Origin of the sequence: Massilia alkalitolerans DSM 17462 (assembly GCF_000427785.1) — a bacterium.
GTDB classification, from domain to species: Bacteria; Pseudomonadota; Gammaproteobacteria; order Burkholderiales; family Burkholderiaceae_D; genus Telluria; species Telluria alkalitolerans.
On sequence record NZ_ATYR01000016.1, the window covers coordinates 57,290 to 145,608 of the forward strand.

The following is an 88,319-nucleotide window of genomic DNA, read 5'->3' on the forward strand; positions in this document are numbered from 1 at the left end:
AATGCTTGTCGAAGCCGTCCAGGATGGTGCGCGCGATGTCGAAGGCGATCTGGGAAGACAGCAGTTTGGGGAACGCTTGCTGGGTCATCGTTCGTCTCGCGCGTGGACCGAGGGATGGGACATTTTATGGCAACTAATGCGGTGCACAACCATAAAACGCAGCCACTACCCTTAGCACGTCGTTCCGGCGAAGGCCGGAACCCAATTTGTGTGCGTACCTGCTGCGTTCAGCGTAGTCGGTACGCGACGGAACTGGATCCCGGCCTTCGCCGGGATGACGGTTTTGAGGATAACTAAGGAACAAGCTATCCGGTCTGCTGCTATTTACATCGTCTCGCCGAACAGCTCGCGCCCGATCAGCATGCGGCGGATCTCGCTGGTGCCGGCGCCGATCTCGTACAGCTTGGCGTCGCGCCACAGGCGGCCGACCGGGTACTCGTTGATGTAGCCGTTGCCGCCCAGGGTCTGGATCGCTTCGCCCGCCATCCAGGTCGCCTTCTCGGCGCTGTACAGGATCGCGCCGGCGGCGTCCTTGCGCAGGGCGCGCACCTGCTCTGGCGAGGTCGCGCGGTCGCAGGCCTGGCCCACGGCATACACGTAGGCGCGGCAAGCCATCATGGTCGAGTACATGTCGGCGATCTTGCCCTGCATGAGCTGGAACTCGCCGATCGCCTGGCCGAACTGCTTGCGCTCGTGGATGTAGGGCACCACCGCATCCATGCAGGCCGACATGATGCCCAGCGGTCCGCCGGACAGCACGGTGCGCTCGAAGTCCAGGCCCGACATCAGCACGTTGACGCCCTTGCTGACGCCGCCCAGCACGTTCTCGACCGGCACTTCGCAGTCCTGGAACACCAGTTCGCCGGTGTGCGAGCCGCGCATGCCCAGCTTGTCGAGCTTCTGGGCGATCGAGAAGCCTTTAAAACCTTTTTCGATCAGGAAGGCGGTCATGCCGCGCGGGCCGGCTTCGAGGTCGGTCTTGGCGTACACCACCAGGGTGTCGGCGTCCGGGCCGTTGGTGATCCACATCTTGGTGCCGTTCAGGACGTAGCGGTCGCCCTTCAGTTCGGCCTTGAGCTTCATGCTGACGACGTCGGAACCGGCGTTCGGCTCGGACATGGCCAGCGCGCCCACGTGCTCGCCCGAGATCAGCTTGGGCAGGTACTTGCGCTTCTGCTCTTCGTTGCCGTTGCGCTTGATCTGGTTGACGCACAGGTTCGAGTGGGCGCCGTAGGACAGGCCGACCGAAGCCGAGGCGCGCGAGATTTCTTCCATGGCGATGATGTGGGCCAGGTAGCCCATGTTGGCGCCGCCGTATTCCTCGCCGACGGTGATGCCCAGCAGGCCGAGTTCGCCCATCTTCTTCCACAGGTCCATCGGGAACTGGTCGCTGCGGTCGATCTCGGCAGCGCGCGGTGCAATTTCGGCTTCCGCGAACTGTTGTACGGCTTCGCGCAGCGCGGCGATGTCTTCGCCATGGTCAAAGGTCAAGCCTGGGAGATGCAGCATTGTCGTCCTCACGGTGAACGGTGGTTGAGCAGGATAGGGTGCATGATACTCGCCTCTTACGTTAACGTAAACGTCAACTAAAGGGCCAAAAAAAAGGGAGGGTGCCAGGCCCTCCGCGTGCTTAGGCGGCGTTCTTGTTTTCCGCGCTGTCCGCCAGCAGGCGGCGGCATTCTTCCTCGTGCGCGGAAATTTCCTCGAGCGCCATCTCGATGTCGGCACGCTGCTGTTCCAGCGTCACGCGCTGGTGGGCCAGTACCCCGAGGAAGCGTTCGATCTGGGCCGCGGTGTCGCGTGGCGACTCGTACATGTCGACGATGCTCTTGATTTCCGACAGGGTGAGGCCCAGGCGCTTGCCGCGCAGGGTCAGTTTCAGCCGGGTACGGTCGCGCGGGGTATAGACACGGTTGCGGCCGCCCACGCCTTCGCGCTTGGGACTGAGCAAGCCCTGGTCTTCATAAAAGCGGATGGCACGGGCAGTGATGTCGAATTCGCGGGCCAGTTCGGCAATGGTATAGGTGACCATGGTTCTCTATGAAGCAAAAGAAGCGAAACAGGGAATCGCTTACAATCGATGCCTGCGCCCCGGTTTACGTTTACGTTAACGGCATTGTAGCGCGACCGCCCACGACGAACACGAAAGTTTTCCATGAACCCGCTCGAAGCCCAGCTCGATTATCCCTTTGGCGACACCATCCCGGCACCGGGCATGGTCCATCAACTGGCGCCGGGCCTGGCCTGGATCCGGATGCCGCTGCCCTTTGCGCTCGACCACATCAACCTGTGGCTGCTGCGCGACGAACAGGAAGGCCGCGCCGGCTGGAGCGTGGTCGACTGCGGCGCCGGGACCGACGCCACCCGCGCGGCCTGGGAACAGGTGCTGGGCGAGGGCCTGCAGGGCGCGCCGCTGCTGCGTGTGTTCGCCACCCATTGCCATCCCGACCACGTCGGCCTGTCGGGCTGGCTGAGCAGCCGCTTCGAGGCGCCGTTCTGGACCACCGCCGGGGAATTCGCCTTTGCCCGCATGATGGCGGCGGCGCTGCCGGGTGTCGACGGTCCCTCGGCCATCCCGCACTTCGAGCGTCACGGCCTGGTGGACCCGGACATGCTGGAGCAGATGCGCAGCCGCCGCAGTTACTATCCGTCCCTGGTGCCGGCGGTGCCGGAAGCCTATACCCGCCTGCAGGACGGCGACATGGTCGAGATCGGCGGCAGGGGCTGGCGCGTGATCACCGGCTTCGGCCACTCGCCGGAACATGCGTCGTTGTATTCCGAGGAGCTGAAGGTCCTGATTTCCGGCGACATGGTCTTGCCGCGTATTTCGACGAACGTGTCGGTATTCGCGGTCGAGCCGGAAGGCAACCCGCTGGACCTCTATCTTCAATCGCTGAAAAAGTTCACAAACTTGCCTGAGGACACTCTTGTCCTGCCTTCGCATGGCAAGCCCTTCCGCGGCCTGCACACCCGAATTGCTCAATTGCATGATCATCATGCGGCCCGCCTGGCCGAGGTGCTGGCGGCCTGTGTCGAGCCGAAGTCGGCCGTCGACATCGTGCCCCTGATGTTCCGCCGCCAGCTCGACGCCCACCAGCTCAGTTTCGCTCTGGGCGAGGCACTAGCCCACCTGCATAAATTATGGCGCGACGGGATGCTGCGCCGCAGTAAGGATAGCGACGGTATCATTCGTTTCCAGTTGGCCTGATCTCTTTCCGCAGCGCCGGCTGTGCCGGCAATCTGCATATTTGTTGCACGCAATCGTGCGGCAATGTCATACTTTTTCCTTTAGGATATATTTGCGATTCCCCAAATGGGGGATTGCGGGTAATATTTCCGGTTCGTAAAACATTCAAATTCTATTAAATAATCACATCTTTGTTACTTTTTAAAGGTATGATTGTTTGCTGAGGCTTCTCAGCCATAGAACGCCCGGCCGTCTGCACAGGCCATCCGCACATAACGTAAGCATTGCAATGAATTCAACCAATGAACGGGAGAGCTTCAGTGAGCGCCTGCAACAGGCGCTGAAGAACGCCCACTACTCGCCCGATAGCCCCACCCGCCTGGCCAGGGAATTCAATATCCGTTTCGAAGGCCGCCCGATCACCGTCCACGCCGCGCGCAAGTGGCTGGTGGGCGAAGCCATCCCGACCCAGGAAAAGCTGCGCATGATCGCCCAGTGGCTGGGCGTGCCGGCCGACTGGCTGCGCTTCGGCGGCGCCGAGCATGCTAGCGCCGGCACCGACAGCAATGGCGGCGGCGCCCGCTTCGAAACCGCGGACGTGAAGCTGATTGCAGATTTACAACGCCTGGACGAGCACCATCGCCAGCTGGCACGCGAGTTCATCCGCATGCTGGTGCGAATGAATCACCAGAAGCCCGAGCAAAAATAGTTTCGTAATTGCACTTTTCGTGAGTGCAGAGCGGCACAAACAGCTGCAGCTGGGTCATAATCTGTCCAGTGGCGAGCGGATCCGCCGTCACCGGGTCACGTCAAGGAGCAGCTGCCGTATGCGAAACAACTACGCCAACACCGCCCAGCTCAAGGAACTGATGACCGCACCGCCGATGACGGCGGCGCGCCATGCCGAGGTGATGCGACAACGCAATGCCCGGCGGCGGATGCTCGAGGAAGCACGCGAGGCGAAAAAGGCCGACGAACCGTTTGACGGCGACAAGCGCTAGCTGTCCTGCGCGTCTTTCATGCCGCCCCACCTGGGGGCGTGGGCGTTGTCGAGCCCGAGCAGGTCGACCGCCCGGTCGACCGTATGCTCGACCATCTCTTCGATCGTCGCCGGACGATGATAAAAGCTCGGCAGGGGCGGGAACACGATGCCGCCCATCTCCGTCACCGCCGTCATATTGCGCAGGTGCGCCAGGTTGAAGGGCGTCTCGCGCACCATCAGCACCAGCCTGCGCCTTTCCTTCAGCATCACGTCCGCGGCGCGCGTGACCAGGTTGTCCGACAGGCCATGGGCGACGGCCGCCAGGGTTTTCATCGAACAGGGAGCGATCACCATGCCGTCGACTTGGTAAGAGCCGCTGGCGATCGAGGCGCCGATGTCGCGGTTGCGGTGGACGACGTGGGCCAGCGCCTCGGCATCGCGCCGCTGCAGGCCGAGTTCCTGGTGCAGGGTGAGGGAGGCGGCGTCGGAAATCACCAGGTGGGTCTCGACGCCGGGAGTCGCGTGCAGCCGCCGCAGCAGCTGCACGCCATAGACCGCGCCGGTTGCGCCAGTGATGGCGACAATGATCCTGCGCGGGCGGCCGGTCATGGAATCAGCCGTTCTTCAGCAGGGTCTGCAGCTCGCCCGATTCGTACATCTCGTTCATGATGTCGGTGCCGCCGATGAATTCGCCGCGCACGTAGAGCTGCGGGATGGTCGGCCAGTTCGAGTAGTCCTTGATGCCCTGGCGGACTTCGGCGTCTTCCAGGACGTTGACGGTGGCGATGTTGTCGACACCGCAGGCTTTCAGGATCTGGATGGCGCGGCCCGAGAAGCCGCATTGCGGGAATTGCGCGGTTCCCTTCATGAACAGCACGACCGGGGTGGTGGTCACGGTGTCTTTGATCCAGGTTTGAACGTCGCTCATGTGTGTGCCTTCAGTGGGAATGGATAAGATGCCGCCATTTTATAAGAATTCGGCAGGGCGGGCACGGGCCTGGCGTCGTTCTCCCGCCTGCTGTGACAATCGGCGGATTTTTACCGGAAAATCCCCGCTATGATGGTCTTTCATGCCACCCGAACGGGAACCATCATGACTGCCTACCGAGGCTTTGCTTCCATGCCATCGCCCCTGCTGTGGTGCATGGCTGCCTTCTTTGTCATTGCCGGCGTGTACGAAATCATCACCGGGATGTACCGGGAGCCACTGGAAGACGTCCTGCTCTACATCGGCCAGCTGCCGGCCGGCCTGTTCCTGCTGTACTGCGCCGTGCAGGCCTGGCGCGACCGGCGCGGCGAGCTGGCATCGCACCGCACGACCATGGTCGGCTACGCCTGCTTCGGCCTGTTCTGTCTGTGCTTCCTGGTGAAGGCAGGGACGACCGCGGTGCGCGTCCTGGGCTGAACCGCCGGCGGTTTTTGCCCACGGGCGGGGCGGGACTGGTATGATCGCGCGCATTCCCTTCGTCCGGCACGCATCATGCAACAGACACCCCAGCGCAGACCCTCGGCCACCGCCAATTTCGCGATCGGCGCCCTGCTGGCCATCCCTGGCCTGATCAACCTCATCGAGGGCCTGATGGGCCTGGGCATCGGCCGCCTCCTGTGCGGCATCGCGGCCCTCGGCTATGGCCTGCTGCTGGTGCGCGAAGGACTGCACATCAAGAAAACCGGACTGCCCGCGTTGCCGCAAAAGCGCATGATCCTGATCGGCTTCGGCTTCCTGAGCGTCTACATGGTCGGGCTGTTCCTCAAGCACGCGGGCTGACCGGCTCACCGGCCGGCCACCCCGCACGCGCCATTACTTCTTCAGCTTGGCGAAGGCCGCGGCCATCGCGCCGCCGGCTGCGGGCGCCGGCTTGTCCTGACGCTGGTGCTGGGCCAGGCGCTTGCTGTCGTTGCGGTCGCCGCGCTGCTCCGGACGCGCGCCCGGCTGCGGCGCGGCATCGGACAGGCGCATGGTGAGCGCGATGCGCTTGCGCTTGACGTCCACTTCCAGCACTTTCACCTTGACCACCTGGCCGGCCTTGACCACCGTGTGCGGGTCCTTCACAAACGTGTTCGACAGCGCCGAGATGTGCACCAGTCCATCCTGGTGCACGCCGATGTCGACAAAGGCGCCGAAGGCGGCCACGTTGGTCACCACGCCTTCCAGGATCATGTCCGGGCGCAGGTCCGAGATTTCTTCGACGCCTTCCTTGAAGGTCGCAGTGGTGAATTCCGGACGCGGGTCGCGGCCCGGCTTTTCCAGTTCCTTCAGGATGTCGGTCACGGTCGGCACGCCGAATTTGTCATCCGCATACTTGGCCGGATTGAGCGACTTGATGAGCGCACTGTCGCCGATCACCGCCTTCATGTCGCGCTTGATGTCGCCCAGGATCTTCTCGACCACCGGATAGGATTCCGGGTGGACCGCCGAGGCGTCCAGCGGGTTCTCGCCGTTCATCACGCGCAGGAAGCCGGCCGCCTGCTCGAAGGTCTTGTCGCCCAGGCGCGGCACCTTCTTCAATGCCGCGCGCGAGGCGAACGCGCCCTGCATGTCGCGGTAGTTCACGATGCTCTGCGCCACGCTGCCAGATAAGCCCGAGACCCGCGCCAGCAGCGGCGCCGAGGCCGTGTTCACGTCCACGCCCACCGCGTTCACGCAATCCTCGACCACGGCGTCGAGCGAGCGCGCGAGCTGGGTCTGGGACACGTCGTGCTGGTACTGGCCGACGCCGATCGACTTCGGGTCGATCTTGACCAGTTCCGCCAGCGGGTCCTGCAGGCGGCGCGCGATCGACACCGCGCCGCGCAGCGAGACGTCCAGCTCGGGCAGTTCGCGCGAGGCGAATTCCGAGGCCGAATACACCGAGGCGCCGGCTTCCGAGACGACGATCTTGGTGAGTTTCAGCTCCGGGCGCTGCTTGATCAGGTCAGCGGCCAGCTTGTCGGTCTCGCGCGAGGCGGTGCCGTTGCCGATCGAGATCAGCGACACATTGTGCTTGGCCGCCAGCTGGCCGAGCACGTGCAGGGCGCCGTCCCAGTCGTTGCGCGGCTGGTGCGGGTAGACGGTGGCGGTGTCGACCACCTTGCCGGTGGCGTCCACCACCGCCACCTTGACGCCGGTGCGCAGGCCCGGGTCCAGGCCCATGGTGGCGCGCGGGCCGGCCGGCGCGGCCAGCAGCAGCGCCTTCAGGTTACGGGCGAAGACCTGGATCGCATCGAGTTCGGCCTTCTCGCGCAGCGCGCCCATCAGCTCGGTCTCGATGTACATGAAGCTCTTCACGCGCCAGGTCCAGCGCGCGGTGTCGAGCAGCCACTTGTCGGCCGGGCGCCCAAGCGCCTTGATGCCGAATGCGGCGCAGATGCGGCTTTCGCAAGGGTTGTGCGGCGCGTCCCACTTCGGCTTCTCGGCTTCCGAATCGAGGCGCAGGGTGACATCCAGCACGCCCTCGCGGCGGCCGCGCATCAGCGCCAGCGCGCGGTGCGAAGGAATCGTGGACAGGGTTTCGGAATAGTCGAAATAGTCGGCGAATTTTTCGCCCGCGTCCTCCTGGCCGGCCACGACTTTTGACTCGACCACGCCGTGCTCCTGCACGTATTCGCGCAGCGACTGCAGCAGCGTCGCATCTTCGGCGAAGCGCTCCATCAGGATCTGGCGCGCACCGTCGAGGGCCGCCTTGGTATCAGCCACGCCCGGGTTGGCGCCGCCGTCGGCATTCGTGAAGGCCTCGCGCAGGTAGCCGGACGCCACCTCTTCTGGATTGAGCGACGGGTCGCCGAGCAAGGCCTCGGCCAGCGGCGACAGGCCCGCTTCGATCGCGATCTGCGCCTTGGTGCGGCGCTTCTGCTTGTAGGGCAGGTACAGGTCCTCCAGGCGGGTCTTGTCCTCGGCATGGGCGATCGCATCGAGCAGCTCCGGCGTCATCTTGTTCTGCTCCGTGATCGACGCGATGATCGACGCGCGGCGGTCTTCGAGCTCGCGCAGGTAGCGCAGGCGCTCTTCCAGAAGTCGCAGCTGGGTGTCGTCGAGGCCGCCCGTGGCTTCCTTGCGGTAGCGTGCGATGAAGGGGACAGTCGCGCCTTCGTCGAGCAGGGCGACGGCGGCGGCCACCTGGACCGGTTTGGCGGACAGTTCGAGGGCGAGGCGTTGTTCGATGGATGGCAGCATGGTGCGGTGGTGTGCGCGATGAGTACGCGCGTGTCTCTAAAAGGTCAAGCAAACAATGATACGCAAACGCGGGGGATACACCAGTCTTGACAGCGCCACTTGAACATGCGAGAACAGTCGGCTGTACGCGTGATTCGCATGGACGAACAGCGTGCACGCAGATGGTGCGGACAAGTTTTGTCCGCTACGTGCGATTCCGAACAAAACGGAAGCGTCCGTATGAAGGATAATGTTCTTTATTGTCGTTTTTAATACAGACACACGAGACCCATGCACACAGTCGATGATCACCGCGAGAACGCCAACGACGCACCCGTAGCAGCACCTGCCGTCGCCCGCGCTCCCGCACGCGCTCCCGCCCTGCCCGCGCCGGTGGTGAGCTGGCTGCAAAGGGTCGAGGCGGCGGCGCACCCGCAGCCCAGGCTGACCGACGAGGTCGCCGATCCGAAGGCCGTGCAGTACAAGTTTGTCTACGTGATGGCCCCGACCAGCGGCGGCCGCCACGTCGCCATCTGCCTGTGCAAGGCGCGCCTGCGCCCGAACGGCGACGTCGCCGCCGCCAGCCCGGTAAGCGAAGTGTTCTCGCTGCTGTCGGCGCCACCGGCCTACCTCGAAGGCGACGACGTCGACCTGGTGCGCTTCTTCATCGCCATGCGCAGCGGTTCGGCCCAGGGCACCAGCGCCACCGAACCGAAAGGCAAAGTCGGCGCCATCCTGCTGCAGATGCTGCTTGAACAAGGCAAGCTGCTGTGGGCGAACTCGTGGTCCGACATGGCCAATGGCCTGGTCTATCCGCTACAGGCCGGCCCGACCCGCCTGGCCAGCCTGGCCTGGCGCGACGAGGGCCGCGTGGCCAAACTCGGGTGGTCGGTGGAACCGGCCAACGGCGCCACCCACAGCGGGGCCGACCTGATCGACTACATGCTGCCGACCGACCCGCCGTGGTACATCGACAACCTGTCGATCGGCCCGCTCGAACTGAATCGCGGCGGCATCGACATCTCGCTGGCCGAACTGCAGGCGCTGGTGGCCCAGGCCCCGGCCCTCACCGGCACCGACAAGAAGCGCGTCTCGCAACTGCTGCTGGCGCACGGCCTGCAGCAGCTGATGCCGCTGCCGCAGCCGCTCACCCAGCGCCTGCGCAACGACGTCAAACCGATTCCGCACCTGCTGCTCGATTCGGTGCAGCTGTCCGACGGCGGCACGCCGCGCTGGCACGACTTCGCCGTGCTGGCCTACGACTACGACGGCCAGCGCGTGTCCTTCGATCCGGCCCAGCGCGTGGTGCGCCAGATCGGCGACGTCACCGAGGTCATCGAACGCGACCCGAAGGCCGAAGCCGCGGCCCTGAACAAACTGAACGAGATCGGCTTCCGCAAGCCGGTCACCGCGCCCTTCAACGCCATGGCCGGCGCCCTGGTGCTGGACAGCCAGGCGCACTGGCTGCGCTTCGCCGAGAACGACCTTGACGCCCTGTCCGACACCGGCTGGCACCTGCAGAAGTCGGCCAAGTACCGCTACGACGTGGTGCCGGTCGAAGACTGGTATGCCGACATCGACGAACCCGAAGAAGCGGGCAATGCCTGGTTCGAGCTGGAGCTGGGCATCGTGGTGGCGCGCAAGCGCGTGCCGCTGCTGCCGGTGCTGGTGCAGCTGATCCGCAGCGCCCCTGCCGACTTCGACCCGGCCGTGCTGGCCGCCCATGCCGAAGCCGACCAGATGCTGGCCACGCTGCCGGACGGCGTGCGCGTGGCGCTGCCCTGGGGCCGCCTGAAGCCCATCCTCGCCACGCTCGGCGAGCTGTACTTCAATGACAAGATCAAGGGCCGCATGCGCATGTCCACGCTGGACGCGGCGCGCCTGGAAGACCTGGCGCGCGGCCTCGAGCTGCGCTGGACCGGCGGCGAGCGCCTGCGCGAGACCGGCCGCAAGCTGAGCCAGTTCGGCTCGGTCAAGAAGGTCGAGGCGCCCAAGGGCCTGCAAGCTACCTTGCGCGACTACCAGCTCGACGGCCTGTCGTGGATGCAGTTCCTGCGCGAGTACGACCTCGGCGGCATCCTGGCCGACGACATGGGTCTCGGCAAAACCGTGCAGACCCTGGCCCACATCCTCACCGAGAAGGAAGCAGGGCGCCTGACCAGCCCGGCCCTGGTGATCGCGCCGACCAGCCTCATGACCAACTGGTTCGACGAGGCCGCGCGCTTCGCCCCGAGCCTGAAGGTGCTGCTCCTGCAGGGCAAGGAGCGCATGGACCTGTTCGACCAGATCGACGACGCCGACATCGTGCTGACCACCTATGCGCTGCTGCCGCGCGACGAGGAAAAGCTGCGCGAGCACCACTATCACCTGGTGATCCTGGACGAATCGCACTACATCAAGAACACCCGCTCCAAGGCGGCGCAGACGGCCGGCTCGCTCAACGCCCGCCACCGCCTGTGCCTGTCCGGCACGCCGCTCGAGAACCACCTGGGCGAGCTGTGGTCGCAGTTCCACTTCCTGCTGCCAGGCCTGCTGGGCGACGAGAAGAGCTTCAACAACCAGTTCCGCCACCCGATCGAACGCCAGGACGATTCGGTGCGCCGCACCCTGCTGAGCCGCCGCATCAAGCCCTTCCTGCTGCGCCGTACCAAGGACCACGTGGCCAAGGAACTGCCGGAGAAGACCGAGATGGTGCGCCGCATCGAGCTTTCGGGCGCGCAGCGCGACATGTACGAAACCGTGCGCCTGGCGATGGACAAGAAGGTGCGCGACGAGATCGACCGCAAGGGCGTGGCGCGCAGCCAGATCGTCATCCTCGAAGCGCTGCTCAAGCTGCGCCAGGTCTGCTGCGACCCGCGCCTGGTGAAGGCCATGCCGGGCAAGAAGAACACCGCCGCGGTGTCGGCCAAGCTGACCGACCTGATGCAGATGGTCGAAGACCTGCTGCAGGAAGGCCGCAAGATCCTGGTGTTCTCGCAGTTCACCAGCATGCTGTTCCTGATCGAGGAAGAACTCGCCGCGCGCGGCATCCACTACGCGCTGCTCACCGGCGAGACGCGCGACCGCTCGGCCCAGGTGGCCGCCTTCCAGCAGGGCGCGGTGCCGATCTTCCTGATCAGCCTGAAGGCCGGCGGCGTGGGCCTGAACCTGACCGCGGCCGACACCGTGATCCACTACGACCCGTGGTGGAACCCGGCGGCCGAGAACCAGGCGACCGACCGCGCCTGGCGCATCGGGCAGGACAAGCCGGTGTTCGTGTACAAGCTGATCGCCAAGGGCACGCTGGAAGAGAAGATCCAGCAGCTGCAGCTGAAGAAGTCGGAACTGGCGCAGTCGATCCTGTCCGAAGGTGAATCGCAGAAGATGGCGCTGACGCAGGAAGATCTGCAAGCGATCTTCGCACCGCTGGAAGACTAAAGTCAGCTGTTTAGAATAGAAACGCGGCGCTTGACGATGTCAGCGCCGCGTTTTTCGTAGGGTGGACGGCTTCGCCGTCCGCGCGTTCAAATCTGGCGTGCATAGTGACGGCGTAGGGATTCAAGTGCCGGTCGAACGCGCGGTCGGCATAGCCGACCACCCTACCAAAGCAAAAGGGCGGCTGGTTAGCACCAGCCGCCCTTTCTTTTTGCATCAATGCGGATTACTTGTAAAAAGCCTCGACCTTGCCCTTCAACTTGATCAGCATCGGCTTGCCCTTGCGGTCGAGCGTGCGGCCGGCGGCGACCTTGATCCAGCCTTCGCTCATGCAGTACTCTTCGACGTCATGGCGATCCTTGTCGTTGAAGCGGATGCCGATCTCGCGCTGGAAAACGTCGCGGTTATGAAAAGGGCTGCTCGGGTCGATCGAGAGCCGGTCCGGGAGTGGGGGGAGGGTAGCGGTATCGTTCATAGACGCGAATTATCCACCAACTGCGCCCACCGTGGCGCATTTTTCATCACATCGACATAGCGATCCGGTGCCGGTGCAGGACAAGGCCGGGCTTGCTCCTATACAAAGTGTCGCGAGCAACGATATACTGGGTGACAACGTTCATTGTCCCATCGATAACAGAAAGTGCCCAATGACCCGTAGCACGGCTGTTGATCCCCATGCTCCGGCCAGTCCGGAGCGCCCCGCCGGCATTCCAGGTATCGAACATCATTTCTGCACCATTGCCGAACTCGCCGGCGACATTGCCTTCAGCATCGACCTGCCGGCGCATACGCTGCGCTACCTGAGCCCGGCATTTTCCGCCCTGCTGGGCTACGAGGCCGGGGCACTGCAGGCCGCGATCGCCGGCGGCGGCGCGCACGAGGCACTGGGCGCGCTCGGCCTGCACCTCACCGCGCAGGGCGGGCTCGCGCCAGGCGAGCGCCGCATGCAGGAAGTCGACGTGCGCAACGCGGACGGCCATCCGGTCGGGCTGCAGGTGATCGCCACGGTGGTGCGCAACGCTGACGCCAGCCGCTCGCTGGTGGGACTGCTGCGCGACCTGTCGGCGCAGCGCGCCCACCTGGCCGACCAGCGCCGTTTCGCAAGCATGCTGAACCACGAATTCCGCACGCCGCTGGCGACCATCGACGGCGCGATCCAGCGCCTGGAAGCGACCGCCCATGGCGCCGACGACACCGTGCGCCAGCGTTATCGCAAGATCGCGGTCGCGGCCGACCGCCTGATCGCCATGCTCGACGAATACCTGTCGCCGGACCGCATGGCCGCGATCGGCCAGGTGCGCCAGCCGAACACCATCGCCGCCCGCGACTTGCTGGACGCCGGTGTGACGCAGCTGCGCGAAGCGGGCCGCGAAGCGGTCGTCGAAGCGGACGACCTGAAGCTGGGCCTGCGCGGCGAGCCCGAGGGCTTGCGGTTGGCGCTGAAGGTCCTGGTCGACAATGCCCTGCTGTACTCGCCGGCCGGCAGCAAGGTAACGCTGGGGGCGCGCCGCAGCGGGAGCGGGGTCGAGTTCACGGTGCGCGATGAAGGCGCCGGGGTACCGCCGGAGGATGCAGCCTGCATATTCGACAAGGGCTACCGCGGCAGCAATGCCACCGGCCTGCCGGGCAGCGGCCTGGGCCTCTATATGGCGCGCTCGATCGTCGACGTCCACGGCGGGATGCTGCGCCTGGGCGAGGACGGCAAGGAATTCCGGCTCTGGCTACCCGCCCTGGATATTAACGGCCAACAACAACTTGCCTCATCCTCTCCCAACAGTGATAATCGGACCGATCATTAACCCGACCAATCCATGACGCAGATACTGATTGTTGAAGACAATGGCGAATACGCCGACGACATGGCCGAGTTCCTGCGGGAACTGGACCACGACGTCACGATCGCCAAGACCGCGAGCGAGATGTGGGCGGCGCTGACGCGCACGCCGGCAGCGGTCGTCGTGCTCGACCTCGGCCTGCCGGACGAGGATGGTTTCAATGTCATTCCGCGGATGCGCCAGCTGTACCCGGAGATCGGCCTGCTGGTGCTGACCGGCCGGGTCGCGTTCGACCACCGCATCCTCGGGCTGCGCCTGGGCGCCGACCACTACCTGACCAAGCCGATCAAGTTCCCCGAACTGGCGGCGCACATCGAAGCGCTGGACCGCCGCGTGCGTCCGGCCGACCCGGCGCCGGCGCCGAGCAAATGGACCCTGCGCGTGAGCGCCCGCCAGCTCGAACTGGGCGGCAAGGTGATCGACCTGACCGAAAAGGAGTGCAACTTCCTGCACCTCCTGACCATCAACACCCGTCCGGTGCCGCGCCAGGTGATCGTCGCCGGCATGGGCGGCGAAGACCCGGACGCCAGCCGCCGGGTCGACATGCTGGTCTACCGCCTGCGCAAGAAAGCCCGTTCCGGCCTCGGCCAGGACCTGCCCCTGCGCAGCGCCTATGGCGAAGGCTACAGCCTCTCCGCCGGTTTCACCCTGTCCTGAGCATAATCGGGGACAGAGTCGGCCAACTTTTTCGCGACCTCGAGATTAATTAGGGACAGAGTCAGCTTTCTCGGCTAAAATGGGTGCTCGACTTTTGAGCACGCCATGGCACGCCTTCCCCGACTCATCATCCCGAACCAGCCGCAGCACCTCATCCAGCGCGGCAACAACCGCCAGCCGATCTTTCGCGACGAGGCCGACTACCAGCGCTTCCTCGCCTGGCTGAAGGAGGCGGCGCGCTTCTACGAGGTGGCCATTCACGCCTATGTGCTGATGCCGAACCACCTGCACCTGCTGGCGACGCCTTCCAACGAAACCGGGTTGGCGTTGATGATGCAGAAGATCGGCCGCTTCTACGTCCCCTGGTTCAATCAGAAGTACGAGCGCACGGGCGGCCTGTTCGAAGGGCGCTTCCGCACTTCGCTGGTCGATACCGAGCATTATCTTCTGTCCTGCAGCCGCTACATCGAGCTCAATCCGGTGCGCGCCGGGCTGGTCGCGGCGCCGCTGGACTACCCATGGTCGAGCTACGCCCACCACACCGGCGTGCGCACGGACGCCCTCATCACCGACCACCTGCTCTACTGGGGCCTGGGTAACACGCCCTTCCAGCGCGAAGCGGCCTACACCGAGCTCGTCATGCAGGGTATTACGCAGGAAGAGCTGGACTTCGTGACCGCCTCGGTGCTGAAGAACCAGCCCCTGGGTTCGGATGCCTTCAAGGCCGAGCTCGAGCGCCGGACCAAGCGCCAGATCCTGCCGGCCAAGCGCGGGCGGCCGCTTCGGGAACCGATCCCGCCGCTTTCGCAAGCATAAACAATCAGCAATCGATCAACGGCACGATTATTCGTGCCGTTTTTTTATTCAGCATCGCCGAAGGCAAGTCGGCAGGCATGGCAGTTGACATACGAACGAGCCTGCCGCCGCACCGAGCGCCTCCACTTCTTCTTATTAAAATCAAGGGCTTATCGATGAATTGGCACATTTTGACCGCCTGTGATTGACTATGTCCCCAATTAATCGCAAGTTCAAAAACTTGTTAAACAATTCTACTCTGACCCTAATTATTCTTGTTTACGTTTGTGTTGCGTTGCACTATTCTCGATTTTCGACCCTAGATAAAGCTGTGGAGATTGCCTCATGATTGCCCAAGGTTTGTACGATCCCGCCAATGAACACGACGCCTGCGGCGTCGGTTTCATCGCCCATATCAAGGGCAACAAGAGCCACTCGATCATCGAGCAGGGCCTGCAGATCCTGAAGAACCTCGACCACCGCGGCGCGGTCGGCGCCGATGCGCTGATGGGCGACGGCGCCGGTATCCTGATCCAGATCCCGGACCAGTATTTCCGCGACGAGATGGCCAAGCAGGGCGTGGAACTGCCGCCGCCTGGCGAATACGGCGTCGGCATGGTGTTCCTGCCGAAGGAACACGCGTCGCGCATCGCCTGCGAACAGGAAATCGAACGCGCCGTGCGCATCGAAGGGCAGGTCGTGCTCGGCTGGCGCAACGTGCCGGTCGACGAGACGATGCCGATGTCGCCCTTCGTGAAGGCGAAAGAGCCGGTGATCCGCCAGATCTTCATCGGCCGCGGCCCGGACATCATGGTCACCGACGCGCTCGAGCGCAAGCTGTACGTCATCCGCAAGTCCTCCGGCCACGCGATCCAGGCCCTGAAGCTCCTGCACGGCAAGGAGTTCTTCGTGCCCTCGATGTCGGCCCGCACCATCGTCTACAAAGGCCTGCTGCTGGCGGACCAGGTCGGCGTCTACTACAAGGACCTGCAGGATCCGCGCTGTATCTCGGCCCTGAGCCTGGTGCACCAGCGCTTCTCCACCAACACCTTCCCGGAATGGCCGCTGGCCCACCCTTACCGCCTGATCGCGCACAACGGCGAGATCAACACCGTCAAGGGCAACTTCAACTGGACCCGTGCCCGCGAAGGCATGCTGAAGTCCGCCGTGCTGGGTGAAGACCTGGGCAAGCTGTTCCCGCTGATCTATGAGGGTCAGTCCGATACCGCCTGCTTCGACAACGCGCTCGAACTGCTGGTGATGGCCGGCTATCCGGTCGCCCAGGCGATGATGATGATGATCCCGGAAGCCTGGGAAAACCACACGTCGATGGACGACAACCGCCGCGCCTTCTACGAATACCACGCCGCGATGATGGAACCCTGGGACGGCCCGGCCGCCATGGCCTTCACCGACGGCCGCCACATCGGCGGCACCCTGGACCGCAACGGCCTGCGTCCGGCGCGCTACGTCATCACCGAGGACGACTTGGTCGTCATGGCCTCGGAATCGGGCGTGCTGCCGATTCCCGAATCGCGCATCGTCAAGAAATGGCGCCTCCAGCCGGGCAAGATGTTCCTGATCGACCTGGAAGCCGGCCGCATCATCGACGACAAGGAGCTGAAGGACACCTACTCGAACGCCAAGCCGTACAAGGCCTGGATCAAGTCGGTGCGCATCAAGCTCAACGAAATCAAGCTGTCCGAGTCGCAGCTGACCCAGCACCGCGCCAAGGATGCCCAGGGCGAAAAAGCCGCGGTGCCGCTGCTGGACCGCCAGCAGGCCTTCGGTTACACCCAGGAAGACCTGAAGTTCCTGATGGCGCCGATGGCCGTGCTGGGCGAGGAAGCCACCGGTTCGATGGGCAATGACTCGCCGCTGGCAGTCATGTCGAACAAGCTCAAACCTTTGTATAACTACTTTAAACAATTGTTTGCGCAAGTGACCAATCCGCCGATCGACCCGATCCGCGAAAGCATGGTCATGTCGCTGGTCTCCTTCATCGGTCCGAAGCCGAACCTGCTGGACACCAACAACGTCAACCCGCCGATGCGCCTGGAAGTCTCGCAGCCGATCCTCGGCTTCGACGACATGGCCCGCCTGCGCGGCATCAGCTCGCACACCGGCGGCAAGTTCAAGTCCTATGAACTGAACATCTGCTATCCGGTCGCCTGGGGCAAGGAAGGCATCGAAGCCAGCCTGGCATCGCTGTGCGCCGAAGCCGTGGACGCGGTCAAGTCGGGCCATAACATCCTGATCGTCTCGGACCGCAACATGTCGCTTGAGCAGGTCGCGATTCCCGCGCTGCTGGCCACCTCGACCATCCACCAGCACCTGGTCGGCCGTGGCCTGCGCGCCTCCACCGGCCTGGTGGTCGAAACCGGCTCGGCCCGCGAGACCCACCACTTCGCCCTGCTGGCCGGCTACGGCGCGGAAGCCGTGCACCCCTACCTGGCCCTGGAAACGCTCAGCGACCTGGCGCACAACCTGCCGCACGAGATGGACGCCGACAAGGCGATCTACAACTACACCAAGGCAGTGGGCAAGGGCCTGATGAAGGTGATGTCCAAGATGGGCATCTCCACCTACATGTCGTATTGTGGTGCGCAGATCTTCGAGGCCGTGGGCCTGAACAAGTCGCTGGTCGACAAGTACTTCCGCGGCACCTCCTCGACCGTGGAAGGCATCGGCCTGTTCGAAGTGGCGGAAGAGGCGCTGCGCCTGCACTCGCTCGCCTTCGGCAACGATCCGGTGCTGGCCAACGCGCTCGACACCGGCGGCGAATACGCCTTCCGCGTGCGCGGCGAAGACCACCTGTGGACCCCGGACGCGATCGCCAAGCTGCAGCACTCGACCCGCGCCAACAATTTCAGCACCTACAAGGAATACGCGCAGATCATCAACGACCAGAGCCGCCGTCACCTGACCCTGCGCGGCCTGTTCGAGTTCAAGATCGATCCGTCGAAGGCCATCGCGCTGGAAGAAGTCGAGCCGGCCAAGGAAATCGTCAAGCGCTTCGCTACCGGCGCGATGTCGCTCGGTTCGATCTCGACCGAAGCCCACGCCACCCTGGCCATCGCCATGAACCGCATCGGCGGCAAGTCGAACACCGGCGAAGGCGGCGAAGATCCGCGCCGCTACATGGGCGAATTCAAGGGCATCAAGATCGCCAAGGGCGAGAGCCTGGCCTCGATCCTGGGTTCGGACCGCGTGGTGGCCGACATCCCGCTGGAAGAAGGCGATTCGCTGCGTTCGAAGATCAAGCAGGTGGCGTCGGGCCGCTTCGGCGTCTCCGCCGAGTACCTGGCATCGGCCGACCAGATCCAGATCAAGATGGCGCAGGGCGCAAAACCGGGCGAAGGCGGCCAACTGCCGGGCCACAAGGTGTCCGAATACATCGCGTCGCTGCGGGTCTCGGTGCCGGGCGTCGGCCTGATCTCGCCGCCGCCGCACCACGACATCTATTCGATCGAAGACCTAGCGCAGCTGATCCACGACCTGAAGAACGTCAACCCGAACGCCTCGATCTCGGTCAAGCTGGTCTCGGAAGTCGGCATCGGCACCGTGGCCGCGGGCGTCTCGAAGGCCAAGGCCGACCACGTGGTGGTCGCCGGCCACGACGGCGGCACCGGCGCTTCGCCGCTGTCCTCGGTCAAGCACGCCGGCACCCCGTGGGAGCTGGGCCTGGCCGAGACCCAGCAGACGCTGGTGCTCAATGGCCTGCGCAGCCGCATCCGCGTCCAGGCCGACGGCCAGATGCGCACAGGCCGCGACGTGGTCGTTGCCGCCATGCTGGGCGCCGACGAAATCGGTTTTGCGACGGCGCCGCTGGTGGTCGAAGGCTGCATCATGATGCGCAAGTGCCACCTGAATACCTGCCCGGTCGGTGTCGCGACCCAGGACCCGGTCCTGCGCGCCAAGTTCCAGGGCAAGCCGGAGCATGTGGTGAACTACTTCTTCTTCGTCGCCGAAGAAGCGCGCCAGCTGATGGCGCAGCTGGGCATCCGCAGCTGGGACGAACTGATCGGCCGCACCGACCTGCTCGACAAGGCACGTGCAGTCGAGCACTGGAAGGCGCAGGGCCTGGACTTCTCGAACATCTTCTACCAGCCGAAGGTCGAATCGCAGCGCGCGCTGTTCCACACCGACGGCCAGGACCATGGCCTGGACAAGGCGCTGGACCACAAGCTGATCGCCCAGGCCAAGGCCGCGCTGGAGAAGGGCGAGCGCGTCTCCTTCATTTCGCCGGTGAGGAACCTGAACCGCACCGTCGGCACCATGCTGTCGGGCGAAGTGGCCAAGCGCTACGGCCACGCCGGCCTGCCGGACGACACCATCCACATCCAGCTGCAGGGCACCGCGGGCCAGTCGGCCGCGGCCTTCCTGGCGGCGGGCATCACGATCGACCTGGTGGGCGAGGGCAACGACTATGTCGGCAAGGGCCTGTCGGGCGGCCGCATCATCGTGCGCCCGAACACCGAGTTCCGTGGCTGGGCGGTGGACAACATCATCGTCGGCAACACCGTGCTGTACGGCGCGATTTCGGGCGAAGCCTTCTTCAACGGCGTGGCCGGCGAGCGCTTCGCGGTGCGTAACTCGGGCGCCACGGCGGTGGTCGAGGGCTGCGGCGACCACGGTTGCGAATACATGACCGGCGGTACCGTCGTGGTGCTGGGCGAGACCGGCCGCAACTTCGCGGCGGGCATGTCGGGCGGCGTCGCCTACGTGTACGACCCGAAGGGCGAGTTCGAAGGCAAGTGCAACACCACGATGGTCAACCTGGAGCCGGTGCTCACCACCAAGCAGCAGGGCCAGGAGGGCCAGGCCGGCTGGCACAGCCAGACCCGGGGCGGCGAGCGCGAGTCGGACGAGGTCATCCTGCGCCGCCTGATCGAGCGCCACTTCAAGCACACGGGTTCGACCCGCGCGCGCAACCTGCTGGACGACTGGGCCAACAGCCGCGGCAAGTTCGTGAAGGTCTTCCCGACCGACTACAAGCGCGCCCTCGAGGAAATGCACAACTCGAGCATGGAAGAAGCGAACGACAAGATCGAGCTGGCGGCGTAAGCGCCAAGCGCACCGATAACGCAAACCAGATCACGACACTTTGAACCGTCGTCCCGGCGAAGGCCGGGACCCAAGTTTGCCGGCGTAGCGATATCGCACGCAGAAATTGGATCCCGGCCTTCGCCGGGATGACGCGGTAGTGGCAGGAATGACGAAGGTGGCGGAGCTGCCACCCGACGACAAAAGGAAAACAACGTGGGTAAAATTACCGGCTTCATGGAATTCGAACGGCAGGAAGAGGGCCACCTCGAGCCGACCGATCGCGTCAAGAACTACAAGGAATTCGTGCTGACCCTGACCGATGGCCAGGCCAAGGTGCAGGGGGCACGCTGCATGGATTGCGGCATCCCCTTCTGCAACACGGGCTGCCCGGTCAACAACATGATCCCGGACTGGAACGACCTGGTCTACCACGGCAACTACCGTGCGGCCGTCGAGAACCTCCATTCGACCAACAACTTCCCCGAGTTCACCGGCCGCATCTGCCCGGCGCCCTGCGAGTCGGCCTGCACGCTCGGCATCAACGACGACCCGGTCGGCATCAAGTCGATCGAGCGCAAGATCGCCGACGCTGGCTGGGAGCACGGCTGGATCGTGCCGCAGCCTTCTGCCACCAGGACCGGCAAGAAGGTCGCCGTGGTCGGTTCCGGCCCCGCCGGCCTGGCCGCCGCCCAGCAGCTGGCGCGTGTCGGCCACGACGTGACCGTGTTCGAGAAGAGCGACCGCATCGGCGGCCTGCTGCGCTACGGCATTCCCGACTTCAAGATGGAGAAGGACCTGATCGACCGCCGCGTCGAGCAGATGAAGGCGGAAGGCGTGGTCTTCCGCACCAGCGTCCTGATCGGCAAGGACTTCCCTGCCACCGTCAGCAACATGGCGCGCGACACCATCTTCCCGGAAGACCTGGCGAAAGACTTCGACGCCGTGGTGCTGGCCGGCGGCGCCGAGCAGCCGCGCGACCTGCCGGTGCCGGGCCGCGAGCTCAAGGGCGTGCACTTCGCGATGGACTTCCTGCCGCAGCAGAACCGCGTGAATGCCGGCGACAAGCTGAAGGACCAGATCAAGGCCACCGGCAAGCATGTGGTCGTGATCGGTGGCGGCGACACCGGTTCCGACTGCGTCGGCACCTCGAACCGCCATGGCGCGGCGTCCGTCACCCAGTTCGAACTGATGCCGATGCCGCCGGAGCAGGAAAACAAGCCGCTGGTCTGGCCTTACTGGCCGACCCGCCTGCGCACCTCGTCCTCGCACGAGGAGGGTTGCCAGCGCGACTGGGCGGTGGCGACCAAGCGCCTGGAAGGCAAGGGCGGCAAGGTGGAAAAGCTGGTGGCCTGCCGCGTCGAGTGGAAAGACGGCAAGATGGTCGAGGTGCCGGATTCGGAATTCGAGATGAAGGCCGACCTGGTCTTCCTGGCGATGGGCTTCGTGTCGCCGGTGCAGAACGTGCTGGACGCCTTCGGCGTGCAGAAGGACGCGCGCGGCAATGCCCGCGCCACGGTCGAGGGCGAAAAGTCGTACCAGACCTCGCAGCCGAAGGTGTTCGCCGCCGGCGACATGCGCCGCGGCCAGTCGCTGGTCGTGTGGGCCATCCGCGAGGGCCGGCAGTGTGCCCGTGCCGTGGATGAATTCCTGATGGGAAGCTCGGTGCTGCCGCGCTAAGCGGTTTGCTATCGACACAAAGGCGGCCTCGGCCGCCTTTTTCTTTTGGTTTTTTTATCCTGGTGTGTACAGGTTCCAACAGCCGGGTGGTATTTACCGCTTACCGACACACTTATGTGCGTCTCCGCACGACGATCAAGCGCTCAATGTTCGTACGCTAAGCCTTATTGCAGTGCATCACATGACACAAAATGCGGGTGCAGACAAAAAGATACATCCGCAAATGTATGGTTCATTGCTCTGCAGTATTTATTGATATAATTCAATAACTGCCATATTAGTAGATATACATATCTCTTAAAAAACAATGCCTTACAAAACAAAATATCTGACCCATTGGTCAATATTGTTGTAAGAGCACGTCGCGAAAGCGGGCCAAAATGGGCCACCTCAAGCGGGGCTTAAGCTTTCTGCACTACAATAACGGATTACCCAAAATATCAAACACGTTGTGTCCAACCTAGTTGAAATCCGCGATCTGCACTTTGCGTACGGGGAGCGTTCCATCCTGTCGAACCTGCGCATGGACTTCCCGCGCGGTAAGCTCGTGGCCGTCATGGGCGGCTCGGGCTGTGGCAAGACCACGGTCCTGCGCCTGATCGGTGGCCAGATCCGTCCGCAGCGCGGTGAGGTGCGCGTGGGCGGCGAAGTCGTGCACCAGCTCAATACCGAGGGCCTGTACCGCCTGCGCCGCCGCATGGGCATGCTGTTCCAGTTCGGCGCGCTGTTCACCGACCTGTCGGTATTCGACAACGTCGCCTTCCCGCTGCGCGAGCACACCGACCTGCCGGAAGAAGTGATCCGCGACCTGGTGCTCATGAAGCTCAATGCCGTGGGCCTGCGCAACGCGCACCGCCTGAAGCCGGCCGAGATTTCCGGCGGCATGGCGCGCCGCGTCGCCGTCGCCCGCGCCGTCGCGCTCGACCCCGAACTGATCATGTACGACGAGCCCTTCGCCGGCCTCGACCCGATCTCGATGGGCGTTACCGCCAACCTGATCCGCAACCTGAACGATGCCCTCGGCTCGACCTCGATCCTGGTGTCGCACGACGTGCACGAATGCTTTGCGATCGCCGACTACGTGTACTTCATGTCGGCAGGCAAGATCGTGGCCGAAGGCACGCCGGACGATCTGCGCGTCTCGGAAGACCCGTATGTGAAGCAGTTCGTGAATGCCGCGCCCGATGGCCCGGTGCCCTTCCACTATCCGGGCAAGTCGCTGGCCGACGACCTCGGCCTGGGAGGCGTGCGCAAATGATGATCACGCGCTTTTTCGAAACCATCGGCCGCCACGTGCGCGAAGCCATCGCCAGCGTCGGCTTCGCCACGCGCGCCTTCTTCAACCTGCTCGGCGTCTCGCCCGGCGCCTTCCGGCGCCCGGCCCTGATCTCGGAGCAGATCCACTTCATCGGCAACTATTCGCTGGTGATCATCATCGTGTCCGGCCTGTTCGTCGGCATGGTGCTCGGCCTGCAGGGCTATTACACGCTGAACCAGTACGGCGCCGAGCAGGCGCTGGGACAGGTGGTGGCGCTGGCCCTGGTGCGCGAGCTCGGCCCGGTCGTGACCGCGCTGCTGTTCGCCGGCCGCGCCGGCACCTCGCTCACCGCCCAGATCGGCCTCATGAAAGCCGGCGAGCAGCTGTCCGCCATGGAAATGATGGCGATTAACCCGGTCCAGCGCGTGCTGGCGCCGCGTTTCTGGGGCGGCGTGATCGCCATGCCGATCCTGGCGGCCATCTTCTCGGCGGTCGGCGTGTTCGGCGGCTACCTGGTCGGCGTGCAGCTGATCGGCGTGGACGAGGGCGCGTTCTGGTCGCAGATGCAGGCTGGAGTGGATGTGCGCGCTGACGTACTGAATGGTGTTCTCAAAAGCTTTATCTTTGGTATCGCGGTCACGTTCACGGCGCTGTTCCAGGGTTACCAGACCAAGCCGACCCCGGAAGACGTGTCGCGCGCGACCACGCGTACCGTCGTCATCGCGTCGCTGATGGTCTGGGGCCTGGACTTCATCATGACCGCGCTGATGTTCAACAAGTAAGCACAAGCAAGTAACTAAACAAGATTTACTAGGGTATTCGTATGCACCGCAAAACTATCGACGTCTGGGTTGGCCTGTTTGTCCTGCTGGGCGCGGCCTCGCTGCTGTTCCTGGCCCTGCAGGCCGGCAATATGAGCTCGCTCTCGTTCAGCAAGACCTATGCCGTGACCGCAAAATTCGACAATATCGGCGGCCTCAAGCCGCAGGCGCCGGTCAAGAGCGCCGGTGTGGTGGTCGGCCGCGTGGGTGAAATCACCTTCGACGACAAGACCTACCAGGCGCTCGTGCGCCTCGATATGGAGCCAGGATATAAATTCCCGAAAGACAGTTCGCTGAAGATCCTGACTGCTGGCCTGCTGGGCGAGCAGTACATCGGCATCGAACCGGGTGGCGACACCCAGAACCTGGCCGAGGGCGACCGCATCAACCGTACCCAGTCGGCGACGGTGCTCGAAGACCTGATCAACCAATTTATCTATAGCAAGGCCGCTGAAGGAAAGGAAGGTAGTGAATGAAACACGCACCACACCGTACCACCGGCCGTATCCATGGGCTTGCGGCAATCGCCGCAGCCCTGCTGCTGACCGGCTGCGCCACGACGCAGAATCCGCAGGACCCGCTCGAAGGCTATAACCGTACCGTGTTCCGCTTCAACGACGCGGTTGACCGCACCGTCCTGAAGCCGACCGCCACCGCCTACAAGAACGTGACACCGAGCTTTGTGCAAACGGGCGTCGGCAACTTCTTCGGCAACCTGTCCGACGCCTGGAGCGCGGTGAACAACCTGCTGCAGGGCAAGGTGGAGAACGGCATGGGCGACGTCACCCGTGTCGCCGTCAACTCGACCTTCGGCATCTTTGGCCTGCTCGACATCGCCTCGGAAGCCGGCATCCAGAAGCACAACGAGGATTTCGGCCAGACCCTGGGCGTCTGGGGCGTTCCAAGCGGCCCCTTCTTGATGTTGCCGATTCTGGGCCCATCTACGGTGCGTGACACCGCTGCGCTGCCGGCCGATATCGGCGCCGACATCTGGAAGTACAAGCGCCCGGATAACTGGCGCAACATCGGCTCGGCGATCCGCGTGGTCGACAAGCGCGCCAGCCTGCTCGACGCCGGCAACCTGCTGGAAGAGGCCGCCCTGGACCGCTACGAGTTCATCCGCGACGGCTACATGCAGCGCCGCCAGAGCCAGGTCTATGACGGCAACGTGCCGCGCCAGCCGAACGAAGGGGACGAAGCGACCAGCAACGCCGAGCCGGCCGCCGACCCGGCAGGCAAAGCGGCGGCGGAGCCGACCAAGTAACAAGTCCTTACACACCGGTGTCATCCGTAGGACAGCAAGAAGAGTTAACCGGGGACATGCCGCGCCGCTTGAAGCCGGCGCCGTGCCCCAACGACAAGGAAACCACATGAAGCCCATCATCCAACTGATCGCAGCAGCAAGCGCCACCGTCGCCTTCGCCACCTCGGCCATCGCCGCCGAAGCCCCGGATGCCCTGGTCAAGCGCATCAGCGCCGACGTCATCGAGACCGTCAAGTCGGACAAGGACATCCAGGCCGGCAACCGCAACAAGATCATGGACCTGGTCAATTCCAAGATCCTGCCGCACGTCGACGCCCAGAAAATGACCCAGCAGGCGGCCGGCCGCTTCTGGCGCCAGGCCACCCCGGCGCAGCAGCAGCAACTGACCAAGGAATTCACCAACCTGCTGGTCTACACTTACTCGGGTGCGCTGTCGCAGATCAAGAACGAGACCGTCGAATTCCAGCCGATGCGTGCCGAAGCGGGCGCCAACGACGTGGAAGTGCGTTCGCAGGTGAAGGTCGCCCGCGGCGAGCCGATCACCCTGAACTACCGCCTGGCCAATGGTCCGCAGGGCTGGAAGATCTACGACATCAACGTGTTGGGCGCCTGGCTGGTTCAGACCTACACCAGCACCTTCGCCAGCGAGATCAACAAGGGCGGCATCGATGGTCTGATCAAGAAGCTGGCCGAGCGTAACCAGCAGCTGGCCTCCAAGCCGCTGAAGGCGCCGAAGTAATGGCCGAAGCCAATCCGATGCTCTCGCTCGATGCCCTGACCTTCCAGAGCGCCAGAAGCGCCCTGGAGCAGGGCTGCGCGGCGATCGCCGCGGGCGAGACCGTGTTCGACCTGGCCGGCGTCGGCGCCGCCGATTCGTCCGGCGTGGCCCTGCTGCTGGCCTGGCAGCGCCGTGCCCAGAAGGCCGGCCAGCGCCTCACTTTCATCAACGTTCCCCAGAACGTGCAGAAGCTGGCTGCGCTGTATGGCGTGGACCAGCTGGTTTCGCAGTCGTAATCTCGTTTTGCGTAGGGGTGATCTGGTCCAGTGGACCAGATCACGCTTCGCCGTCCGCGCGTTCAACTCTCCTATGCACTGCCACTGCGCGTCGTCTGGCTGGACGCGCGGTCGGCATAGCCGACCACCCTACGCCGAATTACCCCGCCGGCCTCTTGTATTTGCGATTTCCCCTATAATGGGTCGTTTCCCCGCACGGCCTGGCGCGCTCGCGCCGCCTCCCAACAAGAATGACAGCGATCCAGATTAACAGCGTCGAGAAGAGCTACAAGGGCTTCAAGGCCCTCAAGGGCGTCTCGATGAACATCGAGGAAGGCGAGTTCTTCGGCCTCCTCGGCCCCAACGGCGCCGGCAAGACCACCCTGATCTCCACCGTGGCCGGCCTGATCCGCCCGGACGTGGGCAGCGTCAAGATCCATGGCCACGATGTCGTGAGCGACTTCCGCGAAGCGCGCAAGCGCCTGGGCGTGGTGCCGCAGGAACTGGTGTTCGATCCCTTCTTCACCGTGCGCGAAACGCTGCGCCTGCAGTCGGGTTATTTCGGCATCAAGAACAATGACGCCTGGATCGACGAGGTGATGCACAACCTCGACCTCACCAACAAGGCCGACGTCAACATGCGCGCCCTGTCGGGCGGCATGAAGCGCCGCGTGCTGGTGGCCCAGGCGCTGGTGCACAAGCCGCCCGTCATCGTGCTGGACGAACCGACCGCCGGCGTCGACGTCGAGCTGCGCCAGACCCTGTGGAAGTTCATCGCGCGCCTGAACCGCGAGGGCCATACCGTGGTCCTGACTACCCACTACCTGGAAGAAGCGCAGGCCATGTGCCAGCGCGTGGCGATGCTGAAACTGGGCGAAGTGGTGGCGCTGGACACCATGTCGGCGCTGCTGCGCCGCGTGTCCGGCTCGCAGCTGGTGGTGCATTTGAAGAGCGGCGAGCTGCCGGATGGCCTGCGCCACCTGGTCTCGCACGACGAGCACGACCAGAACAACGGCAGCGGCAACCGCTACACCCTGCGCGTCAACCACGTCAACGAAGTCGAGCCGATCCTGGCAGCCCTGCGCACCAACGGCGCCGTGATCGACGAGATGCAGCTCGAGCAGGCCGACCTGGAAGACATCTTCCTGCAGGTGGTCGGCGACAAACAGCCGGGAGGTCCGCAATGAGCCTGTTCTCCGTGGGTTTCCGCACCCTGTTCTACAAGGAGTCGCTGCGCTTCTGGAAAGTCGCGACCCAGACCATCGCCGCGCCGGTCGTCACGGCCATGCTCTACCTGCTGATCTTCGGCCACGTGCTGGACGGCCGCGTCGAGATGCTGGACGGCGTCAGCTACACCGCCTTCCTGATCCCGGGCCTGGTGATGATGAGCGTGCTGCAGAACGCCTTCGCCAACTCGTCTTCGTCCCTGATCCAGTCCAAGATCACCGGCAACCTGGTGTTCATCCTGCTGCCGCCGCTGTCGCATGCCGAAATCCTGTCGGCGTATGTGGCGGCGGCCGTGCTGCGCGGCGTCGTGGTCGGCTTCGGCGTGTTCGTGATCACCGCCTGGTTCGCCCACCTGAGTTTCGTGGCGCCGCTGTGGATCCTGGTGTTCGCCTTCCTGGGCGCGGCCATCCTCGGCACCATGGGCGTGATCGCCGGCATCTGGGCCGAGAAGTTCGACCAGCTGGCCGCTTTCCAGAACTTCCTGATCATGCCGGCCACCTTCCTGGCCGGGGTGTTCTATTCCATCCAAAAACTGCCGCCGTTCTGGCTCGCAGTCTCGCATTTCAACCCGTTCTTTTATATGATTGACGGGTTCCGCTATGGATTCTTCGGCAAGTCCGACGTCTCGCCCTGGACCAGCCTGGCCATCGTGTCGGTGTTCTTCGTGGTGCTGGCGGCCATTGCGGTCAACCTTCTCAAGCGCGGCTACAGGCTGCGCCACTAAAAGAATTCACTTGGAGTTATCCGTGGCGACCACACCCGAACTGATCCACAGCTACATCAGCGCCGGCCTCGAATGCACCCATTTGCACGTCGAAGGCGACGGCCAGCACTTCACGGCGGTCATCGTGTCGTCGGCCTTTGCCGGCAAGCGCCCGATCCAGCGCCACCAGCTGGTGTACGCCGCGCTCGGCGACCGCATGCGCGAAGAGATCCACGCGCTGTCGATGAAGACCCTCACCCCTGAAGAGTACCAAGGCTAAAACATGGACAAGCTCCAGATCGTTGGCGGCAAGCGCCTGAATGGCGACATTTCCGTTTCGGGCGCCAAGAACGCCGCGCTGCCCATCCTGTGCGCCGGCCTGCTGACGGGCGGCGACCTCGAACTGTCGAACGTGCCGCGCCTGCACGACGTGCGCACCATCCTCAAGCTGCTCGCCCAGACCGGCCTGAAGGTGACCCAGGACGACGAACGCGTCACCCTGAATGGTTCGAACATCACTTCGCTGGAAGCGCCGTACGAGCTGGTGAAGACCATGCGCGCCTCGATCCTGGTGCTGGGGCCCCTGCTGGCGCGCTTCGGCGAAGCCAAGGTCTCGCTGCCGGGCGGCTGCGCGATCGGTTCGCGTCCGGTCGACCAGCACATCAAGGGCCTGCGCCAGATGGGCGCCGAGATCACCATCGAAGGCGGCTACATCCACGCCCGGACCAACGGCAAGCTCAAGGGCGCGCGCATCCACACCGACATGATCACGGTGACCGGTACCGAGAACCTCCTGATGGCCGCCACCCTGGCCGAGGGCGAGACCGTGCTGGAGAACGCGGCGCGCGAGCCGGAAGTGACCGACCTGGCCAACCTCCTGGTGGCCATGGGCGCGAAGATCGAAGGCATCGGCACCGACCGCCTGGTGATCCAGGGCGTCGAAGCGCTGCATGGCGCGCAGCACGCCGTGATCTCGGACCGCATCGAAGCGGCGACCTTCCTGTGCGCGGTGGCGGCCACCGGCGGCGACATCATGCTGCGCAATACCCGCACCGACATCTTCGACGTGGCGCTCGACAAGCTGCGCGAGATCGGCCTGCAGCTCGACGTCGGCGCGGACACCATCCGCGCACGCATGGACAAGCGCCCGCACCCGGTCTCGTTCCGCACCACCGAATACCCGGGCTTCCCGACCGACATGCAGGCCCAGTTCATGGCCGTGAACATCCTGGCCGACGGCCCGAGCCGCGTCACCGAAACCATTTTCGAAAACCGCTTCATGCACGTGCAGGAGATGAACCGCCTGGGCGCCCAGATCTCCACCGAGGGCAATACCGCCTTCATCAAGGGCGTGGACCGCCTGGTCGGCGCGCCGGTGATGGCGACCGACCTGCGTGCCTCGGCCTCGCTGGTGATCGCCGGCATGGCGGCGCAGGGCACCACCCTGGTCGACCGCATCTACCACCTCGACCGTGGCTACGACCGCATGGAAGTCAAGCTCTCGGCCGTCGGCGCCGACATCGTACGCATCAAAGAATGACTATCACCACCAACACCGGAGAGCCGGGACTGATCCTGGCCCTCTCCAAGGGCCGCATTTTCGAGGACACCCTGCCGCTGCTGGAAAGCGCCGGCATCACCGTCCTCGAGAATCCGGAATCCTCGCGCAAGCTGATCCTGCCGACCAACGACCCGGGCGTGCGCGTGCTGATCGTGCGCGCCAGCGACGTGCCGACCTATGTCCAGCATGGCGCCGCCGACTTCGGCGTGGCCGGCAAGGACGTGCTGCTCGAGCATGGCGGCGAAGGCCTGTACCAGCCGATCGACCTGCACATCGCCAGCTGCCGCATGTCGGTGGCGGTGAACGCCGGCTTCGACTACGAGAACGCGGTGCGCCAGGGCGCGCGCCTGCGCGTGGCGACCAAGTTCGTCAACACCGCGCGCGAGCACTTCGCCCGCAAGGGCGTGCACGTCGACCTCATCAAGCTGTACGGTTCGATGGAACTGGCGCCGCTGGTCGGCCTGTCCGACGCCATCGTCGACGTCGTCTCCACCGGCGGCACCCTGCGCGCCAACAACCTGGTCGAAGTCGAAAAGATCATGGACATCTCGTCGCGCCTGGTGGTCAACCAGGCCGCGCTCAAGCTCAAGCGCGAGCGCCTGCAACCCATCCTCGATGCCTTCCAGCGGGCATCCTCACAACAAGGCTAAAGCATCATGGCAGTACAGATCCGCAAGCTCGACTCCACCGCCCCCGACTTCAAGCAGCTGCTTTCCGCCCTGCTGGCCTTCGAGGCCGAAACCGACGACGCCATCGAGTCCAGCGTCGCGAAGATCCTGGCGGACGTGAAGCATCGCGGTGACGCTGCCGTGCTGGAGTACACCAACAAGTTCGACCGCATCCCGAACGGTGGCGCCACTTCCATGGCCGCCTTCGACGTCAAGCAGGACGAACTGGATGCGGCCCTGGCCTCGCTGCCGGAAGCGCAACGCGCGGCATTGCGTACCGCGGCGCAGCGCATTCGCGTGTTCCACGAGCGCCAGAAGCAGGAACTGAACGGTTTTACCTTCACCGAGCCTGACGGCACCGTTCTGGGCCAGCGCGTGACCCCGCTGGACCGCGTCGGCATCTACGTCCCGGGTGGCAAGGCCGCCTATCCGTCCTCGGTCCTGATGAACGCGATCCCGGCCCAGGTGGCGGGCGTGCAGGAAATCGTGATGGTGGTGCCGACCCCGGATGGCGTGAAGAACCAGATGGTGCTGGCTGCCGCGGCGATCGCCGGCGTAACCCGCGTGATCACCATCGGCGGCGCCCAGGCGGTCGGCGCGCTGGCCTATGGCACCGAGACCATTCCGGCGGTGGACAAGATCGTCGGCCCGGGCAACGCCTATGTGGCGGCCGCCAAGCGCCGCGTGTTCGGCGTGGTGGGCATCGACATGATCGCGGGCCCGTCGGAAATCCTGGTGCTGTGCGACGGCACCACCGACCCGGACTGGGTGGCGATGGACCTGTTCTCGCAGGCCGAGCACGACGAGCTGGCCCAGGCCATCCTGCTGTGCCCGGACGCGGACTACATCGCGCGCGTGGAAGCGAGCATCCACAAGCTGCTGCCCACCATGCCGCGCGCCACGACCATCACGACGTCGCTGAGCGACCGCGGCGCGCTGGTGAAGGTGCGCGACATGGAGGAGGCGTGCGAGATCGCCAACGCCATCGCCGCCGAGCACCTCGAGATCTCGGCGGAAGAGCCGTTGCAGTGGGCCGACCGGATCCGCCATGCAGGCGCCATGTTCCTCGGCCGCTTCTCGTCCGAGTCGCTGGGCGACTACTGCTGCGGCCCGAACCACGTGCTGCCGACCTCGCGCACCGCGCGCTTCTCGTCGCCGCTGGGCGTGTACGACTTCCAGAAGCGCTCGTCCGTGATCCAGGTGAGCGAGCAGGGCGCCCAGACGCTGGGCAAGGTGGCGGCCGAGCTGGCCTATGGCGAAGGCCTGCAGGCGCACGCCCGCAGCGCAGAACTCCGCCTGAAATCATGAGCACCTGGGTCGACCAGGTCTTCTGCGAGGATGCGCTCGCCGGCATGGCACGCATCCCGGATGCGTCCATCGACCTGATCCTGACCGACCCGCCCTACAATCTCGGCAAGGACTACGGCAACGCCTCGGACCAGCAGAGCGTCGAGGATTACCTGGCCTGGACCGAGCAATGGATCGATGCCGCGCTGCCCAAGCTCAAGCCCAACGGCAGCCTGTACATTTTTCTCACCTGGCGCTTCGCGCCCGAGATCTTCGTCATGCTCAAGAAGCGCATGACGATGATGAACGAGATCATCTGGGACCGCCGCGTGCCCTCGATGGGCGGCAGCGTGCGCAGCTTCTCCTCGGTGCACGACACCATCGGCTTCTTCGTCAACCGCAAGGACTATTACTTCGACCTGGATGCCGTGCGCATCCCCTATGACGCCGAGACCAAGAAGGCGCGCTCGCGCTCGATCTTCATCGGCGCCAAGTGGCTGGAAGTCGGCTACAACCCGAAGGACGTGTGGAGCGTGTCGCGCCTGCACCGCGAGCACCCCGAGCGCGCCGACCACCCGACCCAGAAGCCGCTCGAGATCATCGAGCGCATGGTGAAAGCTTCCTGCCCGCCGGGCGGCGTGGTGCTCGACCCCTTCATGGGCAGCGGCACCACGGCCATCGCCGCGCGCCAGACCGGGCGCCATTTCGCCGGCTTCGAACTGAACCCCGCCTACTGCGACATCATCCGCGCGCGCCTGGCCGCGCCCGAGGTGCCGGTCGCAGGCAAGGTAAGCAAAAAACGCAAGGCCGCCGCGAAGAGCGCGCCCCTGAACGAGGAAACCGCATGAGCGCCATCGACAAGCTGATCGAAAACACCATCCGCCAAGACGTCCGCGACACCGCCACCTACTTCGTGCCGGATGCGAGCGGCTACATCAAGCTCGACGCGATGGAAAACCCCTATGTACTGCCGGACGCGCTGCGCGCCGAGCTGGGCCAGCGCCTGGCCGACGCCGCGCTGAACCGCTATCCACCGCCTTCCTACACCACGCTCAAGCAGAAGATCTGCGCCGGCCTGGGCGTGCCAGACGGCTACGACGTCCTGCTCGGCAATGGCTCGGACGAGCTGATCTCGATCATGGCCACCGCCGTGGCGCGCCAGGACAAGAGGGCAGTCGTCATGGCGCCGACCCCGGCCTTCGTGATGTTCGCGCGTTCGGCCGGGTTCGCGGGCGCGGATTTCGTCGGCGTGCCGGTAAAGGCCGACTTCTCGCTCGACCTGCCGGCCATGCTGGCCGCCATCGAGCAGCACACGCCGTCGCTGGTATTCCTGGCTTACCCGAACAACCCGACCGGCAACCTGTTCGATGCCGGCGACATGGAAGCCATCATCCGCGCGCTGGGCGAGACCGGCATCGCGGTGGTGGACGAGGCCTACCAGCCCTTCGCGAAGAAGAGCTTCATGGGCCGCCTGCCGGAGTTCCCGAACCTGGTCGTGATGCGCACCCTGTCCAAGCTGGGCCTGGCCGGCATCCGCCTCGGCTACCTGTCGGGCGATCCAAAACTGCTGGAGCAGTTCGAGAAGGTGCGCCCGCCCTACAACGTCAACGTGCTGACCCAGGTCGCGGCCGAGTTCGCGCTCGACCACCTCGACGTGCTCGACCAGCAGGCCGAGATGCTGAACGCCGAGCGCGCGCGCCTGGCCGCCGAACTGGCGGCCCTGCCGGGAGTCGAAGTGTTTCCATCGGCGGCGAATTTCATCTCGCTGCGGGTGCCCGACGCAGACCGTGCATGTTCAAAACTGCGCGACGAAAAGGTGCTGATTAAAAATTTGAGTAAAATGGACAAGGTATTGGCCAATTGCATTCGCGTCACGGTCAGTACCCCCGAAGAAAACACCGCATTCCTGAATGCCCTGAAAGCGTCCCTATAAAGTGTTATCCGCGGCAGCCCCTTCCGGGCAGGCCGCACTGACGAGCCCCCAGCAATGAACCGCACCGCCGACATCACGCGCAACACCAACGAGACGCAGATCCGCGTCGCGATCAACCTCGACGGCACCGGCCGCCAGAATCTCAATACCGGCGTCCCCTTCCTCGACCACATGCTCGACCAGATCGCGCGCCACGGCATGATCGACCTCGAAGTCGAAGCCGTCGGCGACCTGCACATCGACGCGCACCATACCGTCGAGGACACCGGCATCACCCTGGGCATGGCGGTGGCCAAGGCCGTGGGCGACAAGAAGGGCATGGTGCGCTATGGCCACTCCTACGTGCCGCTGGACGAAGCGCTGTCGCGCGTGGTGATCGACTTCTCGGGCCGTCCGGGCCTGGAAATGCACATCCCCTGGACGCGCGCCATGATCGGCACCTATGACGTCGACCTGACCGGCGAATTCTTCCGTGGTTTCGTGAACCACGCCGGCGTGACCCTGCACATCGACAACCTGCGCGGCGTGAACGCGCACCACCAGTGCGAGACCGTGTTCAAGGCCTTCGGCCGCGCGCTGCGCATGGCCACCGCGCTGGACGAACGCGCCGCCGGCATCATCCCTTCGACCAAAGGCACTCTGTAAAACCATCATGACGAACAAGATTGTGGTGGTCGACGGCCTGGGTAACCTGCGCTCGGTGGCGCAGGCGCTGCGCGCCGCGGCGCCCGAAGCCGACATCCTGGTGTCCAACAACGCGGCCGATATCGATGCTGCCGACCGCATCGTCCTGCCGGGCCAGGGCGCGATGCGTGACTGCATGCGCAGCCTGCGCGAATCCGGCGCCGAGGAAGCCCTGCTGCGCGCCGTGAAGACGCGCCCGGTGATGGGCGTATGCGTCGGCGAGCAGATGCTGTTCGACGAGAGCGAAGAGAACGAAGGCACGCCGGGCCTGGGCCTGTTGCCGGGCCGGGTCGTGCGCTTCCAGCTGGATGGAAAACTGCAGGCCGACGGCTCGCGCTTCAAGGTGCCGCAGATGGGCTGGAACCGCGTGCGCCAGACCCGCGCCCACCCGCTGTGGGAAGGCGTCGAGGACGGCAGTTATTTCTATTTCGTGCACAGCTATTATGCTGCGCCCGACGAGCCTGCCGACACGATCGGCGAGGCCGACTATGGCGGCATGTATACCTGTGCCGTCGCGCGCGACAACCTGGTCGCCACCCAGTTCCACCCTGAAAAGAGCGCAGCCGCCGGCTTGCGCCTGTACCGCAATTTCATCCATTGGAAACCGTGAGTTTCAACTTTAATCCGCTGCCAACCAACCGACAACGACCATGCTGCTGATCCCTGCCATCGACCTGAAAGACGGTCACTGCGTTCGCCTGAAACAGGGCGACATGGACCTCGCCACCGTGTTTTCCGAAGACCCCGCTGACATGGCGCTGCACTGGCTGAAGAAGGGCGCACGCCGGCTGCACCTGGTCGACCTGAACGGCGCGTTCGCAGGCAAGCCGAAGAACGAGGAAGCGATCAAGTCGATCCTGAAAACCGTGCAGGACTACGCCGAAGAGATGGGCATCGAGGAGATCCCGGTCCAGCTGGGCGGCGGCATCCGCGACCTCGACACCATCGAGCGCTACCTGGACGACGGCATCACCTACATCATCGTCGGCACCGCCGCGGTGAAGAACCCGGGCTTCCTGCACGACGCCTGCGGCGCCTTCCCGGGCTCGATCATCGTCGGCCTTGACGCCAAGGACGGCAAGGTCGCCACCGACGGCTGGAGCAAGATGTCGGGCCACGAAGTCATCGACCTGGCCAAGAAGTTCGAAGGCTACGGCGTCGAGTCGATCGTCTACACCGACATCGGCCGCGACGGCATGATGGGCGGCGTGAACATCGAAGCGACCGTCAAGCTGGCCCAGGCCGTCAAGATCCCGATCATCGCCTCGGGCGGCGTGCACAACCTGGCTGACGTCGAAGCGCTGTGCGCGGTGCAGGACGAAGGCATCGAAGGCGTCATCTGCGGCCGTTCGATCTACGAAGGCACGCTGGACCTGAGCTCGGCGCAGGAACGGGCCGATGAACTGACTGAAGGGGCGCAGGCGTAAAGCTATTTGTACCACTAGCCGTAACACCGTCGTTCCCGCGCAGGCGGGAACCCAATTTCTGCGTGCGTTTCGACTGCTCGTACAAAATTGGATCCCCGCCTGCGCGGGGATGACGTGCTTGAGCTAACGGTGTAATCAGGCCCACGCTGGAATTTCTATGCTCGCAAAACGCATCATCCCCTGCCTCGACGTCACCGGCGGCCGTGTGGTCAAGGGCGTCAACTTCACCGAGCTGCGCGACGCCGGCGACCCGGTCGAGATTGCACGTCGCTATGACGGACAGGGCGCCGACGAAATCACCTTCCTCGACATCACCGCCTCGAGCGACGGCCGCGACCTGATCCTGCCGATCATCGAAGCTGTGGCCTCGACCGTGTTCATCCCGCTCACCGTCGGTGGCGGCGTGCGCAAGGTCGAGGACGTGCGGCGCCTGCTCAATGCCGGCGCCGACAAGGTGTCGATGAACACCTCGGCCGTCACCAATCCGCAACTGGTGTTCGACGCCTCGCAGAAGCACGGTTCGCAGTGCATCGTGGTGGCGATCGACGCCAAGCAGGTCGCGCCCGGCAAGTGGGAAGTCTTCACCCACGGCGGCCGCAACGCGACCGGCCTCGACGCCGTCGAGTGGGCACGCAAGATGGAATCGCTCGGCGCCGGCGAGCTGCTGCTCACTTCGATGGACCGCGACGGCACCAAGTCCGGCTTCGACCTGGGCCTGACCCGCGCCGTGTCCGACGCGGTCGGCATTTCCGTGATCGCCTCGGGCGGCGTAGGCGGCCTGCAGGACCTGGCCGACGGCATCCTGGAAGGCCATGCCGACGCGGTGCTGGCCGCCAGCATCTTCCACTACGGGCAGCACACGGTCGGCGAAGCCAAGCGCTTCATGCACGAGCGCGGCATCCCGATGCGCCTGGAGTGAACATGCCGAACAAGTGGCTGAATAAAATCCGCTGGGACGAGAACGGGCTGGTGCCGGTGATCGCCCAGGAAGCCGCCACCGGCGACATCCTGATGTTCGCCTGGATGAACCGCGACGCGCTCGCGAAGACGGCGGAGCTGGGCGAAGCCGTCTACTGGAGCCGCTCGCGCAAGAAGCTGTGGCACAAGGGCGAAGAGTCCGGCCATACCCAGAAAGTGCTGGAAATGCGCCTCGACTGCGACGAGGACGTCGTGCTGCTCAAGATCGAGCAGAAGGGCGGCATTGCCTGCCACACCGGGCGCCATTCCTGCTTCTTCCAGCGCTTCGACGGCGAAGACTGGCAGGCGGTCGATCCCGTGCTGCAGGACCCCGACACCATTTATTCTTCGAACAAGAAATCCCATGAGTGACATCCTGGCCCGCGTCGCGGCCACCATCGAGTCGCGCAAGCCGGCAGCCGGCGGCGACCCTGCGACTTCCTACGTCGCCAAGCTGTTCAGCAAGGGCGACGACGCCATCCTGAAGAAGATCGGCGAAGAAGCCACCGAAACCGTGATGGCCGCCAAGGACGCACGCGTCTCGGGCGACGCCTCCAAAGTGCTGTACGAGACCGCCGACCTGTGGTTCCACTCGATGGTCCTGCTGGCGCAATTCGGCCTGAGCCCGCAGCAGGTGATCGACGAACTGGCGCGCCGCGAAGGCGTGTCGGGCATCGAAGAAAAAGCCGCGCGCAAAGAATAAACAGACAATAAGCAAACAGTAAGTACCTACTCACGCTTGCCATGCCTGCAAGCGATGTCATAATCAGGCCTCCGCCGTCACATCGATGTCATGCGATGCCGGTAGGATGCACGGGTTCCTGACAGGGGACGCTGTAACAAGATCGGAGACAAGATGGATAACTGCATTTTTTGCAAGATCGTCGCCAAGCAGATTCCGGCCAGCGTCGTCTATGAAGACGACGACGTGCTGGCCTTCAAGGACATCAACCCGGCTGCCCCGGTACACCTCCTGGTGATCCCGAAGCAGCACGTCGACAGCCTGTCCGACTGCGGCATGGATCACGCGGCCGTGCTGGGCAAGATGCTGGCGCTGGCGCCGAAGCTTGCAGAAGAGCATGGTATTGCCGTCAAATCCGACGGCAACGGCGGACGCAGCGGCGGCTACAAGACCCTGATCAACAGCGGACCGGACGGTGGGCAGGAGGTCTACCACCTGCACCTGCACGTGTATGGCGGCAAGCGCCCGTGGCGCGGTTTAGGTACCTGAGCCCGAACTAAGATTTTAGTGGGGGCAAGACGCCCCGTATGGCGTATACTGAAACGTACGCTTTCCCGAATTACAGGCGCGATGCGCCTTGCTAGGAGATAAACATGGGTTCGATGAGTATTTGGCACTGGGTGATCGTCCTGGTAGTCGTGATGCTGATTTTCGGCACCAAGAAAATCAGCAACATTGGTGGCGACCTCGGCAAGGCCGTGAAAGGCTTCAAGGATGGCGTGAAGGGCGAGGAAGACAAGGCCAATCCGAATGCTGCTTCGACCAGCTCCCAGCCGCCGCAGCAGGTAGCCGACAAGTCCACCATCGACGTGGAAGCCCGCGACAAGTCCCGTCACTGATCCACGGGCATGATCGATCTCGGACTGTCGAAGCTGGCGATCATCGGCGTTGTCGCGCTGATCGTGATCGGCCCTGAAAAGCTGCCGAAGGTGGCGCGCATGGCGGGCACCCTGTACGGGCGCGCCCAGCGCTACCTGCACGACGTCAAGTCCGAGGTCAGCCGCGAGATCGAACTCGACGAGCTGCGCAACCTGCACAAGGAAGTGCACGAGAGCGCGGCTTCGTTCAAGGACGAGGTGGAGCAGTCCATGTCCAGCCACGTCGACGAGGTCGAGGCGCTGTGGGACGGCAGGGAGCATGTTTCTTCCTCGTCCACGTCCTCGACCGGCACGTATCCCTTCGTCAGCACGGGCGACATCGAGCGCAAGGCGCGCGACTTCCGGCGCAAGAAGCTGGTGCGCACCTCGGCCGTGCCGGCCTGGTACAAGCACCGCAACGGCGGCAAGACCCATGTGCTCTCCGGCGCCGCGCGCGTGCGCAAGTTCCGGCCGGGTTCAAGCAAATCCAAGACTTCCTTTTTCTAGATGACCGAAGAAGCCGCAGGCGAAACCTTCATTTCCCACCTCGTCGAACTGCGTGACCGCCTGGTCAAGGCGTCGATCGGGATCGCCATCGCCTGCGCGGCCCTGTTCATCTGGCCGGGACCCTCGCAGGTCTACGACCTGCTGGCCGCGCCCATGATCGCTTCGCTGCCGCCCGGGGCCAAGATGATCGCAACCGGCGTCGTCTCGCCCTTCCTGGTGCCGATGAAGGTCACGCTGCTGCTGGCCTTCATCCTGTCGCTGCCCTGGGTGTTCTACCAGTTGTGGGCCTTCGTCGCCCCCGGCCTGTATGCGCACGAGAAACGCCTGGTGCTGCCGCTGGTGATCTCGTCTTCGCTGCTGTTCATCGGCGGCGTGGCCTTCTGCTACTTCTTCGTGTTCGGGCGCGTGTTCCACTTCATCGGCGAGTTCGCGCCGACGTCCATCGCGGTGACGCCCGACATCGAGAACTATCTCGACTTCGTCATGTCGATGTGCCTGGCCTTCGGCGCCACCTTCGAGGTGCCGGTGGTGGTCGTCATCCTGGTGCGCATGGGGATCGTCAGCATCGAGAAACTGCGCGAGATCCGTTCCTACGTGATCGTCGGCGCCTTCGTCATCGCCGCCATCGTCACGCCGCCGGACGTGGTCAGCCAGCTGGCACTGGCCATCCCGATGTGCCTGCTCTACGAGCTGGGCCTGATCGTGGCGCCGATGTTCTCGCGTATGACGCGTGCTCCCGAAGAGCACGCGTAAGGGATCGCAGCCGGCCGCTGCCTAGTTCGACCGCAGCACCCCGCCATTGCCCAGTCCGCCCTGCACCGACTGGGCCTTGTAGCTGCGCACCGCTTTCACCATCTGGTTGTACGAATCCATGAAGGACGCCGCCAGCACCTTGCCCTGTGGCGAATTGCTGAAGCCGTGCGCGCCCGCCAATCCGCCCCTGAAGAAGCCGGCCAGCATGCCGAAGTCGCAGTTCTGCGCGCTGCCCTCGGCTGCAGCCAGCTGCACGCCGGAGCGGTTATCGGTCAGCAGCAGCATGGTCGAGGCCTCGTTCGACTTCATCGAGCCGCCGACCAGCGAGGCCACGACCCCGATCCTGCCGCCGACCAGGCCGCCCAGGCCGCCGGTGCCCTTCTGGCTGAAGGTGATCGAGGGCGTCATGGTGTAGTCGGCGGCCGCCATCATGCCCTTGCCGAAGTTGCTGGTCTTGCGCAGTTCGCCGGACTCCATCAGGGCGCGCTCGCCCTGCATGCTGCGCAAGGCCTGGCCGCGCTCGACGATGACGAAGCAGTTCGACTGCTGGATGATCATGCGCAGCAGCGGCACCGTGCTCTGCATCCGGTATTCGGTGGTGAACTGGTTCAGCCAGGGCTGGTTCGCTTCCTCGACGATGGCCAGCGTGCCGAGGCTCTTGTCGCAGCGCTCGAGCCGCTCGTTGGCGCCGACCGCATTGCTGCCGCCGGCCGCGCCGATGGCCACGGTCTTGGCGCCGGATGAGCCGATGCTGGGCGAGGTGGCGCAGCCGGCGACGGACAGGGAAGCGAGGACCAGCAGGGGCAGGGTTGATTTCATTCAGGCATCCTTATCGTGAAAACGGAGACACCCAATGCTACGAAGCGCCGCCCGGTGTGGCTTATCCCCCATCAAGCGAGCTGTTGAGTAAGGACGAACAAGGCCGGAGTAATGCTCCGGCCTTGCCCAGGTTTACGGACAGTTGCCGATGACGTAGTAGCCGGCCGCGGTCTGCGCCAGCGTCGTCGTGTAGAAGGTATTGTTCAAGCCCATGTTCTGGTTCGAGCCGTTAGCCAGCGCATAGCCGCCGCTCGCATGGGCCCGTCCCGCCGTCACGTGCGCATAGTTGCTGGCCGTCGTCGTGCTGCACACGAAGCCCGAGGTGGTGGTCGAGCCCGTCAGGCTGGCCGACTTCGCACTCTCGACGCCGCCATTGCCGGTGCTCGATACCTGGTAGGTGTAGCTGGTGGCCGCGGCCAGGCCGGTGTCAAGATAGCCGGTGCCGGCAAGCGGCGTGCCATTGACCTTGCTGCCGTTGCGATAGAGGTTGTAGCCGGTAGCCCCGTTCGCGGCGTTCCAGCTGAGCGCGATGCTGTTCGCCGTGCGGGCGCCAAGCGCCAGGCCGGCGGGCGGCTGCAGGGCCGGCGCCGCGCCGACCAGGAATTGCGGGATGCTGCAGGCGCTCGAGCTCAGCCCGGTCGTGTTGTTGGTGGCGGTGACCGTGCCCGAATAATAGCCGTCGGCGCGCGCCGCATAGGCCTTGCTGAAGCCGGCGCCGCTGCCGGCCGCGCTGTCGTCGACCGGGGTCGGGCCGTTCAGCACCACGCGGTAGCTGCCGATGCTGCCGGCCGGATCGGTGGCGGCGCCGTTCACGGTGACGGTCGAACCCGACACGCTGGCGCTGCATGAGCTCATGCTGGGCGCTGCCGCGCGTGCGACCCGCAGGTTGTTCCTGAACCAGAAATCCATCACGAAGGCCGGGTAGTTGACCTTGGTCGCATCGACGTAGTTGCTGTTCTGCCCACCGGTCCCGGCCGGCCAGGCATGGCCCATGCCGGTGACCACGATCTCCGACGTGCGCAGCTTGCCGTTGCTGTCCGTGTAGGGCACGTTGCTGCCGCCCGTCGGCACCGTGACTGCCGCCCCTTTCGTGTAGCTGCCGCCGTAGACCTGGCGCATGGCCGCCGCGTTGAGCGGCCCGTAGGCCTGGGCCACGGTGTAGTCGTTGGTGCCCCAGACAACGCCGGCGACCTGGGTGGCAAAATGGCCGGCATTGCTGCCGGCCCAGGAGCTGCAGCTGCTGGCCACGGTGCTCGAGGTGGTGCCGGAAGGGACCATGGAGATCTGCGAGGTCGACACGGTCGGCGCCGGTCCGGCATTGATGCCGATGCCGGCGAAGATGTCAGGCGCCACGCAGCCCATCACCATGGTCTTGGCGCCGCCCGAGGACAGGCCGGTGACGTAGATCTGTTTCGGGTCGATCGCATACTGCGGGTTGCTCACGAAACGGTTGATCAGGTCGAGCAGCACCGCGTTGTGGCCATAGCTGCGGCTGCGGTTGGTGGCGGCCCAGTCCCAGCAGTGGGCGCCGTACAGGTTGCCGGTGGCGTTCGGTGCGAGGATCACGGCGCCGTACTGGTCGGCCGCCGCCTTCCAGTTGTAGCCGGCGTCGCTGCTGCCGGCGATGACGTCGTTGGCCGCGGTCTGAGCGCAGCCGTGCAGCACCAGCACCAGTGCGCGCTTGTTGTCGAGTAGCGGCGCCGTCGCGGGCCAGTAGTAGTAGCCGGTGAGGGCGCCGCCGTTGACCGTGTCGGTGGCCCAGGTCTGGTTCGCGCTCCAGGTGCCGGGTCCGGCCTGGAGTTGGGCGGACGCGGGGCTGGCAAGGGCCAGGCAGGCGGCGGCGAACGCGGCCCGTGTGAACATGCATGCCATTGAAGTCTCCGTTCTGTTCGTTTGTCTGCACTACGGAAGCGCTTGCGGATGGACGTGACGAAGCCACGCCGGGTTCCGCATGCGGAGTCGGTGAAACGGGTGAAACGAGAGGAAAGACGGGCGGGCGCGTCGCTAGGACGACGGTGCGGGGAGGGAAGTCATCGAAGGTCTCCGGCTTATGGGTATGGGTGCTGCATACCCATTCTAGCCTTGGAGATATTGCGCACAAGCGAGCGCGCGAGCACGCCGCTTGTGCGCTTTTGCACAGGTGCTTTCCTGTGCAACATCAAAGTGTTGCTACTGCATCAGTTCCGAAATCATCTTGACGGGCGCATTGCCATAGCTGAGGAACTGGTCATGGAATTCCTTCAGGTTGAAGCGCTCGCCCAGCTGCTGCTTGCGGCGTTCGCGCAGCGCCATGATCTGCTCGTAGCCGCTGTAGTAGCTGGTCAGCTGCACCGAGGTGAGCGTCACGCGGCGCCATTTTTCATCGGCTTCCTGGCGGGTCTGGAAGGCCTGGCGCACCAGCAGGTCGATCGCTTCCGGCTGCTGCATGCCGAGCACGTGGACGCTGTAGTCGAGGATGGTGTTGGTGACGCTGCGCAGGTTCCACTTCGAGTACATCAGCCACATCTCGGGCGCGTTGTCGCCGTAGCCGTTCTCCAGCATCATGCGCTCGCCGTAGACAGCCCAGCCCTCGACCATCGCGCCGTTCCCGAACAGCGACTTCACCAGGGACGGCGAACGGTTCGCATACACCAGCTGGGCGTAGTGGCCCGGGATCGCCTCGTGGATGTTCAGGATCTGCAGGATCCACTCGTTGTACTCGCGCAGGCTGCTCTCGGCCTGTTCCGGGCTCAAGCCGTCGAGCGGCGTGACGTTGTAATAGGTCTTGTCCTTCGGACGATACGGGCCCGGCGCGTCGATGCTGGCGCCGGCCACGCCGCGCTGGTACATCGGGGTCTCGCGCACCTCCAGCGGCTTGTCGGCGTCCAGGGTGAGCAGGTTCTTTTCGGTGACGAACTTGTGCAGGGCCGGGATCTGGCGGCGGATCTCGGCCAGGAAGTTCTCGCGCGAGACGTGGCGCTCGGAGAGCTTGTTGATCATCATGCCGATCTTCTGGAAGCGCTCGCGCGGCTTGGCCACGCCGGCCATGTAGCGCGGCCACAGTTCGTCCGAGATCGTATCCATGCGGGCGAGCAGCTCCTCGCGCGTGGCCAGGGCCTTGCGGAAGGTCTGTTCGGCAGTGCTGGACGACTGGATCTCGAGCGCGAACTTCTGCTCGTACAGCGCCTTGCCGGCGCGGAAGGGGCGCGGCTTGGCTGCGTTCTTGTCGAGTGCATCGAGGAAGTCGACATAGGCCAGCACCGCGGTGCCGGCGTTGGCGATGCGCTGCGCGAAGATCGCCTTTTCCTGCGTGGTCAGGATCGATTCCTGCGCCGCCTTGCCCAGGTCGGCCAGCACCGCGATGGTGCCCGGCGCCTGCGCGATGGCGAGCTGGGTGTGCTCGCGCGTCGGGTTGGCGATCGAGGCTTGCGCCGCCGCATAGAAGGCCGGCACGTTGGCCAGGCGCTTGAGGATGGTGCGCAGGCGCTGCGGCTTGGCGGCGTATTCGGTATTCAGGATCAGGTCGAGCGGCTGGGCGACGTTGTACAGCGCCGGGTTCCACTCGTATTCGCGCCAGGTGCTCAGGTTCCAGCGGTCCTTTTCCAGTTTGTTCACCAGGAGGGCCAGGTCGGTGCGCTGGCGGTCCGACAGCTGGCGGGTATCGAGCTTGCCGAACTTGTCCAGCCATTCGTTGGCGAAGGCCAGCTTTTTCGCGCGGGTGGCGGCATCGGGAATGGTGAGGTTGGCGGCCTGGTCGAACTTGCCGACGTAGATGCCGCCTTCCGGATCGACGCGCCACAGGGCGGTCAGGTACTGCATGCTCATCGAGTCGAAGCGGCGGTCGAGGCGCTTCTCGCTGGCGCTGGCGCTCGGGCTTGCTGCGACGGCGGTAGCGGCAGTCGCTGCGGCAGCGGTGGCAACGGCCGCTTTCTTGCTACCCTTCTTGACTGGCGCTTTCGTTTTATTCGTTTTCGCCTTGACCACTTTCGTGGCCTTGGCCTTGCCCTTGGCGGGCTTGGTGGGCTTGGCGCTGGCCGGCGCCAGCGCGAAACTCGCCAGCAGGACTGCCAGCGCGATCTTCGTTTTCATCATCCTGTTCGAACCCTGTCGATTAAAAGGTCGGCTTCCCCCGCGCGGCAAGCGCAAGGCGGAGCCCGGAAGAGTAGCACCATTCAGCCCGCTTGCGCATCGCTGAAACATTCCGACACTTAGTGCAAACTTAATCGGCGGCGCCGGAACGGATCATCTGCTGGTGGATCGCATTGACCGTTTCCACGGCGTCGCGTCCGCGCGCGATTCCATGCAGGACGATGCTGCTGCCACGGTCGAAGCGGTGGCCGATGTGGACCGTGTACGAGCGCGTCACCCAGGCGAAGAAGCCGCCGGCGTAACTGGCCTCCATCATGTCGCGCCACTTCACGCCGCTGACGCCGCGCGTCCACGGCAGGACGCCCGAGACCACCCAGACGCCGATGTCGTCGTAGTACAGCTGCACGCTGCGCACCAGCAGGAAGCGGTAGCCGACGACCAGCGCCGACAGTCCCAGTACCGCGGCGGCGGCCAGTTCGTTCCAGCGGAAGGCCAGCGGCAGCGCGACCAGGAACAGCAGCGCGGCCAGCGCCAGCACGCCGGCATAGGCCGTCCACGACTTGACGCCGATGACGCGCGCCTGCGCCGTTGCCGCTTTGTCCAGTTCCATCCGTGTTTACTCATCCATAAAAGCGGCATGATCACATGGAATGCCGTCCTACGCCAGGCCCTGCCTCAGCATGGCCAGCATTTCGCCCGGCGACATGCGCGCCGCCATCTCGGTCCCTTCCAGCAGGCTGTCGGCCAGGTCGCGCTTGCGACCATGCAGTTCGACGATGCCTTCCTCGATGGTGCCGCGCGCCACCAGGCGGTAGATCGTGACCGGGCGCTGCTGCCCCATGCGGTGGGCGCGGTCCGAGGCCTGGTCTTCCACCGCCGGGTTCCACCACGGGTCCATGTGGATCACGTAGTCGGCCGCGGTCAGGTTGATGCCGACGCCGCCCGCCTTCAGGCTGATCAGGAACAGCTCGCCCTCGCCGGCCTGGAAGGCATCCACGCGGCGCTTGCGTTCCTGCATCGAGGTGGCGCCGTCGAGGTACTGGTAGGGAATGTGCTTGCCGTCCAGGTACTTGCGGATCAGGCTGAGGTGGTCGACGAACTGGCTGAACACCAGCACCTTGTGGCGGTTCTCCAGCAGGCCGTCGACCAGGCGCGCAAAGGCGATCAGCTTGCTGCTGGCGATGCCTGCGCCGGGCGCCACCAGCTCCGGATTGCAGACGGCGCGGCGCAGCCGCATCATCTCGGCCAGGATCTCGATCGACTTCTGGCTTTCCGGCGCTTCCAGCGCGGCCAGCTTGTCCAGGGCATCGCGGCGCAGCGATTCGTACAGCGCGCTTTCTTCCTGGGTCAGCTCGACCGGCACCACGATCTCGGTGCGCGGCGGCAGCTCGGTGAGCACCTGGGCCTTGGTGCGGCGCAGGATGAAGGGTTGCGTGAGCCGGCGCAGGCGGTTCCTGGCCCCCAGCTCGGCGCGCTTGTCCTGGGCTTTCTCGATGGGGCCGGCGAAGCGCAGCTGGAACTGGTCGGCGCTGCCCAGCAGTCCGGGGTTGATGAACCGGAACAGGTTCCACAGCTCGCCCAGGTGGTTTTCCAGCGGGGTGCCGGTGGCCGCCATGCGGAAGTTCCCCTGCAGCGCCATCACGGCCTGCGAACGCTTGGTGTGCATGTTCTTGATGGCCTGGGCTTCGTCCAGCACGATGCTGTGCCATGGCCGTTTTGCAAACAGCGCCGCTTCCTGTTGCAGCAGGCCATAGCTGGCCACCACCACGTCGAAGGGACCGGCTTGCTCCAGCATCGCAGCGCGCTCGCCCGGCCCGAACAGCTTCAGGTTCAGGGTCGGCGCGAAGCGCTGGGCTTCGGCGATCCAGTTCAGGCAGACCGAGGTCGGCGCGATCACCAGCGCCGGGCCGTCGGGCGCACGCGTGAGCAGCAGGGCCAGGGCCTGCAGCGTCTTGCCGAGGCCCATGTCGTCGGCCAGGCAGGCGCCGACGCCTAAATGGGCCAGGCGTCCCAGCCATTCGAAGCCCTCGCGCTGGTAGTCGCGCAGCTCGGCCTGCAGGGTGGACGGCAATGCGGGGGTGAAGGCTTCGCTGTCGGCGATGCGCTGCAAATGCTTGCGCCAGGCCGCGTCGCTGTCCACGCTGCCGGCCTCGCGCGCCAGTTCCGCCAGCGAGAAGCTGGCCAGCGGATGCATGCGCAGCTCGTCGCCAATGATGGTCCCGTAGTCGCCGAGTTCCATCAGGCGGCGGTGCAGCTCGTCGCTCAGGGCCAGGTATTCGTTGTCGCCCAGCGCCACGAAGCGGCTTTTCCCTTCGCGCACGCGTTCGAGCAGCGAGCGCAGGTCCAGCACGCGCTGCTCGTCGACCACGATCTCGCCATTCGCGGCGAACCAGTCGCGGTCGCGCCGGACCTGGATGCGCACCGATTTCGAGTTCGCGCGCTTGGACACGCGGAATTTTTCGCCTTCCGGCCAGGCCACCACGACCTTCGCCGGATCCAGCTGGCGTAGTTCGTCCACCAGCTCCAGGCACAACAGGGGTTGGCCCAGCAGCCATTCGCCGTGCTCGAGTTCTCCGTGCTCGAGCGCCTGGCAGGCGCCGACCAGCTGGCGCTCGGCCTCGCGTTCCGCATTCAGGTCGCGCCGCGCTTCGGTGCGGATGCCGTTGACGTCGGCGATCACGCTCTCCGCGCCGGTGCCGGGCGAGTAATAGGCGCCGCCATCGAGCGGACGGACCAGCACCTGCATGCTCAGGCCCTGCTGGTAGGGGCGCAGGTGCAGGTGCAGGCGCGGGTCGGCCGCCACCTGCTCGATGTCGCCGGGGCTGGCGCCGATGTCCGACTGCACCGTGACGATCGAGGAGATCGCGCTGATCGCGCGCAGCACGCGGCGCTCGGCTTCCACCGGCACTTCCAGGCCCTCGCCGACGATGGCGGCGATGCGCCGGTGTTCCTCGTTGACGCGCACCAGGCGCAGGCGGGTCGGCGTCTCGCGCGTGACGATCACTTCGCCGTCCTGCTCGCCCGGCGCGGGGTGCAGCGAGATCGTGACCTTGGCGCCGCGCGCCTTGACCAGGAGTTCCGGCTCGCCCGGCAGCAGTTCGACACGGGTGCTCGGCGCATCCATCCAGAACAGCAGCGGATGGCCGACCAGGGCAGCAAGCGCCTTGTCGCGCTCGAACTCGAAACGGATGCCGGTGCTGCCGTAGTAGCGCCGTCCGGCAATGCTTGCCACCGCCTGTACGTCCTGGGCGGTGAGGAACTCGAGCTGCTGGGCATCCTCGGCCAGGCGCTTCAGGCCGATGGCGCGGCCACGGCTCCAGCCGCCCTGCGCATCGCGCTTCTGCTCGCGCGGCTCCAGCTCGCGCACGCCCATGTGCTCGTCGTAGCGGATCATCCACACCAGGCGCGATTCGCGCACCACCTCGGCATTCAGCGCCGGCTGCAGGTTGATCAGGGCGTTGAGCTGGCGCTCCCAGGCTTCCTCGCGCTCGAACCAGTGGGTCAGGTCGGTGATCCGATGACGGCGCCGCAGCTCGCTCGCGCGTGCTTCATGGGTGATGGCGCCCGCTCCGCCGATCTGGCCCAGCAGCGCGGCCAGCTGGGCCGACAGCAGGTCGAAGCCGGCGCCCTCGGACTGGGCCAGCATGTCCTCGATGTCCTTGCGCTTGCCCTGCAACTGCGGCAGGCCGAGCCAGTGATGCATCAGGGCGCGGAAGGTGAAGGGTTCGAGTGCCATCTCCCAGCTGCGCGAGGCCAGCACCTCGGCGTCGACGGTGCCGCGCCGGATCTCCTGCAGCATGCTGAGCTGGAAGACCACGGCCGTCTCCGGCCGCTGCACCGCGCGGGTGGCGATCTCCAGCCAGGCGTCGGCCAGCTTCAGCTGCGCCGGCTGATTGCTGCGCAGGAGGGCGGCCAGGTAGAGGTGGGCGCCGATACCGTCGAACACGGCCTTGCGCTTGCCGGTTTCGCGGCGCAGCTGCTTGAGCGCTCCTTCGATGCCGGGCAGGGCGACGTCGATGTCGTCGCGCAGCAGGGCGATCACGCTGCGCAGGAACAGGCCGGCTGCGTCGTCGACCTCCTGCAGCAGCCTGGAGGCGTCGTCGAGCCGGCCGCACAGGATCAGGTGTTCGCCCAGCGCGATGCGCAGCGCGATCGAAGGATCGCCCTGGCCCGCGTGGGTTTCCGCGGCGGCGCGGATCGCGGGCGCAAGTTGAGGTTCTCGCTGCGCATGCTGGACCAGGGTCGCCAGCACGCCGTCGAGCAGCGAGGGATCGATGCGCTCGAGCAGGGCGGGCTCGAAGGGACGCGCGCAGACCTCGACCAGCGGATGCAGGTAGGACGCTTCATGGCAGCGCAGGCAGGCGGCCAGCAGCGGCGTGACGGTCGATCCGTTTTCGCCGGCCAGCAGGGCCATGCGCAGCAGGGCCAGGCCCTGGCGGTAGCTGCGCAGGACCGGCGTGCCCTGCCAGTCGCGGCGCAGCGGCGTGACGCGTTCGTAGGCTGCGCGCAGGCTGGCGAACAGGTCGCCGCACAAGGCGTGCTCGATGGCCGGCCACACGGCGCCCGGCGCGATCGAGACGCCGCGTTCGCCGGCATCGAGGACCAGGCCCGCTTCACGCAGGCGCGCCAGCTCGGCCGCCCATTGTTCGGGCGGCAGCGACAGGCCGGCGGCCATCAGGTGTTCGAGGATGCGCTGGCGGCCCATGGGCTCGCCGCCCAGCGCCAGCAGGGACAGGAGCGCCTGCTCGCCGCTTTCCAGTTCTTGAAAAATCATGCAGCCGGCAGGTTCTCGATCTCCACCGCCGGCAGGCCGGCAGGCACGGGGATGTGGAAGACACGCAGGTAGAACACCAGCTCGGATTCCAGCGTCGTCACCACGCTCTCGGCCTTGCGGAAGCCGTGGCCTTCGCCCTCCAGGGTGATGTAGGCCACCGGCACCCGGCGCGCGCGCAGCGCCTCGACCATGGTTTCGGATTGCTGGGGCGGCACCACCATGTCGTCCAGGCCCTGGAAGAAGATCATCGGGCGTTTCAGCTTATCGGTGTGGTGGATCGGCGAACGCTCGCGGTAGACCTGTTCGGCGCGATCCGGCGGCGCGATCAGGTACTGGTTGTAGTGCGACTCGAACTTGTGCGAATCCGCATCCAGTCCGGCCAGGTCGGACACGCCGTAGTAGCAGGCGCCCGCCTTGAACAGGTCGTGGAAGGCGAGGGCGGACAAGGTCGTCAGGCCGCCGGCGCTGCTGCCGCGCACCAGCAGGCGCTCCGAATCGACCAGGCCCTGCTCCGCCAGGTAACGGGCGCCGGCCACGCAGTCCTCCACGTCGACCACGCCCCACTGGCCCTTGAGCAGGTCGCGGTAGGCGCGGCCGAAGCCGGTGCTGCCGCCGTAGTTCACGTCCAGCACCGCAAAGCCGCGGCTGGTCCAGAACTGGGTGGCCAGTTTGAGGGTGCTGGCCGCCATGCCGGTCGGGCCGCCGTGGCCGATGACGATCAGGGGCGGCAGTTCGCCCGCTGAGGGAGCGAAGTCGGCATTGGTGGGCGGATAGTGGAAGGCGTAGGCGGTGCGTCCGTTCGCGCTCGGGTAGCTGATCGAACGTGGCACCGACAGGTAGCCGACATCCGGCAACTGCGCGATCGAGCGAGCCAGCACGTCGTGCCGACCGCCGTCCAGATCGATGCGCGCCAGTTCGAGCGCGACCGTCGGCGCGCCGCCCAGCAGCGCAACCGTGTGCGCGTTCACGCGCAGTTCGCGGATTTCCTCGTAGGGCGTCGGCACCTCGGTGAGCTGGCCATTGCGCAGGCGCGCCAGCTTGCTGACCCCGCCCTCGATGTAGGCGCAGACGATTTCCTCGTCCGAAGTAAAGCCGTACAGCGAGCCGCCGAAGGTCCACAACGGCCCGCCGAATTCCGCTTGGCGCGGGCACAGCGCCCCCACCACGCCATGTTCGAAGCGGTACAGGTTCCACCAGCCGCTGCGGTCGGACACGAAGTGCAGCACGCCGCCGGGCGACCATTCCGGCTGGCAGACCGATTCCTGCGGCCCGCCCGCCACCAGCCGGCCATTGGCCAGCGTGCCGTCGTCCATGATGTCGGCCAGCCACAGTTCGCTGCCTTCCCAGGGCATGCGCGGATGGTCCCAGCACAGCCAGGCCAGGTGGCGCCCGTCCGGGGAGATGCGCGGCGCGGCATAGAAGTCGTTGCCGTCCACCAGCACGGTTTCAGCACCGTCGAAGCCGATGGCGGCGATCGTGTTCTCGGGGGTGTGGCCGCCGGCGGAATGGTCTTCGCGCACGGCCACCAGGCGCCGGCGCTGCGCATCGACCACGAAGTCGGCGTAGCGCTGCTTGTTGTCCTCGGCAGTGACCGGCGTCGGCTGCGCGCCCGGCTCGACCCGGTACAGCCGGCTGTCGGCGTGGTTCGAGAACCAGGCGACGCCATCGGCGACCGTGACCGCGCCGCCGCCGTATTCGTGCACCTTGCTGCGCACGTTGAACGGGGCCGGCGTCAGTTCGCCCCGGCTGCCCACCAGCGTCGAGCGTCCCGCCTCGCTGGCCCGTCCTTCCAGCCAGTACAGGTCGGCGCCGTCGAGCAGCAGCGAGGCGAGCGGCGTGGCGCCGGCCGCGACGACGGAGGCGGTGATCGGTGAGGTCCAGGTGCCGCAAGGGGCTTGCTGTTTGGTCATGACGGGTTCTCTCAATGGCTGGCTCGGTACAAGAACGCATTATAAGTGGGGGGCCAAAGATGCGATAATGGAGGTTTTCCCTCCGCATTCATTGTCAGCCATGCCACAATTCGCCCCGCTTCAGAACGACACCTTCCTGCGTGCGCTGCTGCGCCAGCCGACCGACTACACCCCGGTGTGGCTGATGCGCCAGGCGGGCCGCTACCTGCCGGAATACCGCGCCACGCGCAAGCAGGCGGGCTCGTTCCTGGGGCTGGCAAAGAATCCGGATTTCGCCACCGAAGTCACCCTGCAACCGCTCGACCGCTATCCGCTGGATGCCTCGATCCTGTTCTCGGACATCCTGACGGTGCCGGATGCGATGGGGCTGGGACTGTATTTCGCCGACGGCGAGGGCCCGAAGTTCGAGCGCCCGCTGCGCACGGAAGCCGAGGTACGCGCCCTGCAGGTACCGGATATGGCGTCGCTCGACTACGTCTTCAAGGCGGTGACCCAGATCCGCACCGCCATCAACGGCCGCGTGCCCCTGATCGGTTTCTCGGGCAGCCCCTGGACCCTGGCCTGCTACATGGTCGAAGGCGGCGGCTCGCGCGAATTCCACACCATCAAGAAAATGCTGTATGCGCGCCCCGACCTGATGCACCACATCCTGGACACCAACGCGCGCGCGGTCAGCCAGTACCTGAACGCCCAGATCGACGCCGGCGCCCAGGCCGTGATGATCTTCGATTCCTGGGGCGGCGCGCTGGCCGACGGCGCCTACCAGGAGTTCTCGCTGAACTACATGCGGATGGTCCTGAGCCAGCTGCAGCGCGAGAAGGATGGCGTGCGCATCCCGGCGATCGTGTTCACCAAGGGCGGCGGCCTGTGGCTGGACGAGATGGCGGACATCGGCGCCGACGCGCTGGGCCTGGACTGGACCGTCAACCTGGGCAAGGCGCGCGCGCTGGTGGGCGACCGCGTGGCCCTGCAGGGCAACCTCGACCCGGCCATCCTGTTCGCCGAACCGGAGCAGATCCGCGCCGAAGTCGAACGCAGCCTGACCGCCTACGGCAAGCCATCGAACGGCCATGGCCACGTGTTCAACCTGGGCCACGGCATTTCGCAGTTCACGCCGCCGGAGTCGGTGACCGCCATGGTCGAGGCCGTGCACAACTTCAGCCGCCAGCAGCGCACCGCCTGAACCGGTCAGTATTGTCCCCAGCTGCAGCAGCATTGCTGCAGCAAAATCTCACTTGTTCACAAGTTCGTTAAACCCCAGAATTATTCCTGTGGACATCTTTGCCAAGCCTGAAAATACGTAAATCAATGATTCTTAAACGTTTTTTTCATGGCGAACTGTAGGTATACACAGTAGCAGAGAGCATTTACAGGTAAATTGTCCCGGCTTCCTGTCCATTGTTCACAAAGTTATGCACAGGATGACGGATGAGTTGTGAAAAGTGCTTCGTTTACGCGGACTTAGCTCAACTCTTCAAGTAAGGTGTGAAGATTCTGGTGCACCGCAACGAGTTTTCCCATCACACATGTGCAGTTATGCACAGCAAGGCGATTCCAGCCCGCGTTGTTAACAGGGATAACTCTGTATTTGCAAGTCATTGAATTTACTGGATAATTTATTGTTGTTCCAGTGAATCGCGCGTTTGGAGTTGATCTAACGTAAACCTCGAACGGGGTCAAGTGCAGCGCTATTCACAAAGTTTTCCACAGCTTATTGGTTCTGGTTTCCTTACTCAAGAAGGTTGGATTTGGCACACTGCTTCCTACAGGTTGCGCTCGATACACCGCTGAACAGCTGCTTCGATTACCGCTGGGAATGCCAGCCGGGCGAAGAGCCGGCGGTGGGCCAACTCGTGCTGGTGCCCTTCGCGCGCCGTGAGGTCGTGGGCCTGATCGTCGCCGTCAAGGAAGACACCGAGGTCCCGGCGGACAAGCTGAAGGATGCGATCGCCGTGCGCAGCCAGCTCTCGCCCTTGCCCGAGCGCTGGGTGGCGCTGGCGCGCTTTGCCGCCGACTATTACCAGCGCCCGCTCGGCGAGGTGGCGCTGCCCGGCCTGCCCAAGAACCTGCGGGTGCCGAAGACCGTGGCGCTGGACCGCGCGCTGAAAAAACTGGCCAAGGAGGGGAGTCCGCACGATCCGACGCCCTCTGGCATGCCCGTGCTGAATCCGGCGCAGCAGGAAGCGGCGGGCAGCATCGGCGGGGCGCAGGGCTTTACCCCGATCCTGCTGTACGGTGTCACCGGCAGCGGCAAGACCGAGGTGTACCTGCAGGCCTGCGCCCAGGTGCTGGCGCGCGAGCAGGACGCCCAGATCCTGATCCTGGTCCCGGAAATCAACCTGACCCCGCAACTGGAAGGGAACATCCGCGCGCGCTTCCCCGGCGTGATGCTGGCCACCCTGCACAGCAGCCTGTCCGAGGGCGAGCGCATGCTGCACTGGCTCGCCGCCCACCAGGGCCGGGCGCGCATCGTGCTGGGTACGCGCCTGGCCATCCTGTCCTCGCTGCCGAGCCTCAAATTGATCATCATCGACGAGGAGCACGACCCCTCGTACAAGCAGCAGGAAGGCCTGCGCTATTCGGCGCGCGACCTGGCCGTGTGGCGCGCGCACCAGCTGGGCATTCCGATCGTGCTCGGTTCGGCCACGCCTTCGCTCGAGACCTGGCACCACGCCCAGTCCGGCCGCTACCGCAAGCTCGAGCTGCGCGAGCGCGCCGTGCGCGATGCCGTGCTCCCCACCGTGAAGCTGGTCGACATGGAACGCGACCGCCCCAAGGACGGACTCACGGGCGCCCTGATCGCCGCGCTGCGGGGGCGCCTGGACCGCGGCGAACAGTCGCTGCTGTTCCTGAACCGGCGCGGCTACGCCCCGGTGATCTGCTGCGACGCCTGCGGCTGGATCAGCAACTGCACCCGCTGCACCGCCTTCATGGTGCTGCACCGCCCCGAGCACCGGTTGCGCTGCCACCACTGCAGCCTGGAACTGCGCATCCCGCGCCATTGCCCGACCTGCGGCAACGTCGACCTGCAGCCGCTCGGGCGCGGCACCCAGCGCATCGAGGAAGGGCTGGCGGCGATGTTCCCGGAAGCGCGCATCCTGCGCATCGACGCCGATTCCACGCGCCTGAAGGGCAGCGCCCAGGCGGCTTTCGACACCGTGCACCGGGGCGAGGTCGACATCCTGGTCGGCACCCAGATGGTCGCCAAGGGCCACGACTTCAAGAAGCTCACCCTGGTGGGCATCCTGAACCCGGACACCGCCCTGTTCTCGCAGGACTACCGCGCCAGCGAGCGCCTGTTCGCCCAGCTGATGCAGGTGGCGGGGCGCGCCGGCCGCGCCGGAGCCGCTTCGGAGGTGCTGGTGCAGACCCGCTACGCCAGTCACCCGCTGTATGGCGCCGTCGTGCGCCACGACTACGACCGCTTCGCCGGCAGCCTGCTGGAAGAACGCCGCCAGGCCGGCCTGCCGCCCTTCATGTACCAGGCGCTACTGCGCGCCGAGGCGCCCGAGCTGGCCAATGCGATCGCCTTCCTGGAGGCGGCGCGCGACAGCCTGGTGTGGGATGCGGTGATGATCAACGACCCGATCCCGATGACGATGACGCGCGTGCACAACGTCGACCGTGCGCAGCTGCTGGTGGAATCGAGCTCGCGCCCAGCCCTGCAGGCTTTCCTGCGCGAGTGGGTCGAGATCCTGCGCGCGATGAAATCGCGCGTGCGCTGGTCGCTCGAGGTCGACCCGCTCGATATCTGAGCCAGCTTGCCGAAAGCCTCCCATGACCTTCCCGACTGCCGCACGCCTCCCGCTTCTGCTTGCATTGCTTGCCCTGCTGCCCGCGGCGCAGCTTGGGGCCGCGACGCATGCCGGACTCGATGTGGTCCATGAGGTACGCAACCGGATCGCGGCAAGCGACTGCGGGGCCGCCGTGGAGCGCCTCAAGAGCGGGCTGAAATGGGGCTATCCCGAGGTGGTGCTGCTGGCCGGATCGATGTACGAGCACGGCATCTGCGTCAAGGCCAGCTGGGACACTGCGCTGACCTTCTACGTCCGGGCCCATGAGGGCGGGGCGCCGGAAGCCGCCGAACGGATCGCCGCCGGTTTTGCCGACCCGGCCAGGGGGCCCGATGCCGCAGCGGCGCTGTGGTGGAACCTGCAGGGCCGTGGCAGCGCGCGTACCGAGGCCTGCGCCGTCAGTCCGCAGGCCGCAACGGACCCGGATCGCTTCGTCGCGGAACTGCGTACCTGGCATCCGTCCAGACTGGCGATCTGCAACTACATCGTCGGCGTGATCTCGACGATTTCCGCGGAAATGCGCTATCCGGGCCACGCCGAGGTGCTTGGCCTGGGTGGCGAAGTGAGCTTGCGCTTCCTGCCCGGGGTGCCGCGCATCGACCTGAAAATGGGCGGCAGCGGCGTCTATGTTCCGTACGGCGTGATCAGGGGCGATTCGCTGCCCAGCCGCCCCCTGGTGCCTTTGGTGCCGCTGAGCGGCTCGTTCGAGCATGCGATGCACGCGCTGGTCAATGATGCCCTGCGCCGCTATTCGCAGCCGGCCGGCATTCCCGCCGATGCCCAGGCCGGGGTCCAGTTCCTGTTCAAGCGCGAATGAGGCAATCCGAAAGGATTCACGTTCATCCGCACGGCTGGGCTGTGCCCCTTGAGACGACATTCACTGTCGGGATCCAGTACCAGATGCGCTGAGCCGGCGGGCAGCCTGGGCGGCTGGGGTATCGCCCAGCGGCAGCAGGGTGATCGAGCGCGCCAGCCCGCGCACGAGCGCCGCCTCGCCGGGCCGCAGGCCCTGCTTGCGCAACTGGGGCAATGAACGCACCGGCTCCGGCACGATGTCCACGGCGGCGCGTACCAGCAGCCGCTGCAGGGGCCGCATCGGGCCCGGTACCAGCGGCGTCTCGTGCATGATCCGCAGGAAGTCGGCCAGGATGCCGGAGCCTTCCAGCCGGGGCGCCGTTTCGGCCAGCAAGGCTTCCCACGCTCCCCAGGAGCGCGGCGCGCCAAGCGCGCCATACAGCCGGGCAGCGGTCTCGCCTTCGGCAAAGGCGGCATCCTTTTCGGGCGCCGACAGGGGCCGCAGGTAGCGGTGGTAGGCTTCGGTGAAGCCAAAGGCGGCGGTGGCCTGCACCCAGTCGAGCAGGCGCGGGTCGTTGGCGCGGTAGGGCATGCCTGCGGGCGTCGTGCCCCGTACCCGCTCATGCATGCGCACCACGCGCGCGATCATCTGCTCGGCCGCCGAGCGCGGCCCGTAGACGGTCATCATGGCCGCGAAGCCGGTGCGGCGCAGGCGCATGACCGGGTCCTGCCGGAAGCCGCCCTGGTCCCACACGCCGGAGCGCACCGAGGGTTCGCTCAGCTCGAGCAGCACCGCCGCCACCCCGCCCACGAACAGGACGACCGGATTGGCGAACACCTGCCAGGCGATGCCGTCGCGGGGAGCGAGCGCAGGCTCGCCTGCCGGCTGGTTGAAATCGAAGGCCATGCCCGGAGGCGGGCGCAGCAGCTCCCTGATCGGTTCCAGCATTCGCCCTCCCATGGTGACAGGTGATCATGGTGGCACATTGGCCCGGTTCCGGCGGTCCGGCTGAAAATCGCGTATCGTTTCGTCATCATCTGTAGAAAGACCCGGAGAAGACGATGAACAAACTGGATGTGGATGTCGCCATCATCGGCACCGGCACCGCCGGCATGACGGCCTATCGGGCGGCGAAGGCGCAAGGAGCCCGGGTGGCGGTTATCGAAAGCAGCCACTACGGCACCACCTGCGCACGGGTCGGCTGCATGCCCAGCAAGCTCCTGATCGCGGCAGCCGAGGCCGCGCACGTGATGCAGCACAGCGCGCCCTTCGGCGTGCACGCGGGCGACGTCCGCATCGACGGCCGCGCCGTGATGGAGCGCGTGCGGCGCGAGCGCGACCGCTTCGTGGGCTTCGTGCTGGAAAGCGTCGAGTCCTTCGATGACGCAGACAAGCTGCGCGGCCATGCGCGCTTCACCGGCCCGCATACCTTGGCTGTAGACGACCACACCGAAATCACCGCCGGCCGCATCGTGATTGCCACCGGTTCCACGCCGTTGCGCCTGCCCGTGCTGGAGAACGTCGGCCCCGGTATCGCCACCAGCGACGACGTGTTCTACTGGGACGAGCTGCCGAAGTCGGTGGCCGTGATCGGCACCGGCGTGATCGGCCTGGAGCTGGGCCAGGCCCTGCACCGCCTGGGCGTGCGCGTGAAGCTGTTCGCGCGCGGCGGCAGCATCGCCCACCTGAGCGACCCGGAAGTGCTGCGCAGCGCCACCCGTGTGCTCACCGAGGAACTCGACATCCAGTTCCAGTCGAAGGTGACGGGCGCGGTGCAGGAGGGAGACGAAGTGGCATTGCGTTACAGCGACGCCCTCGGTGAAGAGAAGACCGAACGTTTCCAGGTCGTGCTGATGGCGGCCGGCCGCACGCCCAACGTGCACGACATCGGGCTGGAGCACTCGGGCCTGGAGCGCGGCCCGGACGGCATTCCGCTGTTTGACGTCCGCACCATGCAGTGCGGAACCAGCCACATCTTCATCGCCGGCGACGCCAACAACGAGCGCCCGCTGCTGCACGACGCCGCCGACCACGGCAAGATCGCGGGCGACAACGCGGGCCGCTATCCGGACGTGCGTCCGGGATTGCGCCGCACGCCGATCGCGGTGGCCTTCACCGACCCGAACATCGCCACCCTGGGCGCGAACTACCGCAGCCTGTGCGAAGGCGGCAAGCGCAAGTTCGCGGTCGGTTCGGTCTCGTTCGCGAACCAGGGCCGCAGCCGGGTGATGTTACAGAACAAGGGGATGCTGCGGGTGTATGCGGAATACGGCTCGCGCCGCTTCCTGGGCGCCGAGATGATCGCGCCGCGCGCCGAGCACCTGGCGCACACCCTGTCCTGGGCCTGCCAGATGCGCATGACGGTGGACCAGATGCTGGAGATGCCCTTTTATCACCCGGTGATCGAGGAGGGGGTGCGCACCGCTCTGCGCGACCTGGCGCAGAACCTGTCCAAGGGAGAGAGCGAGATCGACCCGGCCGATACCGAGCCGGGTACGTAAGATCAGTTTGGCTTAATCATTCGCCAAAAAGATTAGCGAAATTAATTCAGGTAGCTGGCATCCAGCTTGCCCTCGCCGGCCAGCTGGCGCAGGATGCGCACGGTGTCGACGTCGGCTTCCTGGTAGGCCGAGCGCTTGAAGTCGTCGTACATGGCGTTGGCCGGGTCGGTGTGCTCGCCCTGGCCGTCGTCGTAGCAGAAGCGCACCAGCAGCACGGCGTCGCCCGGCGCCTCGATGATCATCTTCAGGCTGGAGGCCGCGATCTCGCCCTGGGCCGGCACTTCGTAGCGCACTTCCTTCAGCGGGGTCAGATACACGACGTCGTCGATTACCAGGTCGCCGTAGCGCAGGCGGCGCGCGAAGCTGCCGCTGGTCCTGTCGCCGATCGTGCATTCGTCCAGGTGCGGCACGAACATGGTCGGCGATTCGGCGCGCAGCACCAGCCCGCGCCACAGCTGTTCGATCGATATGGTGTCGATCAGCGGGTTGAGCGGATCGTTGATCTGGATGAGATGTTCAAATTTCATGGTGCAGTCCGAATAAGGCCTGGCGCGGGGCGCCACAAGCCTGCGATGGTACCCGATTGCGTGTCCCGGCGTCGCCGCTGCCCCGGCGGACGGGCGCGCTTTCATTGGTAATATAGCGATAGTTCTTCACCGTCCCGACTCGAAAGGGTGTCATGCAGCGTTTCCTCAGTCTCGCCCTCATCGCCATGGCATGCGCCGCGGGCGCCCATGCCGGGGAAGTCCAGGTAGCGGTTGCCGCCAATTTCACGGCTCCGATGCAAGCCATTGCCGCGCAATTCGAACAGGACACCGGCCACCGGGCCAAGCTGGCATTCGGTTCCACCGGGAAGTTCTATGCGCAGGTCAGGAACGGCGCGCCCTTCGAGGTCTTGCTCGCGGCGGACGACGAGACCCCGGCGCGGCTGGAAAAGGAGGGGCAGGCGGCGCCCGGCACCCGGTTTACCTACGCCATCGGCAAGCTGGTCCTGTGGTCGGCCCGGGCCGGCTACGTCGATGCCAAAGGCGAGGTGTTGCGAACAGGGGATTTCCGCCATCTCGCCATCGCCAATCCCAAGACCGCGCCGTATGGCGCGGCAGCAGTCACCGTCCTGAAAAAGCTGAACCTGTTCGACGCGATGCAGGCCAGGCTGGTGCAGGGCGAGAACATCGCGCAGACGCACCAGTTCATCAGCACCGGGAATGCGCAGCTCGGCTTCATCGCGCTGTCCCAGGTGGCCAGGGACGGCAGGATCGCCTCGGGTTCCGGCTGGATCGTGCCGGCCAGCCTGCATGAGCCGATCCGCCAGGACGCGCTGGTCCTGGCCAGGGGACGCGGCAACCCTGCCGCACAGGCCCTGGTGGACTACCTGAAGTCGGCCAAGGCCCGCGCCATCATCCAGTCCTTCGGCTACGCGCTGTAGTCCGGCATGGCAGAGGAAAACCTGGCAGCCGTGTGGCTGACGCTCAAGCTGGCGTCGATCGTCACGGTCCTGCTGCTCATCCTTGGGACGCCGATCGCCTGGTGGCTGGCGCGCACGCGCTCGCGCATGAAAAGCGCGGTCGGCGCGGTCGTGGCGCTGCCGCTGGTCCTGCCGCCGACCGTGCTCGGTTTCTACCTGCTGGTCGCCATGGGCCCGAACGGGCCGGTCGGGCGCGCCACCGATGCCCTGGGCCTCGGCACCCTGCCGTTCACCTTTCCCGGGCTGGTGATCGCCTCGGTGTTCTATTCCATGCCCTTCGTCGTCCAGCCCCTGCAGAATGCCTTCGAGGCGATCGGCGAGCGTCCGCTGGAAGTGGCGGCGACCCTGCGCGCCAGCCCCTGGGATACCTTCTGGTCGGTCGTGGTGCCGCTGGCGCGCCCCGGCTTCCTGTCCGGCGCCGTGCTCGGTTTCGCGCATACGATCGGTGAGTTTGGCGTGATCCTGATGATCGGCGGGAACATCCCGGACAAGACCCGCGTGGTCTCGGTCCAGATCTACGACCACGTCGAGGCCATGGAATATGCGCAGGCGCATTGGCTGGCCGGCGGCATGCTGGTGTTCAGTTTCCTTGTTCTTCTGGCCCTGTACACCTTCAATCCGCCGGCGGTGAAAGGCATCAAGGGATGAGCGGCATCCGCGCCAGTTTCCGCATCGACCGCGGCGGCTTCATGCTCGATGTCGACCTCGTCTTGCCGGGGCGCGGCGTGAGCGCCCTGTTCGGCCCCTCGGGTTCCGGCAAGACTACCTGCCTGCGTGCGATCGCCGGCCTGGAGCGCGCACCGAACGGCTATGTCGCGCTGGGCGACGAGGTGTGGCAGGATGAGGCGCGCAAGGCGTTCGTGCCGACGCACCGGCGCGCGCTGGGCGTCGTGTTCCAGGAAGCCAGCCTGTTCCCGCACCTGAGCGTGCGCGGCAACCTCGAATTCGGCTTGAGCCGGGTCGCCGGCGCCGACCGCCGCTTCGAACTCGGGCCGGTGGCCGTCATGCTCGGCATCGAAAGGCTGCTCGAGCGCAAGCCGGCGAGCCTGTCCGGTGGCGAGCGCCAGCGTGTGGCGATCGCCCGCGCCTTGCTGTCCTCGCCGCGCCTGCTGCTCATGGACGAGCCGCTCGCTGCACTCGACCTCAAGCGCAAGCAGGAAATCCTGCCTTACCTGGAGCGCATGCATGACGAGCTCTCCATTCCCATCATCTACGTCAGCCACGCGCCCGACGAAGTGGCGCGCCTGGCCGACCATCTGGTGCTGCTCGACGCCGGACGCGTGGTGGCCAGCGGCCCGCTCACCGAAACGCTGGCCCGCGCCGACCTGCCGCCGGCCTTCGCCGACGATACCGGGGTGGTGCTCGAGACCGTGCTGGCCGGGCACGAAGCCGACGATCTCTCGCGCCTGGCGTTCGAGGGCGGCGCGCTGTTCGTCGGCCGCCGCAGCGAGCCGGTGGGCAGCCGCCTGCGCTGCCGCATCCATGCACGCGATGTCAGCATCGCGCTGGAGCGGCCCCACCGCAGCAGCATCGTGAATCTCCTGCCGGCCATCGTGACGGCGACCGCGGCCACCGACACGCCGGGACACGTGCTGGTGCAGATGCGCATGGGCGAGGTGCTGCTGCTTGCACGCATTTCCGAACGCTCCCGGCGCGAGCTGGACATCCGTCCCGGCCTGCAGGTCTGGGCCCAGGTCAAGGCGGTCGCACTGCTTGCCTAGCACGTGTTGCAAAACTGCCTTTTTACGGCATCATTTTGGCGCGGTTTCGAACTCAGCCTTACAATACCCGGCCATTCTGCAGAAATCTTTCCCATGTCCAATGCACCAAAATTCGGCCTTAACGGGCCGCAGAGCGAAGCCGTGCTCTATCTCGACGGCCCATGCCTGGTGCTGGCCGGTGCCGGCTCGGGCAAGACGCGCGTCATTACGCAAAAGATTGCGTACATGATCGAAGACCGCGGCTACGACCCGCGCACGATCGCCGCCCTGACCTTCACCAACAAGGCCGCGCTCGAGATGCAGGAACGCATCGCCAAGCTGCTCAAGCAGCCCAAGCAGGCCAAGCAACTGACCGTCTCCACCTTCCACTCGCTGGGCGTCAAGATCCTGCGCCAGGAAGCGGCCGGCGTCGGCCTGAAGGACAAGTTCTCGATCATGGACAGCGACGATTGCTACACCGTCGTCTCCGACCTGGCGCTCACCACCGATAAACAGGAAATCCGCCGCATCCAGAACGCGATTTCGCTGTGGAAGAACGGCCTGGTCGACCCCGAGGACGCGATCCGCAATGCGAAGGACGAGGACGAAGCCATGTCGGCGCGCGTCTACCGCAGCTACCTGGCCACCCTGCAGGCCTACCAGGCGGTCGACTTCGACGACCTGATCCGCCTGCCGGTGGAGCTGTTCCGCAACAACGAATCGATCCGCGACCGTTGGCAGCGCCGCTTGCGCTATCTCTTGATGGACGAGTACCAAGACACCAACACCTGCCAGTACGAGCTGGTGAAACTGCTGGTGACGGGTCTCGGCAAGAAGCCGATGTTCACGGCCGTGGGCGACGACGACCAGGCGATCTACGCCTGGCGCGGCGCTTCGGTCGAAAACCTCAAAACGCTGCAGACCGACTTCCCCGACCTGCGCGTCATCAAGCTGGAACAGAACTACCGCTCCACCACCCGCATCCTGCAGGCGGCCAATGCCGTCATCGGCAACAATCCGAAGCTGTTCGAGAAGTCGCTCTGGTCCGAACACGGCCTGGGCGAGCCGATCGAAGTGCTGGGCATGCAGAGCGACGAGCAGGAAGCCGAGCAGGTGGCCATCATGATCTCGGCCGACCACTTCCAGCGCAAGAACAAGTGGACCGACTACGCGATCCTGTACCGCGGCAACCACCAGGCGCGCATCATCGAGCAGGCCCTGCGCAAGGAACGCATTCCCTACACCATGTCGGGCGGCCAGAGCTTTTTCGACAAGGCCGAGATCAAGGACATCATCGCCTACCTGCGCCTGATCGCGAACCAGGACGACGACCCGGCTTTCATTCGCGCCGTCACCACGCCCAAGCGCGGGGTCGGCATGGCCACGCTCGAGACGCTGGGCGAATTCTCCAAGCAGTGGAATTGTTCGCTGTTCGAGGCCGCGCGCAAGAACGGGCTGGAAGCCAAGCTGGCCGAGCGCCAGCTGGCGCCGCTGCGCGACTTCTGCCGCTTCCTGCTGGAGCTGGAAGACCGCGCCACCCGGCCCGGCCCCTCCGGCAGCGGCGACAATGCCGCCGAAGTGCTCGACGACATGATGAAGGAGATGAACTACGAGCACTACCTGTACGAGAGCTTCGACGACCGCGCGGCCCAGGCCAAGTGGCAGAACGTGCTCGAGTTCACCAACTGGCTGAAGGAACGCGGCCGGGGCGGACGCGACCGCGACGGCGAAGAGAAGAACCTGCTGGAACTGACCCAGATGGTGGCCCTGATGTCGATGCTCGAGGGCCAGGACGAGGAACAGGATGCGGTGCGCATGTCCACCCTGCACGCCTCCAAGGGCCTGGAATACCCGCACGTATTCCTGGTCGGGGTGGAAGAGGGCATCCTGCCGCACAAGGGCGACCCGGATGCGCCGGTGGAAGTGATGGCCGCCCGCATCCAGGAGGAGCGCCGCCTGATGTATGTGGGCATCACGCGCGCCCAGCGCACCCTGCGCCTGACCTGGTGCAAGAAGCGCAAGCGCGCCGGCGAGCTGGTGCATTGCGAACCCTCGCGCTTCATCAAGGAGATGGCGCTGGACGTCGGCGACGCGCCGCCCAAGGAAACCGAAGTGCTCAGTCCGAAGGAAAGGCTGGCCAGCCTGAAGGCCTTGCTGGCCATGCCGAAAGCATAAGGTCATCCGTGCCGGGGGCATGGATGGCGGCTGAGGCGTTGCGCATCAGCCTTGTCGGCCTGCTAATAGCCGCGCACGATTGAAATTCTTATTTGACTTCATCTGTGCCGCAGGAAATACTTTCCGGAAAGCGAGCTCAATGTAGAGTCTTGCAACCACTTTCTGACTATTTCACGCATGGCAACCGTTACCGACCTGACCACGACCCCCCTGTCCGGGCTGAATCACATCGATGCGCTGCTCGATATCGGCCCCGACTGGAACTACATGATCGGCGTGACGCCGAACACGATTTACTACACCTTCGACATCTCGTCCGGAAACGAAGTGAACCCGGATACCGGCACGGCGGTGACGGGACAGGCGGCGTTCAATATCACCCAGCAGACTGCCGCGCGGTCGGCCTTCACCTACCTGCAGCAGGTCACCGGCATCCAGTTCGTCGAAACCTCGAACGGCAGCAATGCTCAGATCCACTTGGCCAACCTCGACCTCGAAGGCAGCCAGACCACGGGCCTGTGCAGCTGGAACGGACCGTATTCGTACATCGGCAATAACGTCGTCGGATACAAGCCGAATGCCTATGTCTATCTCGATAACGTGGAATGGCGCGCGCAGAACGGCAATCCGGTACCGGGCAGCGAGGGCTACCAGACCCTGCTGCACGAGCTGGGGCATGCGCTCGGCCTCAAGCATCCCTTCCATGAGGGGGATGAGCACGACCACATCCATCTCCCCTTCCAGCAGGACAATACCGGCAATACGATCATGTCGTACACCGATACCGGCGGACCGTACAGCACCTTCAGCCCGTACGACATCGCCGCGCTGAACTGGCTGTACGGCGGCGATGGCCTGGGCGGCGCGCTCGGCGTCGACGCAGGCGGGCGCTTCATCACCGGCACGACCGGCGCCGATCGCATCAACGGCACGGCCGGCAACGACCGCATCGTCGTCCTTGGCGGCAACGACATCATCGACGGCGGGGGCGGCACCGACACCGTCGTGTTCAGCCGTGGCCGTGGCGAATACAGCTTCAGCGAAAACGGCAGCGGCAGCCTGCTCGTGACGCACGCGACCCTGGGCACCGCCACGCTCAGCAACATCGAACTGCTCGCCTTCACCGACGGACAGTACCAGCGTTCGCAGGTCACGAGCGACGTCACGCCGCCCGCGGCGCCGGCGCTGTCGGTGTCGAAGAATGCCGCCGGCTACACGTCCGGCAACAAGCCACTCGTCACCGGCTCGGCCGAAGCAAACGCCCTGGTGCGCATCTACGACGGCGAGCGCCTTGTGGCCGAAACCCGCGCCGACGCGAACGGCTTGTTCAGCGTGGTCGCCAGTGCCTTCAACGACGGCCTGAATTATTCGCTGCGCGCAAGTGCGACCGACGCCGCCGGCAACGTCTCGGCATTCAGCAATGCCGTCAGCTTCAACGTCGACGCGACGCCGCCGGTGATCCCGACCTCGACGCTGGCCCTGGGCGCGGGCGGCAACCAGCCGGTCTTCAGCGGCACCGCCGAGGCCGGCACCACGATCCAGCTGGTGCGCATCAGCGACGCCACCGAGATCGGCCGCACCGTGGTCAAGAGCGATGGCAGCTGGCGGATCGACTCGGTGGCGCTGCCGAACGGCCCCTATGAAGTGGCCGCCGTGTCGGTCGACATCGCCGACAACGCCACCAGCGCCGCGAACCGCATGCAGTTCACCATCGACAGCATGCTCAACCTGACCGGCAACAGCCTGAACAACACCTTCACGCCGGGCGCGGGCAACAACGCGGTCGACGGCGGCGCCGGCCTCGATACCGTCGTGTACAACGGCGCCCGCGCCGGCTTCACGATCGAGCGCGGCGTCTACGGCGTGAGCGTGACCGACAAGAGCGGCGCGCTGGGTATCGACAACCTGGTCAACGTCGAGCGCATCCAGTTCGGCGACACCATGGTGGCGCTCGACATCGACGGCTCGGCCGGCGAGGTCTACCGCCTGTACCGCGCCGCCTTCGACCGCGAGCCGGACAAGGGCGGCCTGTCGTTCTGGATCAAGGCCCTCGATACCGGCAATTACAACTTGACCCAGATCTCGCAGATGTTCCTGGCCGACAAGGAAGCCCAGGCCCTGTATTCGACCGACCCGTCGGACAGCTATTTCGTGAGCAAGCTGTACGCCCACGTGCTGCACCGTCCGGCCGAAGGCGCGGGCTTCGACTTCTGGGTCAATGGCCTGAAGCAGGCCTCGCGTGCCGAGGTGCTGGCCTTCTTCTCGGAAAGCCCGGAAAACCAGGCGCAGGTGATCGGCCTGATCAACAACGGCATCGAGTTCCCGCTCGCCTGATGCCGGGCTGCGCGCAGGGCTGTCATAATGACGGCTTTGCGCGCGAGTTGAACATGAGCCAGGAAGACCGTTTTGTCGATATCGAAATCAAGCTCGCGCACCAGGAAGACCTGGTCGAGACGCTGAACGACACCATCTACCGCCAGGGCCGCCGCATCGACCAGCTCGAAGCCCTGGTCGCCTCGCTGGTGGACCATGTCCGCACCCTGCAGTCCACCCGCCAGGGACCGGTCAACGAGAAACCGCCTCACTACTGACACCGGCGCCGGCCAGCATGGCGCCCAGCCGCTTGCCCAGGCACAGCAGGGTGAGCGTCGGCGGCAATCCCCATGGCTGCGGGATCACCGAGGCGTCGCACACGTAGAGTCCGGGCGCGGCGCGCAGCGCGCTGTCCACGCCTTCGCCGATGCGGACGCTGCCGCCGGGATGGGCGGCAAAATGGTGGCTTGCAAACACCTGCCGCGCGCCCGCCTGTTCCAGGATCCGGCGCGCCATTCCGATGCCTTTGTCAAGCCGCGCCCGATCGCCTGGCGTCAGGCGCTTGTCCACCCAGCGTGGGCCGACCGCGCCGCCGATGTCGTCGCGGATCTTCACCATGATGCTCAGCGTGCGCCGGTGCGCGCCCACCCGGTCGACCCGGCCGGCCTGCAGCGCGAAGGCCGCGTACATCGGCGCCGGCAAGGTGAGGTCGGCCAGCGCGACGCCCTCGCTTGGGAAGCTGGCGCCGGCCGCCATCGGCACCTCGGCGCCGCCGTTGGGGTCATCCAGGCCATCCACACTGCCCATCACCGCCACCACCGGATCGCTGAAGAAGGACGCCAGCCGCGGCCCCAGGCCGGAGGCATGCAGCAGGCGCGGGCTGCCGATGCCGCCGCCCGCCAGCACCACCGTCTGCGCCCGTGCCGTGTGCGTGCCGCCTTCGCGCCGGTATTCCACGCCGATGGCGCGTCCGTCTTCCACCAGCACGCGCCGTACCCGGCTGCGGTCCAGCAGCACGGCGCCGTGGCGGCAGGCGTCCTCGACGAAATCGCGTGCGCTCCACTTGGCGCCGTAGGGGCAGCCGTACACGCAGCGCCAGCAGCCGCTGCGGCAGGCCTGCGGGCGGATCATCTTGTCGAGCTTTTCCCAGTTGAACCCGGCAGCGCGTGCCGCCGCCATGATGCGCGCCGCCATTGGGCCGACCAGGTTGTCGGGCAGGGGCGCGAGCGGCAGTTCCGCGCGCAAGGCGGCGAGATGGGGCGCCAGGTCGATGCCGTGGGCGGCGAACATGGCGGCAGGGGGCGGGGCGGCGGTGGCGAAGTTCAGCGCCGAGCTGCCTCCCAAGGCGGTGCCGGCCACCAGCAGCGAAGCGTCGCGGTGCAGCCAGGCGCCGCGGCCGGGCAGGGCCATGGTGGCCATCTGGCCCAGGGTGCCGGCCAGGGGCGCGGCGCTGCCCTGCTCGAGCACCAGGACGCGGGCGCCGGCGCGCGCCAGTTCGCGCGCCGTGCTGGCGCCGCCGGGGCCGGTGCCGACGACGATGGCGTCGTAGGAGCGTTGGGTGAGGGATTCCATGGTGAAAACGGATGCTAGCACGGCCAGAATTGATACATGGCCGATACATGCCGATACATGGCCGATACATACCTTTTTTATTGTGACGACGTGCGTATAAGCCTGCTATGATCGTCGCGCAACGGCTGTCGAGCACTCCCGGCAGCTCCTTCAAAAGAGTCCGAAAGATCGCATGAACCGACCACACCTGTTCATCGTTGCCGCCAGCCTCGCGCTCGCGCACACCGCAGTGGCTGCACCGGCAGCGCCTGCCCTCGACGCCGCCAACCCGTTCGCCCAGCCCAGCAGCCTGCCGCTGAACTATCCGGCCTTCGACAAGATCAAGAACGAGCACTTCCTGCCGGCCTACGCCGCCGGCATGGCCGAACACCTGCGCGAGATCGACGCCATCGCCAGGGACAAGGCGGCGCCTACTTTTGAGAACACCATCGTCGCCATGGAGCGTGCCGGCCAGATGCTGGCGCGCGTAGCCGCCGTGTTCTCCAACTTGCAGACGGCCAACACCAACGACGTGCTGGACGCGGTCGACCGCGAGATGTCGCCCAAGCTGGCCGCGCACAACGACGCAATCTACCTGAACCCGGCCCTGTTCCAGCGCGTGAAGACCCTGCACGCCAAGCGCGCCACCCTGGGCCTGGACGCCGAATCGAAGCACCTGCTGGAGCGCGTGTACAAGGAATTCGTGCGCGCGGGCGCCAACCTGTCCGCCGCCGACAAGGACAAGCTCAAGAAATACAACGCCGAGATCGCCTCGCTGCAGTCGGACTTCTCGCAGCGCGTGCTGAAGGAAGCCAATGCCTCGGCGCTGATCGTGAACACACGCGGCGAACTGGCAGGTTTCTCCGACGCCGAGATCAATGCTGCTGCCGCCGAGGCGGAAAAGCGTGGCCTGAAGGGCAAGTACGCGATCGCCATCGTCAACACCAGCAGCCAGCCGCCGCTGGCCACCCTCACCAACCGCAAGACCCGCGAGCGCCTGATGGCGGCCTCGCTGAACCGCGGCAGCCGCGGCGGCGAGTTCGATACCCGCCAGCTGGTGCTGCGCCTGGTCAAGCTGCGCGCCGAGCGCGCAGCGCTGCTGGGCTACCCGAACTACGCGGCCTATTCGCAGGAACTGGAAACCGCCAAGAACCCGGCCGCCGTCAACAGGCTGCTTGCCGAGCTGGCCAAGCCGGCGGTGAACAACGCGCGCAAGGAGGCGGCCGAGATCCAGAAGGTCATCGACCAGGAGAAGGGCGGTTTCAAGCTCGCCTCGTATGACTGGCCGCTGTACCAGGACAAGGTGCGCGCCGCGAAGTACAACTTCGACGAGAACCAGCTGCGTCCCTACTTCGAGCTGAACCGCGTGCTGGTGGACGGCGTGTTCTTCGCCGCCACCAAGGAATACGGCATCACCTTCAAGGAACGCAAGGACCTGCCGGTCTACGATCCGGACGTGCGCGTGTTCGACGTCTTCGACCACGACGGCAAGCAGCTGGCGATCTTCCTGTTCGACCCCTACGCGCGCGGCAACAAGCAGGGCGGCGCCTGGATGAACGAATACGTGTCGCAATCTCACCTGCTGGGCAAGAAGCCGGTGGTCGGCAACCACCTGAACATCCCGAAACCTCCCGCCGGCCAGCCTACCCTGCTGACCTATGACGAGGTGCGCACCGCCTTCCACGAGTTCGGCCACGCGCTGCACGGCATGTTCTCTGACGTGAAGTATCCGCACTTCTCGGGCACCAATGTGCCGCGCGACTTCGTCGAGTACCCGTCGCAGGTCAACGAGATGTGGGCGATCTGGCCCGAGGTTTTGTCCAACTATGCCAAGCACCACCAGACCGGCGCGCCGATGCCGAAGGAGCTGCTGGACAAGGTGGTCGCTTCTAAAAAGTTCAACCAGGGCTACATGACCACCGAATACCTGGCCGCCTCGCTGCTCGACCAGCGCTGGCACCAGCTCAAGCCGTCCCAGGTCCCGAGCGACGTGCTGGCCTTCGAGGCCAAGGCATTGAAGGACGCGGGCGTCGACTTCGCGCCGGTGCCGCCGCGCTACCGCACGACCTATTTCTCGCACTCGATGAACGGCGGTTATTCGGCCGGCTACTACGCCTACCTGTGGAGCGAAAAGCTCGATGCCGACACCGTGCAGTGGTTCACCGAGAGCGGCGGCCTGTCGCGCAAGAACGGCGACCACTTCCGCAAGACCCTGCTGTCGCGTGGCGGCAGCGCCGATGCGATGGACCTGTTCCGTCAGTTCCGTGGCCGCGATCCGGTCATCGAACCGCTGCTGGAACGCCGTGGTTTGGTGGGCAACTGAGCCGGCAAAGATTTTTCCCTGCGCTGCGCCTTTCGCCGCCGGGCCACAAGCCCGGCGGCGAAAGGCAGGCGTGTTCCAACGTAGTTCAATCACCATCCGAGACACCATGAATCGTCCCCGTATGCTCCTGATCGCGGCCAGCGTCGCGATGGCCAACCTGGCCTATGCCGCGCCGCTCGACGCGACCAACCCGTTCGCCAAGCCGAGCACCCTCCAGTACGGCTACCCGGCCTTCGACAAGATCAAGAACGAGCACTTCGCCCCGGCCTTCGCCGAAGGCATGCGCGAACAGGCTGCCGAAGTCGAAGCGATCGCCAACAACAAGGCTGCGCCGACCTTCGAGAACACCATCGTCGCGATGGAGCGTTCGGGCCGTCTGCTGAACCGCGTTTCGACCGTGTTCGGCACCCTGGTCGGTTCCTACACCAACGACAGCCTGCAGGCCCTGGACAAGGAACTGGCGCCGAAACTGGCCGCCCACGGCGACGCCATCCGCCTGAACCCGAAACTGTTCCAGCGCATCCAGACCCTGTACGCCAAGCGCGACAAGCTGGGCCTGGACGCCGAGTCGAAGTACCTGATCGAGCGCTACCACAAGGACTTCGTGCGCGCCGGCGCCAAGCTGTCGGATGCCGACAAACAGAAGCTGCGCGAGTACAACGGCAAGCTGGCCGCCCTGCAGACCCAGTTCAGCCAGAACGTGCTGAAGGAAGTGAACGCCTCGGCCTTCGTGGTCGACACCCGCGAAGAGCTGGCCGGCCTGCCGGCCAAGGCCATCGACGCCGCCGCCGCGGAAGCGAAGAAGCGCGGCCTGGACGGCAAGTTCGTGATCCCGGTCGTGAACACCACCCAGCAGGGCCCGCTGTCGACGCTGAACGTGCGCGGCACCCGCGAGAAGCTGCTGTCGATCTCGACCGTGCGCGGTTCGCGCGGCGGCGAATTCGACAACCGCGACATCGTGCTGCAGCTGGCCAAGCTGCGCGCCGAGCGCGCCGAGCTGCTGGGCTACAGCAGCCACGCCGCCTACTCGCTGGAAGACCAGACCGCCAAGGACACCACGGCGGTCAACAAGCTGCTGTCCGACCTGGCCGTGCCGGCCGTGCGCAACGCCAAGAAGGAAGCCGCCGAGATCCAGGAAATGATCGATGCGGAGAAGGGCGGCTTCAAGGTCGCGGCCTACGACTGGAACTACTACAGCGACAAGGTGCGCGCCGCCAAGTACGCCTTCGATGCCAACCAGCTCAAGCCTTACTTCGAACTCGACCGCGTGCTGAACGACGGCGCCTTCTTCGCCGCCAACAAGCTGTGGGGCATCACCTTCAAGCAGCGCAAGGACCTGCCGGTGTATGACGCCGACGTGCGTGTGTACGACGTGTTCGAAGAGAACGGCGAGCACCTGGCAATCTTCGTGCTCGACCCGTACGCGCGCTCGAACAAGCGCGGCGGCGCCTGGATGGGCGCCCTGGTCAGCCAAAGCACCCTGCTGGGCAACAAGCCGGTCATCACCAACAACCTGAACCTGGCCAAGCCGGCGCCGGGCGAGCCGACCCTGCTCACCTGGGACGAAGTGCGCACCACCTTCCACGAATTCGGCCACGGCACCCACGGCTGGTTCTCGAAGGTGAAGTACCCGCGCTTCTCGGGCACCAGCGTGCCGCGCGACTACGTCGAGCTGCCGTCGCAGGTCTACGAGATGTGGATGGCCTGGCCGGAAGTGCTGGCCAACTACGCCAAGCACTACCAGACCGGCGAACCGATGCCGAAGGAACTGCTGGACAAGCTGCGCGCCTCGCAGAAGTTCAACGAAGGCTACCGCACCACCGAGTACCTGGCCGCCGCGGTGATCGACCAGCGCTGGCACCAGCTCGGCTCGAAGGCCATCCCGACGGACGTGAAATCCTTCGAAGAGCAGGCACTGCGTGACGCGGGCCTGGACTTCGCGCCGGTCCCGCCGCGCTACAGCTCGACCTACTTCTCGCACGCCTTCTCGGGCGGCTACTCGGCCGGCTACTACAGCTACCTGTGGGCCGAACGCCTGGATGCCGACGCCGGCGAATGGTTCAAGGAAAACGGCGGCCTGCAGCGCAAGAACGGCGACCGCTTCCGCAAGATGGTGCTCTCGAAGGGCGGCACCATGGATGCGGTGCAGATGTACCGCGACTTCCGCGGCCGCGATCCGGTCATCGAGCCGCTGCTCGAGCGCCGTGGCCTGAACTGATGTCGATGAAGCCGGCGCTCGCGCCGGCTTTTTGATTGCAGCATTCTTCAACTAAAACCATAACGAGGACACCATGATCCGTCCACACATCCTGCTGGTCGCCGCCGCCAGCGCCGCTTCCGCCCTGGCCTACGCCGCTCCCGCTTCGATGCTCGAAGCCTCGAACCCGTTCGCCAAGCCGAGCACCCTGCCGTTCAACTACCCGGCCTGGGACAAGATCAGGAACGAGCACTTCGCCCCGGCCTTTGCCGAAGCGATGCGCCAGGAAGCGCTCGAAATCGAGGCGATCGCCAACAACAAGGCGGCGCCCACCTTCGAGAACACCATCGTCGCGATGGAGCGTTCGGGCCAGCTGATGAACCGTGTCGGCGCCGCCTTCGGCACCCTGAAGGGTTCGTACACCAACGACGCGCTGCAGGCCCTGGACAAGGAACTGGCGCCGAAGCTGTCGGCCCATAACGACGCGATCCGCCTGAACTCGAAGCTGTACGCCCGCATCAAGACGCTGTACGACAAGCGCAGCAAGCTGGGCCTGGACGCCGAGGGCCAGTACCTGATCGAGCGCTACCACACCGACTTCGTGCGCGCCGGCGCCCAGCTGTCCGACGCCGACAAGCAGAAACTGAAAGAGATGAACGGCCAGCTGGCCGCGCTGTCGACCCAGTTCGCCCAGAACGTGCTGAAGGAAGCGAATGCCTCGGCCCTGGTGGTGGACAGCCGCGCCGAGCTGGCCGGCATGTCCGACAAGGCGATCGACGCCGCCGCCGCCGAAGCCAAGAAGCGTGGCCTGGACGGCAAGTTCGTGATCCCGGTCGTGAACACCACCCAGCAGGCAGGCCTGTCGGTGCTGACCAACCGCGCCACCCGCGAGAAGCTGCTGGCGGCATCCATGGCGCGCGGCTCGCGCGGCGGCGAATTCGACAACCGCGAGGTCGTGCTGAAGATCGCCAAGCTGCGCGCCCAGCGCGCCGTGCTGCTGGGCTACCCGAACCACGCGGCCTACAACCTGGCCGACCAGACCGCCAAGGATACCAAAGCGGTGAACCAGCTGCTGGCCGAATTCGCCAAGCCGGCCGTGAACAACGCGCGCAAGGAAGCAGCCGAGATCCAGCAGGCGATCGACCAGGAAAAAGGCGGCTTCCAGGCCGCCGCGCACGACTGGGCCTTCTACAGCGACAAGGTGCGCGCCGCCAAGTACGCCTTCGACGGCAACCAGTTGAAACCCTATTTCGAACTGAACCGCGTGCTGGTGGATGGCGTGTTCTTCGCCGCTACCAAGGAATTCGGCATCACGTTCAAGGAGCGCAAGGACCTGCCGGCCTACAACGAGGACGTGCGCGTGTTCGACGTGTTCGACCACGACGGCAAGCAGCTGGCGATCTTCACCTTCGATCCCTACGCGCGCCCGAACAAGCGCGGCGGCGCCTGGGCCAATGCCTGGGTCCCGCAAAGCAAGCTGATGGGCACCAAGCCGGTCATCGCGAACAACCTGAACATCGCCAAGCCGGCCGCGGGCGAACCGACCCTGCTGACCTACGACGAAGTGCGCACCACCTTCCACGAGTTCGGCCACGCCCTGCATGGCATGTTCTCGGACGTGAAGTACCCGCGCTTCTCGGGCTCGCGCGTGCCGCGCGACTATGTCGAGTTCCCCTCGCAGGTGAACGAGATGTGGATGACCTGGCCGGAAGTGCTGGCGAACTACGCCAAGCACTACCAGACCGGCGCGCCGATGCCGAAGGAACTGCTGGACAAGGTGCAGGCTTCGCAGCAGTTCAACGAAGGCTTCCGCACCACCGAGTACCTGGCCGCGGCGCTGCTGGACCAGGCCTGGCACCAGCTGTCGCCGAACCAGATCCCGACTGACGTGTTGGCCTTCGAGGCTGACGCGCTCAAGAAAGCGGGCGTGGACTTCGCGCTGGTGCCGCCGCGCTACCGCACCACCTACTTCTCGCACACCTTCTCGGGCGGCTACTCGGCCGGCTACTACGGCTACCTGTGGGCCGAGAAGCTGGACGCGGATACCGTCAACTGGTTCAAGGAAAACGGCGGCCTGACCCGCAAGAACGGCGACCACTTCCGCAAGACCCTGCTGTCGCGTGGCGGCACCATCGATGCGATGCAGATGTACCGCAACTTCAGCGGCCGTGACGCGCAGGTGCGTCCGCTGCTGGAGCGCCGCGGCCTGACGGGCGAATAAGAGCGCCTAACAATTCCCCCGATGGCTGCGTTGCATCGCCTCGCCGTACTAGCGTACTGTCTTCGGCAATGCGCCTTGCCCTCGGGGTTTTGTTAGACGCACTAAAGCCCATTTGGCGCCGGCCGTGCAATGCGGCCGGCGCTTGTATACACTCCCGCAATTCCCTTCAACAGCAAATCCCCAAGCGATGAGTGTTCAATCCCTCCACGGTATTACTTTAGAATCCCTGTTAACCCGCCTCGTCGAGCACTACGGCTGGGAGGGACTCGGCCGCCGGATCGACATTAATTGTTTCCAGAAAGACCCGAGCATCAAGTCGAGCCTGAAGTTTTTGCGTCGCACCCCATGGGCGCGCGAGCAGGTCGAGGCGCTGTACCTCGAGACCCGCTTCACCAACTAGCGAGAGCGACAATGCTGAACGAGAACGAACACGAACGCGATGCGAACCTGAAGGCGCACCTGAAAGCCTTGCACCGCCACCTGCAGGAAACCGATAACGTCGATCCCGAGCTGGAAACCCTGTTGCGCCAGCTCGACGGCGACATCGACCGCGCCCTGGCGCGCCACGCCGAGAACGAGCTCGACGAGAACACCTACGGCCTGTCTTCCCGTACCCAGGAACTGGCCGCCCGCTTCGATGCGAACCACCCGACCTTCTCGGCCGGCCTGCGCCAGCTCGGCAATATGTTGTCCAACATGGGTATCTGAGCCTACTGCCGTGCTGCAACTCATTGATAAGTAAGCCATTTTTGGGTATCAAGGGAGACCCAAAAATGGTTTTCCGGTACAATACCGGCCAATGAACTCCCCAGTGAACCTTTTCGCGAGCGTCCCGAAGCGCTCCAGCCGCGCTCCCGTCGCGCCTTTCCTCCCGATGTCCCGTGCCGAAATGGACAAGCTCGGGTGGGATTCGTGCGACATCATCCTGGTCACCGGAGACGCCTACATCGACCACCCGAGCTTCGGGATGGCGCTGGTCGGCCGCCTGCTGGAAGCGCAGGGCTATCGCGTCGGCATCATCAGCCAGCCGGACTGGACCTCGGTCGAGCCCTTCCGCGCGCTCGGCAAGCCGAACCTCTACTGGGGCATTACCGCCGGCAACATGGACTCGATGGTCAACCGCTATACGGCCGACCGCAAGATCCGTTCCGACGACGCCTATACCCCGAACGCCGAGCCGAACAAGCGTCCTGACCGCGCCGTCACGGTGTACTGCCAGCGCGCCCGCGAAGCCTTCCCGGGCGTGCCGGTGATCGCCGGCAGCATCGAGGCCTCGCTGCGCCGCATCGCCCACTACGACTACTGGTCGGACAAGGTGCGCCGCTCGGTGCTGTTCGAGTCGAAGGCCGACCTGCTCATCTTCGGCAATGCCGAACGCGCGCTGGTGGACGTCACCCGCCGCATCGCCGCGGGCGAGAACATCAAGAACATCCGCGACCTGCGCGGCACCGCCTTCCTGGTGCCGCACGGCTGGCTGCCGGACGAAGAGTGGAGCGTGCACAACTCGACCCGCGTCGACGTCCCGGGCCGCGTCGACGCGCATCCGAACCCCTACGCGATGGCGCAGGAAGATACGAAAGCCTGCGCCACCGAAAACGCGCAGCCGGAACCAGTGGTGAAGCCAGTGGTGATCATGACGCGCGAAGAGCGCCAGGCCGCCGCCCGTGAAAAGGCGCGCAAGACTGTCGTGCGCCTGCCGAGTTTCGAGACCGTCAGCGAAGACCCGGTGATGTACGCGCACGCCTCGCGCGTGTTCCACCTCGAGTCGAACCCGGGCAATGCGCGCGCGCTGGTGCAGCAGCACGGCGACCGCGACGTCTGGCTGAACGCCCCGCCGCTGCCGCTGGCCATGGACGAGATGGACAACGTCTACGACCTGCCGTACGCGCGCGCGCCGCACCCGAGCTATGGCAAGGCCCACATCCCGGCCTGGGAAATGATCCGCTATTCGGTGAACATCATGCGCGGCTGCTTCGGCGGCTGCACCTTCTGCTCGATCACCGAGCACGAAGGCCGCATCATCCAGAGCCGCTCGGAACCCTCGATCCTGCGCGAGATCGAGCTGATCCGCGACACCACCAAGAATTTTGCCGGCACCATCACCGACCTGGGCGGTCCGACCGCCAACATGTACCGCCTGGCCTGCAAGGACAAGAAAATCGAGGAATCCTGCCGCCGCCTGTCGTGCGTCTACCCGACGATTTGCAGCAACCTCGGCACCGACCACAGCAAGCTGATCTCGCTGTACCGCAAGGCGCGCGCCATTCCCGGGATCAAGAAGATCCTGATCGGTTCCGGCCTGCGCTACGACCTGGCCGTGCGCTCGCCCGAGTACGTCAAGGAACTGGTCACCCACCACGTGGGCGGCCTGCTGAAGATCGCGCCCGAGCACACCGAGCAGGGCACGCTGTCGAAGATGATGAAGCCGGGCATCGGCGCCTACGACGAGTTCAAGCGCCTGTTCGACAAGTACTCGATCGAGGCCGGCAAGAAGCAATACCTGATTCCGTACTTCATCGCGGCCCACCCGGGCTCGACCGACGAGGACATGCTGAACCTGGCCCTGTGGCTGAAGAAGAACAACTTCAGGCTCGACCAGGTGCAGACCTTCACGCCGACGCCGATGGCGATGGCCACCACCATGTACCACTCCGGCAAGAACCCGCTGGCGAAGGTGACGGAAGATTCGGAAGTCGTCGAAACCGCCAAGAGCGGCAAGACCCGCAAGCTGCACAAGGCCTTCCTGCGCTACTACGATCCGGAGAACTGGCCGGTCCTGCGCGAGGGCCTGAAACGCATGGGACGTGGCGACCTGATCGGCACGGGCGAGCGCCACCTGGTGCCGCCGCCAGGCGCCGAGCCGGCGCCGGACTGGGACCGCAAGCGCATGGTGCCGGGCGGTACGCCGGTGGGCGAGCGTGAGGTCGGCAAGCGTGGACCGGGCACCGCCCGTGGTGCCGGACGCGACAAGGTGCAGGTGCGCGTCGAACGTGCGCCGGCCGCGGTCGTGGCCGCGTCGTCCAAGGCAAGGCCTTCGATCCTCGATACGATCAAGTCCAAGCCGAAGGCAGGGCGTAAATAAGGCAGCGTTGCCGACACAAGAACCGGAGCTGGTCTCCGGTTTTTTTTCGCCTTTTTACTGAGGAATCTGGCTGAAAAACAAGCTGATGGGGCTTTGTGCGCGCACAGGATAGCGCTGGAACCGGACGTCAGAATCGATCGTGGAGGGTCGCCGGCACAAGCCGCAGACCTGCACGATCACTTCTTTCCGGGAGCACAAAGTGAACCGCATAAACGACCCAGGCCGGGCGCTGCCAGGCCTGCTCCGGCTGTCCGCATGCCTGCTCGGCAGCATGCTCATCACGGGTGTGGCCACTGCCTGGCAAACGCCGCCGGCGGATGAGCAGGCACTCGCCAAGGGGTACTCGCCGACCATGTATCGCGTGATCAACCTGCGCCCGGCCGGCGAGAGTCTGACCGGGGGCTGGGCCTTCAATGCGCGCAACCAGCTTGCGTTCTCGACCGTCACCGGATTCGTGACCCGTGGCTGGTTCTATGACGGCCGCAGCTTGGTGGACATCGGCTCGCTCAATGGCCGGACCACTGGCGTCAGCGACCTCAACGATGCCGGACAGATCGCCGGCACCGGCTTCATCCGCGACGTGGGCACGCCAGAAAATCCCGGCGAGATCTATCATGCCTTTATCTGGAGCAGGGCAGGCGGCATGCGCGATCTCGGCACTCTCGGCAGGGACGGTAGCTCCGTCGCACGTGCAATGAATAACCTGGGTCAGGTGGTCGGACACGCGGATGCTCCCGACGGCAGGTCCCACGCATTCATCTGGAATCCGCGCGAGGGCATGCGCGATCTCGGCCTGCTCGATTCGCGTTCCGATAGCTTCAGCACTGCCATTGCGATCAACGATGCCGGCGAGGTTGCAGGCGCATCTGGCCAGAACGACAACAGCAACTATCATGCCTTCAGATGGACACGCCAGAAGGGCTTGCAGGATCTCGGCACTCTTGGCGGCACGAGCTCGGTTGCGTGGGGCATCTCCGAAGATGGCCTGATAGCGGGCCAAGCGGCGCTGCGCGGCAATGTTGCTACCCATGCCTTTGCCTGGACGCGTCGTAGCGGCATGCGGGATATCGGCCCTTCCGGCCGCGACGATGCGTTCGTGCAGGGGGTTACGCCGAACGGACACGTATTCGGTTTCCTGCTGCGGGACGATGGCAGGCGCGCGTTCTCCTGGACCCGTGAAGGCGGCATGCGCATTCTCGGCACCTTGGGCGGCAGCGACGCGCTTTCCTCCGGCGGCAACAACAAACGGGAGGTAGTGGGCGGATCATTCACCGCCGGCGACCTGGATTTCCACGCCGTGCTCTGGACGCCGAAGGGCGGCGTGATCGACCTGAACACGCGCCTGCGTAATGCGCCGGCCGGGCTGGTGCTGAGAGACGCCGCCACGATCTCGGACGATGGCTACATCCTGGCCGAATCGAATGCCGGTCTGGTGCTGCTAGTGCCCGACAGCTGCCCGACCCGCACGCAGTCGGTCGGCCCGGTCGTGGCCAACGGCCTGGTGCCGGTAGGCCGCCCGTTCGCATCCTCGGTGAGCACCGCGAGCGAGGATAAGGCCGCCAGTCATAATGTCCTGTGGAACTGGGGCGACGGCAGCGGCGACCAGCAGGGCAGCATGCGCATGCGCGAGGGCAGCGGCGCCGCCAGTGCCCAGCACGCCTACGCGGCGCCCGGCGTCTACACGCTGCAGGCGAAAGTCGCCGACCGCAGCGGCCAGGGCGCGGCCGTCAGCCGTACCGTCGTGGCCTACGAAGCGGCGCCCGGCGTGACGGCCGCCAGCGGCTGGTTCATGTCCCCGCGCGGCGCCCACAAGGCGGCCGGCAGCAGGGTCGACCGGGTGGACCTCAGCTTCCTGTTCCCGTCCGGCGGCAAGGCGGCGCCGCGCCTGAGCCTCAACGGCACCGGACTGCAGTTCAGCAGCGAGGACATCCGCATGGTGAAGCAGTCCGGGGCACGCGGCTTCGAGGGCAGCGGCAGCCTCAACGGCCGCAGCGGCTATCGCTTCAGCCTGAACACGGCGGCAGGCGCTACCGGCGCGACGGGACGGGTCGGGCTGAAGATCTGGCATACCGATCCCGCCAGCGGCGCCGTGGTCGTCGATTACGACAACGCGGGATCGAACAGGTCGGGCTCAGCGTTCCGGGGCGAGATCCGGATGCACTAGCTCTCTATCCCTGGCACCGTGCGTGCGCGCCGCTCATGGGCGACATCCAGGTCGATGCTGGCCTGGCGCGTGCGCAGGGTGCGCGCATAGCGGTGCCGGGCGCGCAGGCGCGGATTGGTGACGAGGCGTCCCAGCGTCTCGCCCACCACCATCACCACGCCCAGTAGCGGCAGCACCAGCATCAGTCCCACCACGCCGGCCAGCGCGCCGCCGATGAAGATCATCAAGACCGTCACCAGGGGATGGACGCGGATGCTGCGCCCGAGGGTCAGCGGCATGAACACGAAGTCGTCCAGCAGGCGCACCAGCACGAACACGCCGATGGCGCCGTAGGCGATGAAGGGATTGCTGGGCGCATCGGTCGAGGCGACGATCACCACCAGTACGCAGCCGACCACCGAGCCCACGAAAGGCACCCAGGCCAGCACCGCGCAGAACAGGCCCAGCAGCAGCGGCGAGGACACGCCGATCGTCCACAGGCCCAGCGCCAGCACCGCCGTGTCGAGCACGGTCAGCTTGAGCAGGCCCTCGAAATAGCGGCGCGCGGTCTGGTCGACTTCGTGCAGCAGGTAGAGCGCGCGCTCGAAATAGGCGTTCGGCACCGCGCGCGCCAGGAATTTCTTGAAGCGCAGGCCATCGCGCAGGAAGAAGAAGGCGAGGAAGGGCGCCAGCAGCAGCGAGGGCACCCAGGTCGCGAGCGCGACCAGGATCTCGCCCAGGTGCTTTTCGGCGAAGTTGTCGGTATGGGCGCGGAAGATGCCGTTCACGGTCGAGGTCAGGCGCATCTCGGCCAGCAGCGGGAAGCGCTTCTCGAGCAGGGTCATGGTGTTGTGCACGAAGGCGATGCCGCCGTCGAGGTAGAGGCCGACCGTCTGTTCCCACGACTCTTCTTCCGGCCCGCGGCTCCACGAGAAAGCCGCGGTCAGGGCCAGCGCTAGGGCGGCGAAGAAGCCCAGGCAGACCAGCATCGCCGCGGCATTGCGGCCGTAGCCGCCGCGCACCAGGCGCTGCATCGGCCCGACCAGGATGTAGTGCAGCACTCCGCCGAACAGGAAGGGCAGGGCCAGCCACAGCATCTGCTGCACCACCAGCAGCAGTACGCAGGTGGCGGCGATGATCCCGGTCCACACGAACGGCCCGGCGCGCTCGCTGCGGTTCATAGGGCTTCCAGCTGGGGACGGCCGGTGCCCATCCATTCGCGCAGGCGCAGGCCGATGTGGCGTGCCAGCGCCAGCGAGATCTTGTAGCCGATCACGGCATCGGTCTCCAGCAGCCCAAGAAAGTCGGCGCGGAAGAACACCGCCATCTCGCAGGGCTCGACGGCGCGTGCCTGGGCATTGCGCGGGGAGTTGTCGAGCAGGGCCAGGTCACCGAAGAAGCTGCCCGGCCCGAGCTCGGCCACCACCTGGTTGCTGCCTTCGTGCAGCTTGCTGATGAGGACCCGGCCGCTCATGATCAGGTACAGCGCCTGGCCTTCCTCGCCCTCGTCGAAAACGATCTCGTCGGTGAGGTAGCGGCGCTCGTGCAACAGGCCGTCGACGATTTCCAGTTCCAGCGGCGTCAATGCCGAGAACAGCGCCAGGTTCTTCAGGCGATGCAGGCGCGGCGACATCTTGGGCGACTTGAGGAAACCGAAAATCACGATTGCTCCAGCATGGTGCGTTGGTATGTTGTCGGATGATTATCCGCTATCGGGTGCTGCTGCGCATCAAAAAAGCTGTGACCCGCATATGTCCCAACTGAAAGTGTTGCGCTCTACACATGTCTATTCAATTGTGCGGACCCATGGTTGGGAAAGCGTGTAATATAGTTCTTTAAGGAAACATATATTAATAAATGAACATGATTGTGGTGAAGTTAATGGCTCACCCATGGGATCAGCGGTGCTCGATATTCATTCCTTCCTGCTGGCGCTAGGCCTCGGCAACATCGCGTTCGCCGTTCTCATGGCGGGCTATACGCATGGCGCCGCGCCCAGTCCGGGATTGCGCCTGTGGATGTGGGCGCGCTTTGGCATGGGCATGTGCCAGCTGCTGGGCTGGTGCCGGGTCTATTTCGACGTGCCCATGCTCAATGGCATCGAGGGCGCCGGCTGGGTCCTCGCGATCTCGCTGGAAGTGGCCGCCTACTGCATCTTCTTCGGGCTCGAGCGCTGGCAGCGCGTGTTGCTGCCGATGTCGGCGCTGGCCCTGGCCATCGTGCTGGCGGCCGGCAGCGTCGGCGCACCCGTACCCTATCTCACCGCGTTGGTCGCCGGTGTCCTCGCGCTGTTCTCGGCGGCGATGGCCTGGATCCTGCTGCGTCCGCGGCGCCGCGCCTCGCTGCTGCAGCGGATTATCGGTATCAATGACGCGCTGTTTGCGGTCTCGGTCGCCCTGTGGGCCGCCAACAGCCTGGGCAGCGATGCCCTGCTGGGCCAGCGTGCCGCGCAGGAGTCGGCTTACCTGGCCGGTTATCTCCTGATGATCGTGAACGGCTTCGGCTTTCTGCTGTTGTGCAAGGAAAAGGACGATGCCGAGATGGCGCGCCTGGCCACGACCGACAGCCTCACCGGCCTGCCGAACCGCCACGCCTTCCTCGAGCGCGCCGAGAACGCACGCCAGGCTGCGCTGCGCCAGCGCCAGCCGCTGGCGCTGGCGATGATGGATATCGACCATTTCAAGCAGATCAACGACCGTTTCGGCCATGCCACCGGCGACGAGGCCTTGAAGGTGTTCGCCTGCACCGCGCGCGCGACCCTGCGTGCGCACGAGACCATCGGTCGCCTCGGTGGCGAGGAGTTCGCGATGGTACTGCCGGGCACCGAACTGGCCGGTGCGCTGGCCGCCGCCGAACGCCTGCGCCAGGCCGTGCGCGAGGCGGTCATGATCACCAGCGGCAGCAACTATACGATGACGGTGAGTATCGGCGTTGTCGTGCTCGATCCGAACGAGACGCTGGGGATGGCGCTGGCACGGGCGGACCATGCGCTGTATGCGGCGAAGAGCGGGGGAAGGGATCGGGTCGAAGCGGGGAGGCCGCAGCAGCGGAGGGCTTGAAAAGACTGAAGTGCAAATAAAAATGGTCCGCGTTGGCGGACCATTTTTATTTGAGACGTTCAAAGCGGACGGGGCTCGCCCACGTGCCGCGGGCCGCGGATTCGCTTGCAAGCGAATCCCTTCGAGCCCACGGCCCGTGTCTGTCCGCAGGGACAGACACTCTGACCGCTGAACGAAAAAAGGGTCCGACTTCTCGGACCCTTCCTCTTAAGCTGGCGGAGCGGACGGGGCTCGAACCCGCGACCCCCGGCGTGACAGGCCGGTATTCTAACCAACTGAACTACCGCTCCGTTTTATTCTTCTTCGTCACTTTGAAAAAGAAAAGGTCCGACGAATCAGACCTTTTCTCTTGATACTGGCGGAGCGGACGGGGCTCGAACCCGCGACCCCCGGCGTGACAGGCCGGTATTCTAACCAACTGAACTACCGCTCCGTTTACTCTGATCAGTACTTCGATCAACCTGCTGAATGTGCTTGGTGGGCGCTGAGAGGCTCGAACTCCCGACCTAATCCTTGTAAGGGATCCGCTCTACCAACTGAGCTAAGCGCCCGGCTTCTCTATTCAGAGGTTTCTGTCTGACGCTTGTCATTGCGTCCGAAGAGGCCCGAATTATAGAGGCTGGAATTCAAGGTGTGCAAGGGTTTTCGAAAAAAATCGACAACGCTTGGAGGATGGGCGCCGTTTTCACGATCCCGGTGCTTTTGTGTAAATATCGTGCTTCGCTCCGATGAGAACCGCCATGCCCACCGCCCACCCCTTGTTGCAGCACCTGTTCGACGCCGCCATGGCCGCCGCCGATCCCTACCATCTGGTCGGGCCGCACCTGCCGCTGCCGCCCAAGGGGCGCACCCTGGTGCTCGGGGCCGGCAAGGCGGCCGCGCGCATGGCCGAGGCGGTCGAGCGCCACTGGCAGGGGCCGCTCGAGGGACTGGTGGTCACGCGCTACGGCCACGGCGCGCCGACCCGCCACATCGAGGTCATCGAAGCCGGCCACCCGGTGCCGGACGCGGCCAGCGAGGACGCGGCCCGCCGCATGCTGGAAGCCGCCGCCGGGTTGGGGCCGGATGACCTGGTGCTGTGCCTGGTGTCCGGCGGCGGCTCCGCACTGATGTCGCTGCCCGCGCCCGGCATCACGTTCGAGGAAAAGCGCGCGCTGAACCGGGAGCTGCTGCGCTGTGGCGCGCCGATCGGCGAGATGAACCGCGTGCGCCGGCACCTGTCCGCCATCAAGGGCGGACGGCTGGCGCTGGCCTGCCATCCGGCGCGTGTGGTGACCCTGGTGGTATCGGACGTGCCGGGTGACGATCCGGCCGTGGTGGCCTCGGGCCCCACCGTGCCCGACGGCAGCACCGGCCTGGACGCGCTCGCCATTCTGGAGAAGTACCGGATTCCTGTATCAGGCGCCGTGCGCACGGTGCTGATGGACGCGCAGCTGGCGGCGCCGCTGCCGGGCGATCCGCGCCTGGCGCGCAATGCCACCCACGTCATCGTCACCGCCCAGCAGTCGCTCGATGCCGCGGCAAGCGCCGCGCGCGCGGCCGGCTATGCGCCGCTGATCCTGTCGTCGAGCATGGAAGGCGAGGCGCGCGAGGTGGCGCTGGTGCATGCCAGTATTGCGCGCCAGGTCGTGCAGCATGGCCAGCCGCTGGGTGCGCCCTGCGTGATTCTCTCGGGCGGCGAAACCAGCGTCACCGTGCGCGGCCAGGGCAGGGGCGGGCGCAATGCCGAATTCCTGCTGGCGCTCGGCGTCGCCCTCGACAGCCTGCCGGGCGTGCATGCGCTCGCCGCCGACACCGACGGCATCGACGGCACCGAAGACAATGCCGGCGCCTGGCTCGCGCCCGGTACGCTGGCGCGGGCGCGCGCCCAGGGACGCGACGCGCGCGCGCACCTGGCGGACAACGACGGCTACGGCTTCTTCTCCGCCCTCGGCCAATTGATCGTCACCGGCCCTACCCGCACCAACGTCAACGACTTTCGCGCCATCGTCATCGAAACCGACGTGTTGTAAATATCAGCGCTGCCTCACAGCGCCATCGACGTCGACAACCTGGCCGGCTTCACCACGAGCTGCCTCAGTGGGGTGTCCCGTTCAAGGGCTCTGGCGCTGAATCCCACGGTTAGCCGTATCCATTCCGAGAACGGCCGTGTTCGTCGCACGAGGGCTGGTGCATAATGCTGCACCTCGTAAAGATGGCGCTCTGCCACTTTTCGGAAATTCGATGACTACCTTCGCCACCCAAGCAAAAACAAGCCTGCTCAGTATCCTGGTCCTGACCGGACTCGTCGTGGCCGCCCTTTCCGGAACCGTCGTTGCCGGGATTGCCCTGCTGTTCGGCGCGACTCCGCACACCTGGCATGTGGCCTATGGTGGCTCCGCCGGCTTCCTGGCCTTGCTGGCCGTACAGTTCATCTATCTCGGATTCGCGGCCCAGCTGGTCCGCACACGGGCCGCAGCGCGCATGCTGGTCCGTTATGCCCTGGCCCTGCAATTGCAGGCGCTGGTCGAGTTGCTCCTGCTTGCGCTGACCATGGCGGCAGTTGCAGGCGGCACGTTCTTCCTGATGGGCCTGCTGGGCGACCATCAGGCGCAAAGCGAACTGCTGGCCTACTTCTTCGAGGAAAGCAACTGGATCGCCGCGGCCATGTTCGTGCTGATGCTGCCGGCGCTGACCATGCTGATCGGTGCCTGGAGGCTGCACGCGCTGAGCGGCACACCCGGCGCCGTGCTGGCCGCCGCGGACGGCAGCCTGGTCCAGCGGGAGCTTGGCGTTACCGCCGATACCGCGGACCTGCGCCATTCCCTTTCTTCCCTGGTCGAGCGCCTGACCAACAGGAGCATGCCTGGACTGGGACGGCTCTGGTACACCCCGCATCCGCGCCTGCGCGTCAGCGATGCCGGCGGCAGCCCGGAATATGAACTGGTCTGGACCAATTGCCCGATGAAACTCCTCATTACCCTGCGTGCCGACCAGGACGGCGGCCAGCGGGTAGTGGCGCGTTCGGTCCTGCGCGCCGGCTGGCATCGGGTCGAGCTGTTCGCGACACCGCTCGACGCGCTGGCGCAGATGCAGTACATCGAGACCCACCTGCTGGTGCCCTTGCGCGACGGGCTGGCCAAGATATCGGCCGAGCGCCAGCGCGACGCGCTGCGCAATCAGGCCGTCGAAAACCAATTGCGCATCCTGCAGGCCCAGATCGAACCGCATTTTCTGTTCAATACCCTTGCCAATGTGCGCCATCTCTACCGCAGCAGCGTGACCGCGGGGGAGGATATGCTCGACCACCTGATCGCCTACCTGCGCAGCGCCATGGACGAGCTGCGCGCCGAAGACTCGACCGTGGTGCGCGAGATGGACCTGGCCCTGCACTATCTTGCCATCATGCAGATTCGCATGGGCGAACGGCTCTCCTACCGCTTCGTGTTGCCGGATGCCCTGAAGGACCATGCCTTCCCGCCGGCGATGCTGATTTCGCTGGTGGAGAACGCCATCAAACACGGTATCGGCGGCTGCGAGCACGGCGAGATCGTGCTGTCGGCCAGCGCCGCGGACGGCCGCTTGCGCCTGCGCGTTGCCGACAACGGCAAGGGCCTGTCGAGCGTCGGTGGGACAGGCGTGGGCCTGTCGAACATCCGGCAGCGCCTGGAAGGGATGTTCGGCAGCGCGGCCTGGCTCGAAGTCGGCGCGGAGCCGGATGCCGGATTCACCGCGACCATCGTGCTGCCACTCAAAGAAAGGAAAGACTGATGCCCACCGCATTGCTGGCGGAAGACGAACCGCTGCTCATGGCCGAACTGAAGGAGGCGCTGGCCGACCTCTGGCCCGAACTGCGGATCGTGGCTGAAACCACGGACGGTGCGGCGACCCTGGCCGCACTCAGGCAGCATGCACCGGACGTGGCCTTCCTCGACATCAACATGCCCAAGGCGAGCGGCCTCGAGGTTGCAAGGATGCGCCCGCCCGGAACCGCCGTGGTGTTTCTTACTGCCTACGGCCAGCATGCGCTGGACGCCTTCGATGTCGGCGCGGCCGACTACCTGGTCAAGCCGCTCAACCGCGGGCGGCTGCTGGAGACCATCGACCGGCTGCGCGCCCGCACTGCCCGCCAGGAGACGGCGCCGGCGGCCGCGCCCGCGCCGGCGGAGCCGGTATGCTACCTCGCCTGGATCCAGGCTTCGGTCGGTAACATGATCCGCGTGATCACGACGGACGAGGTCGTCTTCTTCCAGTCCGATGCCAAGTACACCAAGGTCGTGACGGCGCAGGTCGAGGCGCTGATCCGGGTTCCCGTCAAGGACCTGATGCTGCAGCTCGACCCGGATGCCTTCATCCAGGTCAGCCGCGGCGCGATCGTCAACCGCCGCAGGATCGAGGCCATCATCCGCCGCGATGGCCAGATGGAGGTGCGGCTCAAAGGGCGCCCGGAAGTACTCGCGGTGAGTGCAGGCTACCAGGGCCAGGCCGCATTCCGGCAAATGTAGCTGCAAGGCGCATTCCACCAAACGGCGTGTCCATTCCAGAAATGGCCGTGTCCATCGCGTGCTCTCTGGAAAGGCAGAACGCCATCGGGAATCATGTCCTGGAAGCCCATGCCGGGCGACTTTGGAAGAACTGACATGAAGCCTTTTCGAACTCTCGCTTTTACCTTTGCCGGCCTGCTGTTGGCATGTTCCAGCTGGTCCGCTCATGCGGCTGCGGCCGTTGCCTTTGCCGACAACGGCAAAAACTTTATCGCGTTCAACGAGAACGATCTCGAGCGCGCCAAAGTCAAAGCGCTACAGGGATGCCGAGCCAGGGGAAACAACTGCAAGATCATGGGCGCGACCAATAATGCTGGAGCGATTGCCTTTGCCGATGCCCCTGCCGGAGCCGCGTTTGCGATTCGCAAGGACCCTGGTGCGGCACGCGATGCCGTACTCGCGGAATGCCGCAAGCTCTACCAGGGCTGCAAGTTCGACGCTCTGTTCTGGGAGCGTGGCGGCACGTGGGTCGCCTGGGCCACTGCCGTTGATTCCAACGGCGCCATGGTCTTCGAGCATTTTGCACACCGTCACTTGACCGAAGCAGCTGCCCGCGAAGAAGCATTGGCCCGATGCGAAGCCGGAATCAAGGGTCGGCCCGATGCAAGCTGCAAGCTCGATGCGGCTTGGGGCAAATGGACGCACGCCATCGCCAGGTCCGGCAAACACGTTGGCGCCGGCGTCGTGCGTGACCGCCAACTGGCAGAAGCCGATGCCCTGCGCGCTTGCCGGATGGCGGCCGGCCAAGGGGAATCTTGCAGAATCGAGCGGGTGACGGAAAACCTTGGACCGACTGACGAGCCCGCTAGCTTTGTCCGGATCGCGGCGCAGACCGTCATGGAAAAGGAAAAGGCACTCATTGCGAGTCGACAACGGCAGTCGGCCAAGATTCAAAAGACGGTGTTGAGTTGCACTAACCGCTGCGTCAATGGAAGCTGTGTGCGCAGCTTTCCAGATGGGCGAACCGAGCGTTGGGAAGCTCCTCGCGAATTCGATCCGTTTACGCAGGAATGGAAGTGGAATACCTCGAGTTGTGGAGGCTGAGCCAGTGTAGACACAGGAGGCCGCGCCCAGCGCGGCCTTTTTATTGGCGCTGTCACCACTACGTGTTGGAGATCTTGAACTGTTGAGCTGGGCCGATGTCAAACCACTGTCCGATCGACAGTGGAGGTGGCAATGCAGGCAGCAAGCTTCAAACCCTGGCTGGCACGTGTCGCGCAGCTGACCAGGCGCCAGCGCGAACAATTGCTCGCGCTTTTGCGCCCGGCAGTTGGACTGGACCGTGTCTGTGCGACGATCGAGGAGGCCAGGAGCCCGTCTTCATGTCCGGCCTGTCAGGGTCTGCGGCTGCATCGCCACGGGCACGTCCGCGGGGTACAGCGCTATCGCTGCTGCGCCTGCGGCAAGACTTTCAGCGCCTTGACGGGTACGCCGCTGGCCCGGCTGCGCCACCGCGCCAAATGGCTGGATTACCTGGACGGCATGCTCGAGGGCCAGTCGGTGCGCAAGACGGCAGACCGGCTCGGCGTGCACCG

General features: G+C 65.4%; 76 protein-coding genes and 3 tRNA genes (1 of these 79 cut by a window edge). 58 read left to right on the forward strand and 21 right to left on the reverse strand.

The features are described from left to right. The 3 genes from aceK to YWC_RS0116830 all read right to left on the reverse strand — a co-directional run. On the reverse strand, positions 1-88 hold the beginning of the coding sequence (gene aceK, locus YWC_RS0116820; protein WP_027866425.1) for a bifunctional isocitrate dehydrogenase kinase/phosphatase. Its footprint begins 1,727 nt before the window's first position; the window shows 88 of its 1,815 coding nt (coding positions 1-88); the start codon lies at positions 86-88; the stop codon falls past the left edge of the window. A 236-nt stretch (positions 89-324) separates the two neighbouring features. Then, positions 325-1,509: an isovaleryl-CoA dehydrogenase gene (locus tag YWC_RS0116825; RefSeq protein WP_027866426.1), complete on the reverse strand. Its 1,185-nt coding sequence runs from the start codon at positions 1,507-1,509 to the stop codon at positions 325-327. Positions 1,510-1,630: 121 nt separating this feature from the next. Continuing rightward, complete coding sequence (locus YWC_RS0116830) at positions 1,631-2,032, reverse strand: MerR family transcriptional regulator (protein WP_027866427.1); 402 nt, start codon at positions 2,030-2,032, stop codon at positions 1,631-1,633. A gap of 123 nt (positions 2,033-2,155) precedes the next feature. On the opposite strand from YWC_RS0116830, the gene YWC_RS0116835 reads away from it, so the two are divergent. The 3 genes from YWC_RS0116835 to YWC_RS33350 all read left to right on the forward strand — a co-directional run bounded on the left by YWC_RS0116835 (position 2,156) and on the right by YWC_RS33350 (position 4,188). Further along, on the forward strand, positions 2,156-3,208 hold the full coding sequence (locus tag YWC_RS0116835) for an MBL fold metallo-hydrolase (protein WP_027866428.1): 1,053 nt from the start codon (positions 2,156-2,158) through the stop codon (positions 3,206-3,208). Positions 3,209-3,476: 268 nt separating this feature from the next. Beyond that, positions 3,477-3,896 (forward strand): transcriptional regulator, encoded by a 420-nt coding sequence (locus YWC_RS0116840; protein WP_027866429.1) that lies wholly within the window; start codon positions 3,477-3,479, stop codon positions 3,894-3,896. A gap of 118 nt (positions 3,897-4,014) precedes the next feature. Further along, positions 4,015-4,188: a hypothetical protein gene (locus YWC_RS33350; RefSeq protein ID WP_169728130.1), complete on the forward strand. Its 174-nt coding sequence runs from the start codon at positions 4,015-4,017 to the stop codon at positions 4,186-4,188. On the opposite strand, the gene YWC_RS0116850 is transcribed toward YWC_RS33350, so the two are convergent. Together YWC_RS0116850 and grxD are read right to left on the reverse strand one after the other, a co-directional pair. Next, positions 4,185-4,778, reverse strand: a complete 594-nt coding sequence (locus YWC_RS0116850; protein WP_027866430.1) for a UbiX family flavin prenyltransferase — start codon at positions 4,776-4,778, stop codon at positions 4,185-4,187. The two genes, YWC_RS33350 and YWC_RS0116850, sit on opposite strands and share 4 nt — an antisense overlap. A gap of 4 nt (positions 4,779-4,782) precedes the next feature. After that, positions 4,783-5,097 (reverse strand): Grx4 family monothiol glutaredoxin, encoded by a 315-nt coding sequence (gene grxD / locus YWC_RS0116855; protein WP_027866431.1) that lies wholly within the window; start codon positions 5,095-5,097, stop codon positions 4,783-4,785. Positions 5,098-5,262: 165 nt separating this feature from the next. Between grxD and YWC_RS0116860 the strand changes: the two genes are divergently transcribed. Continuing rightward, positions 5,263-5,574: a hypothetical protein gene (locus YWC_RS0116860; protein WP_156923770.1), complete on the forward strand. Its 312-nt coding sequence runs from the start codon at positions 5,263-5,265 to the stop codon at positions 5,572-5,574. Between the two features lie 75 nt (positions 5,575-5,649). Next, positions 5,650-5,937 carry a hypothetical protein gene (locus YWC_RS0116865; protein WP_027866433.1) on the forward strand — a complete coding sequence of 96 codons (288 nt, stop codon included), beginning with the start codon at positions 5,650-5,652 and terminating at the stop codon, positions 5,935-5,937. Positions 5,938-5,970: 33 nt separating this feature from the next. Here the strand turns inward: YWC_RS0116865 and YWC_RS0116870 are convergent, their stop codons facing one another. Continuing rightward, the gene (locus YWC_RS0116870) at positions 5,971-8,322 is read right to left on the reverse strand and encodes a Tex family protein (RefSeq protein ID WP_027866434.1); all 2,352 of its coding nucleotides are present in this window, start codon (positions 8,320-8,322) and stop codon (positions 5,971-5,973) included. 270 nt (positions 8,323-8,592) lie between these two features. On the opposite strand from YWC_RS0116870, the gene YWC_RS0116875 reads away from it, so the two are divergent. Further along, entirely contained in the window at positions 8,593-11,718 is a 3,126-nt protein-coding gene (locus YWC_RS0116875) for a DEAD/DEAH box helicase (protein WP_027866435.1), read from the forward strand. A gap of 223 nt (positions 11,719-11,941) precedes the next feature. Here YWC_RS0116875 and YWC_RS0116880 read toward each other — a convergent pair whose 3' ends face one another. Continuing rightward, positions 11,942-12,190 (reverse strand): DUF3297 family protein, encoded by a 249-nt coding sequence (locus YWC_RS0116880; RefSeq protein ID WP_027866436.1) that lies wholly within the window; start codon positions 12,188-12,190, stop codon positions 11,942-11,944. A gap of 172 nt (positions 12,191-12,362) precedes the next feature. Between YWC_RS0116880 and YWC_RS29820 the strand changes: the two genes are divergently transcribed. The 29 genes from YWC_RS29820 to tatC all read left to right on the forward strand — a co-directional run bounded on the left by YWC_RS29820 (position 12,363) and on the right by tatC (position 39,370). Beyond that, positions 12,363-13,514: a sensor histidine kinase gene (locus tag YWC_RS29820; RefSeq protein ID WP_051306523.1), complete on the forward strand. Its 1,152-nt coding sequence runs from the start codon at positions 12,363-12,365 to the stop codon at positions 13,512-13,514. 12 nt (positions 13,515-13,526) lie between these two features. Beyond that, positions 13,527-14,207, forward strand: coding sequence for a response regulator transcription factor (locus YWC_RS0116890; protein ID WP_027866437.1), 681 nt, complete (start codon positions 13,527-13,529; stop codon positions 14,205-14,207). A gap of 105 nt (positions 14,208-14,312) precedes the next feature. After that, positions 14,313-15,023 carry a transposase gene (locus YWC_RS0116895; protein ID WP_027866438.1) on the forward strand — a complete coding sequence of 237 codons (711 nt, stop codon included), beginning with the start codon at positions 14,313-14,315 and terminating at the stop codon, positions 15,021-15,023. Between the two features lie 324 nt (positions 15,024-15,347). Then, a complete protein-coding gene (locus YWC_RS0116900) occupies positions 15,348-20,069 on the forward strand; it encodes a glutamate synthase-related protein (protein ID WP_027866439.1) in 4,722 nt (1,573 codons plus the stop codon). Positions 20,070-20,264: 195 nt separating this feature from the next. Next, positions 20,265-21,728 (forward strand): glutamate synthase subunit beta, encoded by a 1,464-nt coding sequence (locus tag YWC_RS0116905; RefSeq protein WP_027866440.1) that lies wholly within the window; start codon positions 20,265-20,267, stop codon positions 21,726-21,728. 451 nt (positions 21,729-22,179) lie between these two features. After that, complete coding sequence (locus YWC_RS0116910) at positions 22,180-22,986, forward strand: ABC transporter ATP-binding protein (protein ID WP_027866441.1); 807 nt, start codon at positions 22,180-22,182, stop codon at positions 22,984-22,986. Continuing rightward, positions 22,986-23,768, forward strand: coding sequence for a lipid asymmetry maintenance ABC transporter permease subunit MlaE (gene mlaE / locus YWC_RS0116915; RefSeq protein WP_027866442.1), 783 nt, complete (start codon positions 22,986-22,988; stop codon positions 23,766-23,768). The genes YWC_RS0116910 and mlaE overlap by 1 nt, the downstream gene beginning before the upstream one ends. Positions 23,769-23,809: 41 nt before the next feature. Next, positions 23,810-24,283, forward strand: coding sequence for an outer membrane lipid asymmetry maintenance protein MlaD (gene mlaD / locus YWC_RS0116920; protein ID WP_027866443.1), 474 nt, complete (start codon positions 23,810-23,812; stop codon positions 24,281-24,283). Further along, the gene (locus YWC_RS29825) at positions 24,280-25,071 is read left to right on the forward strand and encodes an MlaA family lipoprotein (RefSeq protein WP_051306524.1); all 792 of its coding nucleotides are present in this window, start codon (positions 24,280-24,282) and stop codon (positions 25,069-25,071) included. Before mlaD ends, YWC_RS29825 begins: the two co-directional genes overlap by 4 nt. 106 nt (positions 25,072-25,177) lie before the next feature. After that, the gene (locus YWC_RS0116930) at positions 25,178-25,810 is read left to right on the forward strand and encodes an MlaC/ttg2D family ABC transporter substrate-binding protein (protein ID WP_027866444.1); all 633 of its coding nucleotides are present in this window, start codon (positions 25,178-25,180) and stop codon (positions 25,808-25,810) included. Next, positions 25,810-26,085, forward strand: a complete 276-nt coding sequence (locus YWC_RS0116935) for an STAS domain-containing protein (RefSeq protein WP_027866445.1) — start codon at positions 25,810-25,812, stop codon at positions 26,083-26,085. Before YWC_RS0116930 ends, YWC_RS0116935 begins: the two co-directional genes overlap by 1 nt. 230 nt (positions 26,086-26,315) lie before the next feature. Beyond that, positions 26,316-27,251: an ABC transporter ATP-binding protein gene (locus tag YWC_RS0116940; protein WP_027866446.1), complete on the forward strand. Its 936-nt coding sequence runs from the start codon at positions 26,316-26,318 to the stop codon at positions 27,249-27,251. Next, positions 27,248-28,015 (forward strand): ABC transporter permease, encoded by a 768-nt coding sequence (locus YWC_RS0116945; RefSeq protein ID WP_027866447.1) that lies wholly within the window; start codon positions 27,248-27,250, stop codon positions 28,013-28,015. Before YWC_RS0116940 ends, YWC_RS0116945 begins: the two co-directional genes overlap by 4 nt. A gap of 22 nt (positions 28,016-28,037) precedes the next feature. Then, positions 28,038-28,274 (forward strand): BolA family protein, encoded by a 237-nt coding sequence (locus YWC_RS0116950; protein ID WP_027866448.1) that lies wholly within the window; start codon positions 28,038-28,040, stop codon positions 28,272-28,274. 3 nt (positions 28,275-28,277) lie between these two features. Continuing rightward, positions 28,278-29,534 (forward strand): UDP-N-acetylglucosamine 1-carboxyvinyltransferase, encoded by a 1,257-nt coding sequence (gene murA / locus YWC_RS0116955; RefSeq protein WP_027866449.1) that lies wholly within the window; start codon positions 28,278-28,280, stop codon positions 29,532-29,534. Beyond that, positions 29,531-30,205 (forward strand): ATP phosphoribosyltransferase, encoded by a 675-nt coding sequence (gene hisG, locus YWC_RS0116960; RefSeq protein ID WP_027866450.1) that lies wholly within the window; start codon positions 29,531-29,533, stop codon positions 30,203-30,205. Before murA ends, hisG begins: the two co-directional genes overlap by 4 nt. A 6-nt stretch (positions 30,206-30,211) precedes the next feature. After that, positions 30,212-31,531 carry a histidinol dehydrogenase gene (hisD, locus tag YWC_RS0116965; protein WP_027866451.1) on the forward strand — a complete coding sequence of 440 codons (1,320 nt, stop codon included), beginning with the start codon at positions 30,212-30,214 and terminating at the stop codon, positions 31,529-31,531. Then, positions 31,528-32,358, forward strand: a complete 831-nt coding sequence (locus YWC_RS0116970) for a DNA-methyltransferase (protein ID WP_027866452.1) — start codon at positions 31,528-31,530, stop codon at positions 32,356-32,358. Before hisD ends, YWC_RS0116970 begins: the two co-directional genes overlap by 4 nt. Next, entirely contained in the window at positions 32,355-33,443 is a 1,089-nt protein-coding gene (hisC, locus tag YWC_RS0116975; RefSeq protein WP_027866453.1) for a histidinol-phosphate transaminase, read from the forward strand. Before YWC_RS0116970 ends, hisC begins: the two co-directional genes overlap by 4 nt. Positions 33,444-33,497: 54 nt before the next feature. Next, positions 33,498-34,088 (forward strand): imidazoleglycerol-phosphate dehydratase HisB, encoded by a 591-nt coding sequence (hisB, locus tag YWC_RS0116980; RefSeq protein ID WP_027866454.1) that lies wholly within the window; start codon positions 33,498-33,500, stop codon positions 34,086-34,088. 7 nt (positions 34,089-34,095) lie between these two features. Beyond that, the gene (gene hisH, locus YWC_RS0116985) at positions 34,096-34,737 is read left to right on the forward strand and encodes an imidazole glycerol phosphate synthase subunit HisH (RefSeq protein WP_027866455.1); all 642 of its coding nucleotides are present in this window, start codon (positions 34,096-34,098) and stop codon (positions 34,735-34,737) included. A 40-nt stretch (positions 34,738-34,777) separates the two neighbouring features. Then, the gene (gene hisA / locus YWC_RS0116990) at positions 34,778-35,554 is read left to right on the forward strand and encodes a 1-(5-phosphoribosyl)-5-[(5-phosphoribosylamino)methylideneamino]imidazole-4-carboxamide isomerase (RefSeq protein WP_027866456.1); all 777 of its coding nucleotides are present in this window, start codon (positions 34,778-34,780) and stop codon (positions 35,552-35,554) included. Between the two features lie 157 nt (positions 35,555-35,711). Then, positions 35,712-36,473, forward strand: a complete 762-nt coding sequence (gene hisF, locus YWC_RS0116995) for an imidazole glycerol phosphate synthase subunit HisF (RefSeq protein ID WP_027866457.1) — start codon at positions 35,712-35,714, stop codon at positions 36,471-36,473. Between the two features lie 2 nt (positions 36,474-36,475). After that, complete coding sequence (gene hisI / locus YWC_RS0117000) at positions 36,476-36,883, forward strand: phosphoribosyl-AMP cyclohydrolase (RefSeq protein WP_371846394.1); 408 nt, start codon at positions 36,476-36,478, stop codon at positions 36,881-36,883. After that, positions 36,876-37,214: a phosphoribosyl-ATP diphosphatase gene (locus tag YWC_RS0117005; protein WP_027866459.1), complete on the forward strand. Its 339-nt coding sequence runs from the start codon at positions 36,876-36,878 to the stop codon at positions 37,212-37,214. Before hisI ends, YWC_RS0117005 begins: the two co-directional genes overlap by 8 nt. A gap of 153 nt (positions 37,215-37,367) precedes the next feature. Continuing rightward, on the forward strand, positions 37,368-37,742 hold the full coding sequence (locus YWC_RS0117010; RefSeq protein ID WP_027866460.1) for a histidine triad nucleotide-binding protein: 375 nt from the start codon (positions 37,368-37,370) through the stop codon (positions 37,740-37,742). A gap of 104 nt (positions 37,743-37,846) precedes the next feature. Next, on the forward strand, positions 37,847-38,092 hold the full coding sequence (gene tatA, locus YWC_RS0117015; protein WP_027866461.1) for a Sec-independent protein translocase subunit TatA: 246 nt from the start codon (positions 37,847-37,849) through the stop codon (positions 38,090-38,092). Positions 38,093-38,101: 9 nt separating this feature from the next. Further along, positions 38,102-38,617, forward strand: a complete 516-nt coding sequence (gene tatB / locus YWC_RS0117020) for a Sec-independent protein translocase protein TatB (protein WP_027866462.1) — start codon at positions 38,102-38,104, stop codon at positions 38,615-38,617. Next, on the forward strand, positions 38,618-39,370 hold the full coding sequence (gene tatC, locus YWC_RS0117025) for a twin-arginine translocase subunit TatC (protein ID WP_027866463.1): 753 nt from the start codon (positions 38,618-38,620) through the stop codon (positions 39,368-39,370). It begins immediately after the preceding gene. A gap of 21 nt (positions 39,371-39,391) precedes the next feature. Here the strand turns inward: tatC and YWC_RS0117030 are convergent, their stop codons facing one another. From YWC_RS0117030 to YWC_RS0117055, 6 genes are all read right to left on the reverse strand, one after another. Further along, complete coding sequence (locus tag YWC_RS0117030; RefSeq protein ID WP_027866464.1) at positions 39,392-40,189, reverse strand: CsgG/HfaB family protein; 798 nt, start codon at positions 40,187-40,189, stop codon at positions 39,392-39,394. A 132-nt stretch (positions 40,190-40,321) separates the two neighbouring features. Then, on the reverse strand, positions 40,322-42,061 hold the full coding sequence (locus tag YWC_RS0117035; RefSeq protein ID WP_036214799.1) for an extracellular catalytic domain type 1 short-chain-length polyhydroxyalkanoate depolymerase: 1,740 nt from the start codon (positions 42,059-42,061) through the stop codon (positions 40,322-40,324). Between the two features lie 297 nt (positions 42,062-42,358). After that, positions 42,359-44,260: a DUF885 domain-containing protein gene (locus YWC_RS0117040; protein WP_027866466.1), complete on the reverse strand. Its 1,902-nt coding sequence runs from the start codon at positions 44,258-44,260 to the stop codon at positions 42,359-42,361. Between the two features lie 127 nt (positions 44,261-44,387). Then, positions 44,388-44,867, reverse strand: coding sequence for a hypothetical protein (locus YWC_RS0117045; RefSeq protein ID WP_036214800.1), 480 nt, complete (start codon positions 44,865-44,867; stop codon positions 44,388-44,390). 48 nt (positions 44,868-44,915) lie between these two features. Further along, the gene (locus YWC_RS0117050; RefSeq protein ID WP_027866468.1) at positions 44,916-49,031 is read right to left on the reverse strand and encodes a DEAD/DEAH box helicase; all 4,116 of its coding nucleotides are present in this window, start codon (positions 49,029-49,031) and stop codon (positions 44,916-44,918) included. Next, on the reverse strand, positions 49,028-50,941 hold the full coding sequence (locus YWC_RS0117055) for a S9 family peptidase (RefSeq protein WP_027866469.1): 1,914 nt from the start codon (positions 50,939-50,941) through the stop codon (positions 49,028-49,030). The genes YWC_RS0117050 and YWC_RS0117055 overlap by 4 nt, the downstream gene beginning before the upstream one ends. 100 nt (positions 50,942-51,041) lie before the next feature. Here YWC_RS0117055 and hemE point away from each other — a divergent pair, with 100 nt between their 5' ends. From hemE to YWC_RS0117070, 3 genes are all read left to right on the forward strand, one after another. Then, a complete protein-coding gene (gene hemE / locus YWC_RS0117060; RefSeq protein WP_027866470.1) occupies positions 51,042-52,124 on the forward strand; it encodes a uroporphyrinogen decarboxylase in 1,083 nt (360 codons plus the stop codon). A gap of 565 nt (positions 52,125-52,689) precedes the next feature. Next, positions 52,690-54,696 (forward strand): primosomal protein N', encoded by a 2,007-nt coding sequence (locus YWC_RS0117065; protein ID WP_027866471.1) that lies wholly within the window; start codon positions 52,690-52,692, stop codon positions 54,694-54,696. A gap of 22 nt (positions 54,697-54,718) precedes the next feature. After that, entirely contained in the window at positions 54,719-55,552 is an 834-nt protein-coding gene (locus tag YWC_RS0117070) for a hypothetical protein (protein ID WP_027866472.1), read from the forward strand. Positions 55,553-55,612: 60 nt separating this feature from the next. Here the strand turns inward: YWC_RS0117070 and YWC_RS29830 are convergent, their stop codons facing one another. Further along, positions 55,613-56,479: an oxygenase MpaB family protein gene (locus YWC_RS29830; RefSeq protein ID WP_027866473.1), complete on the reverse strand. Its 867-nt coding sequence runs from the start codon at positions 56,477-56,479 to the stop codon at positions 55,613-55,615. Between the two features lie 113 nt (positions 56,480-56,592). Here YWC_RS29830 and YWC_RS0117080 point away from each other — a divergent pair, with 113 nt between their 5' ends. After that, on the forward strand, positions 56,593-58,032 hold the full coding sequence (locus YWC_RS0117080; protein ID WP_027866474.1) for a dihydrolipoyl dehydrogenase: 1,440 nt from the start codon (positions 56,593-56,595) through the stop codon (positions 58,030-58,032). Between the two features lie 41 nt (positions 58,033-58,073). Here the strand turns inward: YWC_RS0117080 and YWC_RS0117085 are convergent, their stop codons facing one another. Further along, complete coding sequence (locus YWC_RS0117085) at positions 58,074-58,559, reverse strand: SRPBCC family protein (protein ID WP_027866475.1); 486 nt, start codon at positions 58,557-58,559, stop codon at positions 58,074-58,076. Positions 58,560-58,711: 152 nt separating this feature from the next. Here YWC_RS0117085 and modA point away from each other — a divergent pair, with 152 nt between their 5' ends. The 6 genes from modA to YWC_RS0117115 all read left to right on the forward strand — a co-directional run bounded on the left by modA (position 58,712) and on the right by YWC_RS0117115 (position 65,963). After that, positions 58,712-59,458 (forward strand): molybdate ABC transporter substrate-binding protein, encoded by a 747-nt coding sequence (modA, locus tag YWC_RS0117090; RefSeq protein WP_027866476.1) that lies wholly within the window; start codon positions 58,712-58,714, stop codon positions 59,456-59,458. A gap of 6 nt (positions 59,459-59,464) precedes the next feature. After that, a complete protein-coding gene (modB, locus tag YWC_RS0117095; protein WP_027866477.1) occupies positions 59,465-60,145 on the forward strand; it encodes a molybdate ABC transporter permease subunit in 681 nt (226 codons plus the stop codon). After that, complete coding sequence (gene modC / locus YWC_RS0117100) at positions 60,142-61,218, forward strand: molybdenum ABC transporter ATP-binding protein (protein ID WP_027866478.1); 1,077 nt, start codon at positions 60,142-60,144, stop codon at positions 61,216-61,218. Before modB ends, modC begins: the two co-directional genes overlap by 4 nt. A 93-nt stretch (positions 61,219-61,311) precedes the next feature. Further along, entirely contained in the window at positions 61,312-63,372 is a 2,061-nt protein-coding gene (locus YWC_RS0117105; protein ID WP_027866479.1) for a UvrD-helicase domain-containing protein, read from the forward strand. A gap of 177 nt (positions 63,373-63,549) precedes the next feature. After that, positions 63,550-65,706, forward strand: coding sequence for a DUF4214 domain-containing protein (locus tag YWC_RS31670; RefSeq protein WP_051306525.1), 2,157 nt, complete (start codon positions 63,550-63,552; stop codon positions 65,704-65,706). 53 nt (positions 65,707-65,759) lie between these two features. Continuing rightward, on the forward strand, positions 65,760-65,963 hold the full coding sequence (locus YWC_RS0117115; RefSeq protein ID WP_027866480.1) for a SlyX family protein: 204 nt from the start codon (positions 65,760-65,762) through the stop codon (positions 65,961-65,963). Here the strand turns inward: YWC_RS0117115 and YWC_RS0117120 are convergent. Beyond that, positions 65,938-67,257: an FAD-dependent oxidoreductase gene (locus YWC_RS0117120; protein WP_027866481.1), complete on the reverse strand. Its 1,320-nt coding sequence runs from the start codon at positions 67,255-67,257 to the stop codon at positions 65,938-65,940. The genes YWC_RS0117115 and YWC_RS0117120 overlap by 26 nt on opposite strands. A gap of 172 nt (positions 67,258-67,429) precedes the next feature. On the opposite strand from YWC_RS0117120, the gene YWC_RS0117125 reads away from it, so the two are divergent. From YWC_RS0117125 to YWC_RS0117160, 7 genes are all read left to right on the forward strand, one after another. Further along, positions 67,430-69,559 (forward strand): M3 family metallopeptidase, encoded by a 2,130-nt coding sequence (locus tag YWC_RS0117125; RefSeq protein WP_027866482.1) that lies wholly within the window; start codon positions 67,430-67,432, stop codon positions 69,557-69,559. 106 nt (positions 69,560-69,665) lie between these two features. Then, positions 69,666-71,777, forward strand: a complete 2,112-nt coding sequence (locus tag YWC_RS0117130; protein WP_027866483.1) for a M3 family metallopeptidase — start codon at positions 69,666-69,668, stop codon at positions 71,775-71,777. A 73-nt stretch (positions 71,778-71,850) separates the two neighbouring features. Next, positions 71,851-73,977, forward strand: coding sequence for a M3 family metallopeptidase (locus tag YWC_RS0117135; protein WP_027866484.1), 2,127 nt, complete (start codon positions 71,851-71,853; stop codon positions 73,975-73,977). A gap of 187 nt (positions 73,978-74,164) precedes the next feature. After that, the gene (locus YWC_RS0117140) at positions 74,165-74,377 is read left to right on the forward strand and encodes a VF530 family protein (RefSeq protein ID WP_027866485.1); all 213 of its coding nucleotides are present in this window, start codon (positions 74,165-74,167) and stop codon (positions 74,375-74,377) included. A gap of 11 nt (positions 74,378-74,388) precedes the next feature. Next, complete coding sequence (locus YWC_RS0117145; RefSeq protein WP_027866486.1) at positions 74,389-74,685, forward strand: DUF4404 family protein; 297 nt, start codon at positions 74,389-74,391, stop codon at positions 74,683-74,685. Between the two features lie 91 nt (positions 74,686-74,776). Continuing rightward, positions 74,777-77,059 carry a YgiQ family radical SAM protein gene (locus YWC_RS0117150; RefSeq protein ID WP_027866487.1) on the forward strand — a complete coding sequence of 761 codons (2,283 nt, stop codon included), beginning with the start codon at positions 74,777-74,779 and terminating at the stop codon, positions 77,057-77,059. Positions 77,060-77,258: 199 nt separating this feature from the next. Then, positions 77,259-79,223: a PKD domain-containing protein gene (locus YWC_RS0117160; RefSeq protein ID WP_156923772.1), complete on the forward strand. Its 1,965-nt coding sequence runs from the start codon at positions 77,259-77,261 to the stop codon at positions 79,221-79,223. On the opposite strand, the gene YWC_RS0117165 is transcribed toward YWC_RS0117160, so the two are convergent. Beyond that, positions 79,220-80,383: an AI-2E family transporter gene (locus YWC_RS0117165; protein ID WP_027866490.1), complete on the reverse strand. Its 1,164-nt coding sequence runs from the start codon at positions 80,381-80,383 to the stop codon at positions 79,220-79,222. The two genes, YWC_RS0117160 and YWC_RS0117165, sit on opposite strands and share 4 nt — an antisense overlap. After that, positions 80,380-80,865 (reverse strand): cyclic nucleotide-binding domain-containing protein, encoded by a 486-nt coding sequence (locus YWC_RS0117170; protein ID WP_027866491.1) that lies wholly within the window; start codon positions 80,863-80,865, stop codon positions 80,380-80,382. Before YWC_RS0117170 ends, YWC_RS0117165 begins: the two co-directional genes overlap by 4 nt. A gap of 241 nt (positions 80,866-81,106) precedes the next feature. Here YWC_RS0117170 and YWC_RS0117175 point away from each other — a divergent pair, with 241 nt between their 5' ends. Continuing rightward, the gene (locus tag YWC_RS0117175) at positions 81,107-82,261 is read left to right on the forward strand and encodes a GGDEF domain-containing protein (RefSeq protein WP_027866492.1); all 1,155 of its coding nucleotides are present in this window, start codon (positions 81,107-81,109) and stop codon (positions 82,259-82,261) included. 213 nt (positions 82,262-82,474) lie between these two features. Here YWC_RS0117175 and YWC_RS0117180 read toward each other — a convergent pair. The 3 genes from YWC_RS0117180 to YWC_RS0117190 form a co-directional block, all read right to left on the reverse strand. Further along, positions 82,475-82,551, reverse strand: a tRNA-Asp gene (locus tag YWC_RS0117180). 66 nt (positions 82,552-82,617) lie between these two features. Further along, a tRNA-Asp gene (locus YWC_RS0117185) sits at positions 82,618-82,694 on the reverse strand. A 42-nt stretch (positions 82,695-82,736) separates the two neighbouring features. Then, positions 82,737-82,812, reverse strand: a tRNA-Val gene (locus YWC_RS0117190). A 189-nt stretch (positions 82,813-83,001) separates the two neighbouring features. Between YWC_RS0117190 and YWC_RS0117195 the strand changes: the two genes are divergently transcribed. The 5 genes from YWC_RS0117195 to YWC_RS32890 form a co-directional block, all read left to right on the forward strand. Next, the gene (locus tag YWC_RS0117195; RefSeq protein WP_211238981.1) at positions 83,002-84,273 is read left to right on the forward strand and encodes a glycerate kinase type-2 family protein; all 1,272 of its coding nucleotides are present in this window, start codon (positions 83,002-83,004) and stop codon (positions 84,271-84,273) included. A 211-nt stretch (positions 84,274-84,484) separates the two neighbouring features. Further along, on the forward strand, positions 84,485-86,011 hold the full coding sequence (locus tag YWC_RS31675) for a histidine kinase (RefSeq protein ID WP_051306526.1): 1,527 nt from the start codon (positions 84,485-84,487) through the stop codon (positions 86,009-86,011). Beyond that, positions 86,011-86,745, forward strand: coding sequence for a LytR/AlgR family response regulator transcription factor (locus tag YWC_RS0117205; RefSeq protein WP_027866494.1), 735 nt, complete (start codon positions 86,011-86,013; stop codon positions 86,743-86,745). The genes YWC_RS31675 and YWC_RS0117205 overlap by 1 nt, the downstream gene beginning before the upstream one ends. A 135-nt stretch (positions 86,746-86,880) precedes the next feature. Continuing rightward, positions 86,881-87,828 carry a DUF4189 domain-containing protein gene (locus YWC_RS0117210; RefSeq protein WP_169728131.1) on the forward strand — a complete coding sequence of 316 codons (948 nt, stop codon included), beginning with the start codon at positions 86,881-86,883 and terminating at the stop codon, positions 87,826-87,828. A 132-nt stretch (positions 87,829-87,960) separates the two neighbouring features. Then, on the forward strand, positions 87,961-88,319 hold a 359-nt coding region (locus YWC_RS32890; protein ID WP_036214862.1), incomplete at its 3' end, for an IS1/IS1595 family N-terminal zinc-binding domain-containing protein.

What these genes read in the sequence shown, in the direction of transcription:
- YWC_RS0116825 (WP_027866426.1), bottom strand. Translation starts at nt 1,509, where the DNA reads ATGCTGCATCTCCCAGGCTTGACCTTTGACCATGGCGAAGACATCGCC.
- YWC_RS0116830 (WP_027866427.1), bottom strand. Translation starts at nt 2,032, where the DNA reads ATGGTCACCTATACCATTGCCGAACTGGCCCGCGAATTCGACATCACT.
- YWC_RS0116835 (WP_027866428.1), top strand. Translation starts at nt 2,156, where the DNA reads ATGAACCCGCTCGAAGCCCAGCTCGATTATCCCTTTGGCGACACCATC.
- YWC_RS0116840 (WP_027866429.1), top strand. Translation starts at nt 3,477, where the DNA reads ATGAATTCAACCAATGAACGGGAGAGCTTCAGTGAGCGCCTGCAACAG.
- YWC_RS33350 (WP_169728130.1), top strand. Translation starts at nt 4,015, where the DNA reads ATGCGAAACAACTACGCCAACACCGCCCAGCTCAAGGAACTGATGACC.
- YWC_RS0116850 (WP_027866430.1), bottom strand. Translation starts at nt 4,778, where the DNA reads ATGACCGGCCGCCCGCGCAGGATCATTGTCGCCATCACTGGCGCAACC.
- grxD (WP_027866431.1), bottom strand. Translation starts at nt 5,097, where the DNA reads ATGAGCGACGTTCAAACCTGGATCAAAGACACCGTGACCACCACCCCG.
- YWC_RS0116860 (WP_156923770.1), top strand. Translation starts at nt 5,263, where the DNA reads ATGACTGCCTACCGAGGCTTTGCTTCCATGCCATCGCCCCTGCTGTGG.
- YWC_RS0116865 (WP_027866433.1), top strand. Translation starts at nt 5,650, where the DNA reads ATGCAACAGACACCCCAGCGCAGACCCTCGGCCACCGCCAATTTCGCG.
- YWC_RS0116870 (WP_027866434.1), bottom strand. Translation starts at nt 8,322, where the DNA reads ATGCTGCCATCCATCGAACAACGCCTCGCCCTCGAACTGTCCGCCAAA.
- YWC_RS0116875 (WP_027866435.1), top strand. Translation starts at nt 8,593, where the DNA reads ATGCACACAGTCGATGATCACCGCGAGAACGCCAACGACGCACCCGTA.
- YWC_RS0116880 (WP_027866436.1), bottom strand. Translation starts at nt 12,190, where the DNA reads ATGAACGATACCGCTACCCTCCCCCCACTCCCGGACCGGCTCTCGATC.
- YWC_RS29820 (WP_051306523.1), top strand. Translation starts at nt 12,363, where the DNA reads ATGACCCGTAGCACGGCTGTTGATCCCCATGCTCCGGCCAGTCCGGAG.
- YWC_RS0116890 (WP_027866437.1), top strand. Translation starts at nt 13,527, where the DNA reads ATGACGCAGATACTGATTGTTGAAGACAATGGCGAATACGCCGACGAC.
- YWC_RS0116895 (WP_027866438.1), top strand. Translation starts at nt 14,313, where the DNA reads ATGGCACGCCTTCCCCGACTCATCATCCCGAACCAGCCGCAGCACCTC.
- YWC_RS0116900 (WP_027866439.1), top strand. Translation starts at nt 15,348, where the DNA reads ATGATTGCCCAAGGTTTGTACGATCCCGCCAATGAACACGACGCCTGC.
- mlaE (WP_027866442.1), top strand. Translation starts at nt 22,986, where the DNA reads ATGATCACGCGCTTTTTCGAAACCATCGGCCGCCACGTGCGCGAAGCC.
- mlaD (WP_027866443.1), top strand. Translation starts at nt 23,810, where the DNA reads ATGCACCGCAAAACTATCGACGTCTGGGTTGGCCTGTTTGTCCTGCTG.
- YWC_RS29825 (WP_051306524.1), top strand. Translation starts at nt 24,280, where the DNA reads ATGAAACACGCACCACACCGTACCACCGGCCGTATCCATGGGCTTGCG.
- YWC_RS0116930 (WP_027866444.1), top strand. Translation starts at nt 25,178, where the DNA reads ATGAAGCCCATCATCCAACTGATCGCAGCAGCAAGCGCCACCGTCGCC.
- YWC_RS0116935 (WP_027866445.1), top strand. Translation starts at nt 25,810, where the DNA reads ATGGCCGAAGCCAATCCGATGCTCTCGCTCGATGCCCTGACCTTCCAG.
- YWC_RS0116940 (WP_027866446.1), top strand. Translation starts at nt 26,316, where the DNA reads ATGACAGCGATCCAGATTAACAGCGTCGAGAAGAGCTACAAGGGCTTC.
- YWC_RS0116945 (WP_027866447.1), top strand. Translation starts at nt 27,248, where the DNA reads ATGAGCCTGTTCTCCGTGGGTTTCCGCACCCTGTTCTACAAGGAGTCG.
- murA (WP_027866449.1), top strand. Translation starts at nt 28,278, where the DNA reads ATGGACAAGCTCCAGATCGTTGGCGGCAAGCGCCTGAATGGCGACATT.
- hisG (WP_027866450.1), top strand. Translation starts at nt 29,531, where the DNA reads ATGACTATCACCACCAACACCGGAGAGCCGGGACTGATCCTGGCCCTC.
- hisD (WP_027866451.1), top strand. Translation starts at nt 30,212, where the DNA reads ATGGCAGTACAGATCCGCAAGCTCGACTCCACCGCCCCCGACTTCAAG.
- YWC_RS0116970 (WP_027866452.1), top strand. Translation starts at nt 31,528, where the DNA reads ATGAGCACCTGGGTCGACCAGGTCTTCTGCGAGGATGCGCTCGCCGGC.
- hisC (WP_027866453.1), top strand. Translation starts at nt 32,355, where the DNA reads ATGAGCGCCATCGACAAGCTGATCGAAAACACCATCCGCCAAGACGTC.
- hisB (WP_027866454.1), top strand. Translation starts at nt 33,498, where the DNA reads ATGAACCGCACCGCCGACATCACGCGCAACACCAACGAGACGCAGATC.
- hisH (WP_027866455.1), top strand. Translation starts at nt 34,096, where the DNA reads ATGACGAACAAGATTGTGGTGGTCGACGGCCTGGGTAACCTGCGCTCG.
- hisA (WP_027866456.1), top strand. Translation starts at nt 34,778, where the DNA reads ATGCTGCTGATCCCTGCCATCGACCTGAAAGACGGTCACTGCGTTCGC.
- hisF (WP_027866457.1), top strand. Translation starts at nt 35,712, where the DNA reads ATGCTCGCAAAACGCATCATCCCCTGCCTCGACGTCACCGGCGGCCGT.
- hisI (WP_371846394.1), top strand. Translation starts at nt 36,476, where the DNA reads ATGCCGAACAAGTGGCTGAATAAAATCCGCTGGGACGAGAACGGGCTG.
- YWC_RS0117005 (WP_027866459.1), top strand. Translation starts at nt 36,876, where the DNA reads ATGAGTGACATCCTGGCCCGCGTCGCGGCCACCATCGAGTCGCGCAAG.
- YWC_RS0117010 (WP_027866460.1), top strand. Translation starts at nt 37,368, where the DNA reads ATGGATAACTGCATTTTTTGCAAGATCGTCGCCAAGCAGATTCCGGCC.
- tatA (WP_027866461.1), top strand. Translation starts at nt 37,847, where the DNA reads ATGGGTTCGATGAGTATTTGGCACTGGGTGATCGTCCTGGTAGTCGTG.
- tatB (WP_027866462.1), top strand. Translation starts at nt 38,102, where the DNA reads ATGATCGATCTCGGACTGTCGAAGCTGGCGATCATCGGCGTTGTCGCG.
- tatC (WP_027866463.1), top strand. Translation starts at nt 38,618, where the DNA reads ATGACCGAAGAAGCCGCAGGCGAAACCTTCATTTCCCACCTCGTCGAA.
- YWC_RS0117030 (WP_027866464.1), bottom strand. Translation starts at nt 40,189, where the DNA reads ATGAAATCAACCCTGCCCCTGCTGGTCCTCGCTTCCCTGTCCGTCGCC.
- YWC_RS0117035 (WP_036214799.1), bottom strand. Translation starts at nt 42,061, where the DNA reads ATGGCATGCATGTTCACACGGGCCGCGTTCGCCGCCGCCTGCCTGGCC.
- YWC_RS0117040 (WP_027866466.1), bottom strand. Translation starts at nt 44,260, where the DNA reads ATGATGAAAACGAAGATCGCGCTGGCAGTCCTGCTGGCGAGTTTCGCG.
- YWC_RS0117045 (WP_036214800.1), bottom strand. Translation starts at nt 44,867, where the DNA reads ATGGAACTGGACAAAGCGGCAACGGCGCAGGCGCGCGTCATCGGCGTC.
- YWC_RS0117050 (WP_027866468.1), bottom strand. Translation starts at nt 49,031, where the DNA reads ATGATTTTTCAAGAACTGGAAAGCGGCGAGCAGGCGCTCCTGTCCCTG.
- YWC_RS0117055 (WP_027866469.1), bottom strand. Translation starts at nt 50,941, where the DNA reads ATGACCAAACAGCAAGCCCCTTGCGGCACCTGGACCTCACCGATCACC.
- hemE (WP_027866470.1), top strand. Translation starts at nt 51,042, where the DNA reads ATGCCACAATTCGCCCCGCTTCAGAACGACACCTTCCTGCGTGCGCTG.
- YWC_RS0117070 (WP_027866472.1), top strand. Translation starts at nt 54,719, where the DNA reads ATGACCTTCCCGACTGCCGCACGCCTCCCGCTTCTGCTTGCATTGCTT.
- YWC_RS29830 (WP_027866473.1), bottom strand. Translation starts at nt 56,479, where the DNA reads ATGCTGGAACCGATCAGGGAGCTGCTGCGCCCGCCTCCGGGCATGGCC.
- YWC_RS0117080 (WP_027866474.1), top strand. Translation starts at nt 56,593, where the DNA reads ATGAACAAACTGGATGTGGATGTCGCCATCATCGGCACCGGCACCGCC.
- YWC_RS0117085 (WP_027866475.1), bottom strand. Translation starts at nt 58,559, where the DNA reads ATGAAATTTGAACATCTCATCCAGATCAACGATCCGCTCAACCCGCTG.
- modA (WP_027866476.1), top strand. Translation starts at nt 58,712, where the DNA reads ATGCAGCGTTTCCTCAGTCTCGCCCTCATCGCCATGGCATGCGCCGCG.
- modB (WP_027866477.1), top strand. Translation starts at nt 59,465, where the DNA reads ATGGCAGAGGAAAACCTGGCAGCCGTGTGGCTGACGCTCAAGCTGGCG.
- modC (WP_027866478.1), top strand. Translation starts at nt 60,142, where the DNA reads ATGAGCGGCATCCGCGCCAGTTTCCGCATCGACCGCGGCGGCTTCATG.
- YWC_RS0117105 (WP_027866479.1), top strand. Translation starts at nt 61,312, where the DNA reads ATGTCCAATGCACCAAAATTCGGCCTTAACGGGCCGCAGAGCGAAGCC.
- YWC_RS31670 (WP_051306525.1), top strand. Translation starts at nt 63,550, where the DNA reads ATGGCAACCGTTACCGACCTGACCACGACCCCCCTGTCCGGGCTGAAT.
- YWC_RS0117115 (WP_027866480.1), top strand. Translation starts at nt 65,760, where the DNA reads ATGAGCCAGGAAGACCGTTTTGTCGATATCGAAATCAAGCTCGCGCAC.
- YWC_RS0117120 (WP_027866481.1), bottom strand. Translation starts at nt 67,257, where the DNA reads ATGGAATCCCTCACCCAACGCTCCTACGACGCCATCGTCGTCGGCACC.
- YWC_RS0117125 (WP_027866482.1), top strand. Translation starts at nt 67,430, where the DNA reads ATGAACCGACCACACCTGTTCATCGTTGCCGCCAGCCTCGCGCTCGCG.
- YWC_RS0117130 (WP_027866483.1), top strand. Translation starts at nt 69,666, where the DNA reads ATGAATCGTCCCCGTATGCTCCTGATCGCGGCCAGCGTCGCGATGGCC.
- YWC_RS0117135 (WP_027866484.1), top strand. Translation starts at nt 71,851, where the DNA reads ATGATCCGTCCACACATCCTGCTGGTCGCCGCCGCCAGCGCCGCTTCC.
- YWC_RS0117140 (WP_027866485.1), top strand. Translation starts at nt 74,165, where the DNA reads ATGAGTGTTCAATCCCTCCACGGTATTACTTTAGAATCCCTGTTAACC.
- YWC_RS0117145 (WP_027866486.1), top strand. Translation starts at nt 74,389, where the DNA reads ATGCTGAACGAGAACGAACACGAACGCGATGCGAACCTGAAGGCGCAC.
- YWC_RS0117150 (WP_027866487.1), top strand. Translation starts at nt 74,777, where the DNA reads ATGAACTCCCCAGTGAACCTTTTCGCGAGCGTCCCGAAGCGCTCCAGC.
- YWC_RS0117165 (WP_027866490.1), bottom strand. Translation starts at nt 80,383, where the DNA reads ATGAACCGCAGCGAGCGCGCCGGGCCGTTCGTGTGGACCGGGATCATC.
- YWC_RS0117195 (WP_211238981.1), top strand. Translation starts at nt 83,002, where the DNA reads ATGCCCACCGCCCACCCCTTGTTGCAGCACCTGTTCGACGCCGCCATG.
- YWC_RS31675 (WP_051306526.1), top strand. Translation starts at nt 84,485, where the DNA reads ATGACTACCTTCGCCACCCAAGCAAAAACAAGCCTGCTCAGTATCCTG.
- YWC_RS0117205 (WP_027866494.1), top strand. Translation starts at nt 86,011, where the DNA reads ATGCCCACCGCATTGCTGGCGGAAGACGAACCGCTGCTCATGGCCGAA.
- YWC_RS0117210 (WP_169728131.1), top strand. Translation starts at nt 86,881, where the DNA reads ATGAAGCCTTTTCGAACTCTCGCTTTTACCTTTGCCGGCCTGCTGTTG.